Below are 115343 nucleotides of genomic sequence, written 5' to 3'. Positions count from 1 at the left end.
TGACGGCCAGTTCGGCATCACTTTTCAGAGCCTGAGTGGTATAAGTCCCGTCTTCCTTCACATAAGCGGTCACATCATTATCGTTGAAAGTCACAGTATTCAGGTTCCACCCCTCTGCCGGCAAAATGGTAAAGGTGTATTGCTCACCACGGGTAATCAGTTGCTTCAATAATCCGTTGTCGGCATGCCGAATAGTGAGGTAATAAGGAAGCTCCTTAAAAGTTACCTGCAGAACCATGTTTTCTGTGGCTTCGGCAATCGTATAAAGTCCTTCATCGTTTACGTCAGCTGTCACGTTTTTATTATTGAGCATCACTTGTGCTATGCCGTAACCTTTAGCCGGCTGAATAGTAAACTCAACTTTGGTATCTTTATCTATTAGCTCACTGCTTTTTTGCTGTCCGTTAATGAGTACCTTTCCATAAACGGCATTATAAGAGGCGGCAACAGTGAGTGATACTAACGGTTCCCCATCTCCATCCTGTTCGATGATGCTGGCAAAATCTCCCCAGATCGGAGCAATCCAATAGCGGGAATAAGCACCTACCGGGACATACAATTTACATTTCTGCTGATTGATTCCCTCGAAAGCTGTTTTGTTAAGGGTCGGTAATTCTGTACACATACAACTAATGGCTTCCACCTTTGTACATCCCGCAAAAGCAGACGCATCAATGTATTTTACGGTCGAAGGCAATGCAATAGAATCAATTCCGAGACATCCTTGAAAGGCGGCATCACGAATTCTTTCCGTCTTGATCGGCAGCTGAATTTTCTCCAAACTTTTACAACCTTGAAACACATAGCGATCGATAACTGTTATCTGATTTGGAATATGAATACTTTCCAACGAACTACAATTGGCAAATGCACTTTCACGAAATGCCAATACGCTATTTGGCACGGCTATAGCACGCAGTTTAGTACAATCACTAAAGGCTCCTACTCCAATATGGGTAATATTATCCGTCAATGTCACATACTCAACATCTGTGCCTTGAAAAGCAAAATCATCGATTGTATTAACCGTTTCCGGCACCGTATATTCAGAACCTTTTCCATTCGGATAAATACGTAAAACAGTTAGGTCCTTACTACACACAACACCGTCTATATCGGCATATTTTTTATTCTTTTCATCCACTTTTATTTCTCTCAATACCGGACACTCGCCAAAGGCTCCGCCGACAATTGTTGTCACATTTTCGGGAATTACAAGTTTTGCTAAAGAGCTACATCCGGCAAAAGCATTTTTCTCAATGCTCTTAATACTTTCTGGAACAGAAAACTCTTTGAAACTGCACTGTGCAAATGTCATGGGCTTTATATAAGGAACATTTGGAGACAATACAAAGCTTTCTAACTCCGTACATCCGAAAAATACCCCCTCTCCCATCACAGAAACAGATATCGGTAATGTAATGGAAACAAGTTTTGTTTTAGCAAACATATAGCTTCCGACCCCTTCACTGTAAGAGACTCCATTTCCACTGCTTGTTCCGGAAATCAATGTATAGTATTTAATACCGCCCGTTTCATAATAATAATCCCCTCCCGAGATAATGTTAACTCCGGACATATCCAGCTTGCGCAAAATGCCTTTCGTTTCCTTTCCAGTCGCATCACATCCGGCCATATCGCGTATAAAGCGGATATCGCTACCATTCAAGGTTCCCGAAACAATCAATTCATCAATCTGATATTTTTTCGAAGAAGCAATTTGCTCAGATAATGTTCCGGCTTTCGCTATATTCAAAGAGATTTTATTTTGTGCCCATACTCCTGCATGTACACAAAGGCAACAACAAACCAACCTCGCAACCCTTATTACATTTATCATTATATTTTTAGATCATAGCATATGAGACACAACCATTCTTTTCACCACTACAGATTCAGGAGTCTGAATGCGCACTGTATAAATTCCCGGCAATAAAATTCCTGCCAAATGAATCACAACAGCCTCTCCCCTTTTAACCAACTTATCCGAATATACCACACGTCCACTACCAATTTCCACTATTTGTATGTCAGCAGTACTATTATTATTTATAAAGACTTTGAAATCACCATTATTCGACATAGGATAGAGTACAACATTATTTTCATCATCGTTCTCCATTCTGCTTATACCAGTACCCCCTTCTTCGTACTTTTGCTGTTCTGTCATCAGTCTCTTATTCTCCTGCCAATAAGAGAGACTAAACATGTCCGCCATCTCATAATCATAAGCCTTAGTATCAAAATATAAACCAAAGCTCTGCGAGTTACTTGCCCCTTCTTCCACAAGAAACAGATTACTTCCAGCAAATGAAGAAGCTCCTGATATGGACAATAATTTCTTGTCATTAACATTTTGTATTTTATAACAACCGTCCTCTTCCAGTTCTAAACGCCATTGCTGACTAACTTTTGCATTCTCTACAGTAAGACGCAAAGTCCCAAATATTGATTCCAAATAATTACCTGTACTCATATCCTTCAGTTTCCAGATATAAGGATTATCAGTAGCTTTCAATTCAAAACTCATATTTACTTCATCATTATCATCATCAATGTTAAAGCCATTTTTAGATTTAGACATCCAACGATCGGAATTTTTATCAAGGATACGTACTACTATGCCATCAGCCAACGCTTTAACACGTTTAAAGCGATCGACATTATCAAAAACACTCATATCCCAACTGTCATACCATTTTACAGTAGGTATCCCCGAACGCATGCTCAGAGGTAACCATACATATTGAGATTTTCCCCCTACATCACCAGAATCCCAACGATCTCCCATATAGACATAGGCGCTCTCATAACCGTTTACCTTCAGTACAAAAGTACTCTGCGAATGATATGTTGTTGTATTGCCCTCGTCAATGGCAAAATTTTTTCCAGGCGTCCAAGCTCCAAATATTTCCGTTGCCGATGCTGAATGTCCCGGATTGGGATTCCACCCCGTACAACCGGAAAAAAGTCCAAAATAGACATCATCAACTTTAAAAATAGCAGGTGCCTCATAACTCAATCCTTTCAAAATCTTTGTTTCTGTAATAGGATTCTTTTCTGTTTCCAAATAATCTTCGGAAAGTAAAGCTACATTCATATTAGTGTTCATATCAGTAGATCCAAAATGATAGGCTTTTCCATCGGTATCTTTAAAAATAGTCTGATCGCGCGAATCATGATTATTAGGACGGAAAGTACTTACAAATTTATAAGTTCCGTCTATTTCATCACTCACAGCGACACAAACGCGCGCTTCCCCATAACCATTACCATCTTCCCAATGAATATACATAACCCACTTTCCTGTTTTATCATTATATATCACTTTTGGACGCTCAAGAGTACATTTACCGGTATTCAAGTCTCTTGCTTGGTTTTCATTAAATACCAATCCTACACGCTTCCAATTATAGAGATCGGCAGAAGTATAGCAACTCACGCCATTACTATTATATCCAGTACGATCCTCCCCAAACCAATAATATATTCCTTCATGGAAAATAACACAACCACCATGAGCATTAATATGCCTGCCAGTAATATCATTCCAAACAGATCCTGGAACAATTTTATCATTGGCAGCCTGTGCCACAGTATTTCCTATGTTGCTGCTCAATGCAGCAACCATCAAAAGCGAATAAATAAAAAATTTCATCATCTTATTAAAATAAATAACACATTTCACGATTATAAAATCATTAACGACCGCAAATAAAGAAAAAACACATTAACTATTATATTAAAAATATTTCAAAGAAGAATGAGAAAATTATTGTGAAACAAATTTCCTCTTATTCGAAATAAGAGTCCTCTCATTCACATATTTAAATCCATTCTATTTACCGGATAACAATCAACTTCCGTATTTCTTTATATACCGAAGTTTTTATGCGAACCATGTAAATACCCGGATTTAATCTGCCAGATAACTCTATAGCATATCCGTTATTATCCAATTTTACGGTTTGGTATACTTGTAATTGCCCATATATATTATATAAAGCCAGCTGAGCCTTTATCGGTTCTTGAGATATCACATTAATCCGGCTGCTTTTCTCATCATAGTATAAAGTAAAAACTTCATCAACTCCCTTTTTCATAACTTGCAGATTTGTTATATGCTTCTCTTGTTCTTTAATTAACACCAAATTATTTTGTCGATAATCCTTTGTAAAAAGAGCTGCTTCTTCATCTTCCGGATAAATCTTCGAATCAAAATAAACCCCAAAACAACGAGCATCTTTTTCTCTACCCAAATAAATAGTTGAACCAACAAACGTAGAAGAACCCGAAATAGCTAAATAATACTCTCCCACATTGTTTTTTATTTTATAAGTACCGTCTTCCTGTAATAAGAAAGTCCATAATTGCGTCGTTTTATCATTTTCTTCACTTAAACGTAAAGTACCAAATACAGACTCCACATATTGTCCCGTTTTGTTATCTTTAAGCTTATAAACGTAAGGGTCATCCGTAGCATAAAAAGTAAAACAAAGATTGGTATTACCATCATTCTCTAACAGGAAAGACGACTTTGATCGTGAAACAAAACGATTAGAATTACGATCCAACAAAAAATATTGCCTCTTGTCCTCAATAAATTTGGTGCGCTTAAAACGGTACATATTATCAAAGATACTCAGATCCCATTCATCATACCAATGTATTGTGGGATAGCCCGAGCGCATGCTGATTGGTAACCATACCTGTTTTGAACTTTCCAAATTATTTTCATCCCAACGGTCACCTACATAAACTAATTTTTGATCATCTCCTCCTACTTTAAAAACAAAAGCACTCTGAGAGTCATAAGTAGTCCCTTTTACGTCATCCACGCAAAACTCAATCCCACTACCAGTAACATCTGTAAATACCCGCTCATAACTCCAACCTTCAAGCATATTATACGAATAGGCCCAACGACTGCGATTGGGTTTCCAATACGTACATCCTGAAAAAAGTCCGAAATACATATCATACATCTTGAATATAGCCGGAGCCTCATACTTTACCCCATCCAAAATAATCGATGCATTCGAAGTACCATCCAGATAATCATCATTCAACTGTACCCCCAATATGTCCGCATTGGTATTTACCGCTCCGATGAAATATACTCTTCCATCTGTATCGTCTTTAAATAACGTATAGTCCCGGCTCAAAATCCCATTCACACATGAAATTTCATATAAATCATAATCCCCCTCCATATGATCACTTACCAATCTACAACTTTTGGTAATAGTCACTTCCATATTCTCCCAAACAGCCCATATAATCCACTTTTTTGTCAACTCATTGTACAAAATTTTAGGACGATATAAATTACGACCTTTTGCCAAATCCCAATTGTCTTCACTTATCTTTCCAGACAGTGGTATTATCAGCCCCCTATTAGTCCAATTATACAGATCTTTCGATCGATAACATCCGACTCCATTACATTCATTTCCTGTCCGGCTGTCTCCTATCCAATAATAATAACCGTCCTCATATACAATATATCCCGCATGAACATTGATGGCTTTACCACTTGTATCATTCCAAATCTGTCCTGGACGAAAAGTCACATTCTGCGCCTTTATAATCTCATTTATTGCAAACAAAAATACCCAAAACAAAAAAACTCTCATAATTATGTAGCAATATTCAAATTAATAATTAATACAGTTGATTCTTGTGTCAGTTCAATCCGAAACCCAAAATGTTATCTCTCGTATACACGTTTACATACAATCAGAAGTCTACAAAATAAATATCATCTATAAGCACAAAAATATTTTCGCCTCCATTTATAACTTCTGTTTGATCTGTCCACACAAATCATGTACCTACAAATCCCCTATCAATTAAAGTTTAATCTATTTTAGGGAATTCAAAAATCGCAATTCAAATTACTTTTTCCAGATACTTATTATAGAATCTACTAACGAAAAATAAACTACATCTTTCTCTCCACTCAATACACTCACTCTGCGATATATCCCATGAAGAGTAAATTCTCCGACAACCAAAGCGTAAATTCTTTCGAATATGCCTAAAAACAAAACAGACAGGGAAGAGATCTAAACCTCTTCCCTTAGCAAAGCATCAATAAACAATCTTTACTATCTCTTTCCTTGTACCATCATTTACAACACATACATAAATTCCCTTCTCATATAATGGAATTGATTGTCCTGAAGTATAACTATTTTCTACAGCAATAAGTACTCCTGTTGAACTATATATTTCAATTTTAGCAGACTCTGGTACATTATTCAAAGTTAACCAATTATCTATTACTGTTCCATAAACCCCTGCATCCGAATTCGTTCCTTCAATGCCTGTTACATCACCTCCAAAAACCGGTTCAAGTGGAGCGTATGCTCCAGTAGGATCATAAGTAAAGTATTCTACATCAGCAAAGGTATTATCAAAACCAACTTCCTGTGTCAGAACACGAGATACACCTGTCAGACGCATCTCATCCACAAGGAAAGGACGTACACTGGATCCCCAGCCACCACCATTCAGAAAACGCTCATTATAAAGACTGACACGAATTTGACGACATTCAGCTGAAGTTGTATAATCCATAGAATAACTTACCATACCATCCATGTTGGAAATCTCAACCTTATTGTTCAATTCGGAATTTTGAACCTCTTCAATACAGACACTGCTCATCAAATAATCGATGGCACTATCCTTCACCTTCATTCCACCACCTGCTAAAAAAGAAAGGCTGTAAGTCTCATTAGGAGCAACATCTACAATCTGAGAAACACGACCTGCAGCCCAACCATCATTCCAAGTATAACGTTGAAGGCTCATCACATGATTATTGAAATCCAAATCATTATTAATCTCATAATTCGGAACAGTATAGAGACAATTGTACTGATCAATAGGATCAAGTTGCCAACCCTCTACACGAACTATTAAAGAATCGGAAGCACGGTAATCATACTCACCTTCAAAATCTGGGTTCTTCAACAGATTCTCGACCATATCCCCGTTCTCAACGGTCCAAGAAGCCTGATTGGCATAATCGGAAGCACGAAGGATAGCGATTTGAAGACCATCACGATAAACGAAAATACGCTGATCTGAAGTTACAGAAAAACGATAAGTGTGATACTTGCCATCGTTGTTATAAAAATGCTGGAGACCACCATCAAAAGCCGTAGCAGGATTAGGTATATTTACTTGAGTACTACCATCGTACAAGCCTACAGAAGTGGAATTGACATAAGCTTTAAAGCCGGCTCCTTCCGGGGTCACAGCAAAGGCCTCGAAAACCTTGTTCAAATTATCTGTCTTTACACGGAACTCAACCGTATAGCCATTCTCACCAGGAGTAAAACCATCTTCCTTCCCCTTAACAAAAGACTCATCGTCACCACCGGGATAAACCGGATTCTGAGAAAGATTTTTCTCTTCAAGAGGAGTTCCGTAACCCGTAACATTTACATAAGCACGTATATCACCACTGCGAAGGATAATTCGTCCTTTCGTTACTGGTAAAGTGCTATTCAGTGTTATTGTCACTTCACTTTCATGATTCGGAATTAACTCTTCTGGATATACAGAAAAGCCCTTAGAAGCCGTCACAGAAAGGGGAACATCCGCACGCAAATTAGCTGTTGATACTTTCACTGTTTTAGTCTGATTTGTTCCATCAATAGTCACATTTTTTTCAGATGGAGATAATACTGCTTCTAACGGAGCGTATGCTCCAGTAGGATCATATGTAAAGTATTCTACATCAGCAAAGGTATTATCAAAACCAACTTCCTGTGTCAGAACACGAGATACACCTGTCAGACGCATCTCATCCACAAGGAAAGGACGTACACTGGATCCCCAGCCACCACCATTCAGAAAACGCTCATTATAAAGACTGACACGAATTTGACGACATTCAGCTGAAGTTGTATAATCCATAGAATAACTTACCATACCATCCATGTTGGAAATCTCAACCTTATTGTTCAATTCGGAATTTTGAACCTCTTCAATACGGACACTGCTCATCAAATAATCGATGGCACTATCCTTCACCTTCATTCCACCACCTGCTAAAAAAGAAAGGCTGTAAGTCTCATTAGGAGCAACATCTACAATCTGAGAAACACGACCTGCAGCCCAACCATCATTCCAAGTATAACGTTGAAGGCTCATCACATGATTATTGAAATCCAAGTCATTATTAATCTCATAATTCGGAACAGTATAGAGACAATTGTACTGATCAATAGGATCAAGTTGCCAACCCTCTACACGAACTATTAAAGAATCGGAAGCACGGTAATCATACTCACCTTCAAAATCTGGGTTCTTCAACAGATTCTCGACCATATCCCCGTTCTCAACGGTCCAAGAAGCCTGATTGGCATAATCGGAAGCACGAAGGATAGCGATTTGAAGACCATCACGATAAACGAAAATACGCTGATCTGAAGTTACAGAAAAACGATAAGTGTGATACTTGCCATCGTTGTTATAAAAATGCTGGAGACCACCATCAAAAGCCGTAGCAGGATTAGGTATATTTACTTGAGTACTACCATCGTACAAGCCTACAGAAGTGGAATTGACATAAGCTTTAAAGCCGGCTCCTTCCGGGGTCACAGCAAAGGCCTCGAAAACCTTGTTCAAATTATCTGTCTTTACACGGAACTCAACCGTATAGCCATTCTCACCAGGAGTAAAACCATCTTCCTTCCCCTTAACAAAAGACTCATCGTCACCACCGGGATAAACCGGATTCTGAGAAAGATTTTTCTCTTCAAGAGGAGTTCCGTAACCCGTAACATTTACATAAGCACGTGCATCACCACTACGAAGGATAATTCGTCCTTCCGTTACTGGTAAAGTGCTATTCAGTGTAATAATAATTGTCTCCCCATTGGAACCAGCAGGCAAAGTTGCCGGATAAACTTCTAATCCAGAAGTTGCCGTCAATTTAATATCCTCCACTAAATTCTGCGCATTTAAAATAAAAGTCCCCGACTGTCCTGTTCCATTTATCACCATATGCGACTGGGTTACAGAAGATTGAGCTGCCATCAATTGCATTGATACTTTCGGTGCTCCTAACGTCACCACAATTCCGTCATCACTATCTGCACTTTGCACAGAAGCGAACGAGCTCCTCGGCATAGATAATGCCAATGCCAAGAGCGAAACAAAGAAATAATGTTTCTTCATGTTTTTCATGAATTTAAATTAATAATTAAAATATGATAGATTTCTCTAATTGCTTTTTACGATTTTCAGACTACCCAGATTACCTACACGAACCAGATATATTGCAGCCGGAAGATTGCTAATATCTAAAACATCAACCGTCGTACGAGAAAGAAGTAGTTGCCCGGTAACTGAATAGACATCGATTTTCGGCATTATACCGCCGTTCAATAAGCATATTTTCCCGTTGCCATTATCATAAACCAGCATACGAGTAATATCATCCGTCTGTGTATCGTAAATTCCGGTAGCATTCCCTGTCTCCATCACACACCAACCCACGGTTTCAGATTCAGTTCTACTCGAAGGTGTATAATCAACAAACACATCAATCGTATTAGCCCCCTTGTTTAGTACGCGTAAATTAGCAGCCGGTGACCCGTAAAGACTTTGCATTGCACCGAAGAAGGCATAGTAGGGAGCATAATAATTCTTACCATACCAGATTTGAAAAGGTGTACGCGAACTGGATGTAACCGCTGCATCTTCCGTACATCCCACCTGAATTCTATGTCCGTTCAGCAAACCTTCGCCCTGAGTCATAGCTACATAGCAAACATCTTCAGCAACAACCGGTGCAGCAACAGACTCTTCAAAAGCCAGCAACACTTCAAACCCCTCTCTTGTTACATTACGAACACGAATAGCCGTAGGCAACGCACTATTACCGGTCACCTGCGAACAAAACACAACAGGCACTTCATCGAAAGGAGTATCGAAGAAGACCTTCACAGCATTTTCGGTAACTCCCGCTACATGCCCAGCCCGGGCTGTTATGCCCCCCAATTGATATGTACCGGTTTTGGGAAATATCATATAACCCAACGTATCTTTACTAACAAAAGTCTGATTTTTATTATAATCCCAAAGCATGGGTCCAAACTCACACGCTCCTTGTGTAAGAGAGCCGATACGAGTAGTCATCGGAGTTCTCATCCGATAGGTTTGTGCACCGAGTACCATCACAGGCTTCTCTGTGTATTCCTCACCGAACAGATAAAAGCTCTGTCCCACCGAAGTTATACTACGTCCAAAAAACGGCTGGCTGGCTAAACTATTAAGAGCACCGTATTGAATGATATTCGACATTTTTTTAACCTTACCACCCAGCAAAGAACTGACGCGGTACTTCACCTCTCCTCCGTTCAGTAGTGAAGCGGAAATCAGCGGATCGATATAGGATACCTGCCCGGATTCTGTTCGACCAATCTCCGTATAAGTGCTTCCATTAACAGAGCGTTCCACCAGATAACCATCCACCAATTCATTGTTCACGTCCTCCCAACGAAGCATAATTCCATTCTGCTCCTTATCGTATTGATAGCTAAGCACGGGAGCTTCACGGACAGTCCATGTCGGAATCACCTCTGTGCTGCGGTCAAAAGCCATCTCCGCATTAAAATTGGCGTACACTTTTCCGGCAGGTGTCAAATTGAGATTCTGCCAAAAAAGAGAGCGTTTCTCTTCCACCCAATTATAAACGGAATAGCGTTCGATAAACTTACAAGTATCCATCATAGCCAAAATTTCCGTCATAAACAGACGCTGCTTTTCCTGCTGCGCAGCTTTATCAGAAGGCCAGGTTTCGTGTGTCCAGTTAGCACCGTTGTTCCACTCGGTAATCCATAGTGGCCGGCCGGTCTTCTCGTGTACCTCTTTCAATTTATTGTACCAATCCTTTACGCTACTTACCACAACAGAACCGCCCGATCCGCCCCAATAGGCATGGATAGCGACATAGTCCACACGATAGTTCCGCTTATTACACTCGGACATAAAATCATATAACCAGCCAAAATCAGTAGTAGCCGGAGAGCCCACACGCATACCGGTCTGCAAATGTTTAGGCCATTCTTTAATGGCTTGTGAAACGGAGACATTGGACTGTTCCGAATGATCGGGTTCGTTATAGCTCAGAAGATGGGTAAGGCGTTTGTCATTGAACAGCACACTCCAATCACTCTCACCGCCATACCCCCACTTTTCGGGAACAAACTCCTGATTGCGCCACAAGGTTCCTTTATTTTCAGGACCGCGACACCAGTCGGCATTCGCTCCCCAACTGTATACCCAGGTACTGTTGGTCACATCGGCCTGATCTTCAAGATATCCTTCGGGAGGATTCGTTTGGCTATTACCACCGACCCATCCTTTTTTAGAAGCCCACTCCCATTGGAATACACGGATAAAAGATACTTTTCCATTCAGTTCTGCCGGAAGTTCACGAATTTCCAAATCGGCATCATCGGCTATAAAACAACGGCTGTATCCCATACCGTCAGGCTCCGTAGCCATCGTTGCCATATAACCGCGCTTCAGCTTAAAAGAGCTGATCCGATTGTCCTGTGAAAGAGCTTGTTTCATTTCCGACTTTACTTCAGGGGCCGGATTATTGGAATAGTAAAACTCCGGAGCATATTTCGCGGAACTCCCCTTAAAGTCAGCTTCGGTAAATGCTTCAAGCGGCTGAATATCCTGACCGTAAGGAATGATCACCGTGCCCTGCTTATAAATACTGATACGTCCGTTCTTTTCCGGTTCGAACGGCTGCCCGTCGATGAGAACAGATGCTTTATATGTATCGAGTACCGCGAGCGGACGCACATTGTCGAAGAATAGCCACGCATCGGTATGGGTGAGATTCACCTTCACATTGGCAGCCAACGGCGCATCTCCGGTGAGATGCAGATCGATGGCACTATCCAGCGTTTTATCGGCTGTCAGCTTACTTTCTACCTGCACCTCTTTAGCAGTCAGTACGCTAAAGAGAGTGCAAAGCAGAACACACACACATGAAAAGAATTTTCTGATATTCATTTGCTTTTCCGGTATTAATAATTAAGATAAATAGTTATTATGGGATAACAACTTTAAGGACTTTCCTGCGATCACCGTTCTTTACGATATAAATTCCTTTGCCCGGTAAGTAAACAGTCTCTTCATCCGATTCGGCACGGAAGGAAGATACCAAGCTACCCGTCACATTGTAGACGGCCAGTTCACTGCCGGCCTCCAGTCCGCTGAAGTTCACCGCAGCTCCTTGCACCGTGTAGCTAATTTGCATATCTTCCGTCAGCAATTGTTTAAGGGAAGTTCCGGTAGTAATGTCCACCAGACGTACTTCATCAAAATCAGCCCACAAATTGATATTACCTCCCCAATCGTAAACATAACCTCCTGTCACCCCCAACTTCACAATGGCTTTCGTAGCATCGGCACTTGTAGTGAATGTATAGCTCTTTTCCACCCACTTCTCGTCCAGTTCATTGTACAGCTTCTTTTTAGTAGCCGTTTTGCCCACCTCTTCGAAAGCTACCCACGCAGGAACAATTGTCCCATTTTCGGCATGCGCTGACAAGCGGTAAAGGAAAGTCAACTCGTATTTCCTTGAAGGTTTCACATCGATAGTCTGCTGTAAACCACCGTCACCGAACCATTCGTTCGGTTTCGTCCATTCATAGCGGGCTATACGGATATACTGTTTGTTTCCGGCTTTTGCCGTATCCGAACCGGCCGGATAATAACCAATCTGCCCACGAACCATATATTTATTAAGTCCGGTATTATTATAATCATCTTTTTTATACTCTGCATCACCGGGCTTATTGGTAGCATCCCAACCGGCTACATAACTGATGCAGTTCTTCACACTATTGTTGTCGTACGAGAAAGTCTGGAATTCGGTATCTTCAAAACCAGGATTAGACAAAAGATTTGCCTGGGCATCGTTTTGGGCCATCAAAGAAGTTGTTCCAGCCAAAGAAAGCACACATAAAAAAGAAGTAAGTTTTTTCATATCACATTAGTTTTTTTAATTATATAATTGAGTTCTCCAAAATCATTCTTAATATGAATAAGACAGGAAAGCCGCTGCGTTAACAAAACCGACAAAATCGATATGCAAAAGAAGAGAAGATTTGATGAAATGGCTTCTACTATTATTTCAAAGGAGGAGAAAAAAAAAAGGTGAAAGATTCTTCAACCTTATAGAATTAATTTTCCCCCCTCTCGGGGCGATCTATGATAATCGAGAAAAGCCCGTTGTTTCACAACAACAGGCTTTTCGAACTTCTTAATCTTAAAAATACAGTCTTCATGATGTGAAAACCGCCATGTCTTGCCGTGTTTCCATAAAAAGGGAATAACGCAAGACACCTGCGAAGAAATGCTTGCGTTATTCTTTTTTATATTCTCTGCCGGAAAAGCAGGAAGCTGTGTTTATACTTACTTGATGACTACCACCCGGCTGCCCGTAATGTTGTCACCCTGAATAGTAACTACATACGTGCCTGCATTCAATGCCGAAACGGAGTAGATATTTTCGACTGTTTCAACTGAAGATACCATTTTTCCACCGGTTGCGTAAACAGAGATACGACACTTCCCGTCAAGACCTTCGATAAAGAGAGTACCGTCCACATCATACATCGTAAGAGAAGTCAGACGGGTATCCCGGATACCGACACTGGTTTGAGCAGCTTTCAAGGCTTTCTGCAAATCCTGAAGAATCTTAGTAACATCACTCTTTGCATAGTTATCCGGATTCTCTACTACCGCTTTAGCTTTAGCAAGAGCAACATTCAAAGCCGTAAATCCGTCACCGTGTGCTGCTATGAAAGCATCTGTCTCAGCAATGGCAGCATTGAGCTCCGTCAAGTCATTAGGTGCAATCACCGCACTTTCAAATTTTGCGATAGCGGCTTTCAAGGCTTCTACGGCAGCAAGAAGATCGGCTTGAGAGACTTCTACTACATCTATAGCAGCCCGAGCGGCTTCGATGGCTTTACGGTATTGTGAACGGGCAGTAACAGGATAGTTACCCGGTTTGAAACCTTCTACGGAAGCATCCAATTGTGCTTGTGCTTTGTCGATCAGCGCCTGAAGTCCGGTGCTGGCCACAAGAGCTGTTTTAAAGGTAGCAACTGCTGCATTCAGTTCGCCGGTACGGGTATCTACATCAGCTTGAGAGATGGCTTTGCGATCAATCGCTTTCACCCCGTCGATAACGGTTTTCAAGGCATCTATTACCGATTGCGGACACTGGCCTTCACCTTCGCCGATGATGGTGACAGAAGCAAGAGCCGGCTCGGCTATAACCAAAGCAGCATCGAGATTTGTAAATACAATCACAATCTTAGCATCTTTCAGAGCTTTCAGTGCATCGTTCAATGCTTTGGTGCAGGCATCAACTTCTGCCTGTGTCTTACTCAAATCAGTGTCCGCCTCTTTGGCAGCAGTCAAAGCAGCATTAAAAGCATCAATCTTTTCTTGCGGATACTGTCCGTCGAATGTACCGGCAGCCAGTTCTTTGAATTCGTCGACATCGGCAGTGGCAATAGCAGTGTGCAATGCTTTACGGTCTACCGTCAGCGCACCATTTATAAATGCCCGACGTGCTTCCTGCAAGGTATTTAAGTCTCCGATCACCGGCTCAGTGATCGCCTTGACAGCCTCAATAGCTGTTTTGAAAGCATCTACCACTTCCTGCGGACGCTGGCCCTTATCTGTTCCTACATTATCTTTCAAAGATTCGTAAAGAGCTTCGGCAGACTGAATGGCATCATCCAATACCGCTTTTACTGTTTGCTCTCCTGTATGACCAGCGAAAGCTTCTACAATTGTTCTGAACTCCTCGGTCAGTACATCACATTCGGACTGTTCGCTCACCTTGTTGGCTTTATTCTGATATTCGGTGATTTTTGCTTCAAAAGTCTCGATAGCCGTCTGGAAGAACTGACCTACCTCAATACCAACAACGGCAGCAGCAGCTTTTTCGCGAGCAGTTACTAACAAGGCTTCCAACTCGTCCTTTATCACACTATTGGGGTTAGCAAGAAAATTGTTTTCTGCTTTCTGCAGTTCGCTTGTCATTGCATTTACCTCTTCTTGAGTAGCACCTGTCAATGTTTCAGCTTTCACTATTACAGTTTCAAAATCCTCACATTTCTTATCGCTCCACTGACCGATCTCACTACCACGATCAATATTGGCAAGCGTGTTACGCGCCTTGGCAATAGCCGCCTCCAAAGCAAAGCGATTGGGGTCGTGAGGAAGATCCACAACAACGAAATGGAATTGAAGAGCATCGTTACCCGCTGCAAAAGTCTGAAGATTCCAACCTTCACCTCTATTATCGCCAATACAGGTAGAAGCATCAACGGCTGGGAAGATGTTATAGTATTTGACACCATCCACACTGGTCTCATATTTCACGTTCCAGCTTATATTGGAGCTACCCATTGTGAAGTCGGTATTCATATACAAATCACCGTTTTTAATAAGGTAACTACCATCTTCATTTCGTACTAATTCGAAATGTTCGCCTACATTACCGCTCGTCATGTTAGAAACCTGTGTAACCGCTGTTTCAGCTACATTGAAGAAGCCATTGCGTTTACGACCCTGGACACGTACTTTTCCACCATCAGTAACAAATATTTCCGAAGACAGGAATTTGCCAACAGCTCCATTTAAAGCATCAATAGCAGCAGTAATCTCACTCTGGTCAGTAGCGGATTTCACCACGTCTTTGGCGGCAGCAATCGCTACATTCAGAGCATCCACCGCCTTCTGAGGATAGTTACCTATTGCTTCACCAACAACAGCACCAGCCACTATCTTTTCAGCTTTCGAAATGATATTCTCCAATCCGAAAGTGATCAGTTCACCCTCAACAGCTTCTTTAACAATCCACCAGCTATTTCCTACATTGCCTTTATTTCCATACACTTCCGAACCGTCGGTCATGTTATCGGTACCTAAGAAGTTAACACCGGTATATTCTCTGAAACGTACTGTTCCTTCTTGAACACTTACCAGTTCGGTAGTAAATTTAGCTTCGCTCGATGTAGGATCATTCCCTATCTGGATACGCCAACCGTTGCGGGTGACATATCTACCGTCTGATAATTGCAGGTTATAGACATTCTTCTCGCCTTCCACTTCGATCAACCGGAATTTCTGCGCATCAGATGCCACGGGTGTCTGAACAGATAAACCGGCTCCCGAAACTCCCAACAACAGATTGGATGAATAGTGGATCAGGTAATACTGTTTTTCCGGATCCGTCTTAATAACAATTTGTCCGTTTTTGAATTGTCCGATAGCTTCATTGAGCTCTTTTGCAGCAGCATTAATTTCTGTTTGTTCTGTAGCGTTTAAAGCTTCATGAGCAGCCGCTATCGCAGCTTGTAGAATATCAACAACCTCCTGCGGATAATTACCCGACAGATTGCCAACTACGGCATCAGCCAACAGTTTCTCTGCTTCCGAAATCGCTTTTTCCAATGTACTTGTAATCAATTCACCGTCCCTCACTTCCATAAGCGTCCACCAACTCTTCTCTACATCACCTTTATTGGCATACACCCCGGAACCTTCCGTAAGCTCATCGGTACCCAAATAGCCATTTCCGGTTTTATACTCTTTAAATCTTAAAAGCTTTTTAGCAGAGTTAGCCAACTCTATAATAAACTTAGCACCATCCACATCCGGATTACTCCCGGTTTGAACACGCCATCCATTGCGAGTGATGTAACTTCCGTCAGCTAAACGAATATTATAAATATTCTTTTCACCCGTTGCCTCAACCAAGGTAAACTTCTGCGCATCAGAAGCGGAGGGAGATTTAATAGTCGCTTCACTATTCTCAACATTCAATAATAAATTTGTTGGGAAATGAACAAAATAATATTTCTTAGTAGGGTCAACATCTATAATTTTCTGTGAAGCATTAAACACGCTGACTGCCTCATTCAGAGTGCCAACAGCAGCATTCACAGCCGACTGATCATCGGAATCAAGAAAACCTTTGGCTGTAGTGATGGCAGCTTTCAAAGCATCGAATGCAATTTGAGGATACTGCCCGATGCCATCACCGACAGGTGCTTTATCCAATAACTCTTCGGCAGTCTTAATCGCATTCTCGAGAGCAATGGTAATCGCTCCTTCAGGAGCTTCACTCAATGTCCAGTAATGTTTACCGTCCGTACCGCTTTTGTCTGCATATACTCCGGAATTCTCATTGTTATCATCTGTACCCAAACAAGACTTTTGAGAATTTTTTGCAAACATCCCTACGTTCTGTAACTTCACATAATCATCATAAGCCGGCAACAACTTGAATTTTGCTAAATCGTCCGCAGTATCGCCTCCCAATATCGGAGTATAATATCCATCACTCATTATATACTGCCCGGAGGAGACTTCTTTTATGTTATAGACACCCTCTTCGCCGATTACCGGAACAAATTCAAACTTCTGCATCGTACTGGCACCGGGAGACATCATCTTAAATGCCGTGCCATCAAGACTTAACAGATAGCCACTGGAATGCGCAATAAGATACGCTTTCCCCGTCGCAGGATTCGTGATTGGCTCGGCAAACATCTGTTGCGCAAGCAAACACATCAAAACTAAAATCAGAGATTGTAATTTTCTCATAATAGTTCACATTTTGGAGTTAATAATTAAATTTTGTTTATGGTTCTCATTATATTTATTACGGTAGAAGTATTTTCAGATGACAAACATGTCCGGACAGAACAATTTCGGCCAAATACACCCCCGAAGGCAAAGCGGAAACATCCACTCGATGCCCGGATGCTTCGGGCAGCACTTCACTATAAAGCAAAACTCCTGATAAAGAATATATATTGACGCAAACATTCGTTTCGGCCGCCGGCAGTTTAAACTGAAGTTGCCTTCTGTCCGTCAGCAAGCATCGTACCTCTTTTTGGGTATGCGTGGAACTCATTCCCGTTACATCCAACACAGACTTCTCTAACTTCCAGTGCAGATTTCTGACCTGCAAAAAGAGAGCGTCGCGTTCTATCACCTTTCCGTTTTCCACACTGGCATACCCGCCGGTGGCACTATTTTGCAACACATATGTATCTTCGTCCACCGGCAGTGGAATCCACAATTGCGTATGAGCCTCTTCGTTGATACGCTCCACGACCACCGGAGTATTGGCACCACGTGACTGCATCACGCAACGGGCAAAGTGATTGTAAAAACGGAAACCACCATCGGAGATGGGCTGAATACTCCATTGCTGCGCATAATAATCCTCTATCGGATTTTCTAAAATCACAGCGGCACCGATATGGCTGGCACTGCGATCAATACTTGCCACCCGATCGGGATAGGACAGGCTGATCAAGGAGTAATAATAACCGGCATCGGCAGTAAAAGCGGGAAGATCGGGATCTATTTCGGGTTGCACAGTCTCTTCCGTCATTTCCAGATACCATTGCTGACTGCGCAATTCGCGGGGAGATGCCTTAGACTCTATCAACTTATTTCCATCAGCGGCAGAACCGTTGTAATTCTCGATGGCACAACCGGAACGGATATTGACCAGGGCAAATACATCAGGATGTACCGGCACGATCTCCCACAATTGTGACAGGTCGGTAAAATCGGGTTTCACCTGCACGAGACTGGTGTTTTGCCCGCTACCACATGCCGCCAATCCCGAATGACGATTGATCAGGATAAAGCGTCCAGTAGCTACCTCCCTGACAATCCAATCTTGGGTAACACGGCTATTGGACAGACTCCACGAAACCAGTTTCGCACGTTCGGCTGTCGATTCCTCTTCCACATCCATCACATTGCTGGTGTGACGGTTCATTATATGGTAATAATAGTTGGAAACTTCAAACGGCCGGAGTTCTTCTTCTTCCTCATCTTCCTCACCGAAACTATCGGTAAGAAATGCCACGCGGTTCTTGATATAGGTTTTCAGATAATCCACACCGCCGGTGTAGGTATCATACAGTTTCGTTTCAAGATATACCCGTTTATCAAGCACTTTCCAGCGATTGAAGTTAAGTGCTTGGGAGCGATCGATCAAAGAAGCAGTCTCCGACACATAAGTAAGTAAATGCTCTTCCACGCCGGAAGCCACCAGCTCTTTCCATCTTTCGTTGACAGCATGTCTGAACCAAGGATCTTTCCACATCTGCTGAACCCAATCCTTAGGGTTATGGGCGGCTTCACGCATTAATTTGTTAGTGGCATCGCCCAAGCGGTTGTCATTATTGAAAGCAATGTCATAATCCCATAACGGACCGAAATAGAGATGCTTATCCTCACGTTTCTTATAAATATAAGTACTCCAGAAAGAATCGGAATTACCGACCAGCTCACAGGCTATGTACCAATCGATCAACGACTTTTCGTCGATCCATGCCCGATACCCCTCTTCCGGGTCGGTAAACTGAGCAGAGAAGAGCACGTCTTCAAAATTACAGATATAATCGGTAATATATCTGCGTTGCTTCATGTTGATTTCGTCATCCTTCGGATACTTCACAGTCACTTTCAGCCCCTTCGGCGTCTGAAACCATACGGGTTCCGAAGAAGCAAAGCCGTCCAGTTCGATCAGATATCCGCCCGTGATGGCGGGTTCTTCCGTATCCGTGGTTTCCTGTTCTTCTACCGGTACACGGCCTTTCGCCACTTCCACCTGATCGGAAACCATGTAATTGCCCATGAACTCTCCGTTGAGCACCACATCCACAAAGCGGACAGCAGGCGTAAACTCCATTCCCAAAAATGAACTGACCTCAAAGGCCACGGCATTGCGCATCAGTGTCTTATCGGCATAGTTAGCCAATAAGACCCAACTTTTCGCCTTGGCATTCAGATTCAGCAGGCGCGTTTTCGAATCGAACTTAATACGATAGGGTTTCTTCGCCATCCCCCAAGTGGAATTTCCACGACCGCGAATGCCTAATAGGGCATCGGTCATACACTCCTTTTTATCACTGCTGACAATGGTCAGCTTACCGGATACATAATCTTTTTTTCCGATGGTAGCATTGGGATTATCCGTTTCAATGTAGAAAGTAGGCAGTTGGGTGTATTGTTCCTGCGCCCAAACAGACAAATGGATAATAACAAAGTAAAAAGCACAAAGTAATGTTTTCCTCATGGCTATACTTTTAAAGTTAACTAATTCAATTTTTAAGAGACAGTGCACCCGGCTATCCCTCATTTTTGACGGAAGCAAAGATAGAGCAATCGAATGCGATAAGCGGTAGAATTTTATTCCACAAAAGTGGACAAAAAGGAGGTCAACCCCGTTTCTGGGGCTTTAGAGAAGTATTTGAAAGATTATTCGACCTGACGTCGGAAGTGGTTGCCGGTTCGGCGTAGATAGCATCCCCCTGAAATGCACCGGCAAATTCGCGGACGGAGAACTTCACCGGTTCAACCATAAATTCGGGGATATTAAAGGACTTGAGAAAGCAAGCATAAAAGCCCGTTTCCTCCTGAGGAAGAATAAAAGGTTTGGTAAACCGGCCGGCCGTAGTAAAACCGGCAATATAAGGGCGCGTATAGGAACCGTCGTCACGACGCGAGCTGAATACAATCCACCGGCCGTTGGACGACCAACTGTGGTAGCTCTCCACGTCCCGGCTATTCACCTCTTCCAACGGACGGACGCTTTTAGTCCGGAGATTCATCAGATAAAGATCGGCACTTTTGTGCCAAATATGAAAAGTGCCGTAATCGGCTTCTGTAAATAATAGGTAGTTGCCATCGGGAGACACACGCGGAAACGTAGCACTCCGCCCGCGCATAGCGGCGTTGTACACCGTATCGGGAGAACCGAAAGTCATCGTCTCCGCGTCGAAAGGAATTCTCATTATATTATATTTCAAGTCGCGGTATCTCATGCCCATCTCCGCCGACCGGTCCTTGCCGGACGGCCGGAAAAAAGCGGCGGCATAATACAGCATCCGCCCGTCCGGCGACCAGGAGGGAAAAGTTGCCAATGAATTCGAATCATTCAGTACCACCGTGAGCCGGTTGGAATCGACATCGTAAAGCACCAGACCGGAATAAGTATCTTGTACCTCTACCTTCTGCAAATCCTTAGAATGGAACAACTGCCCGGTTTTGTTGACAGAGTAGGCAATCAGATTCCGTACAGGATGCCAGGCCGGATAGACTCCGCCCGAAACGGTTTCCTCTGTTTTCAGGTTTACTTTCCGCAGTTTTCCTCCGGACGCTATCACCGTACCACCATAATCCCCCCTGCCGTGAAACTGCATATGATCTGTCCGGTAATTCTGGTAGGAATGGCAATTGATGCACTGTGATTTCCCTTTCCCTCCAAGCACTTGGTTGTTATAGATATCGCATTCGTCGAAGCTTGTCAAGTCGCGTTGCCTGATGGACAGTTCACCGTAAGTCACATACGAAGGCTCTATCAGGCGGTAAGAGAGATAGCCGTCAATGGGATTGGGAGAGACACTATTTTTGATAACCGGATATTTATACCAAATGCCCTGTTTTTTCAGATAGATTTCAAACTTAATCTCACTTCCCTTATTGGCATCCAGCAAAGAACGCCATAATTTGAGTTCAACCTTCACATCTCGGTCATAGCAATATAATTTCTCGCCACTGCTACCGCTGATACAAGTGAGATAATCATCCGCCTCCTCTTGTATACGGAAATTCAGCGGCGCTATATTACAAGGAATCACGGTGTCGCGATAATCGGGCTCTATCCGGATGGTGGTCATCATATCGACATACTGGTCCGGCACGGCTTCACGGCAACCGTTGAACAACATCAATAACAAAATGATATATACATATTTTTTCATATTATTCCTCCTCATTATCAGAAAGGTCTCAACATATCGTTCATATTAGGGCATACGGCCATACATTCCATTTCGATCAGCCAGCCGGGACGACATACAGGCGCCAATACATATATTGCCGGTACCTCCGGAAGCATGGACTCGATGAAAGGTTTGATAACCGGATAATCCGCCGGGTCGCGCAAATAAACAATCAGTTGGGCGAGGTCATCAAAATTCGCTCCCCCCTCACTCAACAAGCCGAGTATATTCATCAGCGCCCGTTTGGCCTGCGCCATCACATCCTGCGGATAGAGAATCTCGCCATGCTTGTCAATGCTGGCCGTACCGGATATAAAAATATGATTCCGATCGCCATAATTCACGATGCTACCCCGCTCAAAGGTCACCCCATAGTTACTGGTCGGACTGAGATATTCCAAAGCATGCAGATAATTCAATTGCCCCCGGGACATTCCCCGGATGGCATAAGCGTCCATATAAACCAAAGATTGCGGCAGGCGAAAACGCCCTTCGATTCCGGTACTGGCAATGTAATGAGTGTGTTCCGTAAGCCCTTCTTCATCGAATACCTCTTTACGGGCACGCACCATGCCGGCATAATGCGTATCGACTCCCTGCACATAGATCCATGTGCGTACCAGCTCATCGGCAAACGAAAGATTTCCCTGTTTCAAGGAGGTACGCAAATCGTTAAATAACTCGAGTGTCTGTGTATATTCACCAGTGTCTGCCGTACTATTCAAGCCAGTGTAATAATAATGTTCATAGCCCGAATGTTTCATAACGGTCAGGCCGTCGGCATCTTCCACCGTCGCATCTTCTACAAAATAGCACCAAAGCGCCACTTTGGCATAATCGAGCGGCGCCTGTCCGGTAATGGAAAGGGCACCCGGCAGGTCGTGTTTCAACAATTGCCACTGGTTAGCCGGATCGCTCATAAAATAGCGACGAAAGACTAAAGACATATTCTTGCCGGCAATGCCGTCGGCAGACAATATCCCGACAGCCGTTTCCAGATTTTTTATCTGTTCGGCCGCATTCAGTGAGGTATTCAGCGTGTGCAACATGGCATGGCATTCGGTTGAGCCTGTCTCCGTTCCGAAAAACGAAAGTTGCACTTCCACGGAAATGCTTTTCAATATTATGGTTCTGTATCTCATTGTATATAGCTGTTTTTTGTTGGTTTATGTTGTTCTTTTTATGGATTCTGATTTTATTTTTTAGGGGATAACTCATATTACTCTTTTCAATGGAGATTTCCGTTGCCGGACCTCCCTGTTTCAATCGGTCTTTATATCATTCACAAAAAAATAGTAGAACCAGAAGGTGTCACCGAACCGTTGTCGGAAGAGCGTCACACCCTGTTCGTCTGTTTCTCCATTCAGAGTCTCCACCAGTTGCATAAATTCTCCGAAACGGGCGACGACCGGAGAAGATGTACCGGCCAGAGCAATAATTTCCTGTTTCAGTGGCTCATTCTTTTCCAACCCGGCATACAGCAAAGCCGCTTCGAGCACATGTACCGGAATCTTCTTTCCTTTCAATTGGCTGACGTAAACCGGAAATTTCTTCCAAAAGGCAGCCACGGACTTCGTGATCAGGATGGAAGCCATAGAAAGCTCCAACATACCGGATGTTCCGGACTCCAAATTGGCGTAATGATTCAATATGTTCGATTCGACCACCGAATTATCCTCCCACAACGTATTCTCGTACTGCTGCAAGGCATATATGGGTTTGTAATCGGAATCATTTTTCAGTGATTCCGCGTGTTCCAGATACGATTCATACTTCTCCGCCCAACTCCTGTGAAACCAAGCCTTTTTGAGCAGGCCGAGATATTTACGGGCCAACTCACATTCCCGGTTGAAAACAGCCACTCGCGCCAACCATTTCAAACTTCCGGCACTGACACCCTGCTGTACCAATTGCTCCATCGCCCACCGGTAGCAAAAGTTCAACCGCCCGAAATAATAATAAATCCGCGGTGCGCTGATGCCCGTCATTTTCAACCCTAAGGGAATATTCAGAGGTTCCGAACCATCGGGATAGGTAAACATGCCATCGCACAAACGCCCCGTGCGATACAAAGCAATATTACGGTACATAATGAGAATCCGTGTGGGACGGGGCGTTTCCGAAGCCACAGCGAGCACCTTCTGCCAGTCTTCCCGCTCCATGGCCCGTTCCATTTTCAGTTGGGCATGGAAGTTCACATCTTTATAAGTAAAATGCCAGGAGGCCCACAGCAAACCAATAATGATGCCGCTACTCAGAAAAACGGCTCTCTTTGCCCACCTCCCGGCTGCTTCATAAGCGGGACTCAGAAACAGCAACAACACAAGCGATAGCAAAATCAAGAATAGAATATGACAGAATCGCCCTCCTTTTTCACCGATCTCCAAAGGTAGCCCCATCAGATAAGCAGAAGACAGGTCGACACGTTCATAGAACAACAGAACACATCCCACAGGCAGCAGCAACCCGAATAAGACAGCCCATCCCGCAACGGCCCAATTCCTGCGCACGGAAACGGAAACATCGGAAAATATCATCAACCCGACAGCAAACAGCGAGTAAAACCCGATCAACGGATACCCGGTCAGCAGGACAAGGCTTATATAAAGAATCCGGCTCCAAAGTTTTTGACATGCCTTATATCCCCCCAATACGGCCACCGAAAATATCCCTCCCAACAGTTGCGAATAAATCATTCCGGAATCACGAAGAATATACATCCGATAATCCAACCGGGCAATCAACAACAGAAACAGTAGAGAAGGAATCAAAGCCAACAGCCGGCAATCGGACGGAATATTCATTACCCGGCAAACCAGAAACTGAAGTAAAAAGAACAATACAACCAACAGAAAAGCTCCTAACCACGGTTCATAGCAAAACTGAAGAAAAAAATCTCCCATATAGAGTAGGAATCCACCCGGCAAAGCCAACGATTCCAGAAAAAAATCTTTTCCCGGCAAGAAAATGGATAACTCCTGCATGCCAAACAATAAATCAACTTTATAGACTCCCAGAATATAACAAATATAGAAGCAGACAGCAATCATGCCACCTACATTAATTCCCCTGGCTCCTCCCGAACCAACAGAACTTTCTATATCAACTATACTTCTTTTCATTTATCTACAAAAGTTCAAAATCCTGCAAAAATTAACCAAAAGCAAACATAGCCAACTTTAATATAGAAAGCGGATAATTTTATTTCATTCTCCACCATTTCTATCTATAATCCGTCCACTATAAAGAATATTCCACCAAAATGACAGAATTTTAGCCCCATTCTCCGCCCTTATATTTAACTCATTCAATAAAAGCATATATAAATAAGAATCTCTTTCCTCGAATAAAACACCCAAACCCAATATTTACAAAGAATAGTCCTCGAATGAAAATCAATTAAAATCCCCATTTACCAATTATCCGTTTTCATTACAATCCGTATTTCTTTCCGTCTTTCGCTTTCATGTAGGTTGTCACATCTCACGAATGTCCGATTGGTTCCTCGGTGAGAAACACTTCATTCCTCTACGAGAATCAAGTTGTTTCTCTACGATGATCGGATCGAATCTCGTAGAGAAAATAACGCCATTACATAACACACTAATTATCAACGTACTACAAACGCAAGAAAATGTTATATATTTTCAGTATCCAAACCCTTCATTTTTTCTTTCCTCACCTGTCATTCTCATTCTGAAATAGCAACAAATATAAGATCTTTCGGTATATAAATTCTGGTGCTGTATTTTTTATAATGGAAAAGTATATATTCTTTTCCTATAGAAATATAGACTTTTATAGGTTAAAAGTATAGACTAATGCAATGAAAGATCTATGCTCTTACACAGTATCAAACAATGTTTAATTATGCTTTGATATACTCAAAGAAAACATCTTTCTATTTTTGCATAAACAATATCACAAATTTTGAAATAAAAGCCTAAATATAATTCTATATGTCTATTTCATAAGTATTGAAAGCAAACGTAGGTATCTTTACCGAAGTAAAGAGGATAATATTATTCCATTATCCACTACACACAACCCTAAAACCTCTTTTGAAAGAAAATTCCCCCTTAAATGAAATATGGTTAATCCTATTTCTTTTCCAGTTTTTTGCCCATGGCTAAAAGTCTGTATATCTTTGTAACACATCAAATAAAAAGATTCAGCTATGAAAAATATTCAATATTATGGACTGTTACTTTCTATCCTGTTATTGGGCGCTTGCAGCCCTCAAGTGCCGGAAAATGCAATTTTACAACAGACGCAGGTTTCCATATCGCCCGATTATAACGATCTGGTAATTCCATGCAACATAGCACCGCTCAATTTCAAAATCAATGAACAGGCGGAAAGTTATATTACCCGCATTTATTCGCATAAAGGGAAAGAGATGGTGCTGGCCGGACAAAAAGTAAAGATGAATGAAAAGAAATGGAAAGCACTGCTCGACGAAAGCCGGGGAGACACGCTATACATAGATATTTACCTCAAAAAAGCAGACAACGGATGGGTGAAATACCTACCGCTGAAAAACAAAGTGGCGGAGGAGATAGATCCTTATATATCCTACCGGTTGATAGAACCGTCTTATGTGGGATATGAAGTTATGACCATCAATCAGCGAAATGTAACCAGCTTCGAAGAGAACATTATCTATAATAACTATGCACTCTCTGACGGAGACAACGGGCAATGCGTGAATTGCCACTCCTATCAGAACTATAACCGGGACGGTAACATGCAGATGCATGTGCGCCAACATTTGGGAGGAACCATCATCGTCACAGGAGGAAAAATGAAAAAAGTAAATATGAAAACTCCCGAAACCATTTCGGGCGGTGTATACCCTTCGTGGCATCCCAAAGCGATGCTGATAGCTTACTCTACCAACGACACCGGACAGAGTTTTCATACCAAAGATCATGAAAAAATAGAGGTGCAGGATGCTGCATCGGACTTAATACTGTATGATGTAGAGAAAGATGAAGTACAGATTATAGCGAATGATAAAAGCGAATTCGAAACTTTTCCCTATTGGAGCACGGATGGCAAATACCTGTACTACGTTTCGGCATCGGTAAAAGAAATGGGCAAAGAAGAGATGAACACTTATTTAAAAAACGATTATAAAGACGTGAAATACAACCTTTACCGTAAATCGTTCGACCTAGCGACCCGGAAATTCGGAGCAACAGATACTCTTTTCAGGGCATCCGACTATGGGAAAAGCGCTACTTTTCCACGGGAATCTCCGGATGGCAGATATTTGCTTTTCACGCTGGGAGACTACGGTACTTTCCACATCTGGCACAAAAGCAGTGACCTATATCTGATGGATTTGAATACTGCAAGTGTCCGCCCGCTTACGGAAATCAACAGTCCGGACGTCGACAGCTATCACAGTTGGTCGTCGAACGGACGATGGATTCTGTTCAGCACCCGCCGTGATGATGGTTCGTATACCCGCCTGTACATGGCCTATTTTGACAAGGAAGGTAAAGCTCATAAACCTTTTATCTTACCGCAAAAAGATCCCGATTATGATGCACAACTGTTCAAATCCTATAATATTCCGGAATTCATGGTGAAACCGGTAGAAACGACCCATTATCAGCTGCTGAAAGCGATTGAAAAAGAAAACATCAATGTAAAATTAAAGAAATAGCGACAATACAATATATTAAGAGGCTGTTTAAATTTTCCTCTTAAAAGTTTCTATCAGTTTATTTTGAGTTTATTTTCGGTCTGCTTTCCTGTTTTTACTCGTTAGATAGCCCGCTATCCTCCTCATAAAAACAGAAAAACATCCTCAAAAATAACTCTCAAAATAATACTGAGCAAAATTTAAACAGGCTCTAAAAAAACAAATAAATACATAAACCTATCCTCTTAATTATTATTTATTAAGGTGGAATTTGAACAAACCGACATCATGAGAAAACAATTAGTAAAGAATTTCGGAATCCTGATAGTAATGTTAGGAATTTCAGGCCTTTTATTGGCTGAAGATTTTTCCATTGAATTAAAAACATCTCCTCTTACCGGTGCTCTCAGCGAATTGAGAATTAAAGGCGATAAATACAATATGGATTGGTTGGTAAGGACTGACGGTACGCAATATCCCTGGATAAAAGAAAATTATGGCTGGGGATTAGGTTATTTCACCATCACCAAAGATAGAACAAGCATAAAAAAAGAATGGGAAATCCCTTCGGAAATCAATGCCGATGGCATGGAAGTGACCTATCGTGAAGGAGATGTACAAATTAGAGTTAAAAGAACATTAGACAACAATGGGTTGGTAGAAAGATATACTTTTACCAATAGAGGGAAAGAAACTATTTATGTCCATGATATGGGCATCTATACCCCCTTTAACGACAATTATCCCAGTGCACAACAATGTATTAATTCCCGCACCAACGTACACATTTGGGAGGGAGAAAATGCTGCTTATGTCAATGCACTCCGCATGGGAGCTTTTGCGCCCCATTTAGGATTAGTGGTGACTCAAGGTGCTGTTAAAAGCTATGAAATTTGGGAGCGGGGGCTCGAAAAAGCAAACTCACACACGCGAGGTATTTTTGCCCTGAACCTGCCGGACATCCAATTAAAACCCGGAGAAAGTTATACGTTAGAATGGAACATTTTCTCTCACAACGGGAATGAAGATTTCCGTAATAAATTATTGGAACGAGGCAATGTACTCGTCTCATGCAATAAATATGTTCTTGAAAAAGGAGAAATTGCCCGTGTAGAACTTCATAGCTCCCAAATATTAAAAAACTGTACGGCAAAAATGAATGGGATACCCGTATCAATAAAACAAGAAGGTAATATCTATGTAGTGGAACTTCCGATGCAACAAGCAGGTGAAGTGCGCTTCGATTTCTACTACGACGGTAATAAACAGACTCATGCCAATTGCCTTGTCATCAATAATGCGGACGAATTAATTCGAAAACGCATTGATTTTATCCGTACCAATCAACAACTGCATGATTCTACCGATCTTCGGGACGGTGCTTATATGGTGTATGACAACGAAGGGGACAGCGTATATCTGAACGATACGCCGAATTGTAATCCAGTGGACCGCGATGAAGGTGCTGAACGCAACGGAATGGGAGTTCTATTAGCTAAACAATGCCTGCTGACAAAAGATACAACACTAAAAACGTCTCTGCTACAATATGCCAAGTTCATACGGGAACTCCTACAAACCGAAGATTACACAACTTACTCAAGCGTAGACCAAAAGAATCGCAATCGTGGCTATAACTACATGTGGATAGCGGAATTTTATTTCCATATGTACAAAATAACGGAAGACAAGCAATTTGCAAAAGATGGCTATCAAACCCTTCAAGCCATGTTCAGACAGTTTGGATACGGCTTTTATGCGATTGGAATTCCTGTACAATCCGGATTGAATGCCTTAAAAGACGCCGGAATGAATAAAGAATATAAGCAACTACTGAAAGATTTCATTAAGACAGGCGATGTATTCGTTGATAATGGCCTGAATTATCCGGCACACGAAGTGAATTACGAGCAGAGCATTGTTGCACCTGCTATCCAATTTTTAGCACAACTTTATCTGGAAACAGGTATCCGTAAGTATTTAGATGAGGTAAAACGCCAAATGCCTGTATTAGAATCTTTTAATGGTTTTCAGCCGAGCTATCATTTGAACGAAGTTGCTATTCGTCACTGGGATGGCTACTGGTTTGGAAAGCAAGAAATGTTTGGTGATACCTTCCCCCATTATTGGAGCACAATAACCGGAGCTGCATATCACTATTATGCCTTATGTACTGGTGACGACTCCTATCAAAAACGTGCGGAGAATATAGTAAGAAACAATCTTTGCCTCTTCTTTGAAGATGGAAAAGCCTCTTGTGCTTATATGTATCCTTATAAAATTAATGGAATAAAAGCTCAGTTCTACGACACTTATGCGAACGATCAGGATTGGGCATTAGTCTATTACTTATTAGTCAACAAAGGTATTTAACCTGAATGATTCATATACAGCGTCAAGTAGTCAAGTATTAAGCAGTTAAACAACAAGTAGTCAAGTAGTAAGTAGTTAAGTAGGAATGGCTTGTCTGATGCATTTCCCTTAACTACTTGACTACTTAACTACTGACCATAAATTATTCAGGCTAAAATACAGTTCTGTTTTTCTATTTCAGGAACCGATACATCTCACAAGCCGCCAGCAGAAATGCTCCGACTCCAAAGTTGGAAGTAGAATTGGCATCGACCACCTGTCCGGGAATGGCTTTTTCGCCGATAGGCTGCACATATCCTACTTTTCCGTCCGGCTGTAACGCCACTTCCGTCAAGTATTTCCATGCTCTTTCCACGATCGGTTGATAAGTGGCTTTATCCAGAAATCCATTATTCATTCCCCACAACAAACCATAGGTAAAGAAAGCCGTTCCGCTGGTTTCCGGTCCTGGAGCATGTTCGGAGTCGAGCATGCTGCGCGTCCAGTATCCTTCGGGTTGCTGGCAGGCAGCCACCGATTTGGACAATGTGCAAAAACGGTCGATGTATTCCTGCCGGTATGGATCGGATTGTGGCAGTTCTTTAAGCACTTTTGCCAATCCGGCCAATACCCAGCCGTCTCCACGGGCCCAGAAGTCTTTCTTGCCATTCATCGTCTTATGTTTCGGATAGACATATTTTCCGTCACGATAATAAAGCCCCGCTTCCTCATCGTACATGATGCTGTCCGCATAAGCCAGATATTCATGTAGCTTCTCCAGATAAAGAGAATTTCCGGTAATATTATACATCTTCGTCATGACGGGCATCACCATATACAACCCATCGGCCCACCACCAGTAATCATGATTCGGCGTACTCATCTGATACTCCATCACTTCGCGGGCACGGGCTATCTTATGCTCATCGGGAGTGATAGTATAAAGGTCGGCATAGGTCTGAAAACAGATCTGATAATCACCGAAAAGAACGTAGTCGTCACTCTCTCCATAACTGTACTTCCACTCATCCTTATTGTCGGACTTAGCCCCTTTCCACTGGTTGTGCTCGGCCCAGCTTTCCGAGTATTTCAGATACTCCGGATTGCCGGTGAGGGAATATACCTCCATATTTCCCGTATGGTAGGCGGCGTTATCCCAGAAAGCGCGGCCATGTTCGGGATGATTGGTTTGCCAATAGTTATTTACTTTATCGATAATCCCTATCACTTCATCCGATGCAGCAGACTTTTTCGGGCCGCCACACCCAGCGCCAGCCACCAATAAGAGCGCAAACGCTATTAAATATACTTTCTTCATATTTATATTTATTTACTGCTTAAATCTGTTTCGAGCACATAGACCATCTGAGGTTCTATTTCTGCTGTGTGTTCTCCGTCTCCTTGGCGGGTGCGTTGTACGAACAGATGGAGCTTCCGCTCCTGTTTCCACAACTCCGTATCATGTGAAGGTTCCCAGGCATCTACCGGAAAATCCGTGAGATCGGTTATCGCCCACTCCCCTGTTGCCACATCCTTAGTATGAGCCACAGAGACCCGGCTGCCCCGCTCTTCATCCCGGAAAACATAATACGTCTCACCGGCTTCCACCACAATGCGCGGACGGGCAATCGGAATCATTTTCGTTCCTCCCCCTTTCAGCGTGAACGGGGTTTTCCGGTCGGTTACCCGGCGATTATGCCATGCCTGTCCGTCGTACCAAACAAGGCGGTATTGGGGAACATCGCTGTCCGAACTGCGCCAATAGGTAGCGATATACGGATTTCCGGCGGCATCGGCACTCATACTGGTCTGGTTTATTAACTCACAGTTCTGCGGCAGGCGACAGGCATATTCGGCATTGGCAGCTCTGATGGGAAGAACGTATTTCTCCCCGCTCGTCTTATACCAAGTGACCCCGTTGTCGAAAGAGCGGGCATAGCAGATGTCATGATTCGTCTCTACCATCCAGGTTTCGCGCCACACCCACGAGAGGTGAATAGTCCCTGCTTCGTCCACATAAAGCTGCCAGTAGGCGTTCCGTTCATCTTCTCCATCGATCAGTACATCCTGCACGCGCATCCAGGCACGTTCTTTTATTGAATAGCGATTCATCACTAAGTTTCCGCGCCCCGACGATCCGGAACGATAGACAAACAAAACATCGCCACCGGCCAACGGATAGAACTCCGGATAGGTGACATTGCCTTCATCGACTCCGGTCATGGGTACTTTATCGCCCAATTCCAAAGAACGGGGAGCTACACTGCGGCAATAATTCAATGAATGGCCGTGATGATCGAAAGCTACATGAAGATACCCTTCTCCATCCACCATCATGCTGATAATATTATGTGCATCCTTTACATTCCCCCGATATTGGGAACGATGTAATGTCCACTCGGACGAATCCAACTTCCGTTTCCCTATGACCAGATAACCATCCTGATCGTAATAACTGATGTATTGTTCGCCACCATGCGTCACTAAGGAGTTGTTACGAAATACAGCCGTATTGACCGAAGTGCAACTATACCCTTTTCCCACCGCTACCAGACGCTGTGACCGGCCAACGGCAGTACAGGCTACCCACAGGCAGAAAAACAACAGAACACGCTTCATCGCCCTACTCTTATTTATCAAAAACATCCATGTTCCATTTATCACGCCAGGGTATGGTCAGCACACCACCTTCTATCTGTATGGGTAACCACACATAGCGCGAATCTTCCAAATCGGTCTTCTTCCAACGATCGAACATCGCTATATAAGCGTTCTTTTTTCCGGCCACCGGTTGCACATAAGTGCTCTGCGCATAAAAAGTCTTATCGGCATCCGGCCCGGTGCAGGGATTGCCTATGGTTCTCCATTCACCCATAATCGAATCGGCCACAGCTATCTCCGCTACGTTGGGATTCCAGCCGGTACAGCCGGAACTGAGCATATAATACTTGCCATCCTGCTTGAATACAGCAGGAGCTTCGCGCGATTCCCCGATAAAGTTACGTGTAAAGCGCCCGCTCGGTTTCAGATAATCGTCCGTCAGCAGGCTGATGTACATCGTGGCGTTGTGTTCGGAAGAATAAAACTGATAAGCACGGCCGTCATCGTCGACAAAGACAGTCTGATCGCGGCTCATCGCATCATTCGGCCGAAAACTTCCTAAGTACTTAAACTCGCCCGCCGGTGAGTCCGAAACGGCTACTCCGGCACAAGCTTTGGAATAATCGGCACTCTCGACGTGTGCCCACATCACGAACTTCCCGGTTTTCTTATTATAAACCACCTTTGGACGTTCCAATACTTTGGAGGGATGGAGGTCATGCTCCGGATCATCCTTTACGGCAGGAAGCACAATGCCCTCGAATTTCCAATTCAGCAAATCCGTGGAAGAGTAACAACTGACACCGGTTACATCCGTACGATAGCACTCCCAAGTAGCCCAGTCGGGAAGGACTGTCTTTCCTTTCTTGTACTCGCCATACCAATAGTAAGTGCCGTCATGATAGAGGATACCGCCACCGTGGGCATTCACCGGATTTCCCTCCGTATCGTTCCAGACCTCTCCCGGAACAATATATTCATTTTTCTGTGTTTGCGTATTGACGGAGCATGAGCAGATGCAGAAAGCGGTTAAAGCGACTCCGTATGTTTTTACTATGTTTATGTTCATCATGGAATGTGTTTATATAGGTTTGTAAACTAAAGTATTATTCATGAAAGGCATGATCTTTGGGGAAGTCCTCTCCTTCCCATGCCTTTTTCGATGTCCAGCTTTGCGGGGCATCCGTCCAGAACGGATGGTCGGCAGGCAGGCCCAACGGCAGGAAAGCAAGCGAAGCCATATACAGACTTCCGTTATTGGTGTACCAATCTGAAATTTTCGGTTGCTTTCCGTTGAAGCCCAATGTCAGGAAACCGTTCTCATTAAAATTATGATTATCGGAAAACATTCGTTTAATAACGGCCGTCATGGCAGCACGGACCTGTCCGTCACTCAGCTCTTCGGGTAACATCTGACGCCAAGAGAGCAATGCCAATGGCTGCAACGTGCCTGTACGATAGGTAATTGAGCGACCGAATACCGGAAATGAACCTTCGGGAGAAATAAACCGTTCCAGAATCATGCCGAAACGCTGCATGCGCTTCACCGCCTTTCCGTAATTCGCCTTGCCGACGTTCCATATACCCTTAGTCCCGGCATCGGTCATGACTTCCAGACATTCGAAATACATCGGGTGAAGTACAAAGCTATTGTAATAATCGAAAGCAAATTCCGGACCATCCGAGTACCATCCGTCACCCACGTACCACTCTTCCACTTTGCGAAGGGCCGAAGTGATGCGGTAATTATCGCTCGCAGCACCGGTTTTCTTAAGAAAGCATTCCACGGTTGAAGAAAACAATAACCAGTTCGTATAAGGAGGATCTACCCGGCGAAGTTGGGTAAACTCGGTGATATAGCGCTGCTTGGTCAAGCTGTCCAACGGTATCCAGAGGGCATCGTATCCGCGAAGGAAACTCTCGGCCACATAAGCGGCATCCACCAATGGCTGACCCTCTTTACGCCAAAGCAGGTAATCGGGACTCGCCGGATCGACAGCCTGCGCATAGCTCTGCAATGCCCACTCCCGAAGTTGCTTCCGCTGTCTGCCTTCTGTCGTATCGTCATCGGGCAAAGAGAGCCAGGGAGCCAAACCAGCCATCAGACGGCCGAAGCACTCCATATAAGTAACCCTTTTATCGCGACCGTCCCAAGTGGGGCTAAGCTCCACCTGCATATTTTTCTGCAACTCTCCCCGACTCATGTTACTCAATACCGGAGCAGCCATTCGATACATGACATCACACCAGACTTCCCGGTCGGGAACTTCCTTCACTTCTTTTTTTTGTTTGGCCGAAATTTCCCGGCAAGGGAGCAGTACAATGATCGCTGTCAGCAATCCGATAAAAAGCCTATTCATGTTCATGATATTATTTAAGATTGATTCTACTTGACAAATTTAAGGGATATAACAGAAAAAGGACTCCATTTATCTTTCAAAAGGGGAGGAATTTCATTCCGGTCTGTCTGCTTATCCATCAAAAATGGAAAATTATACGTCATTTACACTAAAAGTATACTTCTCTGAACTTCACGATTCACTTAGGGGAGTCTCCATCGGCTCTGCCATTCGATAATGGGTTTCCCATCCACCCCGAAGCGAACAGGCAACCAGATATAACGTGAATCCATTAAACTCTTCGGACGCCATACATCCGCCATAAAGATGAACGTATCATTCGTACCGGCAACCGGCAATACAAAAGTACTCTGCCCGCCGAATGTCTTGCCGGCATCTTTGCCGACACAGGGATTTCCCTCCTGCTTCCACGGCCCCCAGATAGAAGGCGCCGAGAACATACGGGCTTCATTCGGTTCCCATCCGGTACAACCGGAGGCAATCATCCAATAGGTATCCTCTTTCTTGAAAACGGCAGGCGCTTCATTGTGCCCTCCCGGAAAGAGACGAATGTATCTACCGGTGTGCCCCAAGTAATCATCCGTAAGTTCTGCAATCTGCAAAGTCAGATTTTCTTCCGATGAATAAATGTGATAGGCTTTTCCGTCCGTATCCACAAACAGCGTCATGTCTCTTGACATCTGGCCGCTCTTCAGATCCCGTTTGGCAAACAATCCCTGCTCCACAGCTCTGCGCCATTCCGGAGTCCACCATGTTTTATAATCTTTAGTGTCGAGCTTAGCTTTACGTTCCGCTTTTGTCATGTTCTGCGGATATACCCCAGGATTGACGCGACAGGAACGGACAAACCGGTAAGGGCCGGCCGGCGTATCACTGACAGCTACTGCCGCACGGGCAGCCGCATATCCCTCTCCTTTCAGTTCCAGATGAAACCACATCACGAACTTGCCGGTTTTCGCATTATAAATCACTTTGGGGCGTTCCATGATACATCCCTTTTCGATGTCGTTTCCTTCTTCAGAGGAAACAGGTAATGCTACCCCTTCGTAAGTCCAGTTGCACAAATCGGGAGAAGAGTAACAGGTCACCCCCACCTCTGTGGAGAACCCTTTGGCCGGCCGGTGTTCGCCAAACCAATAGTACCTCCCTTCGTGAAACAACACGCCGCCCCCGTGAGCATTGATATGCCGCCCGTTATTGTCTTCCCAAATCTCCCCGCTGGCTATTTCGTCTTTCTTCTGATATACTCTCACATAATCTATCTCATACTTCATAGGCAGTACCTCTTCGTCGATCGGTCCGCCGTTTATACCACCGACAGCCAGATTCAGTAACACGTATTGCGGAGTCATAAAAGGATTCGTATGATTGCCAAGACTTCCGTTCACTGTGCTGCTCAACGGAATCTCGTTCAATAACTCATCGTCCAGATAGAGCTTGATAGCTTTTTCGTCCCAGTCCATCCGCCAGATGTGAAACTTTGAGGCCCAACCGGCATCTTTCTCCGTGAAATGAGTAAAAGGAATCGCTTTGCTGTTCCATTTGGCAACATACCGTTCGTCTGTACCCCATGCGGCATTGGCAAGAATATGAGGGGCGCCCTTTATCTGATAATATTCCAATATATCTATTTCACCGCACAAGGGCCATTCCGCACTGCTGCCCAATGTCCAGATGGCAGGCCATGCTCCTTTCGCCACGGGTATGCGGGCGTGAACTTCGAAACGTCCATATAAGAACTCTTTCTTTCCGGCAGTATTTACGGATGAAGAGGTATATCCTATAAACTCCCTGTTTTTTCTCCAATCCCGGCTTCCGGCTTCATAGCATGGATTACGACGGTTGTTTTCCTTGTGTGCTTCAATCACCAGACATCCGCCTTTGCAAACCGCATTGTCCGATTGATACCACTGCGCCTCTTCATTGCGGGCAAACCCTTGTTCGAAGTTCCATACGGAAGAATCCGGCGGACCGTCCGTGTCGAATTCATCACTCCATACAAGTTGCCAATCGCTTTGCGCAAAAGAGAATGCAGGGAAAAGTAGGCAAGAAAGCCAAAGACTTAAATATTTATGCATAAACCATATTTAAAAAAATAAAGAAATCAGATCCATCTGCTTCATTGAACAAATCGGGTGTTAGTTCAATGAAGCAGAACATCGACAAAAATACCACATATAGTACAAAGAAGACTCTATACTTCTTTCAAAAAAGGGGAAATATCCGTCATACTTTCCCCACTCATAATAATACAGGCAGAATCACTATATGTCAATCCTGCCTGTCTACATTATATTACCCTATACACCGAAAAAAGGGAAATCTGATTGTATTTATCATTACTCCAAACCTAATAATAGTAATTCACCTTCAACCACGAAGGAGGTAATCACGGAGAGATCCAGAAAGTCAACTCCGGATTGTACTCCTGAGCAGACTTTATATAAGGGAAAATCGTCTGCTTGTCACAGTCAATTTTGAAATTACATTATAATTTAGCGTTATTCTATTTATTATTGAAAAATCCGTTATCTTTCCATTTCACCCCTTTTTGCGGTTGTGCAGAAGTGGCATTAACCTCCATCGGAAGCCACACTTCCATGTCTCCCTCGCCACGGTGTGCCCAAGCATAATAAGGGATCAGGGTCAGTTTTACATCTTTCACCGCCAACTTTCCGGCTTTGTCATAACTCAAAGCCTGGGCATCGGTTACAATCTGATTGAGACCGTACAGCAGTTCCGGCCTCTCCACCACACGCAATTCCGGACGGCGGTTCATCAGCAGGGTATGCACATTAAAATCATTGTCGGGCCACTCGGCACAATAAACCACCGGACCACGCTCCACGGCCACCCGTCCACGATCGGCCGCCACCTTCTCATTGGCTTTCACCAGACGGGGAAGCATATCGAAATGAATCTCCACCACATCGTTCTTTTTCCATTTACGGTCGATGGTGAGATAACCGTTGTGCAGTTCACCCTCTACTTCCTGCCCATTGACCATCACCCGATAAGCCGGTTGCTGATGATCGGCATACGCATACAAATCACTGGGAAGCACACTACCGCGCACCCATCCGGGAATGCGGACATTCATGCCGAAAGGTTGATTACCCTGTAGCACTTTCAAGCGAATGTCGCCCTTCCAAGGATAGGATGTCTCCTGCTCCAAAACCACTTTCTTGTCGTTCACCTTCAGTTCGGCACGATTGGAAAGGAAAAGATTGACATACACCTGACGGTCTTTGACTGCATAGACATAACCGGGCAGAGAGGGAATGAAACGGCTGATATTGGAGGGACAACAGGCACAGCCGAACCATGGTTTGCGACTATACCCGCCATCCGAAGCCAACGGATTGGGATAGAAGAAAGAACCGCCGTCGAGCGATACACCGGAGATCAACCCGTTATAGAGAGTACGCTCGAGCACATCGAAATATTTGGCATCGCCATGAAGCAGGAAAAGACGATAATTCATATAAACACTGCCGATAGCCGCACAGGTTTCGCAATAGGCGGAAAGATTGGGCAGTTCGTAATTATCACCGAAAGCCTCTCCCTGATGACGGGCGCCGATACCACCGGTGATGTACATCTTCTTCGAAACAATATTGTCCCAAATCCGGTCGATGGCCTTGATGTAAGAGCTATCTCCCGTAATGGCAGCCACGTCTGCCATGCCAGAATACATATAAACAGCGCGTACGGCATGCCCCACAGCTTCATCCTGCTCGATGACCGGTTTATGTGCCTGGCTGTAAGCATCTTTCCGGCCAGTGTATCCGCGTGCATCCAGAAAGAATTTAGCCTGATCGAGGTATTTACGGTCGCCCGTCACTAAATAAAGTTTCACCAGTGCCATTTCGGCAATCTGATGTCCGGGCACGAGTCTCTTCTGCTCCGGAGCATTCCCTATGGCCCGGCAGACACAATCGGCATACTTAATGGCAATATCGAGAAAATTCCGTTTACCGGTGGCTTGATAGTGGGCAATGGCACCCTCGATCATATGCCCCAAGTTATAGAACTCGTGGCTCAGATTTTCCACAGCCACCCAACGCTCCTTCCCTACCCAGTCATGAGGATGTTTAGGATTCATCGTACGGGCGGTATACAAATATCCGTCCGGTTCTTGGGCAGTGGCTACAATAGCGAGAATACTATCGATGTATTTCTCCAACCGCTTGTCGGGATAGGTTTGCAGCGAATAGCTGGCACCCTCGATGGTTTTGTAAATATCTGTATCGTCAAACGAGAAACCCTCCACCTTATAATCTTCGCTGGGATGGGCAGCTTTCTCGAAGTTTTTAATGCGTCCCGTCTCCTCCGACTTCCGGAAAGCCAACGGAATAGTAACCTCACGGCTGGTTTTCAGTCGCTGCCCCCAGAAATGATCCGTCACTTTTACCGAAGTAAAAGGAACAGGATCGATCGGATAGCCAGGATGTAGCGGCTCTTTCTGCGCAAAAACCGTTCCCACCGCCGTAAGAACCAATGATAATATAAATGTCTTTTTCATGATTTACATGCTATATATAAAGATTGTTTTTTATAAAAGTAATACCGGTATACGATAATTGTCACCGGTTACCGGTCGAATGGATGCGTATCACAGTAAACGAATAGGCAGGCATCTCATAAGAGAAATTATTACCCGACAATTCGAAGCCGGAGGATACAGGCTTTGCCTGTTTATCTTTCGGATCGCCCGTGAGGACGGTCTTTATAGCCGAAGGATGAATCAATGCACCCCCGTCCAATTCCACTTGCGAACGAACACTTACAGGAAGCAGGTTCACCAGTTTCACGATGATGTCACCACTTTCATTCTCTTTCACAACCGATGCGCCGACGCGCTTTTTCACCGCCTCCTGCCGGTTGTCCAGATCGATAGCGGAAAACAGATACTCGTTACCGGAGTTTTGTCCGTACATCAACTGCGTATAATAGCCGACTGTCGGTTTCACCTCCGTATTATCGAAATAAATCAAGTCCGGACTCCACTGTATATGTCTGCCCTTTGCCAAGAGCGGAGCGTAGGAGGTCATGGAAACGATGTCGCCATTGCGTTCCACCGCCGTTAGGTAGAGGGCTTCGGAAAGGGCGGTCTCTATGTTACTGGGACGGCCGGGCAGATGGGCGGCATATTCGCCAAGATATACTTTCGACTTCGTACGATCGTAACGATCGTAGAAGTCCTGGTTATGGATCAGCCACCCCGGAGAGACGTAATAGTGCTCATCGACCATCGGCACATCCAATTTGGTGGCAAGAGCCCATCCCTCTTCGTAATCGGTGCCTTCATAAAACGGGCCGGTAGTGCCAATTACCGTTATCTCGGGATATTTTTCCTTTACGGCATTGAATATCATGGTAAATCGTTCGGCAAAGATATCCGTGATCAGATCTTCATTGCCAATGCCGATAAATTTCAAATTGAAAGGTCTCGGATGTCCGGCTTCGGCGCGCTTCCTGCCCCAAACCGTCTTTTTGGCATCGCCATTGGCATATTCTATCAGATCGAGCACATCCTGTACATAGGCTCCCATCTCTTCCATCGGAATGCCGCCCTGCTGTCCCATGCAGCCCAATTCACCTTTGGAATGGTGGCTGCATGTACCCGAATTCTGACAAGGAACCCCTGCCGCCAGTACAGGAACCGGCTCGGCACCTATATCTTCGCAAAACTGGAAATATTCGAAATAACCTAAGCCGCGGGTCTGATGGTATCCCCAAAGGTTACGCATCGGCTTGCGGGCTTCCAACGGACCGATAGAGCCTTTCCAGTCGTATATATTATCGACCCCATCGCCATGAGCCACGCATCCTCCGGGAAAACGCATGAAACGGGGATGCAGATCGGCCAATGTCTGTGCCAGATCGGCACGAAGTCCGTTCTTACGGCCTTTAAAAGTCTTTTGCGGAAAGAGGGAGATCATATCCAGCGCGTACTCTCCGGCAACTTGCGGACAGATGGACAGAACGGCATCAACGGCATCGGCGGTTACAGTGAGCACAGCACGTTGCTGCTTCCACTCTTTGGAAGAGACGGAAACAACCGTTTGTGCAAGCTTCCTGCCCGCTCCGTCTACCAAGCCGACCTTTACCTTTCCCCCTTTGCCTTTCATTGCTTTCGAGAAAAGTGAAAAGTCGTATTTCTCTCCTTTCTTCACTACAATACCGTCAAAGCCGGCATTCTGCAAAGCGGCTCCCGGCTGCCGCACATCAAGCACGGCATAATGGGGATTATTGGGATGGATCGGGGCATCTGTCCGGATGTTCAATGTAGCACCGTCGCCCTGCACACTCCACGAATGGGTGGAATTCCAGTTCCGGTCGTTTCCCCGATCGGTGGGAGCATATTCAAAATCACGGTTCTGAATCAGCTCGGCGTATAGTCCGCCATCGGCAGAATAGTTGATATCCTCAAAGAAAATACCGATGAGGTGTTCACTGATAGGCTTGGCATCGTTCATCCGCACGCGTACGATAGCTTCCACCGGTTCCAATCCGGCGAAACGGACAGGGTCTTGTTCCATACACTCTTCATTCTGTATCTGGCGATATTTCTTATGATCGGCAAAACGAATCAGTCGTTCCACAGTAGCGTAAGAGGTCTTCTGCATCCATCCGTCCTCTTCCCTACCCTCTATCATCGTTTTCCGCTCTGCAGTGGGAACGGGATCTACCGGAGCATATTTACTGCGTTCTCCGGCCGGAGCATAAACCTGACAGCTCCATTTCAAGAGGTCGGGCGAAACGGTATAAGCAAGAGTTTCTCCGGTCACGGTAGCTGCCCAAAGGCAATGCCACTTACCATCCTTCCGGCTTTGCAGCAATTGCGGACGAAACATTTTCTTTCCGCTTCCCCACGGGCCGAAATCGGATTTTAAATAATCGAAACCATCGGCCACCGGCAACCATTTCGTCCCGTCGATGCTCCAAGCAAACTTCAATCCACTCCCTCCGTCGACATGTGCATACGAAAAGAGAAATACCGAATCGGGCTCATTTTCTACTTTTGCCTGTGCAGGCATTGCTACTATCAGAAGCAGGCAAAAGTTTAAAAGGTTTGTCAATTTCATGGTATTATATACTAAATGTGTTATTTACTGACCCAAATGGCACCTCCCTGCGGCTGAATCACCACTTGAAGACTGCCGTCGTTCTTTATTTTCTGCGACTGCAATTGCGGTTGTTGCCGCTTGTCATCACCGTAGAAAGAGACCGTTTTTCCGGCCATCATCGGTAGATTCAGCTTCAACTTCAACGGCTCTTTAGTGGCGTTGATGGCAGCTACATACCAATGGTCGCCTTGGCGACGGGCCAGCACGACATATTTTCCCGGATATCCGTCGATGAAACGCGTTTCATCCCAAGTGGTAGGCACCTTTCTCAGAAAGTCGAGACAGAGTTGCGGAGCATCCGTCAAGTTATTCGGGGCAAGTGCAAAATTCTGAATCGGATTCTGAAATAAAACCGCTGTTGCCAACTGAAAAACATCAGTGGTACAACGAATGTTTCCTCCGTCGTTTCCTCTGTTCAACCGCTTATTGAGAAAACATCCGCCAAACTCCATACATCCCACCGTATTCCGGATAAAAGGATGCAGAGAAGCATTAAACGCCTCTTCGTCACAAAAGTGTTGCTGGAAGATCAGATTCTCCGAAGCCAGCACCGCTTCACTACCCACGTAATTGGGATACATGCGTTCCCATCCGCGGGGAAGCGTACAACCATGGAAGATGACCATCAATCCATGATCATCGGCATCACTGAGAATGTCTTCATAAAGACGCATCGTCTCCTGCTTGTCACCACCAAAGAAATCCACTTTAATGCCTTTCACTCCCAACTTTTGCATCCAGCGCATCTCCTGTTTGCGGATAATGGCATTATCCATCCGGTTGACAGGACTCTGCTCGATATCATTCCAATAGCCACTGGAACTGTACCAGAGAAATACCTCCACCCCTTTACTACGGGCATACCGGATGAGTTGTGCCATGCGGTCGTGGCCGATGTTCTTATCCCACCAATTATCAATAAGCACATATTCATATCCCATGGCAGCAGCGAGATCAACATATTTCACTTGGTCTTCATAATTTATACTGTCATCCTGCCAAAGTATCCAACTCCAGGTGCCACGCCCCATATTGTAATTGTGTTGTGTTTCATAAAGAGATTCTACCACGTCCCAAGGAACGGTAGTTTCTACAATCGGTCGTAGTGTCTCACCCACCGTAATCGTACGCCAAGGAGTAGAACCGGGTAAAGCAAAAGCGGGCGCAACCGTTCCGTTGCCATTATTTTCTTCGGGCATCGGAAAAGCGATGGTATACACACTTTCGTGAGCATCGCTCAGATGAGAAGCGCAATAGCGGCTATCCACTCCTGTTTCGCTGACCAGCACCCAGCCCTGCTCACCAATACGGAACAGACAAGGAAAGGTGTATCCGTGCCCGTACTGTGAACGTTCATTCATCGGTGCATCAACGCGATATTCTTCTTCATAACTGGGTTTGGTTCGTTTCCAGCCTATCATGGCATCGCTCTGGGGGCAAAGAAAAGTGGTAGTCTGTGGCGGGAAATGAAAACCGGTCTGCTCTTTGTTGACAACAACGCTCCCTTTTCCATTCTGCCGGGGCAAGGTATAACGGAAAGCGACATCATTATTACCTACGCGGAACGTCACGCCGATCTTTTGTCCTTCTGCACTGGCAAATTCACAAGCCAGTTCATTGGCTTGGTAATGCACACGCGAAGTCTTGATACGCGATTGGTTATAAACCGTATCTATTTTCCGGACATCGTGTCCCGACCATTTCATCCCATCCGAGAAATTCCCGATATTCGTCTCCATCCCTAACGGAGAAGATTCCAACATCTGCCTTCCATCGTAAACGATCGAATATGAAACCGAACCTCCACCGGCAGGGCATGATACGGTTAACTTCAATTTCTCATCAGGGCTATCTATCGTCACATCCTGTGCAAGCAACGGCAATACCGAACCAGCCAATAAAGCCAAGCCTATAAAACGTCTTTTTATCATAGTATCCACTTTATACATTATTATTCAACTTCTAAAACTACAATAGATTTTGCCGGCAGTATAACCGATAGCCTGTCATCTTTTAGTTTTGTTCCCTTGAAGGGTTGGGGTTTCACTGCATCGGGCTGCTCAAAGGAATTATAAGCTTTCATATCTTTGGCGGTAAGTACCTCTCCGCTCACCGTCTTCACTTTATAGTCGCCGAGAGTCAAAATGACGTTCTGCTCTTTCTTCAGGTCTACATTCGCCAAAGAGACATGGATCTTTCCGTTTGCATCGCGTGAAGCAGAAGCGCTGACCATAGGAATGACACGACCGTCGCGTACCGTCTTTTGCTCGCACATCAGATCGAGCGGCAGATAAGTGGCATCCTGATGCGGCTGATACATTTTAAATACGTAATAAGTAGGAGTCAGTACCATTTGTCTGTCATTGGTAAGAATCATCGATTGCAACACGTTCACCACCTGTGCAATATTCGCCATTTTAAGGCGATCGGCATATTTATGGAATACGTTCAGTGACAGAGCAGCCACAAATGCATCGCGCAGCGTATTCTGTTGATAAAGGTGTCCGCGAACGGTTCCCGGTTCTTCATCCCACCAAGTGCCCCACTCATCGAGCATCAGGGCTACATTTTTCTGGCGGTCGTAACGGTCCATAATGGTAATATGTTTTTTCAGGACATCTTCCACTTCCAGACATTTACCCATCGTCCAGTAATAATCCTCATCGGTAAACTTCGTTGCCGCTCCTTTGCTGCCACTCCAACCGGTCACGGTGTAATAATGCAATGAAAGACCGTTCATACGTCCGCCTACATTCTTCATTAACACCTCTGTCCAGTTATAATCGTAATCACTCGCTCCACTGGCTATTTTATAAAGGCGGTTACCGTCATAATTGCGGCAATAGGTGGAATAACGGCGATACAAATCGGCATAATACTCCGGACGCATGCTTCCGCCGCATCCCCAACTCTCATTGCCCACACCGAGGTATTTCACCTTCCATGCCTTATCGCGTCCGTTCTTGCGACGCAGGTTGGCCATCGGGCTATCACCGTCGGAAGTCATATATTCCACCCACTTGGCCAGTTCCTCTACGGTGCCACTACCTACGTTTCCACTGATATAAGGCTCGCATCCAAGCAGTTCGCAAAGATTCAGGAACTCGTGCGTGCCAAAGCTGTTGTCCTCGATCGTACCGCCCCAGTTATTGTTCACCATCTTCGGACGGTCTGCCTTCGGGCCGATGCCGTCCATCCAGTGATATTCATCGGCAAAGCAACCGCCCGGCCAGCGAAGAATAGGCACTTTCAAGTCCTTCAAAGCATTGAGAACATCCGTCCGATAACCGTTGATATTGGGGATTTGGGAGTCCTCGCCTACCCAAAGGCCACCATAGATACAAGTACCGAGATGCTCGGCAAACTGTCCGTAAATATTTTTATCGATCACCGTAGTTCCCTGTTCAGGATGAATGCGGATAATCGTTTCCTGCTGCGCAGGAACAGTAGTAGAGGCCAACAATAAAAGGCCCGTCAAGAGGTTTTTCATGATAGAAAGAATTTATTATTAGTAGATTAACCTCCACTCGATATAAGAATGATGCTACATAGCTTCTCTTCCTCCTTCGGGAAGGAGAAGAAACCACGCGGAATAAAAATTATATTGAACTTAGGTTAGATCGGTGATTTATGTTGTTTTTATCGTTTTACCTGATCCGGTAGACGTTGAATGATTGAGGGGCAATCTCCAATTGCAAATGGTTACCGTCCATGTTAAGCGGGCGGACATGGGGAACGATCCGTTCCGGTTCACCCAACACGTTCTTCGCTTTCAGGTCATCGGATGCAAGGTATATGTGTGTACCTCCGGACAAGACGCGTTTCTTCAGGCCATCGACAGCGAAAGATAGCGACTGAGACGTCTCGCTACGGTTGACAACTTTCAGGATAATTTCCTTCGTTTTGTCATCCCAAACGGCCGAAGCATACAATACTCCCTCCGTTTTGCCTTTCAGCGTAACGGGAAGTATATGCGTGCCTGCATTCATGCCATAGAGCTGCTGCACATAATAATTGGGAGTACGCACCATCTGCAGGTTATCATACCAGATGAGGTCGGGATTCCACTGCCAGGCATCTACATGCGCAAACAACGGGGCATAAGTAGCCATATGGACAACGTCTGCGTTACGTTCCAGCCCCGTCATAAAGGCTGCCTCGGAAAGGGCTGTTAGGAAGTTATTATCTTTCTTTGTAGTATGATCGTGCGAAGCATACTCTCCGGCAAAAACTTTCGGACCTTTGCGATCGTAGTTATCGTAACGATGTGCATTGGCAAAGAACCATTCAGGCTCCATATAGTAATGCTCGTCCACAAGGTCCACACCAATGCGTTTCATTTCCGGCCAAAGATAATCGAAATGCTCGCCGTCGGCACTGGGACCGGAGCTTCCCACTATCTTCACATCGGGATAACGGGCACGGATGGCCTTTACAAACATCTCCAAGCGTTCGGGATAAACAGATCCCCACTGTTCATTGCCTATACCGATAAACTTGAGATGAAAAGGTTCGGGATGTCCCATATCTGCACGGATCTTCCCCCAGACGGAAGTGACAGGGCCATTTGCAAACTCAATCAGGTCGAGGGCATCGTCGATGTAAGGTTGCAGGCTGTCCAGTAGCACCACTTCGTTACTCTCGTATTGGCAGGAAAGCCCGCAACTCAATATCGGGAGCGGTTCTGCCCCGAGGTCTTCACTCAACAGGAAATATTCGAAAAAGCCCAGACCGTAGGACTGGAAATAATCGGGAAAAGCCTTGTGCTTAAATGTATAATTCCAACGGTTTTCATTCGACGGACGGTTCTCTACCGGCCCCACGGTATTTTTCCATTGGTAACGGGTAGCCAGTGAATTACCCTCTACAATACAACCGCCGGGAAAGCGGAAAACTCCCGGATTCAAATCGTAAAGCGCCTGAGCCAGATCCTTGCGAAGCCCGTTTTCGCGACCTTTCCATGTATCGGCAGGGAAAAGGGAGATGTGATCCATATCCACCGTACCCCGGTTTTTCAGCACGATGCGTAAACGGGAATGGGTATCTGTAAAAGGAGATGTCAGTCGGGCAGTAATCTTTTGCCATTCGTTTCCCCGTATTTTGATATCCTTTTTTAGCGGGTTCTCTCCTCCCCGGTTCACCAGCTCCACAGAGAGTGTCATCGGTTTGTCGTCCCGGCTACGCACATAGGCCGAAAAGCAATATTCCCTGCCCTCCTTCAATCCGATGCCACGGAAACCTTCGTTGTCCAGTCCGGCACGAAGCAAGCGGCCATCATTCGTAATAGATACATAATGTGGATTACGGTCGAAACAAGGCCTATCGGTTTTCACCTCTACCTGTCCGAAAGGCACCCATCCCACTAAAGGTTGCGGAAATTCAAAAGAGCGATTCTTGATAAGTTCAGCATACAGCCCACCATCGGCTCCAAAATTAATATCTTCAAAAAAGACACCATACATAGTAGACTGTATAGGAGCACCGAGACGCGAAGCATCGATCTCCAAACTCGCCACATCAACATCTCCGGTGGAAGGGACTCCGCTTCTCTCCTGTGTCCGATTCTTTTCTTGCCCATCGGCAACTAACTCTTTTTCTGTAAAAGCCCGGCCATTGAGCACAGGCAAAATTAACAATATTAACAGGACTTTTATCTTCCTCATATTTTTCATGATATTATTAAAACTGCCTCAAAAATAGGTATTTTGCTTCTGTCAATGTTCTATTAATAAATCAAAAAAGGAAAATTATCAGTCAAAAGAAGGAATTATACTGCCATTTCCTGTTTTTTTAAGCAGAAAAGTGGTATAACGAACCAATTCGTCCAAATATCAATGCAACAACCGATACCCGAAATAAAAATACGATCAAAAATCGATGCATTGATTTATTCAAGAATCAATACAGCGGTTTATTATCGATGAAAAACAAAACAGCGATGATACGAAAAGTAAAAATGAAAGATGCATTGCAATTGAATAATTTGCCAATTTGCCAATATGCCAATGTGCCAATTGGCTGTGCTACCATTCCGCGCAGCTAATTGACACATTGGCGCATTGGCATATTGGCAAATTATCTAATTATTTATCAATACTTAAAGTCTGTCGGCTTCACATAGATACGATATTCCTTAATCATTCCCGGATACCCTTTTTCGGCACGGGGCAGATAACGGAAACCTGTGAGCGTTTGCTCTTTATCCAAATCGATAACCAGTTGATGAGGATAGGCCACATTATCCACTGTCATCCAGAAAGTAGATTCCTGAAGATCGAAAATTTTATCAGCCGTACGATTTCCACTACGGGTTTCCTCACTGTCGGCATACCGGATTTTCCAATGCTCGCGGGAAACCGGTTTACCATCATCACCCAAGACATCGAACTCTGCAATAGCGGCTATATTATCCTCGGCCTGTGGAGAAAGAGCTTCCAGACAGAAATAACGTCCTTTCACCGGATTGGCAAAACGTACCTCCTGCCAGCCGTTACCCGGAATGAAAGCACCTTTATGAACGGGAGTTTCGGCTGAAAGATTCAAATGTTCACCCTCTTTGCGGTGAGTTTCGGGAGCTTTTTCGCGCAGTACATCGAGAATTGGCTTCTTCAATCCCTTTACCATAGCTTTTTCAGGACCTTTCAAGTCGAGAACGATAATCTCATTCACTCCCTTTTTCAGCCAGCAACCCGGCATAAAGAGCGTCTGCTGCGGACCGATTTCCCAAAAACGCCCCATCGCATGGCCGTTCACCCACACCATACCTTTGCCCCAGGTACTCATATCGAGGAACGTATCATCCGTTTTCGAAAGTTTGAAAGTCGCTTTATAGTAAGCGGGCATCGTCTGCTTGCCACCCGAAACGTACTGCTTATTGCTCGCAAAAGCATAATCGACCGGCAGATTATACACCTGCCAATTCTTTACTATTTGCTTATTACCGTCCGTAGCCGCCAGCACCACACTCTCCGTGATACCTTTACGGTCGTGAATGGACTTATCGAAATTAACACGTCCCATAGCTTCTACCAGAATATCAAGCTGGGTACCCTTTTTCAAAGCAGGCAATGTAACGGTAAATTCTCCTTTCCGGCGATCCAGACGCGCCAACAGGGTATTGTTGGCAAAGACTTGCGCCCAGTCGTGCACTTCGGTGATTTCGAGCACTGTTCCGGCTTTTACATCCTGTGGCAAAACAGTGCGGTAGAGGATACTTCCCCAACCCTGATCGAATTGTTCCATCGGCTGAATATCTATTGCCTGTTTTGCTACGGGCAGATTGCTGAATAAAGGAGCCACCTGCGTGAATTTGATCTCTGGAATTTCCATTACCGGCAGAGCTTCGGGAATAGTCGGCAAAGACTGTCCGGCAGGCAGATAACCCTTCAATAAATCACGAAGCAGGAAATATTTCTCAGTAGCCCATCCGGCTTCACTAATCGGGGCATCATAATCATAAGAGCTGCACATGGCAGAATAAGCAGGATTATTGGCTCCTCCCCAGTGTCCGAACGTGGTACCTCCATGAGTCATATACAGGCTGAACGAAATATTACGGTCGAGCATATCTTTCAATCCCTGCACCATATCCTTGGCCGGACGTGTTTCGTGTTTACGCCCCCAATGATCGAACCATCCGCTCCAAAACTCGCTGCACATCAACGGCGTTTCCGGACGCAGTTCCTTTAGTTTCTTAAATTGCTGGTCTATGTTGGCTCCTGTTCCGAAGTTGACTGTCCACAGCAAATCATCCAAAGCATTGTTGGTGAAATTACTGCTCCAATCGCACTGAAACAAAGGTACTTCCGTGAAACCGGCACCACGCACCATATCGCGAATGGCAGAAACGTAAGGCTTATCCGTGCCATACGAACCGTATTCATTCTCTACCTGCACCATGATAATATTACCGCCACGAGTAATCTGCAAAGGGACAAGCTGTTCACCCACCTTTTTCATAAAGATTCCCACGCGCTCCATATAATAAGGGTCGAGCGTACGCAAAGCAATGTCTTTTTTCTTCAACAACCACCACGGCAGTCCACCCATCTCCCACTCCGCACACACATAGGGGCCGGGACGAACTATGACATACATTCCATGTTTCTGTGCCAGACGACAGAAAGCAGCTATATCGTTCTGACCGGTAAAATCGAATTGTCCCTCTTCCTGTTCATGAATATTCCAAAATACATACAAGCAAATAGTATTCATCCCTAATGCTTTACACATTTTGATCCTATGCTCCCAATAAGGTTGTGGAATACGTGTATAATGCAGCTCGGCCGCTTTTACAATGAAAGGTTCTCCATTCAGTAAAAAAGTCTTTTTTCCGACTTCAAAAGTTTTAAATTGCTGAGCCTGTCCCGGAAGTGCCAGGCATGTACAAAACAGTAACAGATAAATAATTTTGTTCTTCATGTTTATTTCATTCTTTATTCTGCTACAAAATTAAAGCAATATGATAAAACCAAGGGTATAATTATAAGTCAAAAAAGATACAATTATCAGTCATTTTATCTTTTTCCCATAGAATTGTTTATAAAACAACCAACAAAATCTTCGTTCTCTTTGTTATATTAAAAGTAATCCATTAAAATATCTAAAATTATGGAAGAGAAAAAACTAACATCTGCCAACGGTCGTCCCATTGCCGACAACCAGAATTCACAGACAGCAGGCCCTCGTGGCCCGATCACCTTGCAAGATCCGTGGTTAATTGAAAAACTGGCTCATTTCGATCGGGAAGTAATCCCCGAAAGACGTATGCATGCCAAAGGTTCCGGTGCTTACGGAACATTTACCGTCACACATGACATTACAAAGTATACTCGTGCAGCCATTTTCAGTGAAGTCGGAAAAAAGACAGAATGTTTTGTACGTTTCTCTACCGTAGCCGGAGAACGCGGAGCGGCCGATGCAGAAAGAGATATCCGAGGTTTTGCCATGAAATTTTATACAGAAGAAGGAAATTGGGACCTGGTAGGAAACAACACCCCCGTATTCTTTCTTCGTGACCCGCTAAAATTTCCCGACCTAAACCATGCCATTAAACGCGATCCGAAAACAAATATGCGTAGCCCTAACAGTAATTGGGATTTCTGGACACTGCTTCCCGAAGCATTGCATCAAGTCACCATCACCATGAGCCCGCGCGGTATTCCTTATTCTTACCGTCATATGCACGGATTCGGCAGCCACACTTACAGTTTCTATAATGCAGAGAACAAACGCACCTGGGTAAAATTCCACCTTCGTACCTTGCAAGGTATTAAAAATCTGACAGATCAGGAAGCAGAGGCGATCGTAGCTAAAGACCGTGAATCTCACCAACGAGACCTTTTCGAAAGTATCGAGAAAGGTGATTTCCCGAAATGGCTGTTCCAAATCCAAATAATGACGGAGGAGGAAGCTGATAATTATCGTATCAATCCATTCGACTTGACAAAAGTATGGCCGCATAAAGACTTTCCCTTGCAAGACGTAGGTATACTCGAACTGAACCGCAATCCAGAGAACTACTTTGCCGAAGTGGAACAATCCGCATTCAACCCGATGAATATCGTAGAAGGAATAGGCTTCTCTCCGGACAAAATGTTACAAGGACGTCTCTTCTCCTATGGAGATGCCCAGCGTTATCGTCTCGGCGTGAATTCCGAACAGATACCGGTGAACAAACCACGTTGTCCGTTCCACGCTTACCATCGTGATGGATCGATGCGGGTAGATGGCAATTATGGCGCAACCAAAGGTTATGAACCCAATAGTTACGGTGAATGGAAAGATTCTCCGGAAAAGAAAGAACCGCCCTTGAAAGTTCACGGTGACATCTATAACTATAACGAACGGGAATATGACGATGATTACTACAGTCAACCGGGCGACCTTTTCCGATTGATGCCGGCAGACGAACAGCAATTACTCTTCGAAAACACGGCTCGTGCCATGGGTGATTCCGAACTATTCATCAAGCAACGCCATGTACGCAACTGCTATAAGGCCGATCCTGCTTATGGCACAGGTGTTGCCAAAGCATTAGGCATCAACTTGGAAGAAGCTTTGAAAGCCGACAGATAAAGTCAAAATTAAAGTGTATACTCTTGTCATACAAAAGTATACACTTTTGTATAGTAAAACTATATACTCTTACCATATAAGAGTATATAGTTTTAAATTATAAAGCTTTCCACAATTTCTGGAAGTCTTTGTATTTACCGTAACACACCAGTTCATCCCCTTCCTGTATCTTATCATTCTCCGGTAATTCATTTACAATCTTACTATCAGTCAACGATATACCAAGACAATTTTCTATTTTTTCCGCACGCTTCAAGCCTATGATCTTCAAATGAAACTCTTCGTTCAGCTTCAACTCATTCACAAAATAGCCGATAAATTTTTCCGGAACACGGAACTTGACGATATAATACTCTGCATCTATCCGGAAAACTTCCATGGAAGTACCAAAATCAAACAGACGAACCAAGCTACGGGCCGCATCTTCTTCCGGTGTCAGAATCTTATCCAAACTGAAAGCTTCCAGAACTGCTTTATGTACATTATCAATGGCGCGCGCATAGATATGCTGCACTTTTTTTTGCTTCAACAAAGCCACCACGCGGATAGAAGCACCAAAATTTTCACCAATCGCCACAATCACCACATCCACACTGTTCAATGGAAGTACACTCAATGACTGCTCGTCCGTAGCATCGATCACAAAAGCCGTAGCCACTTTATCCTTAATGCTGTCTACACGACTCTCACTAATATCCGCCCCTATCACTTCATGCCCCAAAGCAGAAAATTCTTCTGCCAACACATGCCCATAATTTCCTAAGCCAATAATAATGTATTTCATATCCTCCTATTTTTTCAATTAACCACTGCCTTCGTCTGCACATGACGTTTTTCCCATTATTGCGCAGCCAGTCGGCACATTGGCATATTAGTTAATTATTATATCATCACTCGGATAACGATATTTCGTATTCTTTTTCTGTTTCACAATTCCTAACATCAAGGTTATCAACCCTACACGCCCCACAAACATCAACAAAGCCACCAACAATTTGCTTTCATCGCGAAGCAGAGGAGTAGCGTTCAAACTCGAACCAACCGTGCTTAGCGCAGACACACACTCAAACGTAAGTGTCATGACCGACATTTTCGGTTCTAATATACTCAATACGAAAATAAACAAGAACAATACCCCGAGAGACATCACCACCGTTGCATTGGAACGCCGGATAGAATCGTGGGAAAGTTCGCGCCCGAACACCTCGACACGTTCCGTTCCGCGTAGAACAGCTATTAAATTGAGAACCACAACTGCAAAAGCGTTCACCTTGACACCGCCGGCAGTGGATTGAGCCGCACCGCCAATCCACATTAGAAATATATAAATCAATATAGTCTGCACACTCAAGCTCGTTAAGTCCACACTACTGAATCCTGCTGTTCGCGGACAAGTGGCATTGAAAAAAGCCTGTGTCCATTTGTCGGCTACGGACATTCCGGCAAAAGAACCGTTCCATTCGAAAGCAGCAACCGCCAATGTGCCCAATACTAACAATAATAAAGTCACAATCAGCACAATCTTCGTATTCAGGTTGTACAAATGTTGTTTTTTATGCCTGTCAAGCTTCAGAGTACGCACAAATTTCCAGAAACGACGTAAATGATAGAGTACTATATCTTTGAAATTCACCAGAATAGGAAATCCGATTCCTCCTAAAATAATCAATAAAGAAACTGAAATATAAAGAGAATTGTGCCCGGTCATCACCATCGGATTGCCTAAATTTCCGGGAAGCGTAGAAAAGCCCGCATTACAAAAAGCGGAAATGGAATGAAAAGCCGAGAATGCCAGTTCTTCCTCCAGACTCATCCCCAACGTGCCGTGTATACCCAGCCAGATAGATACCATTCCTGCACCTTCTATCACCATGGTAAAACCTAAAATATAAAGTAAAGTAGACAGTAAAGATCCCAGAGAATTGGAACTTACCATATCACGCACTACCAATTGATTATACAACGAGGTATTTCCCATGAAGAACATCGCAAAGAAACTGGTCAATGTCATGACTCCCAAACCTCCGACCTGAATCAAGAGAATAATAACCGTCAGCCCCATCGGCGTAAACGTTGCCGATACATCCACGGGCACTAAGCCTGTTACACATACGGCGCTTGTCGAAGTAAACAAGGCATCCACCCACGACAATACGACCCCTTCTACTGTGCAACGAGGCAATAACAACAATCCCGTACCAATCAGAATTATTACGAAGAAACTCACTGCAAGAATCAATGACGGATTGGTTCTCCGCCCCAGCAAACGTACCAGTCCGTTTGATAAATTAAGAAAAGAAAAAAGAAGCAAAAGAGGAATATGATAAAGTTTGCTACCCAAAAAATCCCATACATACAAAATGGCTCCCTCTTCATCGGGACGATGGAATATAACGGGAACTAACGTCAGATAAAGTAGCCAACTCAATATCCACGCCAACTTCCGGAAGTTTTTCTTTGTTCCTTTATATTCAAGAAAAATATGTAATGTAACATCTATCAGGAAGATGATCCATACCGCTTTATACAAAATTTTCAGATGCGAAATATCGGTTGCAGAAAGAGGAAAACCATGTTCATAAACCACACCCACAATCAAAAGTAAAGAAGCCATGTAAGTAAGAACCGCCATCATCCTAAGCAAAATACGTACATAGGGTTGTAGTAGTTTATTTTGATACAGTAGTATTTTATGATAAATCTTCATAATCAATAATGTGTTAATGTGCCAACATACCCATATACCAACCGGCTATACAAAATAATGTACCCATGCATTCACTTTCCAATTCGTGCACAATTAAGTTATCCCATGGAATCCGGGTCATTAACAGATTGCCGCATTGACACATTATTTCAGTTGCAAACTTAAACAAAATAACAATTAATTCTATTCTTTGTTGCGTATTTAATCACCGTATTAAAAATTATGTTTATTTTTGGCAACTAAAATATCAAAAACCACAATATTATGAGTAATAAAACTAAAAGGTATATACTACCCGAAGATGAAATTCCACGCTATTGGTACAACATTCAGGCTGACATGGTAACCAAACCGATGCCTCCCTTACATCCCGGTACCAAACAACCTCTGAAAGCCGAAGATCTTTACCCGATATTTGCAGAAGAACTCTGCCGCCAGGAATTAAACCAAACAGATAAATGGATCGAGATTCCCGAGGAAGTGCGCGAAATGTACAAATATTATCGCAGTACCCCTTTGGTGCGCGCTTACGGACTGGAGAAAGCACTGGGTACTCCGGCACATATTTATTTCAAGAACGAAAGTGTAAGCCCGATGGGATCACACAAACTGAACTCTGCCATTCCGCAAGCTTATTATTGCAAAAAAGAGGGTGTAACAAACGTTACAACAGAAACCGGAGCCGGACAATGGGGGGCGTCACTGGCATATGCCGCTAAACTTTTCGGACTGGAAGCGGCCGTATATCAAGTAAAGATCAGCTATGAGCAAAAGCCATACCGCCGCAGTATTATGCAGACATTCGGCGCACAGGTTACCCCTTCCCCCTCCATGTCTACCCGCGCAGGAAAAGATATACTGACTGCCCATCCGAATTATCAAGGTTCATTAGGTACCGCCATTTCCGAAGCGATCGAGCTGGCACAAACAACTCCGAACTGCAAGTATACCCTCGGTTCGGTGCTCAGTCATGTGGCTTTACATCAAACCGTCATCGGACTGGAAGCTGAAAAGCAGATGGAGATGGCCGGAGAATACCCCGACATGGTGATTGCCTGTTTTGGAGGCGGTTCCAACTTCGGCGGAATTTCTTTCCCCTTTATACGTCACAACATCCTTGAAGGAAAAAAGACACGTTTTATCGCAGCAGAGCCGGCTTCTTGTCCGAAACTGACACGCGGAAAGTTCCAATACGACTTTGGAGATGAAGCAGGGTATACCCCCTTATTGCCCATGTTCACTTTAGGCCACAATTTTGCTCCGGCAAATATTCATGCAGGCGGCCTTCGCTATCATGGTGCAGGTGTCATCGTTTCTCAGTTGTTGAAAGACGGACTAATGGAAGCGGTAGATATCAAGCAGCTCGAATCCTTCGAAGCCGGTTGCCTTTTCGCACAGGCCGAAGGTATCATTCCTGCTCCCGAATCGTGCCATGCCATTGCCGCCACCATCCGTGAAGCCAATAAATGTAAGGAGGCCGGAGAAGAGAAAGTGATCTTATTCAATCTTTCCGGTCACGGTCTCATCGATATGGCATCGTATGATAAATACCTGGCAGGAGACTTGATGAACTACTCGCTCAGTGACGAGGATATTCAAAAGAATCTGGATGAAATAGGTAATCTGGCGTAAAGTTTTCAATTATCACTCTGTTTATAATCCCCTCTCTTGCCATCGACAAAGCGAGAAAGGGGATTCATATTTTTCACATAAATACCCGTACAACCCAGTGGAGTACCTGTATCTTTCCCACATATCACAGGCTTCAAATTCCTTTCCGATCCGTGGCATAACCAAAATTTCTTCTTGGTCTGCATGAAAGAAACATTTATGGGTTACTCCTTGTTGTATCAACGGGAATTTATCTATCTTTGTAAACCAAACCAAGTGCTTGAAAAAGCTATGATAAACCCCATTAAAGAAGGAACGGATCAATGAAAAAGGATACCTTATCCCATACATCGCCGATGGAAGGACACTCGTTAAAGTCGGAGTCAACTTCTCACAAAAAGAACGTAATATAGAACATTGGATTATAGAATAAAAAAAGAAACTTCATGAAATATATCGGAGCACATGTCAGTGCATCGGGTGGTGTAGAAAGCGCTCCCGTCAATGCACACAAAATAGGCGCAAATGCCTTTGCACTTTTCACTAAGAACCAACGCCAATGGGTAAGTAAGCCATTGACGGAAGAGAGTATACGCCTTTTTAAAGAGAACTGCGCCAAGTATGATTTCCAACCGGAATACATCCTTCCGCACGACAGTTACCTGATCAACCTCGGACATCCGGAACCGGAGGGATTGGAGAAAAGCCGCGCTGCCTTTTTGGACGAAATGCAGCGTTGCGAACAGTTAGGACTGAAATTGTTAAATTTCCATCCCGGTAGTCATCTGAACAAAATTTCTGTAGAAGATTGCCTTAGCCTCATCGCGGAAAGTATCAACATCACTTTAGAAAAAACGAAAGAGGTGACGGCAGTCATCGAGAACACCGCCGGGCAAGGCAGTAACCTCGGTAATGAGTTCTGGCATTTAAAGTACATCATCGACCGTGTGGAAGATAAAACCCGCGTAGGGGTCTGCTTGGATACCTGCCATACTTTTACCGCCGGCTATGACCTGTTGGAAGATTATGAAAAGGTTTTCAATGAGTTTGAAGAAGTGGTCGGCTTTCAATATCTTCGCGCCATGCACCTCAATGACTCGAAGAAAGCATTGGGTAGCCGCGTGGACCGCCACGACAGCATCGGAAAAGGTTTTATCGGATTCCCTTTCTTTGAGAAATTGATGCGTGACCCACGTTTCGACAATATGCCGCTTATACTTGAGACGATAGACGAAACACTATGGCCGCAGGAAATCGCATGGTTAAGAGAGCAGTCGGAATCCAAATAGAGTTTCATTCGACAAATGTACAATTGCAAAAGGAATAACTCGAAAACCCAATGCGATGTAACCGGCAGTGGAATGAAATGCAATTGATAGTAGAAACGCAATCGGATTAAGAAAAAGACGTAGCAGCTTCTCGCAAAAGACTTCCGTCTTTCCCTAAAAGATGTAGCAAGTTAAGAAAAAGAATGTAGCATCTTTTTTTAAAATCTGCTACATCTTTTCTTTTATAGTTTAAAATTCCCTTTATAACAGTCGGTATCCAACATATTCTTCCCGTCTTCACCACCTTCACCTTTTTTGCTCAATCCCTTTATTCATCGGGCAGACAAGGTGAACCCCCGCTAAAAAGAAACGACGCGGCATGTCAACAACCGTAAGCAGGATGCTTACTTCCTCCGAGCACTATCCATACAGTGTGAATGCACCGTTCTTAGAAGAACTTTGCACGGTGCACAAAAGACCGAGTGCCCCTTCACCCTGTATATCCGATGAATAAGGGAATTGAGCAAAAAGGTGAAGGTGGTGAAAGGGGTAAATTCTCAGTGGTATTTTAATAAAAAACACACTATTCCATCTATTTACGTGCAGCCACAGCCAAGAATATGCCAAGCACTACCCCTAACAGAGCAGCAAACAACACACGAGCATCACCGGGCAATAAAAACGTAATCGTATGAGCAGGAAACCAGAAAAAAGGAATGGTTTTCTTAAACACGAATCCCCATTGCACTTTCCAATTCAACCCCTGCAATATTTTTCCCATAGGGATGGGAGTAAAGAAACCTTTCAACGTCCCTCCGGTAGCCAGAATATGGGTATCGGTAACCTTGTGCAACGTCATAAATACCGGCCCGAAAATAGTATTCATAGTCACAGAAATGGCCAATGCAAGTAATACCTTATCCAATGAAAAAGGACCGGACATAATACCGGAAGCATCCTGCACTCCCAAATAGGAAGCAAATGCGGGAACTCCCGCCGAGAAAACCACAAAAGCCATGTTTATCCCCAACCCAAGCAAGCCCCAGACAAAGGCACGCGGCAGAATGCCAAAACCGGAACGATGATAAACACCGGTGCTGATACGCAGACCGATAACTTCGCCCAAAGTGGAGAGAATGGCAAACTTGATAAAACTCATCACCATGCCGTGGGAGGCATTGAACTGCTTATAAGCATCATATACTGCATCACTCAAGAAAAAAGGGAGGAAACAGACAAGCACGCAGAGAAAGAAAAGAGAATCGTGTTTTTTCATCTCAGTAGGTGTTATTTTTAAGTATGGCTGCAAATATAGACAAAAGAAATAGAAAACAAAGAATTATTAGTAAAAAGCATCGAAATAGCCTATAACTATTACAGTTTTGCTCACCATTCAAGCCTTTTCAATAAATATTTGCCATACTAACCAATGGTTCGTATAACTTTTCAATATCCTGTGCATCCATTTCTATCTGCACCTGATCACCCGGAATCAACCGTATTCCATCCGGTTTCAGATCCTTTCGGTCACGGTGTACATTGATGATGATACAGCGTTCGGGTAACCGTAATTCATCAACCTCTTTACCATCCAGATAGGAACCGGTCATGATTTCAACGGAAAGAGTATAGCGTTTCTGCTTCTGAAAATCCGGAGTATGAATCATATCATCGTAAAGAGTGACGTTGAAAGGCTGTATCTGAAGCAATTCCGTAAAATAGTAAGTCAATCCGCCCACCACCACAGAAGGATAAAACACTTCGAAATGTCCGGTGATTTCAGTGATTAAGACAATAGCCGTCAATGGCGTCCGGATAACGGCCACCAAGAAAGCGGACATACAAATCAGCATCACATAGCTCACATTCTCCTGTGCGATGAAACCTCTCTGCACCAATATCAAAGCGATCACTTGCCCGAACAATCCTCCGGTAACCAAAGTAGGAATGAAATTTCCTCCCGGCAATCCGGAAGAAACGGAAAGTGCTGTAAACACAAAATGAAGCATCATCATAGCTACCACCCACATTATTTGGATGCTGCCATTACCGGAAGCCTGTTCCAGCAAAAACTGCTCTCCTCCCCCCGTCAGATTTACCTGTACCAGCGAGATAGAGTAAGCTACTACCAGCAAATAGAGCATCTTCATATATGCCGGATGCTTTACACCGGTATAAACTTGCTTAAAATACAAGGTCACTTCAGAATAGAACTTCCCAAAAAGAGAAATCACCACCGCCAGCAATAAAAACAGTTTCAATTGGGAAAGAAAAGGAAGCAACGGCTCAATGGCATCTATCAGATGGTAGGGATTGACAGGAAACAGCCAACTGGCCACCCCTCCTGCCACAACACCCGCAAGCAATGTAGTGATGGCAGTTTTTGGCGCATCAAAACGCTCAATAGACTCGATAACCAATAATGATGAGGCCAACGGAGCTGCAAAAGCGGCTGCCAGCCCGGCTCCTGCCCCGGCAGCAAGAAGCTGTTTACGCTCTCCCGAAAGTACCCTTGTCCATTTGGAAACAAGACACCCCACATAAGAACCGATCTGCACCGATGGTCCTTCACGCCCCAAGGACAAACCGGCTGTAAGTGCAAGTACACCGCCCGCAAATTTGGAGACCATCTCGATGAAAGGATGTTTATAGGAAATACGGCCGTTAATCACTCCGCGTGTCTGCGGAATACCTCCTCCAGTAATAAGCGGCATTTTGCCGACCAGCCAAGCGACAAAAATAAGAATACCCCACAATGCCAAAAACAACGGAATATGCCAATACCAACGAGGGTGAGCATCGAAAAAAGTACGCCGGGTATCAAAAAAGAACTGTAACAGATAATGATAGGGTACGGCCACAAGTCCCGTCAGTAATCCCACAAAGATACTGACGAAATACAATCTGGCATCAATCAGTTTTAATTTCCAAACATACCATCCTCTGACTCCTTTCAAGCTTTTCCAACGTGCGAACATACCCCGATATATGTTTTGGGGGTATAACAACCAAACAGCCGGAGATGTTTGTGAGGATTACCAAAACTTATTATGTTCGGGGCTGTATTCAAAACCGGCAGCTTTCAGCCGGCCGATAATATCGTCTTTATCAATGTGCAGATCATCACACAGTTCATCCAATGAAGAATAATGATCACGAAGTTTCATATTGACAACGCTGAACAGCATCATCGGGTCTTTAGGTAATTCCATATCAAAACGCTATTTTACAATCGGGCACAAAGATACAGTTTTTCAGAATAAATGGATATGTATACCATGAAGTTTTAACAGCGCATTTCTCACTGCCATCCGCAGCACTCTGCTTATCCGTTCATCTCTAACAAATTAATCAATGCCACACGCTGGATGGAAAAGGTGTTCCCCGCTTTCTGAACATATTTCAACAACTCCATCCCCTCCTGCCGGAGCTTGGATTTCTGTAAAAGATGATCGGCATCCGTTTCATCGGACATTTTCAACAAAGTCATGGCAGCCAACTCTATCTTCCCCATTCTATCAGGATCGCCTTCGTATTGCTCAATCAGTTCCTGCATATCCATACCTATCAGTTGTTCCGCAGGAAAGCCCAATATCTGTCCGGTCAGACAATCATACTCCACCCACTCCTGCTGACGGATTTTCTTTTTATTCAGTATCGCATTGGCTATCAATGAAATAATCTCCTGAATCATACGTAACAGATAATCTTGTTTAATCATAACTTATTGTTTTCAAAAGTATTGCGTCCGGATTATAGCTCCCCGAATCTCCTCCGTTCTTTCCATGTCACCTCAAAATATATAAACCGAAAATACTGGAAAAGATGACTACAAAACTAATGAATATTTTCGGAATATCTCTGATAATAAGATGAGTTATGATTCTCCTACAAGCTCATCTGGATTCTTCCGGATGATCGATTTGCTCGATCTTTAATGCCACTTTTTCGATAATCCTGCTCAGTTCCTCTTCCAATGGAATAACATTGAAATCTTCCCAAAAACGTTCATCGTATTTGAAATTCATGTCCGAAAAAACCGCATGAGTAGGTATCCGCTCGGTACGGGAAAAACGAACGACATGCTCTGTATCCACTCTGCAAGTCACCATCTCAAACCAAGTATGCAGTGTAGGGTTACTGAATAATACACGCTTCTTCTTCATTTTGAAATACAGATCGCCGCGAATATGATGGATATAATACGTTCCGTTCCATGGCTTATAAGAGATGGTATATACTACCTTCTGGGTAGTCAAGTTTACATTCTGCGCTTGCCGGACAACAAAAATCCGCGTAGCCCTCTTTATATATCGAGGTTGTACTTCAATACAGGCCTTCAGCAATGCACCATTTTCCGAATCGATATACAACTCGCCACAATAGAGCGGTTCTTTGACTCCCGGCTTTTGCCCGAAGCAGACTACATTGACACAACGATCGTCCAAAAAAGTAATACCGCCGGAAGTATATACATATGGGTTATCCTCCGAATCGACCGACAGAAAATCGGGTAAATCCTTCATCACATCAAGTTGCAGGCAAGCCTGGATACCTGCCCGTATTTTAGCTATCAAACTGTCGGTATTTTCCCGGTTATCCATCCGGTTCATCTTCAACAATTTCACTTGGTCCGGCATATCGGAGTCCAACAAAGAACTTTTATATACTTTGAAAACTGCTTCCGTCAAGCTTTGAAACTTACCTTTCAATTGAACTCCTTCCCGATAGAACGTTGTCAGATAGACAGGATTCAACGAATAATTTTCTTTCCGGCACTCGATCATTTCCCGTAACAGCTTTCCGGGTTCTACCAACCGAATCAGAAGTTCCTGTAAAGGAACAACCTTCGGTTCCAGACTTAGTATGTTATCACGGCCAACCAAAACAGCCGCTTCAACATCCTGTGCTACATATCCCAGATGAGAAAAGGAAAGAGTACAATGTCTTAAAGAATCCGGCAGATGAAGCCGGAACCCGCCATCTTTATTCGTAACATTTCCCATTGAAGTTCCCTGAATAGCGACAGATGCATTTACGATAGACTCTCCCGTCTCTTTGTCTCGCAATCTACCGGAAACCGTAAAATAGGCCGGATAAGACAGTCCGGTTTCTTTCTCTATTTCAGTTCTTCTGCCATCGGCATGTAAAATAAGGATATGCTGCCCTATCACCTTAAGTTCCAACGTTTTATTGCCTATTATCCCGTAAATGGCCTGTCGAACCGTACACTCTTTACCCTTTATCCTTACCACGGCATCATTGTTCACAATTTTACTATCGTAAACAAAAAGGTATCCGGAACATTCCGAAACCTTGCCTAATAAAGCATATACCGTACCTTTCATCTTAGGCAACCTGATGAGGCGATCAAGCACATCGTCTCCGTCTGCTCTCAGCGTACCGGCAGCAATGAGAAACAATCCCAAGAAGAACATAAAGAGACGGCAGTATTTCATAATTCTATATTTAAGAAACCGTTATTTGCCTATTATTTAGAGAGATCATCATCCAGCCTTATTAAAGATATTATTATCCGAAATGATTTAAAGAATTCTCATTCGGACAGTATCAATTTGCCGTCCTCGCGCGAACACTTCAAGCCCAATGCATAGCAGATCAATTCAGCAACCATTTCGGGAGAACTGTCCGAAAATTCAATAGTCAGTCTCCGTCGGTTTAAAGCTGGAGAGCCGACCTGTAACCGTAATGCGGAATTTTCATCATTCACCACCCGCAAAATATCTTCCAGACATTCATCCTTAAAACGTATATTTCTTGTATAACGTCCGGACTCGCCAGACTCCCGGGTATCACTCAGTTGCAACCGCTCTTCCTGCAATGTAACTGTCTTCCCGGCATCTACCAGTACACTGTGTCCTCCCTGCTTCATCGAAACCCTTACCCTGCCCCGTCGCACAGACAGGCAGAAAAGACCTTTTTCGTTACTGCGGACATTAAAAGCCGTACCCAACACTTCGATCCGCACTTTCTCTGTTTCGATCAGGAAAGTCTGTTCATATTTTCTGGTCACATTAAAAAAAGCTTCTCCACGGAGATTTACTTCCCGCTTATCCGCAGCAAAGTGTTCGGGATATTTCAGAGTACTTTGTTGTCCTAAATAGACAATAGAACCGTCTTCAAGAGTTGTAACCAAAGTAGATGCTTCGCGATTTTCCTGTATCACCAAATTCAAGCCGGTATGCCTGTTTCCCGGTGCAATCCACAGAACCGATGCCAAGCAGACAGCCCCTATAAACACAGCCGCAGCCACCCTTCCCCATTTCAAGAAAAGCCTACGATGTATCGTCTCTTCTCCGGTGGCCGGAAGCAGATTATCTTGGTTCAAGCGGCTATATAAACGTTTCCACGCTACATCCGTCCTTGTACTATTTTTGTTCACTTCAATCATTTCGCTAAAATATAATTATCGATTTCTTTTCGTAAAGTACAGAGTGCTTTCGTCATCTCCGCCTCCACTGTCTTCACTGAAAGGGAGAGAGCCAGGGCAATCTCGGCATACTTTTTACCTTCCATACGATGCATCTCAAATATACGAAGCCGGCGTCCGGGGAGTTTGTCAAGCGTATGCCGAATCAGTGCCTGCAATTCTTCATACTCCAAATCCCGTTGGGGATCCGTTCCCTGCCCGAAAGTATCGGTAGCCAGTACGTATTCGCGATGCCGCTCTTCAACTTCTTTATGGCGGCAATACTGAAGCGCTTCATTGCACACTGCTTTGTACAGATAACTTTTAATTGACCGGAATATCTGTAATTTTTCCCGATCCTTCCAAAATAGATAGAATAGTTCTCCTACTATCTCCTCTGCCGTCTCCATTTCACCCGTAATGCCTGCTGCATACCAGCAAAGAGGAGAATAATAACGTCTGAAAACATTCTCAAACGCTTTTATATCACCCTCTTTTATCTTAGCCAGTATGAACAGTTCATTCAGCATATACCGGAATTATTGTATTGGTATCAAATATAAGAAAAACTATCTGAAATCTAATGAGATTGCTTCTTCAATTTATCTACGGCATGTTCTAAAGACTCGGTAGGTTCAATAATATTATACTCTTTCCAGAAGTCTTCATTCCAATATTCGTTTACCAGGTCATAAAACACCTGTTTCTCTTTAAAAGCATTCTTATTGGAAATAGCCGTAAAGCCATCCTCTTGCCGGTCCGTCACCACCATTTCGGAAAATACCGTATAGCCGGAAGAGAACAGGCGTTTTTTCCAGTCGCACTTGAAGCGAATCGTATTCCAAATATAATTCAAATAGGTCTTTCCGTTCTGTTCCTTATAAGTCACCAGATAAGAAACCTCTTGTGGTTTGAACCGTAGCCCAAGAGGTTTCCGATGGAGAATAGCTTCTACGGCTTTCGTCTTATTCCGCATATCCAATGAAAACTCCGCACGAGTGAACGACAGCTTTTCAAAGTCAATATAAAATTTCCCGTAAAACAAAGCATACATTAAATTGACTCTTGGATGGAAGCTGACCACATAGTGCATACGGTTATCGAAATTCACCGGCTCTTCAAAGTAAAAATCGTAGAAATCTAAATCTCCTGTACTCAATAGTGCATTCTGGTTCTTCACTACATCAAGATAGATTGACAAACTGGGACCACCCACCACTTTTACAGCAAGCGTATCACTCGTCTTTTGACTCAACAGGCGTCGTCCTTTTTGGAGTTGTACCCGGTCATTAGCCGCTTCCCGGGTGGCATAGCTCGTTTTGTATACATCGATCACGGCTTCCGACACACTGATATAGCGACGCCTTTTTTGTACCGTCTCCCTATAAAATGCCGTGAGCATATTCGGACCCGATGAATAATTCACCGGTATTTTTCTGATAGCCTCTTCTACAATGGCACGCCCGTTATTGCCAAAAATCACAATTTCACTCAACAGATTAGGAGCCGGTATCATCCAGATAGTCAGATCGGATAAATCTTTGTTCCCCTTCAGAGAAATCTGGGTATTCAAATATCCGATGTGAGATACTTCCAACCCCCAGGCGCTTTCTGCATCCTTTATCTTCAAGGCAAACACTCCATCCGAATTCGTAACAGTACCTATATTCGTACCGGGAACAGATACATTTACATTTTCCAACTTTTTCTTATTTTCCTTATCTTTCACAACTCCTGTAACGGTGAAGTAATTTTCCACTTCTTCCTGTGCTTGCAAGGGAGTAATACCCAGTATCCCCCAAAGCATCAACCAACCGATTGCTATTCCAACTCGCTTTTTCATCTCCGTATAGTTTAAAAGGTGAATAATTCTTGTTTCTACCTATAAGATGGTTTGGAATTGGAAAACCCTATCAATATTTGGTAAAAAAGAAAATAAATAAAGGAAAGATTTTTATTCATAAGCAAGTTAATGTAAACACATAAAAATCATAAGAAAACAGTAATTTTAACAGAATATATGATTTTATCCTTACCTTTGTGTACATTGAGTTATCATACTCGAACAACAATCAAGAAAACCATACAGATACATAACAAGTTCAAATTATAAAACAACTTATTATATTGAAATATGTCAATATGGAGCAGACTCATAGGAATCAAGAAAACTGAGGACACAAACAATGTCATCGGTAATAAAACCACATCTGTACCATACGATACCTCACACTATAACTATACTATAATAGATATTGAGGTTAGTTTGAAGGAACATAAGATCCATGACATTGGAGCACTTCGCTACGATGGCGCCGCCTATCATAAAGCTTCGAAAGAAGAATTATTTGAATTTATTAATGAGACAGACTATATCTGCGGCCACAACATTATTCATCATGATGCTAAGTATCTGTTCGCAAACAAAACATGCCGTTGGATTTTAGTCGATACACTTTATGTATCACCTTTATTATTTCCGGAACGTCCTTACCATAGGCTTGTGAAAGATGACAAACTGACAAGCGAACAAATAAACAATCCGGTGAACGACTGCGAAAAAGCGAAAGCACTACTATTAGACGAAATAGCGCGCTGGCACTCATTGCCGAACGAAAAGCGCAGGCTATTTGCATCGCTGCTGAAAGATAAGAAAGAATTTAAGGGGTTCCTGAGTATGGTGGATGCGGAATATACCAATGAAGGAATACCTGAACTTATAAAAAAACTTTATGCAGGAAAGATTTGCCAACATGCCGACCTTGACATGCTTATCGAACAATATCCATGCGGATTGGCATATGCTTTGGCTTTGATTGATACTACCGATTATCGTTCCATCACTCCCGGATGGGTACTTCACAATTATCCGGAAGTGGAATTTATTGTAAAACTCCTACGTCACACCAGTTGCCAGAAAGGCTGTAACTATTGCAATACGCAATTAGATGTGCACCATAACTTAAAAGCATTTTTCGGATATGAACAATTCCGGACCTATGAAGGTGAACCACTACAGGAACAAGCAACTCAAGCTGCGGTAAAAGGCAAATCACTGCTGGCGATATTTCCTACCGGTGGAGGTAAATCGCTTACCTTCCAATTACCGGCACTAATGGCAGGACGTTCTGTACACGGACTTACGGTCGTCATCTCTCCCTTGCAGTCACTAATGAAAGACCAAGTAGACAACCTTGCCGACAGAGGCATTACAGACGCTGTAACCATAAATGGAATGTTAGATCCCATCACAAGAGCACTGTCAATACAAAGAGTACAGGACGGAGAAGCCTCACTTTTGTATATATCTCCCGAAATGCTTCGCTCAAAAACTATTGAAAAGATATTGACAGCACGCCACGTTGTAAGGTTTGTGATAGACGAAGCACATTGCTTTTCTTCATGGGGGCAGGATTTCAGAGTTGACTATCTCTACATAGGCAAATTCATCCGAGAATACCAGCAAAAGAAAAAATGTAAAAATCCAATACCCATATCCTGCTTTACAGCTACAGCAAAACAGAAGGTAATACAAGACATCTGCGACTATTTCAAACAAACATTGAATTTAGAGTTAGAATTATTCGCATCAACGGCCTCAAGAACAAATCTGCGTTATTCTGTCATACATGCCGATAGTGACAATGACAAATATTTGAAACTAAGAGAGCTTGTGGCTGAATCCAATTGTCCGACAATTGTTTACGTATCACGTACCAAACGAACGAAAGAACTGGCAGCCAAATTGACCCGCGACGGTTATAAGGCACTACCTTTCAATGGTAAAATGGAAGCTGAGGAAAAAATTGCCAACCAAGACGCATTCATGAATGACCAAGTACACATTATCGTGGCTACGTCTGCATTCGGTATGGGAGTCGATAAAAAAGATGTTGGTCTTGTAGTACATTATGATATTTCTGATTCGTTGGAAAACTATGTTCAAGAAGCAGGCAGAGCCGGTCGTGATCCTAATCTCAGCGCACGTTGTTATGTGCTTTATAGTGACAATGATTTGGACAAGCATTTTATACTACTGAACCAGACAAAACTAAGTATCAGTGAAATACAACAAATATGGAAAGCGATAAAAGATCTTACCAGACAACGCATGAAAGTCAGTTGTTCTGCATTGGAAATTGCCCGGAAAGCCGGATGGGATGATTCGGTATCTGATATTGAAACCCGTGTACGAACAGCATTAGCAGCTTTGGAACAAAATGGATATTTGGTAAGAGGAAACAATGTACCTCATGTATATGCTACAGGTATCACTGTAAAGAATATGGATGAAGCAAGAAAACGCATATCAGCATCGCTGCTCTTTGACAGTGACGAAATAGAAAAGGCAGTCCGAATCATCAAATCATTGATATCTCAAAAACACATTGCCAAAGCCCAAAATCCAGAAGCAGAATCACGAATTGATTATCTGGCAGATATATTGGGGCTAAGTAAAAAAGAAGTAATATCCGTAGTAGAACGAATGCGACAAGAAGGTATATTGGCAGACAGTAAAGATATATCTGCCTACTTGCTGGATGCAGGTGACTCAGAACGAAAATCACAAACACTTCTCGAACGTTTTGCCAAACTTGAGCAATACATCCTCAACCATATTCCTGACGAGTCTTTACGAATATCATGCAAGCAACTGAATGACAATGCAGTAAATGACGGAATCAATACATCCAAAGAAAAAGATATTCGGACACTACTCTATTTCCTCACCATCAAAGGCTATACTCGTAAAAAAGAGGATGCTGCCCGCAATATAGAAATAAGTCGTCAGGCAAACTTGGAATCAACCATCAAACGTTTTGAAAAACGATTGGAAATAAGTCGTTTCACCATAGAATGGTTGTACAGAATCGCCTCTGATACGGTAAAGGAGAATTCATCAAACAAGGCCATCCAATTCTCCGTAGTAGAACTTCTGAATCAAATAAAATCAAGCCCCCAATCCCTTTTCGGCACACTTGATGACATTCAGTTAGAAGATGTGGAAGAAGCACTTCTGTACTTATCAAAAATCGGTGCACTAAAACTTGAAGGTGGATTTCTGGTTCTTTATAACGCCATGAATATCCAGAGAATAAAAGACAATAAATCGAGATACAAGCAAGACGATTACCGGATGCTCAATGAATTCTACAAGCAGAAGATTCAACAAGTACATATTGTAGGCGAATATGCCAATCTGATGGTGAAGAATTACGACGCAGCCTTACAATACGTTCAAGACTATTTCCAGATGGATTACAGGAAGTTTGTCACAAAATATTTCAAAGGGGACAGAGTTAGTGAGATACAACGTAACCTGACACCACGGAAATACGAGCAATTGTTCGGGCAACTGTCCAAACGTCAAATGGAGATTATTTCCGATAAGGATTCGCGTTGCATTGTGGTTGCAGCCGGGCCGGGCAGCGGGAAAACACGAGTATTGGTCCACAAACTTGCCTCACTTCTGCTACTTGAAGACGTAAAACACGAACAGCTCCTGATGCTGACATTCTCAAGGGCAGCCGCTACGGAATTCAAACAAAGACTCATGGAGTTAATAGGCAATGCTGCCCATTTTGTTGAAATAAAAACCTTCCACTCCTATTGCTTCGACCTTCTGGGACGGATAGGAAATCTTGAAGATGCAAAAAATGTCGTTTCAAAAGCAGCCGAGATGATTGCCCAAGGGGAAGTAGAGCCAAACAAAATTGGCAAGACGGTGCTGGTCATAGACGAAGCTCAAGATATGGGAGTTGAAGAACATGCGCTTGTTAAGGCTCTGATGACCAACAATGAAGAAATGCGTGTGATAGCAGTGGGAGACGATGACCAAAACATCTATGAATTCCGTGGTTCCGATTCAAGCTATATGTACCGACTGACACAAGAAAGTGGAAGCACATTTGTCGAGATGACCGAGAATTACCGCAGTGCGCGCCATCCGGTGGATTTTGCCAACGGGTTCTTGAAAGCTATCGATAAAAGAATAAAAAGTGCGCCAATCATCTCCATGAGAAAAGAAGAAGGTTGGGTAGAAGTGACACGCCATCAATCAAAGTATATGTATCAGCCACTCGTCGAAAACTTGCTTCAACATAGGGATAAAGGCACTTCGTGTGTACTGACCCAAACAAACGAAGAAGCTGTCATCCTGGTGGCTCTTTTGCGAGAACATGGCATAAACTGTAAATTAATACAGTCAATGGACGGTTTACGCTTCTGGAATATGGCCGAGATGAGGTATTTCTTAAGATATATAGACAAACGAGTAAAAACGCCACTAATTACAGAAGAACTATGGGAGGAAACCAAGCATGTAACCTTTTCCACTTATGACAGGAGTCTAAGTTTGATGTATGTGAAGCGTTGTATAGAACAGTTTGAACAAACCAATAAGGTGAAATACCTGAGTGACTTCAAAGAATTTATATTTGAATCGTCAGTGGAAGACTTCTGCGATGTTTCAGGAGCCGATGTTGTAGTGTCGACCATTCATAAAGCCAAAGGCAGAGAATTTGACGATGTGTATATGCTCATATCCGATAATTATTCAAAAGACGCCCATCTGATGCGCCGGTATTATGTAGGAATAACTCGTACGAAAAACCGGCTGTTTGTACATACGAACGGAGATTGTTTTAATCGTTTAAATACAGACCGATATTTTGTCGACCAACGACAGTATGACATGCCCAAAGATGTTGTTCTGCAACTTTCTCACAAAGATGTCTATTTGGGATTTTTCAAAGAACGGAAGCAAGAAGTCTTAGCATTGAGAGGAGGGGATTCTTTGACTTACAATAATTTCTTTTTGTATAGTTCGCTAACCAATAAGCCTGTAGCAAAGTTATCATTAAAAATGCAGGATACATTATCAGAATGGGAAGAAAGAGGTTATAAAGTAAAATCCGCATCTGTACGATTTGTTGTGGCATGGAAACCCAAAGATGCACAAAAAGACGAATCAGAAACAGCTGTTCTTTTAGCAGATTTGATTCTTTCTTCATAAGTTAAGATACATGAAATTGCTACAATCACTACCTTTTGATGATATGAAATAATTAGTTATCAACGATGGCATTGATGATACGTACAAGATCATTTCCCGTAATATTTTCATTAATTCTTTGAGGAAATGGTACTGCTTGGTTGGGGTATGTAAGGACGAAAATGTAACTTTGCCATAAAGAACAACTTATATACCTAAAGCTATATCTTTAGGCAATGACAAAGCCTTGGCTTGAGAAAGTCTGGTCTTGGTGCATAAAAAAGGAGATGTGCCGTTGCACGGCACACCTCCTTTTATTTTTATATCTGTTCTTAATCTATCGATAATTATCGACCTTACTTCACTTCCTCAAAATCAACATGATATATCTATCAGCGACTTGCGTACACGTGTTGCAAATATAACGCAAACCCGAAAATAAGCATCCATAAGCAACCACAGCTCTCGACTGCAAAGGTACGGATTTATTTAATAAAAATCGTGATATAAACGCATAATAATCAAAAGTATGGCACGAATTTAATAAAATCTCCACTTTTATCTTTACCTTTGTATATGATATTGGGATATTATACCCGAACAACGACAAGGAAACAATGCAGATAAATAACAATACATTGATAGCAGAATGCTCGGCTTACGATTTCAAGGAAATGTTGGAGCGTAAGAAAGTGAAGTCGTGGCTTAAATCCGTATCGGCTTTTGCCAATACGGACGGTGGCAGCTTGTTCTATGGAGTGAACGATGACGGAGTGATTGTAGGTTTGGAGAATCCGCAATCCGATGCGGACTTTATCAGCGAAACAATCAAGGCAAGGCTTGACCCTGTGCCGGAAATACAACTTATTCCAATTGAACACGAAGGACACTCTTTACTTGAAGTGAAAGTAAAGGCAGGAACGCTGACACCTTATTATTACTACCAAGACGGGACACGTACAGCTTACGTAAGAATCGGCAATAAAAGTGTAGAGTGTAATTCGCAACAATTACTTTCGTTGGTATTAAAAGGCACGCACATGACTTGGGATTCACTGCCTACCCAAGTGGATGCTGGCAAACACTCTTTCATCATCCTTGCCAATACCTTCCGCGAGCAAACTCATCAGGAATGGAACGATAAATATCTGGAATCATTCGGACTGGTAACCCCTGACGGCAAACTGACCAATGCCGGATTGCTGTTTGTGGATAACTGTACCGTATTCCAATCGCGTATTTTCTGTACCCGTTGGACCGGACTTTATAAAGATGATGCCATCAGTTCCGTGGAACATCGGGCTAACCTTGTATTGCTCTTAAAATATGGCATGGACTTCATTAAGAACTACACAATGAGCGGCTGGGTGAAGATGCCTAACTACCGTCTGAACCTCCCCGACTATTCCGACCGCGCCATCTTTGAAGGATTGGTAAACCACCTTATCCATCGGGATTATACCGTGATGGGCGGTGAAGTACATATCGATATTTACGATGACCGTGTAGAACTGGTATCACCTGGTGCAATGCTTGACGGTACGCAGATTCAAGACCGAGATATATACAAAGTGCCATCCATGCGCCGTAACCCCGTCATTGCGGATGTGTTCACACAGTTGGACTATATGGAGAAACGTGGCTCCGGTTTACGCAAAATGCGGGAGCTTACGGAAAAACTACCCAATTTCCTGCAAGGAAAAGAACCGCAATATCAAACGGAAGCGACCTCTTTCTACACCACGTTCTACAATCTGAACTGGAACGAAAACGGAAGAATACCTGTGGAAGAAGTTGCCAACAGGGTAAATAATACCCTCGAAAAGTACCCTGTAAACGAAGAAAGTTCGGTCGAAAAGTTCGGTGTAAACACAAAAGAGTTCGGTGTAAATGAAGAAAGTTCGGCCGAAAAGTTCGGTGTAAATGCGGATAAGTTCGGAGATACATCGGAAGTACAGAAGAAAGTCAGCAAAACTGCACAAAAGATAATCGACCTCGTTATTTCAGATCCTTCAATCACAGCTGATAATATGGCCAACAAGATTGGTGTAACTAAACGCGCTATAGAGAAAAATATCAAGAGCCTTAGGGGTATGGGAATTTTGGTTCACGAAGGTTCAGACAAGGCTGGTTATTGGCGCATTATTGTTAAACCATAAACAGAACAACAAACCTATGGAAACCTCTTTCATACCACTCTGTGCAATAATAGCCGTTTTGATTATTGCCTTTTTGTTTGCCTCCTTACCACAGGTAAACCATAAAACACGATACAAAGTGCTTTATGCAATAGCCATCATCATGCTATTAGCTGTCATCCCTATTAGTGAGTATATGGCTGGTGACACACAAAACTCAAGTAACAATTATCTGCTTGTCCTAATATTCGATATTGCAGTAGGATATTTCTGTATGTACATTGCTGCTTTGCTGAAATTCAATGTTCTTAAACGAAAGAACCAAGTATTGGAAAACGCCTTGACAGAAAAGCAACAAGAAAATGTAGCAATTCTATTGGAACATCAGAATGAAAAGCAGCAAGCACTTCAGCAAAGAGAACTTGAATGGTTAGCAGATAAAATCACGATGTTCACTGAGGAAGAGCAGAAAGCTATTCTTGCCAGTGCTTGCGCATTTGCAGAACACGGTTTGATAATCACTCCCTCAATAACCATTCAGCTAAAAGATACATGTAGTCAGCAAGATCTTATGTATTTTGTTTGTTCTACTTTTTTCAACATGGGCAAGAAGCGTAGTGATATTGTAAGTTTTTTATCCCAGACCTTTCCGCTTTACTTTCCTGCCGGAGAAAGTGTATTGGCTAAAAAGATGCCAGGAGTTGAAAAGCTAAAGGAAATGAGAGAGAAGGAAAATAAATCTAAGTAGGGATATTCAGTAAATGTCCCTAAAAATAAAATGGTATATGAATATGATAGATTCTAATCATCCCATATGCTATTTTTGTAAACGGTATAAGTCTGCATAAACATTAGGGCTGGATGCTCACGCTGATAACACCTAGCATAATAAACACTTGCCTTTGTTGAGTGTTCTGTCCTTTCAATGATGTTCCTCTATTTGTTCTCTTGTCATAATCCAATGTTTTATCCCATGTAAATAAAATCGTCTTGACTATAAGTTTTGTTGAAAATAATCCATCTACCTCCTCTGTTACTGTGCATGAATATATGATATGGCATTATCACAAATAACCACACAAGTGTCAACAAGACCGTAACGATAGCCTTGTTTACAATCTTTCCAACGGAGTTGATATGTGCAAAAATCTTTTTCATCAGAATAATGTGTAAATGAATGGTGCTATTGCAGTATCTGCAAAGATTACGAATAGCCCAATTATCAACAGCAACAGAATGATTGGTGCAAGCCACCATTTCCGTTGTGAGTATATGTATATAAATAGTTCCTTTATTAAATCCATATCACTTCTTTATCAAATTATTACCTATTACCAAAGCATCCAAACCAGAGTTTAAGTAAGTCCTAATTGCATCTTCCGGAGTGCATACTATAGGTTCACCCATGACATTGAAACTTGTGTTCAGTAACATCGGGCATTCTGTTTTTTCATAGAATGCTTCAAGCAATTTATATAGCTTGTTATTATATTCTCTATGTAGAATCTGAGTTCTTGCACTCATATCTTCATGAGTAACTGCATCAAATCCCTTTTTCTTCATTGTGTAGGTGAACATCATGTGTTCGCTTTCTGTTCCGTGTAGTTCCATTATCTCATCTGCATACTTATCCAGTACTACAGGTGCAAACGGACGGAACTCTTCACGAAATTTAATCTTGGAGTTGATCTTGTCTTTCATCTCTGTATTCCTCGGATCTGCAAGAATGCTTCTGTTACCCAAAGCTCGTGGTCCAAACTCCATTCTGCCTTGGTACCAACCGACGACTTTTCCTTCATGCAACAGTTCTGTTACTTTGTCACACAATTCTGCATCTTTAAGATGCTTGTATATCAATCCGTTATATTCAATTGCTGCCACGATACGATTATCATCATACTCAGGACCTATGAATGAAGTATCCTCAATCTTACCATTCATCAATGATGAGCAAACTAATGCTGCACCAATAGCACATCCAGAATCATCAGGAGCATAAGGCACATATATATTGTCAAACAAGTGAGTCTTTAGTAATACACCATTGGCAGCACAATTCATAGCGCAACCGCCTGAGATACATAGATTTGTCTTACCCACTATGTTCTTTACAGTAACTGCTAACTTACAGAAAATCTCTTCCGTAATTAACTGTATTGCCAAAGCAAGGTTCTTGTGAGATATGGTAATTTCTTCTCCAACATTTCGTTTACTGAGACCAAATAACCTTTCCCACTTCTTGTCATTGACCATCTTATCGGAATACATGAAAGAGAAGTACTTTGTATTGAGCACAATACCTCCATCCTCATGAATCTCTGCAAGATTATCCTTGATTATACTGACAAAGCGATTTGTTTCTTCCGAATTCTTGTTGCCGTATGGTGCTAATCCCATGACCTTGTATTCATCAGAGTTCACTTTGAATCCCAAAAAATACGTAAAGGCAGAATACAATAGTCCTATGGAGTTTGGATAAATTTGCTGTTGAATCAAAGTAATTTTATCGTTAGACACACTATAAATAGATGTTGTAGAATCCTCACCAACCGCATCCAATACCAGTATTGCAGCATCCTGATATGGTGATAGGAAATATGCGTTAGCTGCATGTGCGAGATGATGATCAACAAATCGAATGTCAGCCTTAACACGACTATAGACTTCTTTCAATTCTTTCTTTATGGTCTTTCGCATATTCAGTCGTTCTTTGAGCCATATAGGAACAGACTTCAAGAAACGATCATAACTTTTGGGAGCATAAACAATACTATCCTTAATGATGCGTTCGAACTTCCTGAATGGTTTCTCGTAGAAAGTAATAATATCCACATCATCTAATGATATTCCTGCGTATTCCATACAAAACTGAATAGCCAAAATCGGGAACCTGTTATCATGTTTCTTTCTGCTGAAACGTTCCTCCAACGCTCCAGCTACGATTTTTCCATTCACTATTAGTGCAGCAGACGAATCATGATAATATGCAGTTATTCCCAATACGACCATCAGAACTTCATATAAAAGAAATTTATACTTGGATTATTTGCCAATAAGATGTCAAGCACAAAAATTATACTTGTTATTGGAACTTCTTTCAAAATATAGCGATCCGAATCCTTGTGTCTGAATATGATATCCTTGGTAGAACTTCTGTCAGCAAACCATAATGCACACAAAGAAACAAATACTCCAACCACAATAGAATTGTCTATAGGTTGATATTCCGTAACCTTTATAAGACGAAACACAAAATCTTCAATCTCATTAACATCAAACAATTGCCATAGAAGGGTGCAAACCAGAAAGACGAAAGCCCCATAGTATCTATTGCCCTTGATATTAAGGTTTCGTTCCGTTATTAAAAGTATCGCATGAGTTATTCCCCATACGATAAACGGGATAGACAAGTCATGCCATATTGCACTAATAACAAAAACCAATAAGATATTCAATATCCATTGCCTTGCTGATATTCTGTTGCCACCTAAAGGGATGTAAATGTAATCTCTCAACCAAGTTCCTAATGTGATATTCCATCTCTTCCAGAAATCTCGAAATGTCCTGCTACAATATGGTGAATTAAAGTTCTCTGGAAGATCTATACCTAACAATTTACCAAATGCAACGGCAAAAATAGAATACGCATAGAAATCAAAGAAGAAAGCCACTCCATAACATAAGATGCTGCATACCTCATTCAATCCATCATAGTCGTCATTGCATAGGATATATAATCTGTCTGCAATGACAAATTTATAGAAACACGCAAAGATGCACATCTTGATTGGAAGATAAAGTTTCTTCAATGTAGGTTTCTTCTTCCCTCTCAGTTGTCTAACAAAATCATCGGCTCTATCAATCGGGCCTGCAAATATCTTTGGAAAGAAGAATAAGTAACAGAGAATTTCCAAAGCCGTATAATTCTTGTAATCACGATATTGGTTTATAATCAAAGATATTGCAGAAAATGCAAATACAGAATAACCCAAAGGAAGGATCAATCCCAACGGACTCTTCAACGTAAAGAATGCCGAAACGAGAACAGCGATATCAGTAATTACCACAGCTTTACTCAGGCTCTTTCCTATGAAATTGGAAGATAACACGATGATAACAGACATAACAAGAAACATCAAGACATACATCTTGACGAAGCAAGTCAATACACCTACACTTGACAACCATATTAATATCTGATATAGTTTTGTCATTTTTTTAGCTTTATATGGTAAATGCCATCATTGATGCCGAAGACACCTGCAAACCATAGATCATCATCAGAAATGCCAAAAGCAGGATCCCACTCATCACCGAGAGTATGTGTTATCTGTCGGCTTTGCTTCTGTTCCATGTCATAGATAAACAAATCCCAATTTGTATCCTTGTTTCCTGCATAAGCAATGTACTTCCCGGAAGGTGATACCGCAATATCCCAAATATCGTATGGATGCTTTAATACAACGCATTTCTTGCCTGTTGCTACGTCATAGCTTTTAATCACAAAGTGGCTATCTTGTGTTTCTTTCTGAATATAATAGATATGTCGATCATCATTCGAAAATACTGGTCGCCAACATTCTACACCATCTTCAAATTGCGTTTGTCTGCCTGTTGCGATATCATACAGTACAATGCTGGGAGTCGTGTGTTCCATTGTCCAGGAAGGAAAGGCTATCTTTGTCGCCGATTTATTGACACATGGAATAGCTCCCTTTGCTGGTTTCTTGTTAATAGCAACTTGATGTCCTTTAAAAAAGTCATAGAGAATAACATCTGTATTCAAAGACTCTTGTTCACCCTCTGTAAACACAAGGTATCTACCATCATTTGAAATCATAGGATGTACCAGTTCGCTAACACCTCGCCACAATTCCTCACGATAACCATTGTTCATATTCAATCTATTTATGGTATAATAGTGTTCTGTTTGAGACTGATACACCATAGTACCATCGGCATGAATCGTTGGATATCGCTCATGGTAATTACCCTCACTCAAATAGTCATACCCACCACTTATCGAGCTTAACTCTTTGACAATCCTCTCTGCTATAAGCTGGTGTCCAACTACATTCATGTGCTCATCATGTGTAAAGAATGGAAATGAGTTGGATTGCCTGAACTCTGTTGTCAAATCATAAAGTTCCACTCTAAGAGCATTCGCTATCGATTGGCATAATTTATTTGGAATAGAAAGATCAATCTCTTCTTTGCTTATATTGTACTCATCCAAAACCTCCTTCAACAATTCTGGCGAAATCTGTTCTTTTGAAGGAATAAAGATAAGTACCAACTTACCACCAATAGATTCAACTTCTTTTTTGAATTCAGAGATACTTTCCTTGAAAGCCCTCTTGTCGACTTCCTTGTAATCAGACGTTTGTTTGAAAAAGATATTGTTGTCGATATTATCTTCCTTGTTAGGAAAGAATGGTTCCGTCCATCTGCCCAATGGCAACTCATCGCTATTGGCTATGTTATATTCGAAGTAGCGATATAGTGCCGACCACTCCATGATGTAATCCTGTAAGGATGGCTGATGTTCTCTGATATTCATAAAGTCGTTAAAAGCTCCTATCTGGAGGAACACAACTTTGGGAGACAACTTTTTGCCCTTGTCTTTGAAATAATTCAACTCATCATAAAGACCAGCCCCGCTTATACCAGCATTAACTATGACTTTATCGGGGAAGTCTTTGTAAATCAAAGAGCTGAACAACTGATTGTATTCTACCTGAGCACCTTGTGTATATGAATCTCCGATAAACAGCCAATCACATTTTTCAATCTTCTGATCCTGTGAGGATAAATCATCAACCCTATATCCTTGACAATTTGTCTTGTATCGTGTTATAAATTCAGGGTCATTGAACTGTTGGTCGAGATAAGGTTTATTGAAATAGTATTTCCCATGCAGTTCATACAGGTTCGGTATCTCTTTATATGCATACACCATCGTGAAAATCACCTCTGCATGAAAGAGTATGCTCGCAATAGCTGCAAGGTTGAATGCCCAAACTTTCAACCTCAAACTACGAACTCTCGAAATGGCTAAACCAATGCTCACGATAGTTATAGGCAATAAAAAAGCAATGACCATACTCTGGTAGTATTGCCATAAAACTATTGGATTCCACAATAGCAGTAGCACCAATAGGAGGTTTATTACTTTCAGTCGCTTTCGAGTCATTCTACATTAAAGATGAAATCTGTGACTTAATCTGATTCTCAAATACTGTTTTCTCAATGCATTCCAGTTTGGATGTGGTTTTCAGTACTTTTAAGTTAGAGACATTGGGCCATGCCATAATATCTAACAGAGGATCTAATGTTGAGAGATGCAGTGTGGCAAACTTATTTCTGTTAAATTCTAACCAACAGATGCCTTCTGCCTTTCTCGCTGTATATAGAGCTATTCTACAGGTTTGTATGTTCGGAGTGATATTGAACACATTACATGCTATATAATACATGAGCGACAAACAGGTGTAGGCATAATCCCGTTGAACATCACCTTGTGTTTTTGCGCGAATAGATAGCTTACCCGTTGTCTTCAGAGTTGCTTTTTTCATTGGCATCTTCAACGAAGGATCTTCAGTCAGCTCTATGCTTACGTCAATACTCTTAGTCGCCTGATTGTATTTGTAATCCAACTCAATGATGAAAGGCACTATCAATGTATTAGAGAATGAGTGAAAGGCATCATCAACTATATGACTCTCGCCATCAATGATTTCTTGTTGCGCTCTTACACTCGCATCATATACCTTCTTGAAAGAAGCATTGGCTCTATCTGCTTGAGCTTTTTCAATAAGATTGAACAACTTCAGAATCTCATCCCATGCGTCCATACGTTGTTTCTTCACGCTCTCTAAGTTTGCCTTCACAAACTCAGATTCACTAACAGAAGAACTTTTGGGATTGTGAGCCAAATTTCTTGCTTCACTCATAACAAGCTCTTTTATTTCGTTGTCCGTAGGTTTCTTTATATCCAATGTCTTCCACTGGTATGTGCCTTGTGGTTTTACGTTCTGTTGAACAGAATACGATGAAACCAAACGTAATTTACTCTTCTTTTGTATTACAGTATAAGCATCCTGTACATCCTCATACATCTTGAGCATAATGTTGGTCATTTTCTGCTCTGTGGCCTTATGGGTAGAGCTTCGTTTTGCTGTTGACTCGCTTATATCGCCATAGACGGTAAAAAGGTATTCACCATCAGGAGTCAAACACAAGGTTACTCTTCCAGACTTGTAAGAGCTTGATACAGTGTATGTTTCCGAAAGTGAAACGATTGACTTTGGCGGTTTTGAATATATTCTGATTTTTCCCATTATTGTATCGCTTTTAATCCTTCGTATGGTTTTATTGATGTTGTGAACAATCCACAACACATTTCTTTCTTTTTACATTCTTGGCAGATGTCAGGATAGTCGTTCTTCCAATCTGATATGCTCCTTTGGGCGAAATCATGGAAACTATCGGGCAAGAGGCACAACGGTATGTTGTATATACACACATTGTAGCGCCATTCATCCAGAAAATTCAGTGCATTCAATAGATGTGCAATATAATCCTTCGGCTCAACCCAAATATTTTTAGAGTTCTTGATGGCATATCCTGTATATTCCATACCCATGAATGCTATCCATGCAACAAAGGGTAGATTCTTGTGGATAAATTCTGCCATAGGCAAGAACCTTCTGTAGTTAAGCTTATTCATTACTATTCTCAGTTCAATACACGCTCCTACAGATGCCAAGTTGTACAATCCTATTATGGTTTCCTCAAAAGCACCCTTTGCTCCTGCAATTATATCATGATCCTTATAAAAATCGGAATGTAAAGGTATGCCGAAGATGATACGTCCTTCACCAACTTCCATTAAGGTAGATGTGTAATCTGCATCTCTGAAATTGCGACCATTGCTAAGAATGTGAATATCGGTGTCAGGAAGTTGCTCACGAATATACATTATGAGAGAGATTAGCTTTTCGCCTAATAAAGTTGGCTCACCTCCTGTAATACCTATTATGGGTAAATCCTTGGGAGCGTTTTGTATGCGTAACAGGTTTTCTTCGTACAACCAATCAATGTCATCAACATTTATCGGTGGTTGACAGCACATCAAACAATGATTGTTACATTGTTCCGTACAGAACAAAGTATTGTCGTTAGATAATATGTCTAATGGTCTTTGTTTCATACCAACCAACTTTTGAATATCGGCATCACCTCATCATGACGCGTTACTATTAATTCTATAATGTACTCGATGATGGCCTTGTTCTTCCTGCATAACCATGAGTTTGGTCTGTAACCATACGTATCACCTTGGGTAGAATAGTTACGTACAGGATCAGCACCACAATACATTCGTATTGGACAATCAGAGCAACCTGCTATCGTCTCGTTACACCAAATCTTTCCCAATTCTCTTGCCTTCTGACCATAGACAATATCTTCATATTTGTCATCCACACTTCCCAAGCGGAAAGTGTAATCATTGAATTCTGCCAGCATACGTGACTCATCCGATGCATACACATAGCCATCATAATTATATACAAGGACAGAGTTTATGATGCCTGCCGGTGATTGCAAGTCAACAAAACCTGTACAGAAAGGTGTTAACATCTTTCGAAGAATAATAGCAGCAAACTCCTCAATGAAAAACTTTCCGTTAAGGTTAAGCTCTATAATGTGATTAAGGGCTTTCTTGTAGAAATCAATGAACTTGTCTGTATATACGTCCCAATCGGAATTATCTCTTGCAAGTCCGTAAGGATTTAATGCTCTTAGAAAGATGCTGTTAAAGCCTAATCTGTCGTATTCATCAACTATTTCATTTGGGTGAAGAACACCTTCTTCCGATGCAGTCATCAAAGCAGAGACTTGGTCATACCCTAATAATTCTCTTGCCTTTGTTATGCCGGCAACAACCTTCTCATAACTATCTTTCTTGCCTCTGTTTCTATTATGTAGCCATTCAGGACCATCAAGAGATGTAGAAATCAACACATGGTAGGTTTGACAAATATCCATTATCTCCTCTGTCAGATTTATGCTATTCGTACAGAGAACGTAATCTATCTTCCTTTTCTCAGTCTTGTTTGTTTCTTCTGCGCATTCTATGCCATATCTAATCAGCTTGGGCTCCAATGTAGGTTCTCCACCTTGAAACTCCATTGTAAGAAATGGAGAGCGAGACTTAAACATCAATTCCACAGCTTTGCCCATTGTATGAAAGCTCATAGAACAATGTTTGCTTACCTCATCTTGACTTGATGCTTGACAATATACACAATTCTGATTGCAACGAAGGGTTAGGACGAATATATGGAGTGCGGTAAAGTTGTCCAAAAAACCTTTCTTCTCCCTAAGTCTAGCGGCATAGACATTCATCAACGGGGAGAAATAATTGTTTGTTACAAAGAAATTGGCATAAAGGCTTTTGAATAACTCTTCTTCAATAGCTTCCTTGTTCGCTAAACGGCATGCGGTACCAATCGGAACGACAATCATGTCCCCTAATTCATTTATCAAAACCTCTTTATTCTTGATCCTGATAAAGTTAAATGGAAGTATGTGATACTTATTAATCGAAATCATTTTCGTCTAAATTGTCAAATTCGCCAAATGCCTTTGCATATAAAATTGTTTTAATGTCCCTGGTCTCTGTATTGATGATTTCCCTTAACTTAAAATCATTCATTTTATCCCAAAAATCGTTGACATCAAAATCATCGTCTGTTTTATGAATTATTGTAAGAATCTCGTAATTGTTGACAAAGGTTCTTGCTATACTAAATTTTTCAGACAATAGATATACAACTTTGGATATACAAGAGTCCGAATATATATTTCTATCTACTTTTATCTCCATAGGTTATAGAATTTTGGAAAGAACCTCACGAGTGCATACTCCATCTACAGTCATACCATACTTTGCCTGTATATTCCTTATGCATTGCTCCATTCTAAGATCAAAACATGTCATACCTTTGATTTTAGTCACGTGTTGTTTGTCGTATAGACCTTTAGAGTCCAAAATCGCAGCTAACATATCTATGTCAGCCCCATACATTCCTTTTAAGATAGCCCTGTCTCCCAACACCATTTCCATAGGTGACCTAAATGAAGTGCATCTGCTTCTTCTCCCTGAATAATGTGAACGGTGAGAATAATGAGAACGATGGCCAGCAATCAAAGTGAACTTACCATTTCCATTTAATTTTATGACGTTTTTTATAACAGATTTCTTCTTACTTGTAACTGCTTGTTCATCATCATTATTTCCTACAGTATACATATAATCGTTTGTGTCTTCTACATCATTTCCCGATATGGAAAATACAGATGCAACTAATAAAGACTTTATTATATTTGATGTTATTCTATTCATGTTATTGTGCCTTTGTTTTTAACGCTTTGATAGTTGCCTCATCAGCTCTTCCTGTAACACTAAGGTTGTTGTATGCTTGGAAGAAACGAACTGCTGTTGCAATATCCTTAGTAAACTCTGTTCTACCATCATTTGTCATGACAATCTTCTTCGGATCTGGAGCGAATCCAGCCTTAGTCAACAAGTTCACAAGTTCTGTCACATCAGTACCCTTATCGGTTGATGATTCTGAATATGATAACTCACGAGTACCAAGGATAACGGTTGTCTTGCTATTATTCCATGACTTCAACTTGTTAATGGTAGTTTGGTCTGCAATACCAGTCTGAGGCAAACCTGCATCCTTCTGGAAGTGCTTGACTGCTGATGCTATGGTAGCATCATAGAGAGAATAGCCCTCCTTTTCCTTTATCCAAGAGCGGTTGATGTATAAAGCTGTTGCAAGGTAGCCTGTAAGTGAGGTTACGTCACTTCCATGGATACCAGTCTTTAATGTTCTATCACCGATTGAATAATCACCTGCTGTCTTTGGCTTAGGTTTGCTGTAAGAATACGAGCCGCTACGAGAACTTGATGAGTAATGACTTGAACCACCTCCGTATGATGAGTAATGAGAGTAGTGTGACCTGTGACCAGATCCACCACCGCCACCACCTGAACGATGTGACATGTGCGAACGATGGCTTGCAATGTATTTCACTTCACCATTCTTATCGAGTTTTGCTACATTCTTGAATACCTTTCCCCATGAGCGTTTAGTCTCACCGAAGAAATCATCATTATTGACAAGGTCAGGTATAATAGTGGCGGTTTCTTCTGCTTGAGCATGAGTTGACAATAGTGCTGTAGCTGCAGAAAGCAACAATGCCCTTATTTTGTTTTTTGCTGGATTCTTCATTTTTCTTTCGTCTTAATAAGGTTCAACCAATAGTTGTCGGGAGATACAGCCAGAAGTTGATCAAGGTATTTCTTACCGTCCTCCGTTAGATGGCCTCCGTTGAACGAAATTATTTCTGCCAGTTGGTCAACTTCTTCTGCTACTGTATTTTGCAAATCTATTTTGTTTTTTTCAATCCAGTCGCTCTTATTCTGATTTGCAGCCAAGTATTCCGTTGGAATAGAATTCATAAGGGCAAGTATCTGTCCGTATTGCTTTCTATCTATCAAAGAAGTTACTTGGTCTTGCATCTTTGCGAAACAAACATCTGCTTGTGACAATGCTCCTTCCTTGTAAGATGATGTTCTGAAACTTCCGTCATACAGGTTGGAGGCTTGTATAAAACCTGCAATGGCTTTTCCGTAATTTCCATTGGCAAGATAACCGTCTGCTGCTTTCATCCTTTGCTCATAAGCGTTGATTTCGTCAGTAGATACCGCATAAGTTCCACCATAATAGCCGACTCCGCAGAACATGGCTGCAGGCATTGCTATCTTCAACAGCATCTGACGAAAGCGACTACTATCAGAAACAATGTATGATGACAAGATTCTGTCTTTTTCTGTTTTGCACCAATCATCATACTTAACACCCATTTCACCATACAGACCTTTTATCTCTGATTCCATTTTTTCGATGTCAGACAGTTTATCAGAAGCATAGTGTCCAGATTTGCTGATGTATGAAGCTGATGGCTTGACAAGTGCAGTATTCAATAGGTTGGTGAAATCTATCTTCTTTGCATCCAGTACTTCTTTGACAGTGTTTACCTTCCTCTGTCTATGACTGTTCAAAGTCTTTTCCTTCAGATTCTTGCACCAGTTGTTATCGTTGATACCTAATTGATTGCTGATGACATGAATCTTACCTTCTATCAAATACAGCTGATTCTCTGCTGACGCTGGATAATAAGCAACTGCATCCCAAATAATATCTTTTGGAAGTACAAGAAGGGACTTCAATGCCTCATCATATTCTTTCTTCAACTCTGCCAACATTCCTGGAAGTTTATCCAGTATGTTATCCGACTCGTTTATGTATGGGTCAAAGCTATTGCTTGAAGGTTCCTTGACGGCTGTCTTTAGTCCTAAGCCGTAGCATATAGAGTCGAACACATAATTGACAACGTCTTTCTTGAACTTTGATTTTTTGCTGTAATCTTGTTTAATCATTTCTATTTCTGCAAGATAAATTTTTCCAGACTCGTTGAAGGCATTGTAAATGCGTTGCCCATAACCAGTGGTCAGTACATCTTTCAGAACAACCTTAGTGGCAGGATATTCATCGTAGGCTGAATAGTCAGCAAGGATATTAGCCAACTGAACGGTTCGGATGGGTTCTGTACCATTCGTTTGGATAATATCCTTTATGCCTGTATGTAATTGGTATTTCTTATTCATGTCATATATCGAATTTATACATCGGATGACTCAAAACTCTCAAACGTTTTCTTATTTGTTCTGCAGTCAGAGTTTGGCGCTTTTCCTCCTCCTTATACTCATATAATCCTATTTCGTCATCGTAATCTGCATGAGACGATGTTGATGGGAGTTCACTTGTGAATCGGTTATACTTGGTAACTAGTTCTCGTTTGGAAATAAACAGTCGTTCAATATCTGTCTGAGCATACTGGGCCTCTATCAATTCCTTCTTTGTATAAAATTTAAGAGGAGAGTATTTCGACATCTTAGCTTTTGCTACCAGAATTTTCTCATTAACAGCAGCTATCTGTTTCTCCACGTTGCTTCTTTGCCATAGTATGAGCTTAGGTAGAATGAATTCTAATTCCTTTTCGTCATATAGGCAAGCTACAGACATATCGTCCTGGCTTCCAATCTTGCTTAACTGCGGAAGCGTATCTTCTATTTCTTTCTGTGCATCATTGTTTGACGTGTTAGCAATGAGCTTCAATATCTGAATATAGAAGTTCGCCTGATTGTATGACTCTCCGAAAGAGTCGTCCAATCCATCAGAAGCAAGGAAAACAGCTACAGGATAATCTCCATTGCCTTGATAGCAATAGCGGAATTCAGATAGCGCATCTGTATCACAAATGGATGTTGTCTTATTCAGAAAACATCGTTCATCCCAAGGGATAGGTTCATTCCAATTACCATCTCCATCAAAAGAGAAACACTTCCCATCTCCGAGGTGGAAAGCAAACCAGTACATTGGTGTTCTGACATAACACATCAATGTACAGCCGTATGTCTTGTCTATGGAGTGAGGATCTTGTGGGTCAGTAATCAACTTAAGTTCTTCATCGGTAAATGGATTTTCTTTTGCATGTTGTTCTACCATAGTTCTCCATCCGAATATGATTGACTTAAACAGCTGGTTCAGTTGATCATCTACTTTACTATTCTTTCGTAGATTCTCTTCTTTGCGCTCGGTTGTCAACGCCGATACTGCTGTAAATGGTTTTCCCTCAAATATGCTGGAATCTATATTTTCAACAAATCCCATTACTTTCTTGAAAGTACATTCAACTATTGTCTTTGAACCGACATCACTTCTGAAATACCTGCTACCACCATGTCCATCACTCAAGACAGCCACTGCAATACCATTATCAGTACTACACATTGCATAGTCCTGACATACTTTACCTGTTGCTTTATGGCTTTCTCCTTGACAAAAATGAACTAATTTCTCCATCAAAGAAACCTTAGTTTAATCCCAATCGTCGTAATTATCAGTAGAATTCACAGGAGCAGCCTCTGACTGAGCTCCGTTAATATCCTTGGTTGCTTCGGTTACATCCTTGATAACCTGTTCCTGCTTTGTGGTATCGCCAGCAGTACTACTCTTGCTACCAATCTGAGAAGAGGTAACGGCTACAACTCGAATGATTTGCTTTAAAGCATCAATATTGTGAACTGTAAATACTGCCTCATTCGTTCCAGTGAACTGAGTGAGAACATCCTTGTCTGCATCATCACCAATGGCGATAGCTATCTTGATCGCATTCTTGAACCAATTGTTTGCCTTCAGTTTTGACAAACCTCCATAGAAATCGTCTGTAGGCCCACCATCAGAAAGGAGAATAATTGCAGGAGCAAAACTTCCGCTTGGAGTCTGCATAAACCCATTGCGAGAGAGTTTTGTGTTGAGTTCCTGACAAGCAGCACCAAGTGAAGTTAGACCACTTGCAGTTACATCCTGCCATACAAACTCTGATGCAAGCTTTGGTTCGTCATAAAGCCAGTTACAACCACTTGAAAACTCAAGAGCTGCTACCTTGATTTCGGCATCTGGATTGGATGCAGAAATCTCATCAAGCATAGGAAGTACATTCTCAACAGCATCATTAACGGCACCAATCTTGTTACCAGCCATACTACCTGATGTGTCGATTACAAAGAAAAGTGTCATTGTTCTGCGTGGGACACTTACCACGTCATCTAAAAGTCCCATTATTGTAAAAATCAAATATTTGTTATTTCTCCTCGATAAGGAATCTCACGGATTTTGAACATTATTTTTAATCCTTCTTTTACAGGCATAATACCTTGCGATTCTACGGTCTTTACCTTGCCACTTGGCGTTTCGACCGTCCATTTGTCTGATGAGATATTCCTAATTATCAATACGCCATTGGCATCTTTTGAAACAATTGCATCTGGCGTATTATCGTTATCAATAAAGATTTCGGTCTTATCTGTGAGAGGCAATGATCTGTTATTGATAAACAGACGCTTGGAGATGTCAATGTTGCATCCTCGGTTGATACACTTGCCAACGGCTCCATTGGTTTCAACAAAGGTTTCTTCTTTGCAGATCGGACAGATGACCAATTGATCACGAACCCGTGAAATGATCTTCTCCCAATTCTGTTCAATCATTCGTTTCTCTGGATTATGTAGATAATCCTGACTGAACTCACGTTCGAAAGTTTCACGAAGGATCGATGGGAATACAAACCAACGTTTGATGACATTCTGATGGATTCCTCTCACAGGGCGATTAGTATTATTTGTCGGATCATAAATAAAGATGGCTTCACTTCCATAGAACTTACGCTCATAGCTTTCCGTCATACAAGGACATGCAATGACTCGTTCTCCTTCAAATGGGTGGTTAGCGTAGAAGAGCATAAACAGAATGACAGAAAGCGAGAATCTGTCGCTTCTCTTGTCTGGAATTCCACCAGCAACAATCTCAGGAGCCATATAACGAGCCTTACCCATAATGCCAGATTTCTCGCCCTGAGGCATTACGTTGTCATTATCACAGATTAGCACATCGCCATTGGTTGGGTCTATGAAGAAGTTGCCATCGTTTAGGTCTTGATAACTGTAGCCACAACGATGAAGCATCATGAATCCGTCACAAATCTTCATAGCTGCAGCCAACATTGCTGTAAAAGACTTGAAACAAACCTTGGCGAGCAAGTAATTGCCGAACTCATAGTAATTCTTTGGTCTCAGTTGCATAACATAACCAAAGCTACCAAGTTGACGGTTTGTCAAATGCTCTGGCCATAGGAATGCATCAGAAGGAGCACCATTCATGATGTTCTTTTCGAGATTTCTGTAAAACTTCTCGTCTGGTGCAGTCAGATACCATTTTAGGACCTTTTGTTCGCCATTCAAATCTACGAGATAGACAACACCTTGTCCCCCTCTACCTAATTCCTTGATGATGGTTACACAACCTCCATTCGTGAGAGAGATTCTTGTTCCTTTTGTCAAATCTGCCATCATATTTCAATTTTAATAATCTCCACCTTTTAGGTCAACTCGTTCTACTGATACCACATTTCCACTCGTTCCACAATTGGGGCATGTAACATGTTCCTGTCCATGGTAGCAGAAGAACTTGTTGCATGATGAGCAAACGATGTGTCGTTTTTCACCACAATAAGGGCATCCTGGATATTCTGTATCCAAAATTATATTGCCTTTGACATTAGTTTTGCCACAGCCTTCTCGTTGTGCTTTCTCTTTGTCAATCTTGAAAGCCCACACGAACTTGTATTGACCGGAACAAATCTTATCGACTGTTATACCGAAAGGTTGTTTTGTTCGTTCACAGGCTGCCATTACAGCAAAAGCTTCATTGCTTAATGTTGTCATAATCTGCTATGAGTTATACTTTTTTTGAGATAAAAGTAATTACTTTTCCTCAAAGCAACAAGATTTATACGTATTTTCCATTAAAAATTTTTGCTTTTAGAGTATAAATTTTAATTTTGCAAGCAAAATTCGCAAAAAAGAATGGGTTTATATTGGCGTAGAAGCACTAAAATTCTTCCAGGTGTACGAATTAACTGGAGCAAAAATGGACCAAGCATATCAATGGGACCTAAAGGAGCAAAGGTGAACATTGGCAAGCGTGGAACTTATGTATCTGGAGGCATTCCAGGTACGGGGCTTTATTACCGTCAAAAAGTGGGTGGAGGATCAAAATCAAATAGTTCTTCAACTACTGGAACAAATCCTCCAACCAATGCCACTACTCAGACAACATTTGGATTCTCAAAACAGGGTTGCCTTGTGTTCATTGTTGCGTCTGTAATTCTTTCGTTGCTACTTTCAAGCAACTTCATAACAGCTGCATTGCTTGCAGTAATTGCTGGATTATATTGGTTCTTCTTCATGTCACGAAAGAAGGCTTCTACTCCACAACCAAATACGAATGCGACACGACCTACGCAGCCTGTTCCAATTTCACCCCCATCTACACCAACTCCTTTTCAATCGGCTCCTTCGTCTAACGATATTGATGTAAAGGTTACTGTAGCCGAAGTTGAGCATCTTATTACTGAGATTGACAATACGACAGACAAGGTGAAACTACCATCAATCTACCGTAAGCTCATGTCAATCATCTATAAGTTGGAGAAAATAAATGGCGTTGAAATTAAAGGACTTCCGATTGATATAGCAAAGAAACGTATATTAGAGAACTACCGCAGACGCTTGAACTCTTAAAAATGTAGATTTATGCAATAATTATAGCCATAGTTATAATAGCCATCATATTATATTGGACTTGGGAAATTCTTCTCATGTTGTTTTTATTGTACGGAGTAGGAATAATTGCCAAATCTATATATAAAAGTTCGAGCACACATGCTGTACTTTACATGTATTTGTGGATAGTATATGGCGGATTTGCCTTCCTTCTTCTATGTTTACCAATTACACATGTGCGCTGGTTCAAAGGCGAAAGGACTTGGTTGGAAAAATTGTATAATACAGAGTATCTGTCTAAGCTAGAGGAAGATTGTGATAAATACATAGCATTTATTTTAGAAAACCAATTAAACGAATGTAAAATCCATCCATCTACAGAGAGATATAATCTGTATAATAGAATTGCGAGTCAAGATGCCGAGAATTTGTATCTTGATTTTCGTGTCGGAATGCTTGCTAAAACACTCTATGATATGAACAAGAACGAATATGACAATGATTACTACCAGTATTCATATATGTATCCAGAGATTTATAATAATAAATTCAAGAAGTACGAATTGCTTGATGGAGTGAATTTTATATTAGATGGTATTTTCGTAAGAAAAAGGTTACAAGGCGTTGTGTTACGTGACTCGGAGAGTAGTTCTGAAGACGGATGCTTTAAGGCGGAAAAGTTATCTAAGACAATAAGAAAGAAATTTGGAGATCCTATAGAGACCTCAAAAGATTCGGTTAATTATATAGCAAAGTGGTTGTTTGATGATAAGCATATTATAGTGGCCTCGATACGTGAATTTAATGGGAATGGTGGTGATGATACATATTATTCGTATTACAACGAGTTTCAACGCTTCACAGGCGTCATAATATATAATCCGCATTCCGTCATACCTTTAATCGAACAAGAAAAATTAGCACATAGAGAAGCTGCAAGAGTCGCAAAAGAATAGAAAAAGAAGAAGCAAGAACAAGCACGGGAAGCATTACTAAAACAACAAGAAGAACAAAAAGCTGTTCGTCAGAAAGAAATTGCAGATAGTATTTTTGCAGCAAAAAAGAAAAACGACATTCAAAATGGTTTCTAATAATTTTATAATGCATATAGTATCAGCGACTACAGCAATTATATCGCTGATATTACTTATGGCAACCGTATATTATGGTTTGTATGAACAATGGATTTATGCGGCAATTTGCATTGTCACCATCGTATTGGATTTCTACATCCATACGGCACCAGTAAATAAAATCAACAATAAATATAATAATAAACAGGCTAAGTCAAAGAAAACTACCAATCTAAAAGATTAGCGTTGGCCTCAACCTTTTCTTCTATATCGTCTGGTAAATTATAGAAGAAGTCAAAACCTGTGATACGTTCAACTTGGTCAATGCTATTAACATAACTTGACTGTGGATTGTTGCATGGATGATTTTTGTAGATAAAGCCAATAGCCTTTGGCGTGCCATTCATGCACAGAACCACCTTGAAGAATCCTTCAGGAACAGTCACTTTGTTAGGACCAATCGTTTCATGCTTACCCTTATACAGAATGGGGCCTGCAACAATGTAGATGTCACCATACTTGTTAGCCCAATTACGGCAAGTGATCTCCAACTCATTCCAATCACCACAGTTAAGATTATGATCCTGTGGACAAATATTTGTAAGGAAAAACGACTCCTTCATTGGTTCAAATCCCCATTTGTTGTCACCTGCGGGACACATGTGACCACGGTCATAACCAGAACCTTTGTAATCAACAAGTTCTGCTCGTGGCGCAGGCACCTCATCATCTACAATAAAGTTTGACAATCTCCTCTGATCACCATTTGTGTGGTCTGAAATTAAATGCCAAGCCACCCACTTCGGAATTTTATTCACCTTGTCATATGAAGTAGTATAAGCAGTCCTCTTTAGGATAAAATCGTTGTCAGAATAGGCCGGAACCTCCAAACCTTGATAATTTTGTTGGCTGATGCTTACGGATTCTGTTGCATTTTGCGTTAAGATTGTTTGTTTTGCCACTGATGATTTCCGTGCATTTGCAAATATCCCAATTATTATCTGGTCTATCTTTCCTGGTTGACATCCAAACAAGGAAAAAGACATTATAGTAGTTAGGAGTAATCGTATCATAAATACATGCTTATTTTTGCCTAAGCGCAAAGTTATAAAAATTCACATAAAAACAGATAAAACTATTCATTTTTCTTTTCCAAAATAATACATGTTTCCCAAAGATAGAAAAATCAAAACTTACCAAACCGTAGAAGATAATGATTGCCTTATGGTTCAGAACCGAATGCATCACACAAAAAGACTAATAATAATCATAGAGTGAAGATGCTTTACTTGGTTCTAATTTGAGATTTTTCATAAGTCATTTCCTGTAAATGCTGATATTGTTCTTTCACCGCCCGATACATCGAATAATGTGCAAAGGATTCTTCCTTATACTTCACACTATTAACCGACGCAGTAACAGCCCACGTAACAATAATGACAACAAACACTACGACATATCGAAGTTTTATATGATGCCCACGTATAAACATCCCATTGATATTTGGTGGAATAATGGTTACAGGGCTTTTCAATTCATTGATTCTCGCAAGTATCTCATTCTGCCGCTTTAATATACAATCGGTATTAGCCTTGATATTCATGCGATTAAGATTATAATCGCAAACGTGCCGATAAAGATATTCAAGAAGTTTAGACTTTTGCTTGAATAAATCAATGAGTTTTGGAAACCATAGCGAAAACGGCAATGTGTTAGGCTGCTGTTGCCAGATATGTTTCTTGACCACAGACAAGGCTTCATTCCAGCAAGTACAGAAACTTTTGGCAATTCCTGTATAAATGGCCTTTTCATTGAAATCCGCTTTTACAGATTGTTCCGGTTTAGGAACTGTAGTATTCTGTTTTTCAATACACTTAGCTCCTTGATACTTTGGCGCAAATTCGCAAGATTTGCAGCTACTACATCTTCTTTCATTATCTTCTACGTTTTGAGGTTTTATAAAAAGGTTCGTTTCTTTGGTTATCCTTATCTTTATCGTTTCGCCATCCTTGTTCATTGTTGGTTCCTCCACCTCCTCCACTGGGAGTTATGGCTTGATGGGGTTGAATAATCAGCTCTGCTGTCATATTACCCAATGTAGCACAAAGGCTGTTAAAACTCAAATCACGGTCAAGTTTGGAACCAGCCATGCTATACTCATCCTGACTGAATGATATACCACGAATTTTATCAGAATTCTCAGCGTGATTAAAACGCATATCTATACCCAAGCCTTTGAGAATGCTAAAAAAGTCATTCCACGAATGAGAATTTGCTCGTGCATCAAGAACTGAAGAACGGAGATTATATTTCCGTAATTGATGAGGACGCAAACGGCTCTTATTTCTGGCTTTGCTATTTTTAGGAGCAAAGTAAAGTCCATACTCTTTAGTCAAAGCACGGCAAACTTTTGCATTGCGTATTCTTTCATTGCTGTCAGGAATAAGATTGCCATCATTATCTATCCGATTGAATACCAAATGACAATGAGGATGTTTCGTGTCGTGATGCCGGGCTATGATATATTGAGTATTGCGAATCCCCATTTGTTTCATCCATTTCTTGGCAATCTCCACCATAAGTTTATCTCCTTCTTCGTTATCGGGAAAACGGCTAATGTCTTACGAAGAGAAAGCAAGCGATACGTGCTTTACAGGACTCTTTACTTTCGGGCGCATGGATGCTTGAAGGCAAAAAGAATCGGCAATCAACTTATTGCTAATGGCACATACTCTTTCGTGCGCCAAAAATGTAGCGCATTTCTTCTTGTTCTTTTGGTCGTTGGCATAGTTTACAATACCTCCGAAATCAACTCTTGTTTTAATCTTCGCTATCATGACAGGTATTCTTTACTTGGGTGATAATTCTACTAACTTCCAAGATAATCGAAAGACATTGTTGTTTGACTGTTTTCAATCCATAGATGTGCATCTGATGGGCAATCTGATTGACGTTATTGGCGATACCGGAAAGGTCACGAATTGCCGATACTATTTCCGGACTGATACGTTGACAGACTTGACAATCCATTGCAGCCTGATGGCAAAATTCATTGACAGACAATCCTGCCTGTTCCGCTTTGGATTGGATATAAATGTAGTCGTTCTCAGTAAACATTACCCGAAAACATTTGGTACGTTTCTGATAGCTCGCCAACTTTGGGCGGCCACCAAGTTTCTTTTCTTTTATACTCATATTGATTCTCGATATTAATAAATTGTTTTTTGAGAGTGGCAGTTCTATCGCTTGCCGCATAGGTTTTAGTGGCACTAAAACACAAACTTGCCACTCAAAAAATCTTCCTATATTTCCCCTGCTCTATCCGGCATAGCTTGCCATCTTTAATAAAGGCTTCTATCCACTTGTTTGCCGTACTTCCATTCTCGCCCAAAGTTAAAACCGCTGCATCATAATCTTTCTTTGCGAAAGTGTCAGGCAACATATTATAAAGGGTGTTCCTTCGTGCATAAACGCCTGTCTCCGGCGTAGCGGTATTGAATCGTTTAGACTGATTTCCTGACAAATTCTGATAAATGAATACGGCATGATAAAGCAGGGTGTCGCAAATACTCATGGCTATGGAATAGTCAAACTCATGACAAACCAATTGTACAGTCTCGTCAGAAGAAGATTTGTGAATCACATTATCCAAATGTCGGACAGCGGTCAACACCATCATTATACGATAAGCAATCAGTCCCATCCGTCTGACTACTCCTTGCATCTTGTTATCCACTTCGTCACAACATTCCTCATTCACACGACTGAGATATTCAATAAAGTGTTCCTGTAAATCAGAGGGAAGAGAAAAGGAATAATTACCCTGCCGTACAAAATTCTCATGCAAATGGCAGAATTTATCTCCCAACAGTTTGAACATGGCATTCTTGGATTGAGAAATGTCGCTTGTGGCAAACACATTTCTTATACCTCGTTTGAAGCGGATAATATAGAAACAAAAGCGACTCATCAATCCGTTCTCCGCATCAGGTATCAATCTTCTTACCTGTTCGGGAGTTCCAGCCAAAGCGACTGATACTCTTGGATTGCTGACTTCACAGTACTCCCTATCTTTGCGCCGACTCAAACTTACCAGCTCATGATGAAATGCCTTTCGCAACACATCAGAATAATTGCCATAGTCCGACTTCAAAGTCTGGCTTAATGTATCGCCCTCCGATTCAAACAACAATCCGATTCCGTCATTATCTCCCAATATCTTCAAGAAAGAGCTTGCGCTGCTATTGGCAGGAATGACGAGCATACGCATGGGCGGTTCTGTTGGCATAGTCATTTCATCAGTTTTCTTACCTTTGATATAAGCACTCATCGCTTCTTTGTATTCCTGCTCTAATCGTTTGGAAAGTTCATGCAAATTACGGTTAATGGGAGCTACCAATTCTCGGCATAAGGTCAATGCTCCTTTTCCCATACCGGCATCTGCCACCACGAACAGATATAGATTCGGATAAACAATGCGTTCATCGTACACGCCACAAACATTATGAAAGCATACCGACAAACACACAATAGCCCCAATCAGTATCGTATCACGGTCATCTACCGAAATGGAATTATTGACAACCTCATTTAGAAAAGGAGGAAGATTCTCAAACACACATTCAGGAAATACAGGAAGTTCTTCTTCTGATTTTATCCATTTACCCGTTTTATCATTTTGGATATTTGGCAAAATGGATAAATGCTCTTTGAAGAACGGAGCCAATGAGATTCCGGTTTGATTTGCCAAATGGAAGAAAGAACGGATAGTAATGCCTTGCCCTTTGGAGTGCAGACAATGCGTATATTGTTTATCCGTTTCTTCCCTTTGATAGGTAGGGTAAAACCTGCTGATGCGGTGATAATACTCCCGTCCGTTCTCTCCCAATCCATCCACAAGCGCAAAGCCCAACTCCACCCAATCTTTATAATGAGGAGCTATATCAATAGCACGCCGTTCTATCTCCCGAACAACACTTTCCACATCATCCTCCACCTTATCATATATAGGGACAATACTTGGTGTATGTGCCTGTTGTATTTCAGAAGGGACATTCTCCCAATCTTGGGCAGAAAAGATTTTCTTCGACATCATCTTTGTATTTATGGTTAATATATGCTTGTGGGTCGTAGGGTAAGAAGCATGAACGAGCCACATCACTGCCGGGCATATCCACTAATGGCAAACCTGTTGCTTTGATGCAGTTGGCAACAGCCTTAAAGTATCGGGAATGTTCCCAGCCTTTCAAGTCAACAGGTATTATCCACTTCAATCCATTACCGAATGGACTGACAAATAACAGTTCTGTATCAAAATACTCATGGTTGAGCAGTTGCTGTTTTAACTCCCCTATGTTATCCACATGATCGAAATCCAAACACATCAATCCTGAGTGCATAATCAGTTCCTTCTCATTACGCTTGCGGAATAATCCCGAAAAAGTACAATAGTCAAAATGAGTGGCCTTGTACTTTTTGGCTTCGGGAGAAGACATCATCAAACGCAGGGCTTCGGTTTGTGGTTGGGCATAATGCCCGATGATATAACGATACATATCCACAATGCCTACCGCCCTTATCGGTTCGATGTTTTGAATAGGCTTGCGAAAGAACGAAAAGCAATAGTCTGTCGTTTCCATCATCTGATAATCTTTTTAGATTCGACAAATCGTCTGGCTTCTTCCATTAAGTCATCCTGTGTCTTATGCGATTTATTCTTCAACCAATCGTCAATCTCAGATTGCAGAAAAGCCAACGCCTTATTTATTTTATGTACGGGAATCTGTTTGGCTGATACCCATCCATAAACTGTTTGTTTGGCCGGATGTGATGGCAGATAAGCACAAAGCTCATCTATATCCATCCACTTAGGTGAGTTACTTGCCTGCTTATGTTGCAAGGCATTTACTTTGGATTGCAGTACTTCTACGGACTCAATCAGGTAGGACAACGCATTCGGCATTTCCTCCAATGAATTTACTTTATAAGCCATTTTTTCTTCGTATTAAAATTTATGCTGCAAAAGTATAGGGATGCTTATAGGTGCTAAATAGGTGCTTGACCGCCACCAATCAACCGCTCATTTACCACTGACAGATTTAAGTTTCATTAATACGAGAATTTATTGGAAGACATAATAAAAGGGGAATAAACCACTATTGGGACTAACACATTCCTTATCGAAAGCTTCAATCTACAAAATACCCCTCAAAAAGCCGATGCTTCATGAGGGGTAAACGGTGGTAAGTATATGATTGGTATTACATAAGTCATTGGTGCTCAATGGTGGACACAACCACCACAACCTATAAATCCAAATTTTCTATATGCAGCGTATTGGCGGCTTTCTCTTTTTGTTCGTTTACGATGTGCGTATAAATCTGCGTGGTTTTGACGTTAGTATGTCCCATCAAAGACTTGATGGTATATATGTCAACGCCATTTTCCAGCAACAGCGAAGCGTAGCTATGGCGGCCACAATGGAAGGTGATGTGCTTCTTGATACCGGATGCTTCTATCCAGACTTTCAACGGGCGAGAAATCCAAGAGGCATCAGTCAATCCTTCAAAAACAAGTGCTTCATCATCGTCTGGACGTATGCCGCATAGTTGAAGTGCCTGTTGAATGACAGGCTTGTAATCGGGCCTTTTTGTCTTTTGCTGAATTACGACTGCCTGCCATGTGCCCTTGCTTGTTTGCTGAATTTGTTTCCATTTCAAAGTTTGAATATCACTATGCCGCAATCCAGTGAGAATAGAGAACAAGAACGCACGTTTCAAAACATCATCCTTGCAAGGAGTATCAACCAACATCTGCACTTCATTCATGGTAAGCGCAACACGAGGTTTCTCTATGTTTGTTATTCCCTTTACTTTCGCACTTATATCAACGGTCAGATATTCATCAATGAATGCCTGTTTTAATCCGGCTTTGAGTATAGAGAAATAAGTCGATGCCGTGTTTTGTGAGATAGTACCTTTCTTATTCCCTCCCATTGGGGCACGGAGAAGGAACATCTTTATATCTTCAAGCAGTTTAACGGAAATCGCCTTGAATGGAATTGGCTGCCCTTGTGAATACATTTTCAATAATTCGCCTACACGCCTCCAGTTAACTATAATCGAATCGGAACTATTGGGATGACGTGTACTTATAATACGATTGAAATACTTGATAAAATCCTGTTCGCTCCGCTCATTCTGTGCTGCGATTTCGTTTTCCTTATCAGTGTAAAGGATGGCACTATCGTATTCGTGTTGGCGTAACTTACGAACATTGTCGGCATAGATGCAAGCCTCTTGGTCTATCGTTGAACGGCATTGGATAATCCCATTCAAATCACGCTTAGGCTTATAGTTGAATGTTCCATCAGGCAGGATACGTGTAATGGACGACTTGTCCCAAATGGGTGTAGATATAGTCCGGTTAATGGATTCTACCACACGGCTTGCCCGAGTTGAACCTCGCTTATAAACTGGGTATGATTCTATAATCAGATACCACTCTTCTTTGTAGTTCGACCTTCTGAGCTTGACGGTCACTTTGGTATTAGGTAATGCTTTCTTCATAACGACTTGTATAATTTATCAATTTCAGATTTGGGAACATAAACATAGTTACCGATTTGGCGTGTAGGAATAGAATGACGGCGTATGTGCTTAAATACACTGCTGTCATTGATATGGAATTTCTTGGCAATCTCTCCGATAGTATAACAGTCTTTGGGTTCAAAGGACAATGCTTCCTTTTTTCTCTTTCTACTCCCTGCCTTTGTTTTGAAGTGTTCATCCATATACTGCCGACTAAGGCGTATCAGACGCTGGCCAAAATTGTATGACGGTATCAAGCCTTGCCGTATCATACGATAAAGGACGTCTTTACTAATTCCGTAAATCAGCATGGCTTCCTTTACGGTTAGATACCCCTTGTTGGATGGTATTCGCCTAATCAGTGCTTGGCGTATCGCTTCTTTCTCTTTTGCGACTTGTCTTTTCTTATACGCCCTCTTGGAACAAGCAGGGCAACAATACTTCGACACTAATGTGGGAGGAGTAAAGATTTTACCACACTCCTCGCAACTTCTTTGAATGGTGTAATTTCCTCTTGGCATATTCTTCTCGTTTTAAATGGTTTATATCAATCTAAGTTGTACCTTATCGCCAAATAAGACGTGTCGCAAACATGTCGCAAATAAGAGATAAAAAAGCCCATAGAAAACGCATAGCAACCATGAACCCCATAAACACAAAAAGCGTGCAACTCATTGAGCTGCACGCTTTTGCTTATTGTTTGTTATCTGTTTCCTTATCGGAATCATTTGACTTCCTCAAAATCCGCATCCTGAATATGTTCGTCCTGTCCACCGTTGGACTGACCACCACCGGATTGTCCGGCGTTCATATCAGGACCGGCTTGTGCACCACCTTGGGCACCGCCCTGAGCATACATCTCTGCACTTGCAGCTTGGAATGCAGTATTCAATTCGGCCATAGCACTGTCAATAGTTGCCAAATCCTGAGCCTTGTGAGCATCCTTCAGTTTCTGCAAAGCAGCTTCGATCGGAGCTTTCTTATCAGCAGGCAACTTGTCACCTAATTCTTTCAGTTGATTTTCAGTTGAGAAAATCATACTGTCAGCTTGATTTAACTTGTCGATCTTTTCACGTTCTTTCTTATCAGCTTCAGCATTTGCTTCGGCTTCAGCTTTCATCTTTTCAATTTCTTCTTTGCTCAAACCACTGGAAGCTTCGATACGGATAGCTTGTTCTTTACCTGTAGCCTTATCTTTAGCAGATACCTTCAGAATACCGTTGGCATCGATATCGAATGTAACTTCAATCTGAGGAACACCACGACGAGCCGGAGCAATACCTGTCAAGTTAAACTGACCGATAGATTTATTCTGCGCAGCCATCGGACGTTCACCTTGCAATACATGAATGGTCACTTCAGTCTGGTTATCGGCAGCCGTAGAGAAAGTTTCGCTCTTACGTGCAGGAATCGTTGTATTAGCGTCAATCAATTTAGTCATTACACCACCTAAGGTTTCGATACCCATTGACAACGGAGTAACATCCAACAACACCACACCCTTAATCTCATCTGTTAAAACAGCACCTTGCACAGCAGCACCTACCGCTACTACTTCATCCGGGTTAACACCCTTAGAAGGAGCTTTGCCGAAGAAGTCTTCAACTAACTTCTGAACAGCCGGTATACGTGAAGAACCACCAACAAGGATTACTTCGTCAATATCAGCATTATTCAAACCGGCATCCTGCATAGCTTTCTTGCAAGGTTCAAGACAAGCCTGAATCAAGCTATGAGCCAAAGATTCGAATTTTGCACGAGTCAAAGTCTTAACCAAGTGTTTAGGCACACCTCCTACCGGCATAATGTACGGTAAGTTGATTTCTGTACTTGTAGAAGAAGACAATTCGATCTTTGCCTTTTCTGCAGCTTCTTTCAGACGTTGCAAAGCCATCGGATCTTGAGTAAGATCGGCACCTTCGTCTTTCTTGAATTCTTCAACCAACCAATTAATGATTACTTGGTCGAAATCATCACCACCCAAGTGAGTGTCACCGTTTGTAGAAAGTACTTCGAACACACCGCCACCGAACTCAAGGATAGAAATATCAAATGTACCTCCACCAAGGTCGAATACGGCAATCTTCATATCTTTGTGAGCCTTGTCAAGACCATAGGCCAACGCAGCAGCCGTCGGTTCGTTTACGATACGTTTTACTTCCAATCCGGCAATCTGACCAGCTTCTTTAGTAGCCTGACGTTGTGAATCCGAGAAATAGGCAGGAACTGTGATAACGGCTTCCGTTACTTCCTGTCCCAGATAATCTTCAGCAGTCTTTTTCATTTTCTGCAAAATCATTGCAGATATTTCTTGAGGAGTGTAAAGACGACCGTCGATGTCGACACGCGGCGTGTTATTATCGCCTTTTACCACTTTATATGGAACGCGAGCTACCTCTTTCTGTACTTGATCCCAATTTTCACCCATGAAACGTTTGATAGAAAAGATCGTACGTTTCGGGTTTGTGATAGCCTGACGTTTAGCAGGATCACCTACTTTACGTTCGCCACCGTCCACGAATGCAACGATAGAAGGAGTGGTACGTTTACCTTCACTATTTGCTATTACTACCGGTTCGTTTCCTTCAAATACGGAAACACATGAGTTTGTAGTTCCTAAGTCAATACCAATAATTTTTCCCATAATCTTTATACTTTTATATTATTATTATTCAAATTTCCTTTTGTCCGGCTGTTGTCTTATTCCTTATTTCTAAGGGTATCTTCCAAACGGACGACAATCTAAAAACAAACCGTATGCCAAAAGGAAATTACATTAGTCAGTGACATATTTTCTGCCAAAAAGACAGTTTTTAACTACATAGCTTGTGCAATAGATGCAAACATAACCCGCAGTTGACTCATACAACAAATGTAACTGACTCTGGTTCGATACGGAAAAATAAAATTATGTTTCTTCACGGGAAGATATAACAAACAGCCTTTCTCTCCCAACTGCCATACTGGCGGACCGTACATTTTTTATAGAAATTATAGAGTCTGTTTAAATTTTGCCCAATATTATTTTGAGAGGAAAATTCAAACAAGCCCTACATTTTATAATTAAGGATAGAGCCATAAGTACATAATACATCCAAGTCTGTAAATCAACAGACCCGGATACACATGCATTGCATATCCGGGTCTATCTCTTCTCTCCACTTGTGTAGAGCAAGATTATTTCTATATATAGTATTGACTACTTCTTGACAAGTACCAGTACCAATGTTCCATTTGCATCATACAGTCCGATACCGCCACCGGCAAGCTTACCAAAAGATTTCACTTCATTCAGTGCACCCATGATTTTTCCTTCTGTTTCCATATCGGGACAGGCCATCATGGTAGACGCCATACCCGGAAAAGAGATCGAAAGAGCATTTCCTTCTTCTGTTTTAAAACCGCCGTTTATCAGGTTACATCCTGCATTACCATGCACTCTCTGCTCTTTTACGTCAAAAGCAATAAAAGGCTGTTTTTCCATTCCTGTAGGAACGGCTTCACCATTCACATCCGTAATTTTCCACTCTCCCTGCAAATCCGCAACCTTCACATCGGCAGCTTTCTTTGCAAGGATAACAACCGGACGATTGGAAGCATTACAAAGAGCCATATTCTCTTTTCCCATTTTTTTATATCCTTTCACCTGTGCCAAGGCACCCAATACATTCTGTTCCAAAGTCATATCCGGACAGGCCATACGAGTACTCCCCAATGCCCCCAAATCAATGGTACCAGGTTTGGCATTCACATCAACCGAACCGATAATACGATTACAGCCACTATATCCGTACACTTTTCCAGTAGTGGTATCAAAGCCTATAAAAGGAAGTTGCTGACCCTGACCCGGCACGACAGCCGAACCGTTTATTTCAATAATATTCCATTCACCGTTCATAGAAGACAAAGAGAGGGCCTCTTTTGAAGAACGGCAAGAAAACATTACAAGTGCTGCACTTGCAATAAAAATAGAAACAATTACTTTTCTCATTATTCAATAACGTTTAAGTTAAATATCGGTGCAAATATATTGAAAATAACATAAAGTTCATACATTTGTCTAACAAATATCAACAGTCCGAGCCATTCAATAGTTCATTAACGCCTAATTAAAGATGAAAGAAACCATATTTATCTTACTTTTTATCATTCCGGGAATGATAACCATTACTGCTCAAAATGATTACATTGTGAAAACCTTTCAACAGACAGACAGTAATATGAGCGAAGAAGAGCGGTTTGTTGAAAGTAATTTTCCGTTAATAACCTTATGCAAATGGACACCGGGATTGAAATTCATGTTTATCCCCGATGGCAACGATCTGTTTGTACCTATCTTCAATTCTTATGAAACCGGAAAAGAGGCGGACAGCAGCAAACTTAAACACAGATTCTTTGAGTTTCAAGGTATCGAAGAAAAAGCAAAAGAGACTCATGTAGGCACCAATTATTCCACCCGTTTTATCTTTAGCTGTGAAGGGAATAAATACTATTATGAATTTAAGGGGCAGAGACTTGATGACATTTGTGAGCGGAATCCTCATGCCAGTATTAACGGACTGGTATATCTACCTGACGTAGACACTGCACGAAATTTACTTATCGGAAAAGTTGTTTACACAAACTTTACTACTGCACGGGTAGATGACAGTAACAGTTATGCCGGTTATAAAACAATAACCATCCCCAAAGATGAGAAAGTAACCATTACAAATATCGGAGTCGGAAGTAAATCACATCCCGTAAAAGTGGTTTTCGAAGATACGGCAGGCAATTCATACTATACTGAAGTAGCCCTGTCGAGAACAAACTCCGGAATGGATAAATCCGACTTTCAGGCAGAGAAGAAAATGAAATATTTTCCGAATGCATTTTCTTTCAATAACCGACAAACACTAACGGCAGAGAACTTAAAAAACAAATACACGGGTATGGCTGTTTATCCCAAACAGACAATGAGTGTGAAATGTTTTATAAATGTAGACGGAAGGAAAACAGAAAATCAAGTACGCTTATTACGTTACACTTCACTGCATATAAAAGATATTGAGATAAAACTCCCTGAGACAAAAGCAAAATTAACTCTTGAAGATGTAAACGGAAGTATTTTTGAACTTGAAGTTGATTTGAAATATGACATTATTACCAAAAATGAAAACTATATAGAAGATCTACTGGCTTTTGGAGATATCCGTAAACAGTATCCACATACCACAGAGGAGAACTGGAAGCTCATTTCTCAAGGCGAAGTGCAAGAGGGAATGACAACCGATGAATGCCGTCTGGCACTCGGCAATCCCATCCAGATAGAATTCAAACAAGACACCCGGTTCGAGACTTGGCTGTATGCACGGAAAATGCTGGAATTCGAAAGCGGACGGTTACTTCGTTATAAATAAATAAGGAAAGTAGGAACGGTTTTCTGAAAATAATGCCGTATATTTGTTCCATAAACAATTCTTAAATTCTTAATTTTAAATTCTTAATTAAAGAAATGGGTAGAGTTCTTATTATCGGTGCGGGCGGTGTAGGTACCGTTGTTGCACACAAAGTGGCACAAAATGCCGATGTATTTACTGACATCATGATTGCCAGCCGTACTAAATCCAAATGTGACGATATAGTAAAAGCAATTGGCAATCCCGATATAAAAACGGCTAAAGTAGACGCAGATAACGTAGATGAACTGGTAGCTTTGTTCAATGACTTCAAACCGGAAATGGTAATCAATGTTGCCCTCCCCTATCAAGATCTCACCATCATGGAGGCCTGCCTTAAAGCCGGAGTAAACTATCTGGACACAGCCAATTATGAGCCTAAAGACGAGGCTCATTTTGAATACAGTTGGCAATGGGCTTATCACGAACGTTTTAAGGAAGCCGGATTGACAGCTATTCTCGGTTGCGGTTTCGATCCGGGGGTAAGTGGTATTTATACAGCCTATGCGGCAAAACACTACTTTGATGAAATACAATATCTGGATATCGTTGACTGTAATGCCGGTAATCACCACAAGGCATTCGCCACCAATTTCAATCCGGAAATCAATATTCGCGAAATTACTCAGAATGGCCGTTATTATGAAAACGGCAAATGGGTAACCACCGGCCCGTTGGAAATTCACAAAGACCTGACTTATCCGAACATCGGTCCGCGTGATTCATATTTGCTCTATCACGAAGAGCTCGAATCATTGGTAAAACATTTCCCCAGTATCAAACGCGCCCGATTCTGGATGACTTTCGGACAGGAATATCTGACGCATCTGCGTGTAATCCAAAACATAGGTATGGCCCGTATCGATCCGATTAATTACAATGGCGTAGAAATCATTCCGCTACAATTCCTCAAAGCCGTTTTGCCTAACCCACAAGATTTAGGTGAGAACTACGAAGGAGAAACTTCCATCGGTTGTCGTATCCGTGGTTTAAAGGATGGAAAAGAACGAACTTACTACGTATATAATAACTGCAGTCATCAAGAAGCCTACAAAGAGACGGGAATGCAGGGAGTAAGTTATACTACCGGTGTGCCGGCCATGATCGGTGCCATGATGTTCTTCAAAGGTGAATGGAAACGTCCGGGCGTAAACAATGTGGAAGAGTTTAATCCGGATCCGTTTATGGAACAACTAAACAAACAGGGACTGCCTTGGCATGAAGTGTTTGATGGTGACTTAGAACTATAAGAATGGATTTCTATCGATTATTAAAACTATTCGGTAAACTGAAAAGTCCCAAAGCAAGACTCCTCGGGTTGTATGTAATGCATACGGCCCGAAGAAGATATATAGGAATATATCTGGATCCGGTATTAAGTTGTAACTTCCGTTGTAAAATGTGTTATTTCAGCGATGAGGAAAAAAGAAAAGAGATGCATGGCATACTCTCCGAACAGGACATGGAGACCATTGCCAAAGCTCTTTTTCACCGCGCATTAAAGTTGCAGATAGGATGTGGTGCCGAACCCAGTCTTTACAAAAATCTGACTGGTATCGTTCGTTTAGGCAAACAATACAATGTGCCATACATATCACTCACAACCAATGGTAATCTGTTGACAAAGGAACAATTATTCAGCATGGCAGAAGCCGGTCTGGACGAAATTACGCTTTCTACACACGGTATCCGTAAAGAAACGTACGAACATTTAATGACGAACGGCAAATATGATCTTTTTCTGCAACTGCTGGATAATTTGAAAGAGGTTAAAAAACAATACCCGGACTTCAGAATTCGCATTAACTATACGATGAATGAGGATAACACCGAAGAGTTGAAAGATTTTTGGAAAGTATTCGGAGACATCCCTCTGAACATCCTGCAGCTGCGTCCTGTACAGGAAATAGGCAATAGCGAGTATCAGAACTTCAGCCTTCAGAAAATATCCGAATTGCTCGACAGTGTAGTCAATCCGTTAGTAGAAGAATGTAAACGAAAAGGAATCATCTGCATGGCTCCTGAGCATAAGAACCTACAAATACTGGAACAGGAAACACCGGATAAAGATAAAACGTTTGAAGAACTGACTTACTGTTATGTATCGGCTCGCTCGTGTTGGAATGAAGATTTCGATTATCATACAGAGACTTTCGAATCTTACTGCCGGCGAAAACGAATGGGGAAGTATATATTGCAAAAGTTATTTTCCAGAACAGAGAATAAACTGGATAAACCCAAACATGTGACGAGAAAGATGAACTATTCAGTAAAATAAACCTTATTATAATTATGGGATTAAAGGTAGGAGATAAAGCTCCCGAATTATTAGGAGTAAACGAAAATGGCGAAGAAATACGCCTGAGCAGCTATAAAGGAAAGAAAGTCGTGTTGTATTTCTATCCTAAAGATAATACCTCCGGATGTACCGCACAAGCTTGTAGCTTACGTGATAACTATTCGGAACTGCGTAAGGCCGGTTATGAAGTTATCGGCGTAAGTGTAGATGACGAGAAGTCACATCAAAAGTTTATTGCGAAAAATAATCTCCCTTTTACACTGATTGCCGATACGGACAAGAAATTAGTAGAACAATTTGGAGTATGGGGAGAAAAGAAACTGTACGGACGTGCATACATGGGGACATTCCGTACTACTTTCCTTATTAACGAAGAAGGAATCATAGAACGGATCATTACCCCGAAAGAGGTTAAAACCAAAGAACATGCTGCACAAATTCTACAATAAATAAAAAAAGCATTAACCATACATCGTAAACAAGTAAATTGTAAATAGAAAAATGGCAAAAAAAGATGAACTTAATTTTGAAACAGATAATAATATGGCATCAAGCGAAAAATTAAAAGCCTTACAGGCTGCCATGGACAAGATAGAAAAGAGCTTCGGTAAAGGTTCTATCATGAAAATGGGTGACGAAGTTGTTGAACAGGTAGATGTGATCCCCACCGGCTCTATCGGGCTGAATGCGGCATTAGGCGTAGGTGGCTTCCCCCGTGGAAGAATAATTGAAATCTACGGTCCGGAATCTTCCGGTAAAACGACTCTGGCTATCCACGCCATTGCTGAAGCACAGAAAGCAGGAGGTATCGCAGCATTTATCGATGCAGAACACGCTTTCGACCGTTTTTATGCAGCCAAGTTAGGCGTAGATGTAGACAATCTTTTCATTTCTCAGCCGGACAATGGAGAACAAGCATTGGAAATAGCCGAACAACTAATCCGCTCTTCTGCAATCGACATTATCGTAGTAGACTCGGTAGCTGCTCTGACTCCTAAAGCAGAAATTGAAGGTGATATGGGTGATAACAAAGTCGGTTTACAAGCCCGCCTTATGTCGCAAGCATTACGCAAACTGACTTCTGCCGTAAGTAAAACCCGCACAACTTGTATCTTTATCAACCAGTTACGTGAGAAAATCGGTGTAATGTTCGGTAATCCGGAAACAACAACCGGTGGTAATGCACTGAAATTCTATGCTTCCGTACGTCTGGATATTCGTGGTTCACAACAAATTAAAGATGGAGAAGAAGTTATCGGTAAGCAAACTAAAGTAAAGGTTGTAAAAAACAAAGTAGCACCTCCTTTCCGTAAAGCAGAATTTGATATCATGTTCGGTGAAGGCATCTCTCATTCCGGCGAGATCATTGATCTGGGAGCAGAGATGGGTATCATCAAAAAAAGCGGTTCATGGTACAGCTATAATGATACCAAACTCGGACAAGGACGTGATGCAGCCAAACAATGCATTGCTGATAATCCGGAACTGGCTGAAGAACTGGAAGCATTGATATTTGAAAAGCTGAAAGAACACAAGTAAATTATAGAAACTAAAAGAGTTAAGGCTGTACTGTATACCGGTTTATATTCCGTTATCAGCGCAGCTTTATTTTTTATTTATAGAATATTTTTCTTTTCTTTGTAACAACATCTACCGGATTACGTCTTACTGGTATAAACACATTGCTACTAAAAAGCCCATGGACGCTGAGAGTTTTAAAAAAGAATTTCTACCTTTTCACCGCAAACTTTACCACATAGCCTACCGGCTATTGGAAAATGAAGCCGATGCCGAAGATCTGGTACAGGAAGCTTACTTAAAGCTATGGGATAAACGGGAAGGATTGGCAATCATCAGTAATCCGGAAGCATTCAGCGTGACACTCGTTAAAAATATGTGTTTTGATCTTTTACGCTCAGGAAAATATACTGCCAATAAACAAACAGTAGAGTTAAACGGTATCCATTATACCTGTCCGGCAGATGATATGGAAACCCGGGATGAAGTCCGGCAAGTAAAAAACATCATAGCGCAACTGCCCGAGCAACAACAAAAAGTGGTCATACTCAGAGATGTAAAAGAATGCTCGTATGAAGAAATAGAACATATTACCGGGCTAAATTCCATAAATATACGTGTGCTACTATCAAGAGCAAGAAAAAGAATTCGCGAACAATTTAATAAACTGAACAACTATGAGAGTCGAAGAAATTGAAAGGTTACTGGCCGAATTTTACGAAGGAAATACCAGCGAGAACCAAGAAGAAAAGTTGAAGAAATACTTCGAAACACAGAATGTCCCTGAACATCTGGAAAAAGATAAGAGATTATTTCTTTGCTTTCATAAAGATGTACCCGTGGAAGTACCCGCAGGGCTGGAAGACAAATTAAGCCGGATGATCGACACGAAAGAACAAGAGGAAATACACTTTTTCCGTAAAAATAAATCAAAGCGCAATTGGCGCTGGGTTGGTGGAATAGCTGCCAGCATAGTATTGTTGTTCGGACTCGGGTACAGTATCAGTAACATAAGCGACACAATGGAGAAACCTAAAGAAACCTTTACGGATCCGGAAGTGGCTTACGAAGTACTACAGGCCACCTTAATGGAAGTTTCTATGGGATTGAACAATGGAGTAGATGAAATGATAGACACTCAAAAAGATATCAGAAGAACAAACAGAGAGATAAAAAAGGATCTACAATTACAATAGAACAGCATTAATGATTATGAAAACGAACAGATTATTCCTTGCAGGCGTATTATTACTACTGCCACTGCTTTGTCAGGCACAAGGCCTGTTTGCCAAATACAGTGACATGAACAACGTGTCATCGGTTTACATCTCCAAAGCGATGATAGAGATGAATCCGGAACTATATACCAAAGACGTCAATGTCGGGAAACTTGCCAAACAATTAGAGTTGGTACAAATACTCTCCACAATGGATAATGGTATAAAAAGAGAAATGCGGCGGGATATTGAAAGCGTAGTGCGTGCACAAAAATATGAATTGCTGATGAAACAAAAAGGCATCGTTTCGCGTATGGCTTTTTATGTAAAGCGTAAGGGGGAAACCGTACAGGATCTCATTATGGTAGTCGATGGTGCCGCTACGTTAAAATACGTCCGGTTAGTAGGCGACATGACCATAAAAGATATTCAGAATATCATGAAATCGCAAAAGACAAGTGACAATACCTACTTCAGCATTCCCACCCATGAAATCAATAATGCATTCAAAGAAATCAGCATAGCCCTCGGCGAACTAAAAAAGATAGAAGGCATCACTGAGCTGAAAGATTTAAAGAAGGAAATGAAAAAACTTCAAAAAGAGACAGAAGAGATGGGATTATCGTACATTATCTTCTAAGAATATTGATTTTTCAGTATACTGAAACGATTTGATTCTTCTTATTGGAACTGCTTGATTCTTCTAACTGGAACTACTGGTTTCAAGCGTTTGAAACTCTTCGTCCCAATTCATCGGAACAAAATAAGACTTATTCTCCCCAAACATATAAAACCGAATAAGGTTTCGCATGTCTGTAGAACATACAAAACCTTATTCGGTTTTTAATTATTCCTATCGGAATCTATGCTATATAAATGAATACAACTGTATGATTTTTAGAACCAATAAATGTAGGCTAATGTACTACAGCTGATAACCACCCATAGCAATACTCCCTGGACCAAAGGTTTAAGGCCAACTGATTTCACAACATCAATAGACAAGGAAGCACCAATAAAAAACATGGTTATAGTCAGAGTTTTGCGTGCCAGGCCATTAATAGCGGCACCCACCTCCGGAACACTTCCCAATAGATAAGTATTCACAATCATAGCCAATACAAAAAAGAAAATAAACCAGGGAATGCTAATCTTCTGCCCTTTACTTTTGAAAATAAACGAAGTGGCAAATGCCATTGGAATAATCCAAAGGGCACGTGTCAACTTAATGGTAGTCGCCACTTTCAAGGCTTCCTCTCCATATGCCGCACCGGCTCCTACCACCGAACTCGTATCATGAATGGCAATGGCAGCCCATGTCCCGAATTCATGTTGACTCATACCCAAAGCATGGCCTATTACCGGGAAAATGAACAATGCAATAGCATTCAAAATAAAAATAGTGGCTAAAGCAACAGACATTTCGCTATCATTAGCTTTCACTACCGGCCCTACCGCAGCAATAGCGCTACCACCGCAAATAGCAGTACCCGAACTGATTAAATAAGAAGTATTACGGTCTACCTTCAATAATTTACGTCCGATAAACCAGCCAATCACCAAAGTTCCTATTACTGAGATAACGGTAAATTCCATACCTTCTTTACCGGAGGCAAGTGCTGAATGGAGATTCATACCAAACCCCAAACCTACTACGGAATATTGCAACAAATATTTAGAAGTCTTCTTATTAAATTTCGGATGTGCCTGCCCGCAAACCAATGCAAAAGCCAATCCTAAAAACAAAGCCAAAGGAGGAGTAACCCATGCCGAAAAAGCTTGCATGCCCGGAATATAATCCAATAATAAGAAAAAAGTTAAAATCGAAAGTAAGGATACATAGACAATTTTATTATTCGTCTTTAATGTTCTTGTAATAGCTGACACCATATCTTTATTGTTTAATTATTTTTTCGAGTGCAAAGATACGGTTACTTTATGGCATGCACCAATTGTTTCTATTTATGCACTATAACCTTTGGTTATAGTGCATGGCAAACTGCATAAACACCTGTGGTAATCCTCCCTCCTGCCCTTGCTGATGAACAAAACAAAACTCACGTAACATCTGCATCTCTTTTATCTCAACGACACGGAAATTACCGGAAGCCAATTCTTTATAAATAGAACGTATAGATACAATACCCATACAATCCGTGTTTTCCAGAAATAATTTTATACTCTCTGTACTGCCGAGATACATCAACACATTGAGGGAAGAGAGTTTAATGCTATGTTGGAGCAGTGCACGTTCAAACACGTCGAGAGTACCCGAACCACGTTCACGAAGGACAAGAGGAATATGCTGCAAGTCTTCGGGAGTTATTTCATCCGGCAAGGAAAGTTTGCTTTGAGCATGTACGATGGCTACTAACTCATCATCAAGGAAGGTAGTATATTTCAAATTGGGCAAGCGAAAAATCCCTTCCACCAATCCCAAATCAATCCGGTGTTCCTGCAATGCAGTCTCTATTTCACGGGAATTACCGTTCAAGAGAGACAGATTCACCTGTGGAAATTTACGGATAAAATTTCCTAATAAAGGTGGCAGCACGTATTGGGCTATCGTGGTACTGGCACCAAGTTTCAACTCACCGATATAATCGCCGTGCAAAAGATGCATTTCATATTCCAGACGTTTGTAAGCATCAAGAATACGTTCACTATGTTCCAATAACAATTTTCCGGCTTCTGTGAGAGATATTTTATTTCCCTGACGGTCAAAAAGTCTCGCCTGATAACAGGCTTCCAATTCTTGAATATGTTTGGTTATGGCCGGTTGGCTGACAAAAAGCTCTTGCGAGGCTTTTGTAAAACTGAGATTCTTTGCTACGCTTTGAAATACTTTTAAACGGAAATCGGACATATGAATAATGATTAACGATTAATAACAGGACGAACCACAAGAAGCGATTCTCTTATAATTCATCCCCTTTGATACCCAAAGCCTGCATTAACGGGAATGCCAGCATTTCCCAATGATACTCCACCACTCCGTCAGGTTCACTCATACGGAACTGAATAACCTCTTTTTCCTTCACGGCATTCAAGGCGGTTCTCACCTTATCTCCATATTCTTCATTAAAAGAAATCACAATAAGCTTCTTCACATCTGCCGAATCCGATACTATTCCCAACAAATCAAGAAACAGTTCTTCGCGGGTCACCATTTCTTCACAAGGAACCCCGGCGAAAGAAAATTCACCGAACTGGCTTGAAAAAGCAACCCCGTTCAGTTCTTCTTTCAGATCTGCCGGTTTGCAAAACAGCAACTTAGAAGAATCTTTATCATACACAAACAGCAACTGTGCCTTGTTATCCCCCTCACTAATGCCGGCATCCAACGCCAGATAAGTAGTCAACAATGATAAATCAATTTCCCGTAAAGGCCGATTCAGAATTTTCTCAAAATAGCTTTTTAAATCCGAAACTACATAATTCAAGAATGCGGCATCAATCAGCATAACAATCTCAGGCAATTTTATCTTTTTATCCATAAAAATTATTCCATTATAAAATCCGTATATTGAGGGATAAAGATACAATAAAGCTTTTATACACGCATCATCAATCTTCTAAAAGTTTAGGCAGTATGCCCCGACTGTATAAATAATCATATCTCCATGTCCCAATCATAAAGATAGTACAGAGACAATTATCCCCCTCAAAAGCTCTATATACCCTATGGATATAAAGCAGACATTTTGTCAACTAATTATATAATTTTACTGAAAAAATGGCATATTATATGTATTGGCAAATCTTTTGCGCCCCCTTTAGTGTTATTGAAAACGTGAAAATAAGAAAGGAGATTATAAGATATGAACTTTAACAACTTTACCATTAAATCCCAGGAAGCGGTGCAAGAAGCCGTAAACTTGGTAAAAGCCCGGGGGCAGCAGGCCATTGAACCGGCTCACTTACTGGCAGGGGTAATGAAAGTCGGTGAAAACGTAACCAACTTCATTTTCCAGAAGTTAGGAGTGAACGGACAACAAATTGCGCTGGTTGTCGGCAAACAGATAGATTCATTACCGAAAGTATCCGGTGGAGAACCTTATTTGAGCAGAGAATCGAATGATGTGCTTCAGAAAGCAACACAATATTCAAAAGAAATGGGCGATGAATTCGTTTCACTCGAACATTTATTATTGGCGTTACTGACTGTAAAAAGTACCGTTGCCACCATTCTGAAAGATGCAGGAATGACAGAAAAAGAGTTACGCAGTGCCATCAACGAATTGCGTAAAGGCGAAAAGGTGACCTCACAATCAAGTGAAGATACTTATCAATCACTTGAAAAATATGCCATTAACCTGAACGAAGCAGCCCGTAGCGGTAAGCTCGATCCCGTTATCGGACGTGATGAAGAGATACGGCGTGTGCTTCAGATATTAAGTCGCCGTACCAAAAACAACCCCATACTTATAGGTGAACCGGGTACCGGTAAGACAGCTATTGTAGAAGGGTTGGCCCATCGTATATTAAGAGGTGACGTACCCGAAAACCTGCGTGACAAGCAAGTGTACTCACTGGATATGGGTGCATTGGTAGCAGGTGCAAAATATAAAGGTGAATTCGAAGAACGGCTGAAGTCGGTAGTCAATGAAGTGATGAAATCCGATGGAAATATCATCCTGTTTATTGATGAAATTCACACGTTAGTCGGAGCAGGTAAAGGAGAAGGGGCAATGGATGCCGCCAATATTCTTAAACCGGCTTTAGCACGCGGTGAATTACGGGCAATCGGTGCCACCACCCTCGATGAGTATCAAAAATATTTTGAAAAGGATAAGGCATTGGAACGTCGTTTCCAGATCGTACAAGTGGATGAACCGGACACACTCAGTACCATTTCCATCCTACGTGGATTGAAGGAGCGTTATGAAAACCACCACCATGTACGTATCAAAGACGATGCCATCATTGCTGCGGTGGAATTAAGCAACCGGTATATCACCGATCGTTTCTTACCCGATAAAGCGATCGACCTGATGGATGAAGCTGCCGCCAAACTCCGTATGGAAGTAGATTCCGTCCCGGAAGATCTGGATGAGATATCACGCAAAATCAAACAATTAGAGATCGAGCGTGAAGCTATCAAACGTGAAAAAGATCAACCGAAACTGGATACGATAGGCAAAGAAATCGCCGAATTGAAGGAACAGGAGAAATCTTACAAGGCCAAATGGCAAAATGAAAAATCACTGATGGATAAAATCCAGCAGAATAAAGTAGAAATAGAAAACTTGAAGTTCGAGGCAGAAAAGGCAGAACGTGAAGGAGATTATGGAAAAGTAGCGGAAATCCGTTATGGAAAGCTACAAGCATTGGACAAGGAAATCACAGAGATACAGGAAGAATTGAAGCTGATGCAAGGCGATTCGGCTATGATCAAGGAAGAGGTGGATGCCGAAGACATCGCCGATGTAGTATCCCGCTGGACCGGTATTCCGGTAAGCAAAATGCTCCAAAGCGAAAAAGACAAGTTGCTCCATCTCGAGGATGAACTTCACGAACGTGTGATTGGTCAGGATGAAGCTATTGCTGCCGTTGCTGATGCCGTACGTCGTAGCCGTGCAGGATTACAAGACCCGAAACGTCCGATAGGTTCATTCATATTTCTCGGTACCACCGGTGTAGGTAAAACAGAATTGGCAAAAGCACTCGCAGAATTCCTGTTTGACGACGAGACGATGATGACCCGTATCGACATGAGCGAGTATCAGGAG

General features: G+C 42.1%; 79 protein-coding genes and 2 pseudogenes (2 of these 81 running past the window's edge). 20 read left to right on the top strand and 61 right to left on the bottom strand.

The window, feature by feature from the left end:
• From RB604_RS11170 to RB604_RS11120, 11 genes are all read right to left on the bottom strand, one after another.
• Positions 1 to 1840 carry the 5' portion of a leucine-rich repeat domain-containing protein gene (locus tag RB604_RS11170; RefSeq protein ID WP_082430634.1) on the bottom strand. Its footprint begins 248 nt before the window's first position, so 1840 of the gene's 2088 nt are visible here — the first part of the coding sequence; the start codon lies at positions 1838 to 1840; its stop codon lies beyond the left edge, outside the window.
• A gap of 12 nt (positions 1841 to 1852) precedes the next feature.
• The gene (locus tag RB604_RS11165; protein WP_081504128.1) at positions 1853 to 3661 is read right to left on the bottom strand and encodes a family 43 glycosylhydrolase; all 1809 of its coding nucleotides are present in this window, start codon (positions 3659 to 3661) and stop codon (positions 1853 to 1855) included.
• A 181-nt stretch (positions 3662 to 3842) separates the two neighbouring features.
• Entirely contained in the window at positions 3843 to 5636 is a 1794-nt protein-coding gene (locus RB604_RS11160) for a T9SS type A sorting domain-containing protein (protein ID WP_055295763.1), read from the bottom strand.
• Between the two features lie 457 nt (positions 5637 to 6093).
• The gene (locus RB604_RS11155) at positions 6094 to 9198 is read right to left on the bottom strand and encodes a T9SS type A sorting domain-containing protein (RefSeq protein ID WP_309004960.1); all 3105 of its coding nucleotides are present in this window, start codon (positions 9196 to 9198) and stop codon (positions 6094 to 6096) included.
• Positions 9199 to 9243: 45 nt separating this feature from the next.
• Positions 9244 to 12054 carry a glycosyl hydrolase gene (locus tag RB604_RS11150; protein WP_007478248.1) on the bottom strand — a complete coding sequence of 937 codons (2811 nt, stop codon included), beginning with the start codon at positions 12052 to 12054 and terminating at the stop codon, positions 9244 to 9246.
• A gap of 37 nt (positions 12055 to 12091) precedes the next feature.
• On the bottom strand, positions 12092 to 13033 hold the full coding sequence (locus RB604_RS11145) for a T9SS type A sorting domain-containing protein (RefSeq protein WP_021936705.1): 942 nt from the start codon (positions 13031 to 13033) through the stop codon (positions 12092 to 12094).
• A gap of 428 nt (positions 13034 to 13461) precedes the next feature.
• Positions 13462 to 17679 carry a DUF4972 domain-containing protein gene (locus RB604_RS11140; RefSeq protein WP_122282080.1) on the bottom strand — a complete coding sequence of 1406 codons (4218 nt, stop codon included), beginning with the start codon at positions 17677 to 17679 and terminating at the stop codon, positions 13462 to 13464.
• Between the two features lie 58 nt (positions 17680 to 17737).
• Positions 17738 to 20179, bottom strand: coding sequence for a CotH kinase family protein (locus RB604_RS11135; protein ID WP_007478253.1), 2442 nt, complete (start codon positions 20177 to 20179; stop codon positions 17738 to 17740).
• Between the two features lie 142 nt (positions 20180 to 20321).
• Positions 20322 to 21866, bottom strand: coding sequence for a TolB family protein (locus tag RB604_RS11130; protein WP_007478254.1), 1545 nt, complete (start codon positions 21864 to 21866; stop codon positions 20322 to 20324).
• A gap of 17 nt (positions 21867 to 21883) precedes the next feature.
• Positions 21884 to 23029 (bottom strand): Rid family hydrolase, encoded by a 1146-nt coding sequence (locus RB604_RS11125; protein WP_070102092.1) that lies wholly within the window; start codon positions 23027 to 23029, stop codon positions 21884 to 21886.
• Between the two features lie 120 nt (positions 23030 to 23149).
• A complete protein-coding gene (locus RB604_RS11120; protein ID WP_055295533.1) occupies positions 23150 to 25009 on the bottom strand; it encodes a DUF6057 family protein in 1860 nt (619 codons plus the stop codon).
• A gap of 1055 nt (positions 25010 to 26064) precedes the next feature.
• Here RB604_RS11120 and RB604_RS11115 point away from each other — a divergent pair.
• Both RB604_RS11115 and RB604_RS11110 read left to right on the top strand, forming a co-directional pair.
• The gene (locus tag RB604_RS11115) at positions 26065 to 27561 is read left to right on the top strand and encodes a TolB-like translocation protein (protein WP_055295535.1); all 1497 of its coding nucleotides are present in this window, start codon (positions 26065 to 26067) and stop codon (positions 27559 to 27561) included.
• A gap of 309 nt (positions 27562 to 27870) precedes the next feature.
• Positions 27871 to 29913, top strand: coding sequence for a six-hairpin glycosidase (locus tag RB604_RS11110; protein ID WP_373133265.1), 2043 nt, complete (start codon positions 27871 to 27873; stop codon positions 29911 to 29913).
• Positions 29914 to 30085: 172 nt separating this feature from the next.
• Here RB604_RS11110 and RB604_RS11105 read toward each other — a convergent pair whose 3' ends face one another.
• The 11 genes from RB604_RS11105 to RB604_RS11055 form a co-directional block, all read right to left on the bottom strand.
• A complete protein-coding gene (locus RB604_RS11105; protein WP_055295537.1) occupies positions 30086 to 31210 on the bottom strand; it encodes a glycoside hydrolase family 88/105 protein in 1125 nt (374 codons plus the stop codon).
• 8 nt (positions 31211 to 31218) lie between these two features.
• Positions 31219 to 32511 (bottom strand): alpha-l-rhamnosidase, encoded by a 1293-nt coding sequence (locus RB604_RS11100; protein ID WP_055295539.1) that lies wholly within the window; start codon positions 32509 to 32511, stop codon positions 31219 to 31221.
• A 10-nt stretch (positions 32512 to 32521) separates the two neighbouring features.
• Entirely contained in the window at positions 32522 to 33562 is a 1041-nt protein-coding gene (locus tag RB604_RS11095; RefSeq protein WP_021935852.1) for a glycoside hydrolase family 43 protein, read from the bottom strand.
• Positions 33563 to 33599: 37 nt separating this feature from the next.
• Positions 33600 to 34853 (bottom strand): DUF2264 domain-containing protein, encoded by a 1254-nt coding sequence (locus RB604_RS11090; protein ID WP_055295628.1) that lies wholly within the window; start codon positions 34851 to 34853, stop codon positions 33600 to 33602.
• Between the two features lie 182 nt (positions 34854 to 35035).
• Positions 35036 to 36931: a family 43 glycosylhydrolase gene (locus tag RB604_RS11085; RefSeq protein ID WP_055295541.1), complete on the bottom strand. Its 1896-nt coding sequence runs from the start codon at positions 36929 to 36931 to the stop codon at positions 35036 to 35038.
• 428 nt (positions 36932 to 37359) lie between these two features.
• A complete protein-coding gene (locus RB604_RS11080) occupies positions 37360 to 39378 on the bottom strand; it encodes a glycoside hydrolase family 127 protein (protein ID WP_055295543.1) in 2019 nt (672 codons plus the stop codon).
• A gap of 61 nt (positions 39379 to 39439) precedes the next feature.
• Complete coding sequence (locus RB604_RS11075) at positions 39440 to 41944, bottom strand: alpha-L-arabinofuranosidase family protein (protein ID WP_007478265.1); 2505 nt, start codon at positions 41942 to 41944, stop codon at positions 39440 to 39442.
• 20 nt (positions 41945 to 41964) lie between these two features.
• Positions 41965 to 43917, bottom strand: a complete 1953-nt coding sequence (locus tag RB604_RS11070; protein WP_122282085.1) for a glycoside hydrolase family 97 protein — start codon at positions 43915 to 43917, stop codon at positions 41965 to 41967.
• A gap of 20 nt (positions 43918 to 43937) precedes the next feature.
• Positions 43938 to 45476, bottom strand: a complete 1539-nt coding sequence (locus tag RB604_RS11065) for an alpha-N-arabinofuranosidase (protein WP_007478267.1) — start codon at positions 45474 to 45476, stop codon at positions 43938 to 43940.
• A gap of 157 nt (positions 45477 to 45633) precedes the next feature.
• Positions 45634 to 47658, bottom strand: coding sequence for an alpha-L-arabinofuranosidase family protein (locus RB604_RS11060; protein ID WP_021935858.1), 2025 nt, complete (start codon positions 47656 to 47658; stop codon positions 45634 to 45636).
• Positions 47659 to 48076: 418 nt separating this feature from the next.
• Positions 48077 to 50407 (bottom strand): beta-galactosidase, encoded by a 2331-nt coding sequence (locus tag RB604_RS11055; RefSeq protein WP_055295545.1) that lies wholly within the window; start codon positions 50405 to 50407, stop codon positions 48077 to 48079.
• Positions 50408 to 50596: 189 nt separating this feature from the next.
• Between RB604_RS11055 and RB604_RS11050 the strand changes: the two genes are divergently transcribed.
• Positions 50597 to 52063: a catalase gene (locus tag RB604_RS11050; protein ID WP_005924281.1), complete on the top strand. Its 1467-nt coding sequence runs from the start codon at positions 50597 to 50599 to the stop codon at positions 52061 to 52063.
• Positions 52064 to 52160: 97 nt separating this feature from the next.
• Here the strand turns inward: RB604_RS11050 and RB604_RS11045 are convergent, their stop codons facing one another.
• Together RB604_RS11045 and RB604_RS11040 are read right to left on the bottom strand one after the other, a co-directional pair.
• Positions 52161 to 52847: a potassium channel family protein gene (locus tag RB604_RS11045; RefSeq protein ID WP_005924284.1), complete on the bottom strand. Its 687-nt coding sequence runs from the start codon at positions 52845 to 52847 to the stop codon at positions 52161 to 52163.
• Positions 52848 to 52934: 87 nt separating this feature from the next.
• The gene (locus RB604_RS11040; protein ID WP_005924287.1) at positions 52935 to 54770 is read right to left on the bottom strand and encodes a TrkH family potassium uptake protein; all 1836 of its coding nucleotides are present in this window, start codon (positions 54768 to 54770) and stop codon (positions 52935 to 52937) included.
• A 264-nt stretch (positions 54771 to 55034) separates the two neighbouring features.
• On the opposite strand from RB604_RS11040, the gene RB604_RS11035 reads away from it, so the two are divergent.
• Positions 55035 to 56402, top strand: coding sequence for a TrpB-like pyridoxal phosphate-dependent enzyme (locus RB604_RS11035; protein WP_055295547.1), 1368 nt, complete (start codon positions 55035 to 55037; stop codon positions 56400 to 56402).
• Positions 56403 to 56827: 425 nt separating this feature from the next.
• Complete coding sequence (gene nfo, locus RB604_RS11030) at positions 56828 to 57670, top strand: deoxyribonuclease IV (protein ID WP_055295549.1); 843 nt, start codon at positions 56828 to 56830, stop codon at positions 57668 to 57670.
• A gap of 571 nt (positions 57671 to 58241) precedes the next feature.
• Here nfo and RB604_RS11025 read toward each other — a convergent pair.
• The 8 genes from RB604_RS11025 to RB604_RS10990 all read right to left on the bottom strand — a co-directional run bounded on the left by RB604_RS11025 (position 58242) and on the right by RB604_RS10990 (position 65922).
• Positions 58242 to 58925, bottom strand: a complete 684-nt coding sequence (locus RB604_RS11025; RefSeq protein WP_005924296.1) for a hypothetical protein — start codon at positions 58923 to 58925, stop codon at positions 58242 to 58244.
• Between the two features lie 127 nt (positions 58926 to 59052).
• Positions 59053 to 60627 (bottom strand): ClC family H(+)/Cl(-) exchange transporter, encoded by a 1575-nt coding sequence (locus RB604_RS11020; protein WP_055295551.1) that lies wholly within the window; start codon positions 60625 to 60627, stop codon positions 59053 to 59055.
• Positions 60628 to 60684: 57 nt separating this feature from the next.
• Positions 60685 to 60861, bottom strand: coding sequence for a DUF4250 domain-containing protein (locus RB604_RS11015; RefSeq protein WP_021935863.1), 177 nt, complete (start codon positions 60859 to 60861; stop codon positions 60685 to 60687).
• 113 nt (positions 60862 to 60974) lie between these two features.
• On the bottom strand, positions 60975 to 61370 hold the full coding sequence (locus tag RB604_RS11010; protein ID WP_055295553.1) for a hypothetical protein: 396 nt from the start codon (positions 61368 to 61370) through the stop codon (positions 60975 to 60977).
• Positions 61371 to 61545: 175 nt separating this feature from the next.
• Complete coding sequence (locus tag RB604_RS11005) at positions 61546 to 63108, bottom strand: carboxypeptidase-like regulatory domain-containing protein (RefSeq protein WP_055295555.1); 1563 nt, start codon at positions 63106 to 63108, stop codon at positions 61546 to 61548.
• A gap of 98 nt (positions 63109 to 63206) precedes the next feature.
• Entirely contained in the window at positions 63207 to 64061 is an 855-nt protein-coding gene (locus RB604_RS11000) for a FecR family protein (RefSeq protein WP_055295557.1), read from the bottom strand.
• Positions 64058 to 64609, bottom strand: a complete 552-nt coding sequence (locus RB604_RS10995) for an RNA polymerase sigma-70 factor (protein WP_007478274.1) — start codon at positions 64607 to 64609, stop codon at positions 64058 to 64060. Before RB604_RS10995 ends, RB604_RS11000 begins: the two co-directional genes overlap by 4 nt.
• Positions 64610 to 64659: 50 nt before the next feature.
• Positions 64660 to 65922: a carboxypeptidase-like regulatory domain-containing protein gene (locus RB604_RS10990; protein WP_005924317.1), complete on the bottom strand. Its 1263-nt coding sequence runs from the start codon at positions 65920 to 65922 to the stop codon at positions 64660 to 64662.
• 291 nt (positions 65923 to 66213) lie between these two features.
• On the opposite strand from RB604_RS10990, the gene RB604_RS10985 reads away from it, so the two are divergent.
• The 3 genes from RB604_RS10985 (at position 66214) to RB604_RS10975 (ending at position 73959) form a co-directional block, all read left to right on the top strand.
• Positions 66214 to 71094 (top strand): RecQ family ATP-dependent DNA helicase, encoded by a 4881-nt coding sequence (locus tag RB604_RS10985; RefSeq protein ID WP_055295559.1) that lies wholly within the window; start codon positions 66214 to 66216, stop codon positions 71092 to 71094.
• Between the two features lie 596 nt (positions 71095 to 71690).
• The gene (locus RB604_RS10980) at positions 71691 to 73232 is read left to right on the top strand and encodes an RNA-binding domain-containing protein (RefSeq protein ID WP_129649039.1); all 1542 of its coding nucleotides are present in this window, start codon (positions 71691 to 71693) and stop codon (positions 73230 to 73232) included.
• A gap of 16 nt (positions 73233 to 73248) precedes the next feature.
• Positions 73249 to 73959 carry a hypothetical protein gene (locus RB604_RS10975; RefSeq protein WP_129649036.1) on the top strand — a complete coding sequence of 237 codons (711 nt, stop codon included), beginning with the start codon at positions 73249 to 73251 and terminating at the stop codon, positions 73957 to 73959.
• A 409-nt stretch (positions 73960 to 74368) separates the two neighbouring features.
• Here RB604_RS10975 and RB604_RS10970 read toward each other — a convergent pair whose 3' ends face one another.
• The 15 genes from RB604_RS10970 to RB604_RS10900 all read right to left on the bottom strand — a co-directional run bounded on the left by RB604_RS10970 (position 74369) and on the right by RB604_RS10900 (position 89637).
• Positions 74369 to 74515, bottom strand: coding sequence for a DUF5989 family protein (locus RB604_RS10970; RefSeq protein WP_004290533.1), 147 nt, complete (start codon positions 74513 to 74515; stop codon positions 74369 to 74371).
• Between the two features lies 1 nt (position 74516).
• Positions 74517 to 76220, bottom strand: coding sequence for a carbamoyltransferase family protein (locus RB604_RS10965; protein WP_129649033.1), 1704 nt, complete (start codon positions 76218 to 76220; stop codon positions 74517 to 74519).
• A complete protein-coding gene (locus RB604_RS10960) occupies positions 76220 to 77425 on the bottom strand; it encodes an MBOAT family O-acyltransferase (protein WP_129649030.1) in 1206 nt (401 codons plus the stop codon). The genes RB604_RS10965 and RB604_RS10960 overlap by 1 nt, the downstream gene beginning before the upstream one ends.
• Complete coding sequence (locus RB604_RS10955; RefSeq protein ID WP_129649027.1) at positions 77422 to 79404, bottom strand: GDSL-type esterase/lipase family protein; 1983 nt, start codon at positions 79402 to 79404, stop codon at positions 77422 to 77424. Before RB604_RS10955 ends, RB604_RS10960 begins: the two co-directional genes overlap by 4 nt.
• Position 79405: 1 nt before the next feature.
• On the bottom strand, positions 79406 to 80338 hold the full coding sequence (locus tag RB604_RS10950) for a hypothetical protein (RefSeq protein ID WP_229104157.1): 933 nt from the start codon (positions 80336 to 80338) through the stop codon (positions 79406 to 79408).
• A gap of 212 nt (positions 80339 to 80550) precedes the next feature.
• A complete protein-coding gene (gene hxsC, locus RB604_RS10945; protein ID WP_129649021.1) occupies positions 80551 to 81423 on the bottom strand; it encodes a His-Xaa-Ser system radical SAM maturase HxsC in 873 nt (290 codons plus the stop codon).
• Positions 81420 to 82829, bottom strand: coding sequence for a His-Xaa-Ser system radical SAM maturase HxsB (hxsB, locus tag RB604_RS10940; RefSeq protein ID WP_129649018.1), 1410 nt, complete (start codon positions 82827 to 82829; stop codon positions 81420 to 81422). The genes hxsC and hxsB overlap by 4 nt, the downstream gene beginning before the upstream one ends.
• Positions 82816 to 83103, bottom strand: coding sequence for a His-Xaa-Ser system protein HxsD (gene hxsD, locus RB604_RS10935; protein ID WP_129649015.1), 288 nt, complete (start codon positions 83101 to 83103; stop codon positions 82816 to 82818). Before hxsD ends, hxsB begins: the two co-directional genes overlap by 14 nt.
• A gap of 3 nt (positions 83104 to 83106) precedes the next feature.
• Entirely contained in the window at positions 83107 to 83622 is a 516-nt protein-coding gene (locus RB604_RS10930) for a hypothetical protein (protein WP_129649012.1), read from the bottom strand.
• A 1-nt stretch (position 83623) separates the two neighbouring features.
• Positions 83624 to 84520, bottom strand: a complete 897-nt coding sequence (locus tag RB604_RS10925; RefSeq protein WP_129649009.1) for a peptidoglycan-binding domain-containing protein — start codon at positions 84518 to 84520, stop codon at positions 83624 to 83626.
• Complete coding sequence (locus RB604_RS10920) at positions 84517 to 85959, bottom strand: hypothetical protein (protein WP_129649006.1); 1443 nt, start codon at positions 85957 to 85959, stop codon at positions 84517 to 84519. Before RB604_RS10920 ends, RB604_RS10925 begins: the two co-directional genes overlap by 4 nt.
• A 1-nt stretch (position 85960) precedes the next feature.
• Complete coding sequence (locus RB604_RS10915) at positions 85961 to 87217, bottom strand: protein phosphatase 2C domain-containing protein (protein WP_004290522.1); 1257 nt, start codon at positions 87215 to 87217, stop codon at positions 85961 to 85963.
• Positions 87218 to 87232: 15 nt separating this feature from the next.
• Positions 87233 to 87976, bottom strand: a complete 744-nt coding sequence (locus RB604_RS10910; RefSeq protein WP_004290521.1) for a vWA domain-containing protein — start codon at positions 87974 to 87976, stop codon at positions 87233 to 87235.
• Between the two features lie 11 nt (positions 87977 to 87987).
• Positions 87988 to 89265, bottom strand: coding sequence for a serine/threonine protein kinase (locus RB604_RS10905; RefSeq protein ID WP_229104155.1), 1278 nt, complete (start codon positions 89263 to 89265; stop codon positions 87988 to 87990).
• Between the two features lie 9 nt (positions 89266 to 89274).
• Positions 89275 to 89637 carry a TerY-C metal binding domain-containing protein gene (locus RB604_RS10900; RefSeq protein ID WP_129649003.1) on the bottom strand — a complete coding sequence of 121 codons (363 nt, stop codon included), beginning with the start codon at positions 89635 to 89637 and terminating at the stop codon, positions 89275 to 89277.
• Positions 89638 to 89778: 141 nt separating this feature from the next.
• On the opposite strand from RB604_RS10900, the gene RB604_RS10895 reads away from it, so the two are divergent.
• The 3 genes from RB604_RS10895 to RB604_RS10885 all read left to right on the top strand — a co-directional run bounded on the left by RB604_RS10895 (position 89779) and on the right by RB604_RS10885 (position 91794).
• Positions 89779 to 90495 (top strand): DUF4236 domain-containing protein, encoded by a 717-nt coding sequence (locus RB604_RS10895; RefSeq protein ID WP_129649000.1) that lies wholly within the window; start codon positions 89779 to 89781, stop codon positions 90493 to 90495.
• Between the two features lie 218 nt (positions 90496 to 90713).
• Complete coding sequence (locus RB604_RS10890) at positions 90714 to 91433, top strand: hypothetical protein (protein ID WP_129648997.1); 720 nt, start codon at positions 90714 to 90716, stop codon at positions 91431 to 91433.
• 145 nt (positions 91434 to 91578) lie between these two features.
• On the top strand, positions 91579 to 91794 hold the full coding sequence (locus RB604_RS10885; RefSeq protein ID WP_129648995.1) for a hypothetical protein: 216 nt from the start codon (positions 91579 to 91581) through the stop codon (positions 91792 to 91794).
• Here RB604_RS10885 and RB604_RS10880 read toward each other — a convergent pair.
• The 11 genes and pseudogenes from RB604_RS10880 to RB604_RS10830 form a co-directional block, all read right to left on the bottom strand.
• Complete coding sequence (locus tag RB604_RS10880) at positions 91775 to 92596, bottom strand: DNA/RNA non-specific endonuclease (protein WP_129649051.1); 822 nt, start codon at positions 92594 to 92596, stop codon at positions 91775 to 91777. The genes RB604_RS10885 and RB604_RS10880 overlap by 20 nt on opposite strands.
• Before the next feature lie 239 nt (positions 92597 to 92835).
• Positions 92836 to 93485: pseudogene (locus RB604_RS10875) on the bottom strand (hypothetical protein).
• Positions 93485 to 94387, bottom strand: a pseudogene (locus tag RB604_RS10870) (relaxase/mobilization nuclease domain-containing protein). The pseudogenes RB604_RS10875 and RB604_RS10870 overlap by 1 nt, the downstream one beginning before the upstream one ends.
• Positions 94371 to 94745 carry a MobC family plasmid mobilization relaxosome protein gene (locus RB604_RS10865; RefSeq protein ID WP_195588006.1) on the bottom strand — a complete coding sequence of 125 codons (375 nt, stop codon included), beginning with the start codon at positions 94743 to 94745 and terminating at the stop codon, positions 94371 to 94373. Before RB604_RS10865 ends, RB604_RS10870 begins: the two are co-directional and overlap by 17 nt.
• 94 nt (positions 94746 to 94839) lie before the next feature.
• Positions 94840 to 96642: a DUF3987 domain-containing protein gene (locus tag RB604_RS10860; protein ID WP_129648992.1), complete on the bottom strand. Its 1803-nt coding sequence runs from the start codon at positions 96640 to 96642 to the stop codon at positions 94840 to 94842.
• Positions 96593 to 97192, bottom strand: coding sequence for a BT4734/BF3469 family protein (locus RB604_RS10855; protein ID WP_129648989.1), 600 nt, complete (start codon positions 97190 to 97192; stop codon positions 96593 to 96595). The genes RB604_RS10860 and RB604_RS10855 overlap by 50 nt, the downstream gene beginning before the upstream one ends.
• Positions 97189 to 97542, bottom strand: a complete 354-nt coding sequence (gene mads1, locus RB604_RS10850) for a methylation-associated defense system helix-turn-helix domain-containing protein MAD1 (RefSeq protein WP_117596180.1) — start codon at positions 97540 to 97542, stop codon at positions 97189 to 97191. Before mads1 ends, RB604_RS10855 begins: the two co-directional genes overlap by 4 nt.
• A gap of 313 nt (positions 97543 to 97855) precedes the next feature.
• The gene (locus tag RB604_RS10845) at positions 97856 to 99118 is read right to left on the bottom strand and encodes a site-specific integrase (protein ID WP_129648986.1); all 1263 of its coding nucleotides are present in this window, start codon (positions 99116 to 99118) and stop codon (positions 97856 to 97858) included.
• Positions 99115 to 99660, bottom strand: a complete 546-nt coding sequence (locus RB604_RS10840; protein WP_005795672.1) for a helix-turn-helix domain-containing protein — start codon at positions 99658 to 99660, stop codon at positions 99115 to 99117. The genes RB604_RS10845 and RB604_RS10840 overlap by 4 nt, the downstream gene beginning before the upstream one ends.
• A gap of 203 nt (positions 99661 to 99863) precedes the next feature.
• Positions 99864 to 101783: a molecular chaperone DnaK gene (gene dnaK / locus RB604_RS10835; protein WP_005924323.1), complete on the bottom strand. Its 1920-nt coding sequence runs from the start codon at positions 101781 to 101783 to the stop codon at positions 99864 to 99866.
• 555 nt (positions 101784 to 102338) lie between these two features.
• A complete protein-coding gene (locus tag RB604_RS10830; protein WP_005924326.1) occupies positions 102339 to 103130 on the bottom strand; it encodes an META domain-containing protein in 792 nt (263 codons plus the stop codon).
• A gap of 124 nt (positions 103131 to 103254) precedes the next feature.
• Here RB604_RS10830 and RB604_RS10825 point away from each other — a divergent pair, with 124 nt between their 5' ends.
• The 8 genes from RB604_RS10825 (at position 103255) to RB604_RS10790 (ending at position 110251) form a co-directional block, all read left to right on the top strand.
• Positions 103255 to 104538 (top strand): hypothetical protein, encoded by a 1284-nt coding sequence (locus RB604_RS10825; protein ID WP_055295562.1) that lies wholly within the window; start codon positions 103255 to 103257, stop codon positions 104536 to 104538.
• Between the two features lie 95 nt (positions 104539 to 104633).
• Complete coding sequence (locus RB604_RS10820) at positions 104634 to 105827, top strand: saccharopine dehydrogenase family protein (RefSeq protein ID WP_005924331.1); 1194 nt, start codon at positions 104634 to 104636, stop codon at positions 105825 to 105827.
• Between the two features lie 2 nt (positions 105828 to 105829).
• The gene (locus RB604_RS10815) at positions 105830 to 106855 is read left to right on the top strand and encodes a radical SAM protein (RefSeq protein ID WP_005924333.1); all 1026 of its coding nucleotides are present in this window, start codon (positions 105830 to 105832) and stop codon (positions 106853 to 106855) included.
• Positions 106856 to 106869: 14 nt separating this feature from the next.
• Positions 106870 to 107325: a thioredoxin-dependent thiol peroxidase gene (gene bcp, locus RB604_RS10810; RefSeq protein ID WP_005924336.1), complete on the top strand. Its 456-nt coding sequence runs from the start codon at positions 106870 to 106872 to the stop codon at positions 107323 to 107325.
• 52 nt (positions 107326 to 107377) lie between these two features.
• Positions 107378 to 108415 carry a recombinase RecA gene (recA, locus tag RB604_RS10805; protein WP_005924339.1) on the top strand — a complete coding sequence of 346 codons (1038 nt, stop codon included), beginning with the start codon at positions 107378 to 107380 and terminating at the stop codon, positions 108413 to 108415.
• 160 nt (positions 108416 to 108575) lie between these two features.
• The gene (locus tag RB604_RS10800) at positions 108576 to 109091 is read left to right on the top strand and encodes a GFO_1088 family ECF-type sigma factor (RefSeq protein WP_007478282.1); all 516 of its coding nucleotides are present in this window, start codon (positions 108576 to 108578) and stop codon (positions 109089 to 109091) included.
• Positions 109072 to 109590 carry a PG0215 family putative anti-sigma factor gene (locus tag RB604_RS10795; protein WP_055295564.1) on the top strand — a complete coding sequence of 173 codons (519 nt, stop codon included), beginning with the start codon at positions 109072 to 109074 and terminating at the stop codon, positions 109588 to 109590. Before RB604_RS10800 ends, RB604_RS10795 begins: the two co-directional genes overlap by 20 nt.
• 16 nt (positions 109591 to 109606) lie before the next feature.
• Entirely contained in the window at positions 109607 to 110251 is a 645-nt protein-coding gene (locus RB604_RS10790; RefSeq protein WP_025819642.1) for a DUF4252 domain-containing protein, read from the top strand.
• A gap of 257 nt (positions 110252 to 110508) precedes the next feature.
• Here the strand turns inward: RB604_RS10790 and RB604_RS10785 are convergent, their stop codons facing one another.
• The 3 genes from RB604_RS10785 to RB604_RS10775 all read right to left on the bottom strand — a co-directional run bounded on the left by RB604_RS10785 (position 110509) and on the right by RB604_RS10775 (position 113108).
• Complete coding sequence (locus RB604_RS10785; protein ID WP_005924350.1) at positions 110509 to 111501, bottom strand: YeiH family protein; 993 nt, start codon at positions 111499 to 111501, stop codon at positions 110509 to 110511.
• A 79-nt stretch (positions 111502 to 111580) separates the two neighbouring features.
• Positions 111581 to 112477 (bottom strand): LysR family transcriptional regulator, encoded by an 897-nt coding sequence (locus tag RB604_RS10780; RefSeq protein WP_005924353.1) that lies wholly within the window; start codon positions 112475 to 112477, stop codon positions 111581 to 111583.
• 52 nt (positions 112478 to 112529) lie between these two features.
• Positions 112530 to 113108 (bottom strand): DUF6621 family protein, encoded by a 579-nt coding sequence (locus tag RB604_RS10775; RefSeq protein ID WP_055295566.1) that lies wholly within the window; start codon positions 113106 to 113108, stop codon positions 112530 to 112532.
• Between the two features lie 324 nt (positions 113109 to 113432).
• On the opposite strand from RB604_RS10775, the gene clpB reads away from it, so the two are divergent.
• Positions 113433 to 115343, top strand: the 5' portion of a protein-coding gene (gene clpB / locus RB604_RS10770; protein WP_055295567.1) for an ATP-dependent chaperone ClpB. 678 nt of this gene lie beyond the right edge of the window; 1911 of the gene's 2589 nt are visible here — the first part of the coding sequence; the start codon lies at positions 113433 to 113435; the stop codon falls past the right edge of the window.

Source organism: Bacteroides salyersiae (assembly GCF_031172035.1).
GTDB classification, from domain to species: Bacteria; Bacteroidota; Bacteroidia; order Bacteroidales; family Bacteroidaceae; genus Bacteroides; species Bacteroides salyersiae.
This window is presented reverse-complemented; position numbering and strand designations above follow the sequence as displayed.

Excerpts from the sequence above, each read along its gene's own strand:
- RB604_RS10825 (WP_055295562.1), top strand. The coding sequence starts at position 103,255 with ATGAAAGAAACCATATTTATCTTACTTTTTATCATTCCGGGAATGATA.
- RB604_RS10975 (WP_129649036.1), top strand. The coding sequence starts at position 73,249 with ATGGAAACCTCTTTCATACCACTCTGTGCAATAATAGCCGTTTTGATT.
- RB604_RS10775 (WP_055295566.1), bottom strand. The coding sequence starts at position 113,108 with ATGGATAAAAAGATAAAATTGCCTGAGATTGTTATGCTGATTGATGCC.
- RB604_RS10920 (WP_129649006.1), bottom strand. The coding sequence starts at position 85,959 with ATGAATAAGAAATACCAATTACATACAGGCATAAAGGATATTATCCAA.
- RB604_RS11155 (WP_309004960.1), bottom strand. The coding sequence starts at position 9,198 with ATGAAGAAACATTATTTCTTTGTTTCGCTCTTGGCATTGGCATTATCT.
- RB604_RS11115 (WP_055295535.1), top strand. The coding sequence starts at position 26,065 with ATGAAAAATATTCAATATTATGGACTGTTACTTTCTATCCTGTTATTG.
- RB604_RS10785 (WP_005924350.1), bottom strand. The coding sequence starts at position 111,501 with ATGGTGTCAGCTATTACAAGAACATTAAAGACGAATAATAAAATTGTC.
- RB604_RS10910 (WP_004290521.1), bottom strand. The coding sequence starts at position 87,976 with ATGGGACTTTTAGATGACGTGGTAAGTGTCCCACGCAGAACAATGACA.
- RB604_RS11150 (WP_007478248.1), bottom strand. The coding sequence starts at position 12,054 with ATGAATATCAGAAAATTCTTTTCATGTGTGTGTGTTCTGCTTTGCACT.
- nfo (WP_055295549.1), top strand. The coding sequence starts at position 56,828 with ATGAAATATATCGGAGCACATGTCAGTGCATCGGGTGGTGTAGAAAGC.
- RB604_RS10980 (WP_129649039.1), top strand. The coding sequence starts at position 71,691 with ATGCAGATAAATAACAATACATTGATAGCAGAATGCTCGGCTTACGAT.
- RB604_RS10960 (WP_129649030.1), bottom strand. The coding sequence starts at position 77,425 with ATGACAAAACTATATCAGATATTAATATGGTTGTCAAGTGTAGGTGTA.
- RB604_RS11040 (WP_005924287.1), bottom strand. The coding sequence starts at position 54,770 with ATGAAGATTTATCATAAAATACTACTGTATCAAAATAAACTACTACAA.
- RB604_RS11050 (WP_005924281.1), top strand. The coding sequence starts at position 50,597 with ATGGAAGAGAAAAAACTAACATCTGCCAACGGTCGTCCCATTGCCGAC.
- RB604_RS10925 (WP_129649009.1), bottom strand. The coding sequence starts at position 84,520 with ATGAAGAATCCAGCAAAAAACAAAATAAGGGCATTGTTGCTTTCTGCA.
- RB604_RS10895 (WP_129649000.1), top strand. The coding sequence starts at position 89,779 with ATGGGTTTATATTGGCGTAGAAGCACTAAAATTCTTCCAGGTGTACGA.
- RB604_RS11070 (WP_122282085.1), bottom strand. The coding sequence starts at position 43,917 with ATGATAAAAAGACGTTTTATAGGCTTGGCTTTATTGGCTGGTTCGGTA.
- RB604_RS11125 (WP_070102092.1), bottom strand. The coding sequence starts at position 23,029 with ATGAGATACAGAACCATAATATTGAAAAGCATTTCCGTGGAAGTGCAA.
- RB604_RS11160 (WP_055295763.1), bottom strand. The coding sequence starts at position 5,636 with ATGAGAGTTTTTTTGTTTTGGGTATTTTTGTTTGCAATAAATGAGATT.
- RB604_RS11080 (WP_055295543.1), bottom strand. The coding sequence starts at position 39,378 with ATGAAAAAGACATTTATATTATCATTGGTTCTTACGGCGGTGGGAACG.
- RB604_RS10795 (WP_055295564.1), top strand. The coding sequence starts at position 109,072 with ATGAGAGTCGAAGAAATTGAAAGGTTACTGGCCGAATTTTACGAAGGA.
- RB604_RS10815 (WP_005924333.1), top strand. The coding sequence starts at position 105,830 with ATGGATTTCTATCGATTATTAAAACTATTCGGTAAACTGAAAAGTCCC.
- RB604_RS11100 (WP_055295539.1), bottom strand. The coding sequence starts at position 32,511 with ATGAAGCGTGTTCTGTTGTTTTTCTGCCTGTGGGTAGCCTGTACTGCC.
- RB604_RS11105 (WP_055295537.1), bottom strand. The coding sequence starts at position 31,210 with ATGAAGAAAGTATATTTAATAGCGTTTGCGCTCTTATTGGTGGCTGGC.
- RB604_RS11085 (WP_055295541.1), bottom strand. The coding sequence starts at position 36,931 with ATGCATAAATATTTAAGTCTTTGGCTTTCTTGCCTACTTTTCCCTGCA.
- RB604_RS11015 (WP_021935863.1), bottom strand. The coding sequence starts at position 60,861 with ATGGAATTACCTAAAGACCCGATGATGCTGTTCAGCGTTGTCAATATG.
- hxsB (WP_129649018.1), bottom strand. The coding sequence starts at position 82,829 with ATGATTTCGATTAATAAGTATCACATACTTCCATTTAACTTTATCAGG.
- RB604_RS11110 (WP_373133265.1), top strand. The coding sequence starts at position 27,871 with ATGTTAGGAATTTCAGGCCTTTTATTGGCTGAAGATTTTTCCATTGAA.
- recA (WP_005924339.1), top strand. The coding sequence starts at position 107,378 with ATGGCAAAAAAAGATGAACTTAATTTTGAAACAGATAATAATATGGCA.
- RB604_RS11075 (WP_007478265.1), bottom strand. The coding sequence starts at position 41,944 with ATGAAATTGACAAACCTTTTAAACTTTTGCCTGCTTCTGATAGTAGCA.
- RB604_RS11090 (WP_055295628.1), bottom strand. The coding sequence starts at position 34,853 with ATGAATAGGCTTTTTATCGGATTGCTGACAGCGATCATTGTACTGCTC.
- RB604_RS10830 (WP_005924326.1), bottom strand. The coding sequence starts at position 103,130 with ATGAGAAAAGTAATTGTTTCTATTTTTATTGCAAGTGCAGCACTTGTA.
- RB604_RS11145 (WP_021936705.1), bottom strand. The coding sequence starts at position 13,033 with ATGAAAAAACTTACTTCTTTTTTATGTGTGCTTTCTTTGGCTGGAACA.
- bcp (WP_005924336.1), top strand. The coding sequence starts at position 106,870 with ATGGGATTAAAGGTAGGAGATAAAGCTCCCGAATTATTAGGAGTAAAC.
- RB604_RS11135 (WP_007478253.1), bottom strand. The coding sequence starts at position 20,179 with ATGAGGAAAACATTACTTTGTGCTTTTTACTTTGTTATTATCCATTTG.
- RB604_RS11130 (WP_007478254.1), bottom strand. The coding sequence starts at position 21,866 with ATGAAAAAATATGTATATATCATTTTGTTATTGATGTTGTTCAACGGT.
- RB604_RS11020 (WP_055295551.1), bottom strand. The coding sequence starts at position 60,627 with ATGTTCGCACGTTGGAAAAGCTTGAAAGGAGTCAGAGGATGGTATGTT.
- mads1 (WP_117596180.1), bottom strand. The coding sequence starts at position 97,542 with ATGGCTTATAAAGTAAATTCATTGGAGGAAATGCCGAATGCGTTGTCC.
- RB604_RS10905 (WP_229104155.1), bottom strand. The coding sequence starts at position 89,265 with ATGATGGCAGATTTGACAAAAGGAACAAGAATCTCTCTCACGAATGGA.
- RB604_RS10965 (WP_129649033.1), bottom strand. The coding sequence starts at position 76,220 with ATGGTCGTATTGGGAATAACTGCATATTATCATGATTCGTCTGCTGCA.
- RB604_RS11140 (WP_122282080.1), bottom strand. The coding sequence starts at position 17,679 with ATGAGAAAATTACAATCTCTGATTTTAGTTTTGATGTGTTTGCTTGCG.
- RB604_RS10855 (WP_129648989.1), bottom strand. The coding sequence starts at position 97,192 with ATGATGGAAACGACAGACTATTGCTTTTCGTTCTTTCGCAAGCCTATT.
- RB604_RS10865 (WP_195588006.1), bottom strand. The coding sequence starts at position 94,745 with ATGAGTATAAAAGAAAAGAAACTTGGTGGCCGCCCAAAGTTGGCGAGC.
- RB604_RS11010 (WP_055295553.1), bottom strand. The coding sequence starts at position 61,370 with ATGATTAAACAAGATTATCTGTTACGTATGATTCAGGAGATTATTTCA.
- RB604_RS10820 (WP_005924331.1), top strand. The coding sequence starts at position 104,634 with ATGGGTAGAGTTCTTATTATCGGTGCGGGCGGTGTAGGTACCGTTGTT.
- RB604_RS10950 (WP_229104157.1), bottom strand. The coding sequence starts at position 80,338 with ATGCTCAAGATGTATGAGGATGTACAGGATGCTTATACTGTAATACAA.
- dnaK (WP_005924323.1), bottom strand. The coding sequence starts at position 101,783 with ATGGGAAAAATTATTGGTATTGACTTAGGAACTACAAACTCATGTGTT.
- RB604_RS10780 (WP_005924353.1), bottom strand. The coding sequence starts at position 112,477 with ATGTCCGATTTCCGTTTAAAAGTATTTCAAAGCGTAGCAAAGAATCTC.
- hxsC (WP_129649021.1), bottom strand. The coding sequence starts at position 81,423 with ATGAAACAAAGACCATTAGACATATTATCTAACGACAATACTTTGTTC.
- RB604_RS11165 (WP_081504128.1), bottom strand. The coding sequence starts at position 3,661 with ATGATGAAATTTTTTATTTATTCGCTTTTGATGGTTGCTGCATTGAGC.
- RB604_RS11000 (WP_055295557.1), bottom strand. The coding sequence starts at position 64,061 with ATGATTGAAGTGAACAAAAATAGTACAAGGACGGATGTAGCGTGGAAA.
- RB604_RS11045 (WP_005924284.1), bottom strand. The coding sequence starts at position 52,847 with ATGAAATACATTATTATTGGCTTAGGAAATTATGGGCATGTGTTGGCA.
- RB604_RS10970 (WP_004290533.1), bottom strand. The coding sequence starts at position 74,515 with ATGGATTTAATAAAGGAACTATTTATATACATATACTCACAACGGAAA.
- RB604_RS11055 (WP_055295545.1), bottom strand. The coding sequence starts at position 50,407 with ATGAAGAACAAAATTATTTATCTGTTACTGTTTTGTACATGCCTGGCA.
- RB604_RS10985 (WP_055295559.1), top strand. The coding sequence starts at position 66,214 with ATGTCAATATGGAGCAGACTCATAGGAATCAAGAAAACTGAGGACACA.
- RB604_RS11035 (WP_055295547.1), top strand. The coding sequence starts at position 55,035 with ATGAGTAATAAAACTAAAAGGTATATACTACCCGAAGATGAAATTCCA.
- RB604_RS10885 (WP_129648995.1), top strand. The coding sequence starts at position 91,579 with ATGCATATAGTATCAGCGACTACAGCAATTATATCGCTGATATTACTT.
- RB604_RS10880 (WP_129649051.1), bottom strand. The coding sequence starts at position 92,596 with ATGTCTTTTTCCTTGTTTGGATGTCAACCAGGAAAGATAGACCAGATA.
- RB604_RS10955 (WP_129649027.1), bottom strand. The coding sequence starts at position 79,404 with ATGACTCGAAAGCGACTGAAAGTAATAAACCTCCTATTGGTGCTACTG.
- RB604_RS10800 (WP_007478282.1), top strand. The coding sequence starts at position 108,576 with ATGGACGCTGAGAGTTTTAAAAAAGAATTTCTACCTTTTCACCGCAAA.
- RB604_RS10990 (WP_005924317.1), bottom strand. The coding sequence starts at position 65,922 with ATGAAAAAGCGAGTTGGAATAGCAATCGGTTGGTTGATGCTTTGGGGG.
- RB604_RS10860 (WP_129648992.1), bottom strand. The coding sequence starts at position 96,642 with ATGTCGAAGAAAATCTTTTCTGCCCAAGATTGGGAGAATGTCCCTTCT.
- RB604_RS10900 (WP_129649003.1), bottom strand. The coding sequence starts at position 89,637 with ATGACAACATTAAGCAATGAAGCTTTTGCTGTAATGGCAGCCTGTGAA.
- hxsD (WP_129649015.1), bottom strand. The coding sequence starts at position 83,103 with ATGGAGATAAAAGTAGATAGAAATATATATTCGGACTCTTGTATATCC.
- RB604_RS11065 (WP_007478267.1), bottom strand. The coding sequence starts at position 45,476 with ATGAAAAACCTCTTGACGGGCCTTTTATTGTTGGCCTCTACTACTGTT.
- RB604_RS11095 (WP_021935852.1), bottom strand. The coding sequence starts at position 33,562 with ATGAACATAAACATAGTAAAAACATACGGAGTCGCTTTAACCGCTTTC.
- RB604_RS11060 (WP_021935858.1), bottom strand. The coding sequence starts at position 47,658 with ATGAAAAATATGAGGAAGATAAAAGTCCTGTTAATATTGTTAATTTTG.
- RB604_RS10915 (WP_004290522.1), bottom strand. The coding sequence starts at position 87,217 with ATGGAGAAATTAGTTCATTTTTGTCAAGGAGAAAGCCATAAAGCAACA.
- RB604_RS11120 (WP_055295533.1), bottom strand. The coding sequence starts at position 25,009 with ATGAAAAGAAGTATAGTTGATATAGAAAGTTCTGTTGGTTCGGGAGGA.
- RB604_RS10930 (WP_129649012.1), bottom strand. The coding sequence starts at position 83,622 with ATGAATAGAATAACATCAAATATAATAAAGTCTTTATTAGTTGCATCT.
- RB604_RS10840 (WP_005795672.1), bottom strand. The coding sequence starts at position 99,660 with ATGCCAAGAGGAAATTACACCATTCAAAGAAGTTGCGAGGAGTGTGGT.
- RB604_RS10845 (WP_129648986.1), bottom strand. The coding sequence starts at position 99,118 with ATGAAGAAAGCATTACCTAATACCAAAGTGACCGTCAAGCTCAGAAGG.
- RB604_RS11025 (WP_005924296.1), bottom strand. The coding sequence starts at position 58,925 with ATGAAAAAACACGATTCTCTTTTCTTTCTCTGCGTGCTTGTCTGTTTC.
- RB604_RS11005 (WP_055295555.1), bottom strand. The coding sequence starts at position 63,108 with ATGAAATACTGCCGTCTCTTTATGTTCTTCTTGGGATTGTTTCTCATT.
- RB604_RS10995 (WP_007478274.1), bottom strand. The coding sequence starts at position 64,609 with ATGCTGAATGAACTGTTCATACTGGCTAAGATAAAAGAGGGTGATATA.
- RB604_RS10790 (WP_025819642.1), top strand. The coding sequence starts at position 109,607 with ATGAAAACGAACAGATTATTCCTTGCAGGCGTATTATTACTACTGCCA.